This window comes from Streptomyces sp. NPDC046931 (assembly GCF_040644655.1).
Taxonomy (GTDB): Bacteria; Actinomycetota; Actinomycetes; order Streptomycetales; family Streptomycetaceae; genus Streptomyces.
Map to the genome: position 1 here is coordinate 1 of NZ_JBEYWX010000009.1, position 114209 is coordinate 114209.

At 72.0% G+C, this 114209-nt stretch carries 98 protein-coding genes, 1 pseudogene and 1 riboswitch (1 of these 100 running past the window's edge); of the genes and pseudogenes, 33 read left to right on the forward strand and 66 right to left on the reverse strand.

Annotated elements, in window-relative coordinates; genetic code table 11:
- The first annotated feature begins 411 nt into the window (after positions 1–411).
- Both ABZ876_RS17780 and ptsP read left to right on the forward strand, forming a co-directional pair.
- Positions 412–861, forward strand: a complete 450-nt coding sequence (locus ABZ876_RS17780) for a PTS glucose transporter subunit IIA (RefSeq protein ID WP_361781358.1) — start codon at positions 412–414, stop codon at positions 859–861.
- Between the two features lie 79 nt (positions 862–940).
- Positions 941–2611 carry a phosphoenolpyruvate--protein phosphotransferase gene (gene ptsP, locus ABZ876_RS17785; RefSeq protein ID WP_361781361.1) on the forward strand — a complete coding sequence of 557 codons (1671 nt, stop codon included), beginning with the start codon at positions 941–943 and terminating at the stop codon, positions 2609–2611.
- Positions 2612–2951: 340 nt separating this feature from the next.
- Here the strand turns inward: ptsP and ABZ876_RS17790 are convergent, their stop codons facing one another.
- On the reverse strand, positions 2952–3845 hold the full coding sequence (locus ABZ876_RS17790) for a hypothetical protein (RefSeq protein ID WP_361781363.1): 894 nt from the start codon (positions 3843–3845) through the stop codon (positions 2952–2954).
- Positions 3846–3993: 148 nt separating this feature from the next.
- Positions 3994–5961 (reverse strand): acetoacetate--CoA ligase, encoded by a 1968-nt coding sequence (locus ABZ876_RS17795; protein WP_361781365.1) that lies wholly within the window; start codon positions 5959–5961, stop codon positions 3994–3996.
- A 213-nt stretch (positions 5962–6174) separates the two neighbouring features.
- Here ABZ876_RS17795 and ABZ876_RS17800 point away from each other — a divergent pair, with 213 nt between their 5' ends.
- Positions 6175–8541, forward strand: coding sequence for a glycoside hydrolase family 31 protein (locus tag ABZ876_RS17800; RefSeq protein WP_361781367.1), 2367 nt, complete (start codon positions 6175–6177; stop codon positions 8539–8541).
- A 124-nt stretch (positions 8542–8665) separates the two neighbouring features.
- On the opposite strand, the gene ABZ876_RS17805 is transcribed toward ABZ876_RS17800, so the two are convergent.
- A complete protein-coding gene (locus tag ABZ876_RS17805; protein WP_361781370.1) occupies positions 8666–9202 on the reverse strand; it encodes an NUDIX domain-containing protein in 537 nt (178 codons plus the stop codon).
- A gap of 233 nt (positions 9203–9435) precedes the next feature.
- On the opposite strand from ABZ876_RS17805, the gene ABZ876_RS17810 reads away from it, so the two are divergent.
- From ABZ876_RS17810 to glpK, 5 genes are all read left to right on the forward strand, one after another.
- The gene (locus ABZ876_RS17810) at positions 9436–9861 is read left to right on the forward strand and encodes a zinc ribbon domain-containing protein (protein WP_361782063.1); all 426 of its coding nucleotides are present in this window, start codon (positions 9436–9438) and stop codon (positions 9859–9861) included.
- Positions 9858–11048 (forward strand): lipid-transfer protein, encoded by a 1191-nt coding sequence (locus ABZ876_RS17815; protein ID WP_361781373.1) that lies wholly within the window; start codon positions 9858–9860, stop codon positions 11046–11048. Before ABZ876_RS17810 ends, ABZ876_RS17815 begins: the two co-directional genes overlap by 4 nt.
- 144 nt (positions 11049–11192) lie before the next feature.
- On the forward strand, positions 11193–12833 hold the full coding sequence (locus ABZ876_RS17820; protein ID WP_361781376.1) for a GGDEF domain-containing protein: 1641 nt from the start codon (positions 11193–11195) through the stop codon (positions 12831–12833).
- Positions 12834–13165: 332 nt separating this feature from the next.
- A complete protein-coding gene (locus ABZ876_RS17825) occupies positions 13166–13924 on the forward strand; it encodes an MIP/aquaporin family protein (RefSeq protein WP_361781379.1) in 759 nt (252 codons plus the stop codon).
- Between the two features lie 21 nt (positions 13925–13945).
- A complete protein-coding gene (glpK, locus tag ABZ876_RS17830; RefSeq protein ID WP_361781382.1) occupies positions 13946–15469 on the forward strand; it encodes a glycerol kinase GlpK in 1524 nt (507 codons plus the stop codon).
- Between the two features lie 103 nt (positions 15470–15572).
- On the opposite strand, the gene ABZ876_RS17835 is transcribed toward glpK, so the two are convergent.
- The 5 genes from ABZ876_RS17835 to ABZ876_RS17855 all read right to left on the reverse strand — a co-directional run bounded on the left by ABZ876_RS17835 (position 15573) and on the right by ABZ876_RS17855 (position 23657).
- Positions 15573–16178 carry an ATP/GTP-binding protein gene (locus ABZ876_RS17835; RefSeq protein ID WP_361781385.1) on the reverse strand — a complete coding sequence of 202 codons (606 nt, stop codon included), beginning with the start codon at positions 16176–16178 and terminating at the stop codon, positions 15573–15575.
- On the reverse strand, positions 16159–19776 hold the full coding sequence (locus ABZ876_RS17840; protein WP_361781388.1) for a hydantoinase B/oxoprolinase family protein: 3618 nt from the start codon (positions 19774–19776) through the stop codon (positions 16159–16161). The genes ABZ876_RS17835 and ABZ876_RS17840 overlap by 20 nt, the downstream gene beginning before the upstream one ends.
- A 246-nt stretch (positions 19777–20022) precedes the next feature.
- Complete coding sequence (locus ABZ876_RS17845) at positions 20023–20418, reverse strand: DUF742 domain-containing protein (protein WP_361781391.1); 396 nt, start codon at positions 20416–20418, stop codon at positions 20023–20025.
- A gap of 9 nt (positions 20419–20427) precedes the next feature.
- A complete protein-coding gene (locus ABZ876_RS17850; RefSeq protein ID WP_361781394.1) occupies positions 20428–20868 on the reverse strand; it encodes a roadblock/LC7 domain-containing protein in 441 nt (146 codons plus the stop codon).
- Positions 20865–23657, reverse strand: a complete 2793-nt coding sequence (locus ABZ876_RS17855; RefSeq protein ID WP_361781397.1) for a nitrate- and nitrite sensing domain-containing protein — start codon at positions 23655–23657, stop codon at positions 20865–20867. Before ABZ876_RS17855 ends, ABZ876_RS17850 begins: the two co-directional genes overlap by 4 nt.
- A gap of 423 nt (positions 23658–24080) precedes the next feature.
- Between ABZ876_RS17855 and ABZ876_RS17860 the strand changes: the two genes are divergently transcribed.
- Positions 24081–24674, forward strand: coding sequence for a hypothetical protein (locus ABZ876_RS17860; protein ID WP_361781400.1), 594 nt, complete (start codon positions 24081–24083; stop codon positions 24672–24674).
- Between the two features lie 63 nt (positions 24675–24737).
- On the opposite strand, the gene ABZ876_RS17865 is transcribed toward ABZ876_RS17860, so the two are convergent.
- The 5 genes from ABZ876_RS17865 to ABZ876_RS17885 all read right to left on the reverse strand — a co-directional run bounded on the left by ABZ876_RS17865 (position 24738) and on the right by ABZ876_RS17885 (position 33265).
- Positions 24738–24998, reverse strand: coding sequence for an oxidoreductase C-terminal domain-containing protein (locus tag ABZ876_RS17865; protein WP_361781403.1), 261 nt, complete (start codon positions 24996–24998; stop codon positions 24738–24740).
- Positions 24999–25307: 309 nt separating this feature from the next.
- A complete protein-coding gene (locus tag ABZ876_RS17870; RefSeq protein ID WP_361781406.1) occupies positions 25308–29942 on the reverse strand; it encodes a hypothetical protein in 4635 nt (1544 codons plus the stop codon).
- A 133-nt stretch (positions 29943–30075) separates the two neighbouring features.
- Positions 30076–30954, reverse strand: a complete 879-nt coding sequence (locus tag ABZ876_RS17875) for a hypothetical protein (protein ID WP_361781408.1) — start codon at positions 30952–30954, stop codon at positions 30076–30078.
- Between the two features lie 37 nt (positions 30955–30991).
- A complete protein-coding gene (locus ABZ876_RS17880) occupies positions 30992–32521 on the reverse strand; it encodes a hypothetical protein (protein WP_361781411.1) in 1530 nt (509 codons plus the stop codon).
- A gap of 48 nt (positions 32522–32569) precedes the next feature.
- Complete coding sequence (locus ABZ876_RS17885; RefSeq protein WP_361781414.1) at positions 32570–33265, reverse strand: GntR family transcriptional regulator; 696 nt, start codon at positions 33263–33265, stop codon at positions 32570–32572.
- A gap of 173 nt (positions 33266–33438) precedes the next feature.
- Between ABZ876_RS17885 and ABZ876_RS17890 the strand changes: the two genes are divergently transcribed.
- The 5 genes from ABZ876_RS17890 to ABZ876_RS17910 are packed head-to-tail and all read left to right on the forward strand — an operon-like array spanning position 33439 to position 37831.
- On the forward strand, positions 33439–34758 hold the full coding sequence (locus ABZ876_RS17890) for an MFS transporter (protein WP_361781417.1): 1320 nt from the start codon (positions 33439–33441) through the stop codon (positions 34756–34758).
- Complete coding sequence (locus ABZ876_RS17895; protein WP_361781420.1) at positions 34755–35576, forward strand: putative hydro-lyase; 822 nt, start codon at positions 34755–34757, stop codon at positions 35574–35576. The genes ABZ876_RS17890 and ABZ876_RS17895 overlap by 4 nt, the downstream gene beginning before the upstream one ends.
- A 22-nt stretch (positions 35577–35598) precedes the next feature.
- Positions 35599–36351 (forward strand): 5-oxoprolinase subunit PxpA, encoded by a 753-nt coding sequence (locus ABZ876_RS17900; RefSeq protein ID WP_361781423.1) that lies wholly within the window; start codon positions 35599–35601, stop codon positions 36349–36351.
- Positions 36348–36965 (forward strand): allophanate hydrolase subunit 1, encoded by a 618-nt coding sequence (locus tag ABZ876_RS17905; RefSeq protein WP_361781425.1) that lies wholly within the window; start codon positions 36348–36350, stop codon positions 36963–36965. The genes ABZ876_RS17900 and ABZ876_RS17905 overlap by 4 nt, the downstream gene beginning before the upstream one ends.
- On the forward strand, positions 36962–37831 hold the full coding sequence (locus ABZ876_RS17910) for a biotin-dependent carboxyltransferase family protein (protein ID WP_361781428.1): 870 nt from the start codon (positions 36962–36964) through the stop codon (positions 37829–37831). The genes ABZ876_RS17905 and ABZ876_RS17910 overlap by 4 nt, the downstream gene beginning before the upstream one ends.
- A gap of 8 nt (positions 37832–37839) precedes the next feature.
- On the opposite strand, the gene ABZ876_RS17915 is transcribed toward ABZ876_RS17910, so the two are convergent.
- From ABZ876_RS17915 to ABZ876_RS17935, 5 genes are all read right to left on the reverse strand, one after another.
- Positions 37840–38697, reverse strand: coding sequence for an SGNH/GDSL hydrolase family protein (locus ABZ876_RS17915; RefSeq protein WP_361781431.1), 858 nt, complete (start codon positions 38695–38697; stop codon positions 37840–37842).
- The gene (locus ABZ876_RS17920) at positions 38694–39962 is read right to left on the reverse strand and encodes a glycosyltransferase (protein ID WP_361781434.1); all 1269 of its coding nucleotides are present in this window, start codon (positions 39960–39962) and stop codon (positions 38694–38696) included. The genes ABZ876_RS17915 and ABZ876_RS17920 overlap by 4 nt, the downstream gene beginning before the upstream one ends.
- Positions 39959–41131, reverse strand: a complete 1173-nt coding sequence (locus ABZ876_RS17925; RefSeq protein WP_361781437.1) for a glycosyltransferase family 1 protein — start codon at positions 41129–41131, stop codon at positions 39959–39961. The genes ABZ876_RS17920 and ABZ876_RS17925 overlap by 4 nt, the downstream gene beginning before the upstream one ends.
- A 139-nt stretch (positions 41132–41270) precedes the next feature.
- Positions 41271–42689, reverse strand: coding sequence for a HEAT repeat domain-containing protein (locus ABZ876_RS17930; RefSeq protein WP_361781440.1), 1419 nt, complete (start codon positions 42687–42689; stop codon positions 41271–41273).
- Between the two features lie 301 nt (positions 42690–42990).
- Positions 42991–43383 (reverse strand): ankyrin repeat domain-containing protein, encoded by a 393-nt coding sequence (locus tag ABZ876_RS17935; RefSeq protein WP_361781443.1) that lies wholly within the window; start codon positions 43381–43383, stop codon positions 42991–42993.
- Positions 43384–43714: 331 nt separating this feature from the next.
- Here ABZ876_RS17935 and ABZ876_RS17940 point away from each other — a divergent pair, with 331 nt between their 5' ends.
- A complete protein-coding gene (locus ABZ876_RS17940) occupies positions 43715–43909 on the forward strand; it encodes a hypothetical protein (RefSeq protein WP_361781446.1) in 195 nt (64 codons plus the stop codon).
- 33 nt (positions 43910–43942) lie between these two features.
- Positions 43943–45496, forward strand: a complete 1554-nt coding sequence (locus tag ABZ876_RS17945) for a hypothetical protein (RefSeq protein ID WP_361781449.1) — start codon at positions 43943–43945, stop codon at positions 45494–45496.
- Positions 45497–45583: 87 nt separating this feature from the next.
- Here ABZ876_RS17945 and ABZ876_RS17950 read toward each other — a convergent pair whose 3' ends face one another.
- Positions 45584–47083 carry a PLP-dependent aminotransferase family protein gene (locus tag ABZ876_RS17950; protein ID WP_361781452.1) on the reverse strand — a complete coding sequence of 500 codons (1500 nt, stop codon included), beginning with the start codon at positions 47081–47083 and terminating at the stop codon, positions 45584–45586.
- A 189-nt stretch (positions 47084–47272) separates the two neighbouring features.
- Here ABZ876_RS17950 and ABZ876_RS17955 point away from each other — a divergent pair, with 189 nt between their 5' ends.
- From ABZ876_RS17955 to ABZ876_RS17970, 4 genes are all read left to right on the forward strand, one after another.
- Positions 47273–47920 (forward strand): hypothetical protein, encoded by a 648-nt coding sequence (locus tag ABZ876_RS17955; RefSeq protein ID WP_361781455.1) that lies wholly within the window; start codon positions 47273–47275, stop codon positions 47918–47920.
- Positions 47917–48684 carry a glycerophosphodiester phosphodiesterase gene (locus tag ABZ876_RS17960; RefSeq protein WP_361781458.1) on the forward strand — a complete coding sequence of 256 codons (768 nt, stop codon included), beginning with the start codon at positions 47917–47919 and terminating at the stop codon, positions 48682–48684. The genes ABZ876_RS17955 and ABZ876_RS17960 overlap by 4 nt, the downstream gene beginning before the upstream one ends.
- A gap of 74 nt (positions 48685–48758) precedes the next feature.
- On the forward strand, positions 48759–50108 hold the full coding sequence (locus tag ABZ876_RS17965; RefSeq protein ID WP_361782066.1) for an MFS transporter: 1350 nt from the start codon (positions 48759–48761) through the stop codon (positions 50106–50108).
- A gap of 255 nt (positions 50109–50363) precedes the next feature.
- On the forward strand, positions 50364–50738 hold the full coding sequence (locus ABZ876_RS17970) for an RNA polymerase-binding protein RbpA (protein ID WP_189292218.1): 375 nt from the start codon (positions 50364–50366) through the stop codon (positions 50736–50738).
- Positions 50739–50914: 176 nt separating this feature from the next.
- Here ABZ876_RS17970 and fxsA read toward each other — a convergent pair whose 3' ends face one another.
- The 4 genes from fxsA to ABZ876_RS17990 all read right to left on the reverse strand — a co-directional run bounded on the left by fxsA (position 50915) and on the right by ABZ876_RS17990 (position 55242).
- Positions 50915–51475, reverse strand: a complete 561-nt coding sequence (gene fxsA / locus ABZ876_RS17975) for an FxsA family membrane protein (RefSeq protein ID WP_361781462.1) — start codon at positions 51473–51475, stop codon at positions 50915–50917.
- A gap of 185 nt (positions 51476–51660) precedes the next feature.
- Positions 51661–52455, reverse strand: a complete 795-nt coding sequence (locus tag ABZ876_RS17980) for a polyprenol monophosphomannose synthase (protein ID WP_361781465.1) — start codon at positions 52453–52455, stop codon at positions 51661–51663.
- 552 nt (positions 52456–53007) lie between these two features.
- A complete protein-coding gene (locus ABZ876_RS17985; RefSeq protein WP_361781468.1) occupies positions 53008–54633 on the reverse strand; it encodes an amidohydrolase in 1626 nt (541 codons plus the stop codon).
- Positions 54634–54801: 168 nt separating this feature from the next.
- On the reverse strand, positions 54802–55242 hold the full coding sequence (locus tag ABZ876_RS17990) for an Lrp/AsnC family transcriptional regulator (protein ID WP_121888443.1): 441 nt from the start codon (positions 55240–55242) through the stop codon (positions 54802–54804).
- A 268-nt stretch (positions 55243–55510) separates the two neighbouring features.
- Here ABZ876_RS17990 and ABZ876_RS17995 point away from each other — a divergent pair, with 268 nt between their 5' ends.
- Both ABZ876_RS17995 and ABZ876_RS18000 read left to right on the forward strand, forming a co-directional pair.
- Positions 55511–55939, forward strand: a complete 429-nt coding sequence (locus ABZ876_RS17995) for a hypothetical protein (protein ID WP_361781471.1) — start codon at positions 55511–55513, stop codon at positions 55937–55939.
- A 188-nt stretch (positions 55940–56127) separates the two neighbouring features.
- Positions 56128–56394: a hypothetical protein gene (locus ABZ876_RS18000; protein WP_361781473.1), complete on the forward strand. Its 267-nt coding sequence runs from the start codon at positions 56128–56130 to the stop codon at positions 56392–56394.
- On the opposite strand, the gene ABZ876_RS18005 is transcribed toward ABZ876_RS18000, so the two are convergent.
- From ABZ876_RS18005 to ABZ876_RS18030, 6 genes are all read right to left on the reverse strand, one after another.
- Positions 56357–57529 carry an acyl-CoA dehydrogenase family protein gene (locus ABZ876_RS18005; RefSeq protein ID WP_361781476.1) on the reverse strand — a complete coding sequence of 391 codons (1173 nt, stop codon included), beginning with the start codon at positions 57527–57529 and terminating at the stop codon, positions 56357–56359. The genes ABZ876_RS18000 and ABZ876_RS18005 overlap by 38 nt on opposite strands.
- Before the next feature lie 324 nt (positions 57530–57853).
- Entirely contained in the window at positions 57854–58513 is a 660-nt protein-coding gene (locus ABZ876_RS18010; RefSeq protein ID WP_361781479.1) for a helix-turn-helix domain-containing protein, read from the reverse strand.
- 139 nt (positions 58514–58652) lie between these two features.
- On the reverse strand, positions 58653–58799 hold the full coding sequence (locus ABZ876_RS18015) for an SCO1431 family membrane protein (protein WP_361781482.1): 147 nt from the start codon (positions 58797–58799) through the stop codon (positions 58653–58655).
- Between the two features lie 138 nt (positions 58800–58937).
- The gene (locus ABZ876_RS18020) at positions 58938–60296 is read right to left on the reverse strand and encodes a peptidase C39 family protein (protein ID WP_361781485.1); all 1359 of its coding nucleotides are present in this window, start codon (positions 60294–60296) and stop codon (positions 58938–58940) included.
- A 186-nt stretch (positions 60297–60482) separates the two neighbouring features.
- Entirely contained in the window at positions 60483–62024 is a 1542-nt protein-coding gene (locus tag ABZ876_RS18025; RefSeq protein ID WP_361781488.1) for an amino acid permease, read from the reverse strand.
- A gap of 46 nt (positions 62025–62070) precedes the next feature.
- Positions 62071–63027, reverse strand: a complete 957-nt coding sequence (locus ABZ876_RS18030; protein ID WP_361781491.1) for a hypothetical protein — start codon at positions 63025–63027, stop codon at positions 62071–62073.
- 192 nt (positions 63028–63219) lie between these two features.
- Between ABZ876_RS18030 and ABZ876_RS18035 the strand changes: the two genes are divergently transcribed.
- Both ABZ876_RS18035 and ABZ876_RS18040 read left to right on the forward strand, forming a co-directional pair.
- Entirely contained in the window at positions 63220–63885 is a 666-nt protein-coding gene (locus ABZ876_RS18035; RefSeq protein WP_361781494.1) for a hypothetical protein, read from the forward strand.
- A 432-nt stretch (positions 63886–64317) separates the two neighbouring features.
- Positions 64318–66177, forward strand: a complete 1860-nt coding sequence (locus tag ABZ876_RS18040; RefSeq protein ID WP_361781497.1) for an AAA family ATPase — start codon at positions 64318–64320, stop codon at positions 66175–66177.
- Between the two features lie 55 nt (positions 66178–66232).
- Here the strand turns inward: ABZ876_RS18040 and ABZ876_RS18045 are convergent, their stop codons facing one another.
- From ABZ876_RS18045 to ABZ876_RS18085, 9 genes are all read right to left on the reverse strand, one after another.
- Positions 66233–67303, reverse strand: coding sequence for a hemolysin family protein (locus ABZ876_RS18045; RefSeq protein WP_361781500.1), 1071 nt, complete (start codon positions 67301–67303; stop codon positions 66233–66235).
- Positions 67300–68637 (reverse strand): hemolysin family protein, encoded by a 1338-nt coding sequence (locus ABZ876_RS18050; protein ID WP_361781503.1) that lies wholly within the window; start codon positions 68635–68637, stop codon positions 67300–67302. Before ABZ876_RS18050 ends, ABZ876_RS18045 begins: the two co-directional genes overlap by 4 nt.
- A 235-nt stretch (positions 68638–68872) precedes the next feature.
- Positions 68873–69328, reverse strand: a complete 456-nt coding sequence (locus ABZ876_RS18055) for a PH domain-containing protein (protein ID WP_361781505.1) — start codon at positions 69326–69328, stop codon at positions 68873–68875.
- A gap of 14 nt (positions 69329–69342) precedes the next feature.
- Positions 69343–70191 carry an ATP phosphoribosyltransferase gene (gene hisG / locus ABZ876_RS18060; RefSeq protein WP_361781508.1) on the reverse strand — a complete coding sequence of 283 codons (849 nt, stop codon included), beginning with the start codon at positions 70189–70191 and terminating at the stop codon, positions 69343–69345.
- Between the two features lie 48 nt (positions 70192–70239).
- On the reverse strand, positions 70240–70512 hold the full coding sequence (locus tag ABZ876_RS18065; protein ID WP_361781511.1) for a phosphoribosyl-ATP diphosphatase: 273 nt from the start codon (positions 70510–70512) through the stop codon (positions 70240–70242).
- Positions 70513–70545: 33 nt separating this feature from the next.
- Positions 70546–71031 (reverse strand): 6,7-dimethyl-8-ribityllumazine synthase, encoded by a 486-nt coding sequence (gene ribH, locus ABZ876_RS18070; RefSeq protein ID WP_361781514.1) that lies wholly within the window; start codon positions 71029–71031, stop codon positions 70546–70548.
- Positions 71032–71050: 19 nt separating this feature from the next.
- The gene (locus tag ABZ876_RS18075; RefSeq protein ID WP_361781517.1) at positions 71051–72340 is read right to left on the reverse strand and encodes a bifunctional 3,4-dihydroxy-2-butanone-4-phosphate synthase/GTP cyclohydrolase II; all 1290 of its coding nucleotides are present in this window, start codon (positions 72338–72340) and stop codon (positions 71051–71053) included.
- Positions 72337–72981: a nicotinamide mononucleotide transporter family protein gene (locus tag ABZ876_RS18080; protein WP_361781520.1), complete on the reverse strand. Its 645-nt coding sequence runs from the start codon at positions 72979–72981 to the stop codon at positions 72337–72339. Before ABZ876_RS18080 ends, ABZ876_RS18075 begins: the two co-directional genes overlap by 4 nt.
- Positions 72978–73580, reverse strand: coding sequence for a riboflavin synthase (locus tag ABZ876_RS18085; protein ID WP_361781523.1), 603 nt, complete (start codon positions 73578–73580; stop codon positions 72978–72980). The genes ABZ876_RS18080 and ABZ876_RS18085 overlap by 4 nt, the downstream gene beginning before the upstream one ends.
- Positions 73581–73726: 146 nt before the next feature.
- Positions 73727–73857, reverse strand: a riboswitch (FMN riboswitch).
- Between the two features lie 323 nt (positions 73858–74180).
- Between ABZ876_RS18085 and ABZ876_RS18090 the strand changes: the two genes are divergently transcribed.
- Both ABZ876_RS18090 and ABZ876_RS18095 read left to right on the forward strand, forming a co-directional pair.
- The gene (locus ABZ876_RS18090; RefSeq protein WP_361781526.1) at positions 74181–75065 is read left to right on the forward strand and encodes an RNA polymerase sigma-70 factor; all 885 of its coding nucleotides are present in this window, start codon (positions 74181–74183) and stop codon (positions 75063–75065) included.
- Between the two features lie 89 nt (positions 75066–75154).
- The gene (locus ABZ876_RS18095; protein WP_361781529.1) at positions 75155–75913 is read left to right on the forward strand and encodes an NAD(P)H-binding protein; all 759 of its coding nucleotides are present in this window, start codon (positions 75155–75157) and stop codon (positions 75911–75913) included.
- A gap of 18 nt (positions 75914–75931) precedes the next feature.
- Here the strand turns inward: ABZ876_RS18095 and ABZ876_RS18100 are convergent, their stop codons facing one another.
- Positions 75932–77230, reverse strand: coding sequence for an ROK family transcriptional regulator (locus tag ABZ876_RS18100; RefSeq protein WP_361781532.1), 1299 nt, complete (start codon positions 77228–77230; stop codon positions 75932–75934).
- Positions 77231–77356: 126 nt separating this feature from the next.
- Here ABZ876_RS18100 and ABZ876_RS18105 point away from each other — a divergent pair, with 126 nt between their 5' ends.
- On the forward strand, positions 77357–78568 hold the full coding sequence (locus ABZ876_RS18105) for an MFS transporter (RefSeq protein ID WP_361781535.1): 1212 nt from the start codon (positions 77357–77359) through the stop codon (positions 78566–78568).
- On the opposite strand, the gene ABZ876_RS18110 is transcribed toward ABZ876_RS18105, so the two are convergent.
- A complete protein-coding gene (locus tag ABZ876_RS18110) occupies positions 78528–78986 on the reverse strand; it encodes a hotdog domain-containing protein (protein WP_361781538.1) in 459 nt (152 codons plus the stop codon). The genes ABZ876_RS18105 and ABZ876_RS18110 overlap by 41 nt on opposite strands.
- A gap of 550 nt (positions 78987–79536) precedes the next feature.
- Positions 79537–79977: a hypothetical protein gene (locus ABZ876_RS18115; RefSeq protein ID WP_361781541.1), complete on the reverse strand. Its 441-nt coding sequence runs from the start codon at positions 79975–79977 to the stop codon at positions 79537–79539.
- A gap of 315 nt (positions 79978–80292) precedes the next feature.
- Here ABZ876_RS18115 and ABZ876_RS18120 point away from each other — a divergent pair, with 315 nt between their 5' ends.
- Both ABZ876_RS18120 and ABZ876_RS18125 read left to right on the forward strand, forming a co-directional pair.
- Positions 80293–84261 (forward strand): polymorphic toxin-type HINT domain-containing protein, encoded by a 3969-nt coding sequence (locus ABZ876_RS18120; RefSeq protein ID WP_361781543.1) that lies wholly within the window; start codon positions 80293–80295, stop codon positions 84259–84261.
- Between the two features lie 39 nt (positions 84262–84300).
- The gene (locus tag ABZ876_RS18125) at positions 84301–84630 is read left to right on the forward strand and encodes a hypothetical protein (protein WP_361781546.1); all 330 of its coding nucleotides are present in this window, start codon (positions 84301–84303) and stop codon (positions 84628–84630) included.
- 142 nt (positions 84631–84772) lie between these two features.
- Here ABZ876_RS18125 and ABZ876_RS18130 read toward each other — a convergent pair.
- A pseudogene (locus ABZ876_RS18130) lies at positions 84773–85082 on the reverse strand (endoglucanase); the annotation flags it as partial.
- 197 nt (positions 85083–85279) lie between these two features.
- Here ABZ876_RS18130 and ABZ876_RS18135 point away from each other — a divergent pair.
- Positions 85280–85954, forward strand: a complete 675-nt coding sequence (locus ABZ876_RS18135) for a DUF5995 family protein (RefSeq protein WP_361781549.1) — start codon at positions 85280–85282, stop codon at positions 85952–85954.
- Positions 85955–86044: 90 nt separating this feature from the next.
- Positions 86045–86974 carry an LLM class F420-dependent oxidoreductase gene (locus ABZ876_RS18140; RefSeq protein WP_361781552.1) on the forward strand — a complete coding sequence of 310 codons (930 nt, stop codon included), beginning with the start codon at positions 86045–86047 and terminating at the stop codon, positions 86972–86974.
- 28 nt (positions 86975–87002) lie between these two features.
- Here the strand turns inward: ABZ876_RS18140 and ABZ876_RS18145 are convergent, their stop codons facing one another.
- The 10 genes from ABZ876_RS18145 to ABZ876_RS18190 form a co-directional block, all read right to left on the reverse strand.
- Positions 87003–88700, reverse strand: coding sequence for an NAD(P)/FAD-dependent oxidoreductase (locus ABZ876_RS18145; protein ID WP_361781555.1), 1698 nt, complete (start codon positions 88698–88700; stop codon positions 87003–87005).
- A gap of 49 nt (positions 88701–88749) precedes the next feature.
- Positions 88750–89538 carry a carbon-nitrogen hydrolase family protein gene (locus ABZ876_RS18150; protein ID WP_361781558.1) on the reverse strand — a complete coding sequence of 263 codons (789 nt, stop codon included), beginning with the start codon at positions 89536–89538 and terminating at the stop codon, positions 88750–88752.
- 182 nt (positions 89539–89720) lie between these two features.
- Positions 89721–90104 (reverse strand): DUF742 domain-containing protein, encoded by a 384-nt coding sequence (locus ABZ876_RS18155; protein WP_361781561.1) that lies wholly within the window; start codon positions 90102–90104, stop codon positions 89721–89723.
- A 6-nt stretch (positions 90105–90110) separates the two neighbouring features.
- On the reverse strand, positions 90111–90560 hold the full coding sequence (locus tag ABZ876_RS18160; protein WP_361781564.1) for a roadblock/LC7 domain-containing protein: 450 nt from the start codon (positions 90558–90560) through the stop codon (positions 90111–90113).
- Positions 90550–92952, reverse strand: coding sequence for an ATP-binding protein (locus ABZ876_RS18165; protein WP_361781567.1), 2403 nt, complete (start codon positions 92950–92952; stop codon positions 90550–90552). The genes ABZ876_RS18160 and ABZ876_RS18165 overlap by 11 nt, the downstream gene beginning before the upstream one ends.
- A 138-nt stretch (positions 92953–93090) precedes the next feature.
- The gene (locus ABZ876_RS18170) at positions 93091–94557 is read right to left on the reverse strand and encodes an HAD-IA family hydrolase (RefSeq protein WP_361781570.1); all 1467 of its coding nucleotides are present in this window, start codon (positions 94555–94557) and stop codon (positions 93091–93093) included.
- A 51-nt stretch (positions 94558–94608) separates the two neighbouring features.
- Positions 94609–95697: an ABC transporter ATP-binding protein gene (locus ABZ876_RS18175; protein ID WP_361781573.1), complete on the reverse strand. Its 1089-nt coding sequence runs from the start codon at positions 95695–95697 to the stop codon at positions 94609–94611.
- A gap of 5 nt (positions 95698–95702) precedes the next feature.
- Complete coding sequence (locus tag ABZ876_RS18180) at positions 95703–96515, reverse strand: ABC transporter permease subunit (protein WP_361781576.1); 813 nt, start codon at positions 96513–96515, stop codon at positions 95703–95705.
- Positions 96503–97402, reverse strand: coding sequence for an ABC transporter permease subunit (locus tag ABZ876_RS18185; RefSeq protein ID WP_361781579.1), 900 nt, complete (start codon positions 97400–97402; stop codon positions 96503–96505). Before ABZ876_RS18185 ends, ABZ876_RS18180 begins: the two co-directional genes overlap by 13 nt.
- The gene (locus ABZ876_RS18190) at positions 97399–98556 is read right to left on the reverse strand and encodes an extracellular solute-binding protein (RefSeq protein WP_361781582.1); all 1158 of its coding nucleotides are present in this window, start codon (positions 98554–98556) and stop codon (positions 97399–97401) included. Before ABZ876_RS18190 ends, ABZ876_RS18185 begins: the two co-directional genes overlap by 4 nt.
- 224 nt (positions 98557–98780) lie before the next feature.
- Between ABZ876_RS18190 and ABZ876_RS18195 the strand changes: the two genes are divergently transcribed.
- The gene (locus tag ABZ876_RS18195; RefSeq protein WP_361781585.1) at positions 98781–99521 is read left to right on the forward strand and encodes a GntR family transcriptional regulator; all 741 of its coding nucleotides are present in this window, start codon (positions 98781–98783) and stop codon (positions 99519–99521) included.
- 106 nt (positions 99522–99627) lie between these two features.
- Here ABZ876_RS18195 and ABZ876_RS18200 read toward each other — a convergent pair whose 3' ends face one another.
- The 13 genes from ABZ876_RS18200 to fmt form a co-directional block, all read right to left on the reverse strand.
- Positions 99628–100080 (reverse strand): Lrp/AsnC family transcriptional regulator, encoded by a 453-nt coding sequence (locus tag ABZ876_RS18200; protein WP_361781588.1) that lies wholly within the window; start codon positions 100078–100080, stop codon positions 99628–99630.
- Positions 100081–100090: 10 nt separating this feature from the next.
- Positions 100091–101584, reverse strand: a complete 1494-nt coding sequence (locus ABZ876_RS18205; RefSeq protein WP_361781591.1) for an amino acid permease — start codon at positions 101582–101584, stop codon at positions 100091–100093.
- Between the two features lie 352 nt (positions 101585–101936).
- A complete protein-coding gene (locus ABZ876_RS18210; RefSeq protein ID WP_361781594.1) occupies positions 101937–103379 on the reverse strand; it encodes a GuaB1 family IMP dehydrogenase-related protein in 1443 nt (480 codons plus the stop codon).
- Positions 103380–103519: 140 nt separating this feature from the next.
- Positions 103520–103840: a barstar family protein gene (locus ABZ876_RS18215; RefSeq protein WP_361781597.1), complete on the reverse strand. Its 321-nt coding sequence runs from the start codon at positions 103838–103840 to the stop codon at positions 103520–103522.
- Positions 103830–104024 (reverse strand): ribonuclease domain-containing protein, encoded by a 195-nt coding sequence (locus tag ABZ876_RS18220; protein ID WP_361781600.1) that lies wholly within the window; start codon positions 104022–104024, stop codon positions 103830–103832. The genes ABZ876_RS18215 and ABZ876_RS18220 overlap by 11 nt, the downstream gene beginning before the upstream one ends.
- On the reverse strand, positions 104021–105064 hold the full coding sequence (locus ABZ876_RS18225; RefSeq protein WP_361782069.1) for a sugar-binding domain-containing protein: 1044 nt from the start codon (positions 105062–105064) through the stop codon (positions 104021–104023). The genes ABZ876_RS18220 and ABZ876_RS18225 overlap by 4 nt, the downstream gene beginning before the upstream one ends.
- 78 nt (positions 105065–105142) lie before the next feature.
- On the reverse strand, positions 105143–105829 hold the full coding sequence (gene rpe / locus ABZ876_RS18230; protein ID WP_361781603.1) for a ribulose-phosphate 3-epimerase: 687 nt from the start codon (positions 105827–105829) through the stop codon (positions 105143–105145).
- Between the two features lie 74 nt (positions 105830–105903).
- A complete protein-coding gene (locus tag ABZ876_RS18235; RefSeq protein ID WP_361781606.1) occupies positions 105904–106494 on the reverse strand; it encodes an ATP/GTP-binding protein in 591 nt (196 codons plus the stop codon).
- Positions 106481–106843: a DUF742 domain-containing protein gene (locus ABZ876_RS18240; protein ID WP_361781609.1), complete on the reverse strand. Its 363-nt coding sequence runs from the start codon at positions 106841–106843 to the stop codon at positions 106481–106483. Before ABZ876_RS18240 ends, ABZ876_RS18235 begins: the two co-directional genes overlap by 14 nt.
- Positions 106844–106845: 2 nt before the next feature.
- Positions 106846–107250, reverse strand: a complete 405-nt coding sequence (locus ABZ876_RS18245; RefSeq protein WP_361781612.1) for a roadblock/LC7 domain-containing protein — start codon at positions 107248–107250, stop codon at positions 106846–106848.
- A complete protein-coding gene (locus ABZ876_RS18250) occupies positions 107247–109532 on the reverse strand; it encodes a nitrate- and nitrite sensing domain-containing protein (protein ID WP_361781615.1) in 2286 nt (761 codons plus the stop codon). The genes ABZ876_RS18245 and ABZ876_RS18250 overlap by 4 nt, the downstream gene beginning before the upstream one ends.
- Positions 109533–109700: 168 nt before the next feature.
- On the reverse strand, positions 109701–111119 hold the full coding sequence (locus ABZ876_RS18255; protein ID WP_361781618.1) for a transcription antitermination factor NusB: 1419 nt from the start codon (positions 111117–111119) through the stop codon (positions 109701–109703).
- Between the two features lie 75 nt (positions 111120–111194).
- On the reverse strand, positions 111195–112127 hold the full coding sequence (fmt, locus tag ABZ876_RS18260; protein ID WP_361781621.1) for a methionyl-tRNA formyltransferase: 933 nt from the start codon (positions 112125–112127) through the stop codon (positions 111195–111197).
- Between the two features lie 298 nt (positions 112128–112425).
- Here fmt and ABZ876_RS18265 point away from each other — a divergent pair, with 298 nt between their 5' ends.
- Positions 112426–112959 carry a hypothetical protein gene (locus ABZ876_RS18265; protein ID WP_361781624.1) on the forward strand — a complete coding sequence of 178 codons (534 nt, stop codon included), beginning with the start codon at positions 112426–112428 and terminating at the stop codon, positions 112957–112959.
- Between the two features lie 280 nt (positions 112960–113239).
- Here the strand turns inward: ABZ876_RS18265 and ABZ876_RS18270 are convergent, their stop codons facing one another.
- A protein-coding gene (locus tag ABZ876_RS18270; protein WP_361781627.1) for a primosomal protein N' crosses the window boundary here: on the reverse strand, positions 113240–114209 show its final stretch. 1193 nt of this gene lie beyond the right edge of the window; 970 of the gene's 2163 nt are visible here — the last part of the coding sequence; its start codon lies off the right edge, out of view; the stop codon is at positions 113240–113242.

A 114209-nucleotide genomic window follows, 5' to 3' on the forward strand; every position in this document is an offset into this window, starting at 1 on the left:
TTTGGCACGCTGTTGAGTTCTCAAGGAACGGACGCTTCCTTCGTACTCACCCGAGAGACTCTCTCAGGCTTTCCTCCGGGCGCTTCCCTTCGGTGATCCAAACTCTATCAGTGTTTTTCCGTCTCTCTGACCACCGTTCCGCGGACATACGGAAGGGCCCCGAGATTGGGATCTGAACAAGTTGGATGCTGCTGAGCGGGGACGCACGGATGCGCCCTGCCTCAAGCAGGGGTACGACTGTACACGCGGCCCCGAAGAGGATGCAAATCCATTGGACTGGTGGTCTAGACCACTAGCTGGTAGCTTTCATGGGGAACGCGCACTTCATCTGGCATACGCTGCTGCTCAGCGTGCTGTCCGGGACAACCGCCGACGGCCTCGTACTGCAGCTCCACCCTTGGGAGGCTTCCCATGACCACCGTGACGTCCCCTCTCGCAGGACGCGCCATCGGACTGGCATCCGTACCGGATCCGGTCTTCTCCGGGGCCATGGTCGGCCCGGGCACCGCGATCGATCCCGTGCGTGAGCCTCACGAGGCGGTCTCGCCGGTGGACGGCGTGATCGTCTCCCTGCACCCGCACGCTTTCGTCGTCGTCGACGAGCAAGGACGCGGAGTGCTCACCCACCTCGGTATCGACACCGTGCAGCTCAACGGCGAGGGCTTCGAGCTGCTGGTCAACAAGGGCGACACCGTGACCCGTGGTCAGGGCATCGTGCGCTGGGACCCGGCCGCCGTCGAGGCCGCCGGCAAGTCCCCGGTGTGCCCGATCGTGGCGCTGGAGGCCACGGCCGACTCCCTCTCCGATCTCCGCGACGGCGGCGATGTGAAGGCCGGCGACAGTCTCTTCCTCTGGAAGTGACGTCAGTGCCGTCGTACGACGGCAGGTAGGACAACCACCGCCGCGGCGGGACCCCGCCGCACTATCGGAGACGGGTGAGATGGAGACAACGCTGCGAGGCGTCGGTGTGAGCCACGGTGTGGCGATCGGCGAGGTCCGGCATATGGGGACGGCGGTGCTGGAGCCGCCGGCGAAGCAGATTCCGGTGGAGGAGGCGGAGCGCGAGCAGGGGCGCGCACGCCAGGCCGTGGAAGCTGTTGCGGCCGATCTGACCGCCCGCGGCAATCTGGCGGGTGGCGAGGCGCAGGCCGTGCTGGAGGCTCAGGCCCTGATGGCCCAGGACCCCGAGCTGATGGCGGACGTGGATCGTCGGATAGCCGTCGGCAGTACTGCGGAGCGCGCGGTGTACGACGCCTTCGCCGCGTATCGGGAGCTGCTGGCCGGGGCCGGGGAGTACCTCGCCGGGCGCGTGGCGGACCTGGACGACGTGCGGAACCGTATCGTCGCCCGGCTCCTCGGGGTCCCGATGCCCGGTGTCCCGGACAGCGACGAGCCGTACGTCCTCGTCGCCCGTGACCTTGCGCCGGCCGACACGGCCCTGCTGGACCCGGGCCTGGTCCTCGGCTTCGTCACCGAGGAAGGCGGGCCGACCAGTCACAGTGCGATCCTGGCCCGCGCACTGGGTGTCCCCGCCGTCGTGGCGTTGCCGGGTGCGGGTGAGCTCGCCGAGGGCACGATGATCGCCGTCGACGGCAGCACCGGCGAGATCTTCGTGAACCCGAGTGACGAGAAGAAGGCACGGCTCGAGGCGGCGGCCGCCGAGCGCAAGGCCGCCCTGGCCGGCTCCAGCGGGCCTGGGGCCACCGCCGACGGGCACAAGGTGCCCCTGCTGGCGAACATCGGCGGTCCCTCGGACGTGGCGGCCGCCGTCGACGCCGGGGCCGAGGGTGTCGGTCTGTTCCGCACGGAGTTCCTGTTCCTGGACGACAACAAGAAGGCTCCGTCGGAGGAGAAGCAGGTCGAGGCCTACCGGCAGGTGCTGGAGGCCTTCCCCGAGGGCCGTGTGGTCGTGCGCGTGCTCGACGCCGGTGCGGACAAGCCGCTGGACTTCCTGACCCCGGCCGACGAGCCGAACCCGGCTCTGGGCGTGCGGGGTCTGCGGACGCTGCTGGACCACCCGGATGTGCTGCACACACAGCTGACCGCGCTGGCGAAGGCCGCCGAGGGGCTGCCCGTCTATCTCGAGGTCATGGCGCCGATGGTCGCCGACCGCACGGACGCGAGGGCGTTCGCGGACGCGTGCCGTGAGGCGGGGTTGCAGGCGAAGTTCGGCGCGATGGTGGAGATACCGTCGGCCGCGCTGCGGGCGCGCTCGATTCTGCAGGAGGTCGAGTTCCTGTCGCTCGGGACCAACGACCTCGCGCAGTACACGTTCGCCGCGGACCGCCAGGTGGGCGCGGTCTCGCGTCTGCAGGATCCGTGGCAGCCCGCGCTGCTCGATCTGGTCGCGCTGTCCGCCGAGGCGGCCAAGGCCGAGGGCAAGAGCTGTGGCGTGTGCGGCGAGGCCGCCTCGGACCCGCTGCTGGCGTGTGTGCTGACCGGTCTGGGTGTCACCTCCCTGTCGATGGGTGCGGCGTCGCTTCCTTATGTGCGGGCCACGCTGGCGAAGTACACGCTGGCCCAGTGCGAGCGTGCCGCGGCGGCCGCGCGTGCCGCCGACACGGCCGACGATGCGCGCAAGGCGGCTCAGGCGGTGCTGTCCGGGGAGTAGCCGGGGCGGGTTGTCGCGCCGATCTTCGTGCGGCCAGGGCGCTCCCCCTCTGGGGGGGCGCCCTGCGCTCGTTCAGGCACACGGCTGTGCTCCGAGGGTCGGTCGTGCCGTGTGCCGAGGTGCGATCGAGGACGCTCGCCCGCGTCGCCGATGCGGTGTCCGGCCAGGACACCTCATCACCGCACGGCACCGTGCGGGTGAGCGTGCCTGACGGCTTCGATATGTCATCGCCTCGCCCGTACTCGCCGTCACCACCCTGGTCTCCGGGTAGAACACAGCACAGCGACAGCAGTCGGCCCTGCACCCGTCCGGCTTCGATCTCGCCCTGGCCGTCGCGCGTTCAATGGTTGTGGCCTGTCAGGGGTCCGTCGTCCCCGAGGTCGGGTGGGGCGCTGTAGTCGACGCCGGATTCCGGCGAGATGAGGTCGCCGGACTCGACATCGGTGCAGTAGGCGTCGAAGACCTCCCCGGCGGTGAGCGGTTCCAGCCGCTCCCCGCGCAGGCGCCAGCCGTAGACGCGGTCCGCCGTGTCGGGTGCGGTGGTGCGCATGACCAGTCCGCCCGCTGCGTGGGTGGCGATGCCGAGGGCGAGGACGGTGGTGAATTCGAGAGCCTCCGTCTCGTCGATGCGGCTCGTGCCGTCGGGGTCCTCGTCTGCGTGGAGCACCGCGGCAAGGGTTTCGGGCGGCGCCGAGACAGTGCAGACGAGATGCCGGTGGCCCGGGCTCGCGGTGTCGAGGATGCGGGTGAGGAGCCGAGAGGCCTGGGCGAAGGCGGCACGTCCGATGTCCTCCCCGCAGGAGCCGCAGGTTCCGAGGCGGGCGAGCACGGTGGTCGCGTACTGCCAGGTGGCCTGGCGAACGGCTTCGTCGACCAGATCCGGAACGAGTTCGTCCAGGGGCTGGCCCTCGTACGGGATCGCCGGTCCGGTGGCGGCCAGCTCCGCCGTGAAGCGGGTGCGACTGGCCGGGGCGTCGGGTTCCAGGCCGCTGTAGGCGCAGAAGTCCGCGTACTCCTCCGGGTCGAAGAGGGCGACCGTGGTGTGGGTGCCCTGGGCGGCCAGGTTCCGCAGCAGGGCCTCCACCTGTCGGAGGTAGGTCGTGTGGTCGTCGAAGGTGAAGGTGCGGTAGCGCCGCATCACCGTGAAATCGTGCTCGTCGGTCAACAGGCCGATGGTGCCGGCCATCTCGCGGCGCAGAACGCGACGCATGGTCCGGTGCTCGGTGTGTGCCATGGCTCCCCCTACGTACAGTCGATGCATTCGTCACACACGGTAACGGGGAGCACTGACAACGCCCGCCGGTCGCGGTGACCGGCGGGCAGCCGACGGCCGGCCGGGCCTACGGGCGGGGAATGCGGCGCTGGGGATGCGGCGCGGTGCGTCAGGCGCGTTTGCGGGCCAGGTCCTCGTAGAAGTGGAGCAGGTCGAGGTTGTCGATGGAGCCGGGGTTCACGGCCTTCTCCAGCGGGGTGCCCTGCATGAGGCGTTTGACCGGGACCTCGATCCGCTTGCCCGTGAGGGTGTGCGGGACACCCGGGACCTCGATGATCTCGTCGGGGACGTGGCGCGGTGAGAGCTGCTCCCGGATGGTCTGCTTGATGCGGTTCAGGAGGATGTCGTCCAGGACGACTCCGGGGGCCAGCTGCACGAAGAGGGGCATCCAGTAGCCCCCGTCGGGCTGCTCGACGCCGATGACGAGGGACTCCTTGATTTCCGGGAGGCGCTCGACGGCCTCGTAGATGTCGGCCGAGCCCATGCGCACACCCTGGCGGTTCAGGGTGGAGTCCGAGCGGCCGTGGATGATCACGGAACCGCGGGAGGTGAGGGTGATCCAGTCGCCGTGGCGCCACACTCCTGGATACATGTCGAAGTAGCTGTCGTGGTACCGGCTGCCGTCGGGGTCGTTCCAGAAGCGGATCGGCATGGAGGGCATGGGGTTGGTGACGACCAGCTCGCCGACCTCGTCGACGACCGGGTTGCCGCTGGGATCCCAGGCCTGCAGGTCGGTGCCGAGGCCGGGGGCCTGGAGTTCGCCGAGGTAGACCGGGAGGGTCGGAACGGCTCCGGCGAAGCAGGAGCACACGTCGGTGCCGCCGCTGACGGAGGCGATCCACAGGTCGTCGCGGACCTCGTCGTGCAGCCAGCTGAAGCCGTCCGGAGGCAGCGGGGAGCCCGTGGTGGCCACGCACTGCACCCGGGAGAGGTCGTAGTCCCGCGCCGGATGCACACCCGCCTTACGGCAGGCCATGACGTAGGCGGCGGAGGTGCCGAAGAGGGTCGCCCCGGTGCGCTCGGCGACGCGCCACTGGGCGCCGGTGTCGGGGTGGCCGGGGCTGCCGTCGTAGAGGACGATCGTGGTTCCCGTCAGGAGACCCGAGACGAGGAAGTTCCACATCATCCAGCCGGTGGATGTGTACCAGAAGAGGCGGTCTTCGGGGCCCAGGTCGCAGTGCAGGCCCAGCTGCTTGAGGTGCTCCACCAGGATGCCGCCCTGCGACTGGACGATGGCCTTGGGCAGGCCGGTCGTGCCCGAGGAGTACAGGACCCACAGCGGGTGGTCGAAGGGCACCTGTTCGAAGACGGGCTCGGTGTCCGCCGAGGTCAGGGCCGACCACTCCAGGGCGCCGTCCGGGGCCTCGGAGCCGAGCAGCGGGATGTGGACGACGGCCCGCAGGGTCGGCAGTTCGCGACGCAGCTCGGCGACGGTCTCGCGGCGGTCGTGCTCCTTGCCGCCGTAGCGGTAGCCGTCGACCGTGAACAGGACGACGGGTTCGACCTGCTGGAAGCGGTCCAGCACGCTGCGGGCGCCGAAGTCGGGGGCGCAGGAGGTCCACACGCCGCCGACGGCGGCCGTGGCCAGGAGGGCGACGACGGCCTGAGGGATGTTGGGGAGGTAGCCGCTGAGGCGGTCTCCCGGGCGGACGCCGAGGGCGCGCAGTTCGGCGGCGAGCGAGCCGACCTGGCGGCGCAGTTCGGCCCAGGTGACCGGGCGGGGTTCGTGGGCCTCGTCGACCGCGACGACGGCCGGTTCGTCGGCGCGGGCGTCCGCGGCGCGCAGGGCGTGTTCGGCGTAGTTGAGTGTCGCGCCGGGGAACCACTGTGCGCCCGGCATGGAGCGGTTGCCGAGCACGCGCGCGTAGGGAGTGGCGAACCGTACGTCGAACCACTCGGCGACGGCCTTCCAGAAGGTGTCCAGCTCGTCCACCGACCAGCGGTGCAGGGCCGCGTAGCCGCCCTCGGAGGGGGCTCCGTGGTGTTCGGCCGCCCAGGCCTGGAAGCGGGTGATCTGTGCCCGGGCGATGCGGTCGGCGTCGGGCCGCCAGAGCGGCGTGAGGTTCGCTGTGGTCATGGGGCGGCTCCCGGACAGTACGCGTCGTATGCGTGAGTCGCGCACGTGCTGGGGTGTGCGCGTTACGCGGCTGACACGGACGATGCCATGTGATCGACTTCTGCACCAGGGTGCGCCACACATAGTTGGCATCGTGAAGCTGTGCTCCCATCACGGGTGAACGACAGTTGAACGGCGCCCCTGTACGGGGATGTCGATGACAGGGTGAGCAGCATGGACGGTCGTGACCTGGTGCGTTCGGTGAAGGCGGTCGGTTCGGGGGGCGCGGTGCAGGGTCTGCGCACCGTGCGTGCCGCGTGGCGCAGGAGGCGTACCGACGCCACCGGGTTGCCGCGACGTGGAGCGGAGCGGGCGCGGGTGCCCGGGCCCGTCCAGAGCGCGGAGCCAGGCCCCGGCGGCGGTGTCGTGCGGTTCGCCCGCACCGAACTGCGGATCACCGTCGCGGTGAACGGGGCCGTCTTCTGGGGCTGGGACGGGGCGGAGCCGGAGCCGTCGTACGCGCTCGCGGGACCCTGCCCGGAGCCGGATCCACGGACCGTGCTGGAGCCGGACAAGGACGGCGGCTGGCGGGTCGTGGCGGAGCGTGTGACGGTCGTGGTGTCGCGGCACGGCGCGATCGAGGTGCGCACGCCGGGCGGGGTGACGCTGCGCCGGGATCTGCCGCCCCGCTGGTGGGAGCCGTCGGACGGGGGTGCCCCGCGGTGGATGCAGCGGTCCGAGGTGGCCGCGGACGCCCGGTTCTTCGGGCTGGGCGGCCGGGCCGCGGGGCCGCGCCTGCGTGAGGGGACGTACCGGCTGTGGAACACGGACCCAGGTCGGCCCTTCGGCCCCGGCGACGACCCTTTGTACATCACCATGCCGGTGCAGATGGTGGTCGCCGACGCCGCCACTCATCTGGCGTTCCTCGACACGTCGTGGGACGGCACGGTGACCCTCCGCGAGGGCCAGGAGGGCGCGGGCTCCGGGCACGACCGGCCGGGCACCAGTGAGGTGCGGATGGACGGCGGGCCGCTGCGCTGCTGGGTGATGGTGGGCACCCCCGCGCGCGTGCTGCTGGTCTGGGCGTCGCTGACCGGGGCGCCGGCAGTACCGCCCGCGTGGGCCCTGGGGCACCATCACGCACGGTGGGGCTTCGGCAGCGAGCAGGAGGTGCGGCGGATTGTCGCGGGCTATCAGGAGCGCGAGCTTCCGCTCGATGCGGTCCATCTGGACATCGACCACTACGACGGCCACCGGGTGTTCACGGTCGACCGGGAACGCTTCCCGAAGCTGCCGCTGCTCGCCGAGGAGTTGCGCCGGCACGGCATCCGCCTGGTCTCGATCGTCGACCCGGCGGTCAAGGCCGAGCCGGGCAGCCCGGTGTTCGACGGCGGGAACGCCGAGGACGTGTTCGTGCGGGACGCCTCGGGGCGGGTCGTCGAAGGGGTCGTGTGGCCCGGGGAGTCGGTCTATCCCGACTTCACGGACGCCCGGGTACGGCAGTGGTGGGGCCGGTTCCTGGAGGAGCGACGCGCTCAGGGCTTCAAGGGTCTGTGGCTCGATATGAACGAGCCGGTGTCGTTCACGGCCTTCGGGGAGAACACCCTGCCCCGCTCGGCCCGGCACGCGCTGGAGGGCCGTGGCGGTGACCACAGGGAGGCGCACAACGTGTATGCGCTGTGCATGGCCAGGGCCGGACACGACGGCCTGCGGAACCTGGCCCCCGAGGAGCGGCCTTTCCTGTTCTCGCGCTCGGGATGGGTGGGGATGCAGCGGTACGGGGGGACCTGGTCCGGGGACGTGGCGACGGACTGGCCGGGGCTGCGCGCCTCGCTGTCGCTGGTGCTGGGGCTGGGGCTGTGCGGGGTGCCGTACTCGGGGCCGGACGTGGGCGGCTTCGACGGGAGTCCCTCGCCCGAGCTGTATCTGCGCTGGTTCCAGCTGGCCTCGTACCTGCCGCTGTTCCGTACGCACGCGAGCATTCGGGCCGGGCGCCGTGAGCCCTGGGAGTTCGGCGACGACGTCCTCGAGCACGCGCGCGTGGCGCTCGGTGAACGGCGTCGTCTGCTGCCGTACTTCGTCACGCTGGCCCATCTGGCCCGCCGCACGGGGGCGCCCTATGTCCGGCCCCTGTGGTGGGGTGCGCCCGAGGACCGGGCGCTGCGCGACTGCGAGGACGCCTTCCTGCTCGGCGACGGTCTTCTGGTGGCGCCGGTGCTGGAGCCCGGCGCGGACCGGCGGACGGTGCTGCTGCCGCGGGGGCGCTGGTACGACACGGCGACGGAGGAGGCGTACCAGGGGCCGGGCCAGGTGGTGGTCGATGTGTCCTTGGAGCGGATTCCGGTGTTCGCACGCGCCGGTGCCGTGCTGCCCATGCGGGGTGAGGACGGCGGTCTGGAGCTCGAGGTCTGGGCGCCGGCACGCGGGAGGTCCGGGGGCGGGCTGGTGGTGCCGGACGGGGGCGACGGCTGGGACGAGCCGGAGGTCGAGCGCTATGTGACGCGCTGGAAGGGCCGTCGGGTCGTGGTGAAACAGGACGGTGCCAAGGGGCGGACCGAGCCCGTGTATCCGGTACGTGTACGGGGCCTCGGCCGCGGGTGACGCGGGCGGGGCCGGCGGGCGCGCGGCGCGGCCGTTCGTTCCGCGAGGATGACGGGGGCGGCCCCCGGTCGGTCCCGGGTGGGAACGGGAGGCGGGACGCGCGGGGTGCCGTCCCGCCCGTGGTTCAGACGTAGCGGCCCTCGAACCATGCCCGCACGGCGAGTGTGTGCAGCGGAAAGGCGAGTTCGATCGGCCGGCGCAGGAGGTGCCAGCCCTCCGTCTCGTTCGTGCCCCCGGACGGGGGCAGGTCCACTGCCGGGCGCTCGGGCAGGAGTCCGAAGAGCAGCAGATGGCCGTCGGGCGAACTCATAGCGTCGACGAGCCGCACATCGCGGCCGGCCGCCTCGATGCCGGTCTCCTCTTTCAACTCGCGGACGACGGCGTGCCGCCAGTCCTCGCGGTGGTCGATGAACCCTCCGGGCAAGGCGATACCGCCGCGTGCGGGAGGGATGGTTCGGGTGATGACGACGAGGGCGGTGCCTTTGGTGTCGTACGCGGGCTGGAGGGCCACCGCGACGGGCAGCGGGTTGCGGTAGACCGTCGTGCCGCAGGCGGCACAGGTGCGGGGCCAGCCGGAGATGCCCTCTCCGTAGGACGTTCCGCAGCTCGAGCAGTGGGAGCCCGGCACGGCGTCGGCGGATGGGAACGGGGATTCGGACACGGGCGGACTGTATCCGATCACGCTGAGGGCGTCTCCCGGTGCGGTAGGCGCGGGAGACGCGGGACGGCCGGAACCACCCCCGTGGGTCCCGGCCGTCCCCGCCGTTACAAGGACGCCGGCCGGACCCCGGCGGTTCACAGCGACGCCTGCCGATCTCCGGAAGCCCGTGGCACACTTCTGACGTACCGTCAGATTCCTTGCCTGGAGGTGCCATGACGCGTGTTCCCACCCCCGTGGTGTCCGGATGGTTCGCCGGCGACGGGGACGACTTCCACCTCGTCGGCACACGGTGTTCGGCGTGCGGGTCGGTGTTCTTTCCGCGCGAGGACGCCTTCTGCCGGAATCCCGGGTGCGAGGGCGTCGATCTCACCGAAACGCCGCTGTCCAGAACGGGGCGAATCTGGTCGTACACCGACACCCGCTACCCGCCGCCGTCACCCTATGTGACGAACCCGGAACTTCCGTGGGAGCCCCACGCGTTGGTCGCGGTGGAACTGGAAGCAGAGCGGATCGTGGTGCTCGGGCAGGCCGTTCCGGGGGTGACCGTCGCCGATCTGGCCGTGGGCCTGGAGGTGCGGGTCGTGCCCGGTGTGCTGCACGGGGACGCGCGGACGACCTGGACGACCTGGCACTGGCGGCCGACGGGGGTGGCGGGATGACGGACGATGTGGCGGTACTCGGAGCGGGTCTGCACCCCTGGGGCAAATGGGGGCGCGGCTTCGTCGCGTACGGGACGGTGGCGGCGCGTGCGGCACTCTCCGACGCGGGAGTCGGCTGGCGGGAGGTCGGCTCGATCGTGGGTGCCGCCACGGTGCGGGGCGGCTATCCGGGCCATGTGGCGGGGGCGACGTTCGCCAAGGCGCTGGGCTGGCAGGGAGCCCGGGCCGCGAGCGTGTACGCGGCATGCGCATCAGGAGCTCAGGCGATCAATACGGCGCGGGCCCAGATCCTTGCGGGTATCGCGGACGTGGTGCTGGTGGTGGGGGCGGACTCGGCGCCCAAGGGCTTCTTCCGCCCGGCGGACGGCGACCGGCCCGAGGATCCCGACTGGCTGCGGTTCCGCGTTCTCGGAGCGACGAACCCGACGTACTTCGGGCTGTACGCGCGTCGGCGGATGGCCGTCCACGGAGACACGGCCGACGACTTCGCCCGGGTCAAGGTGAAGAACGCGGCCGTGGGCGCGCTGAACCCGAACGCCCGGTACCGCAAGCGGCTCACCGTCGAGGAGGTCGCGGCCTCCGCCGTCGTCGCCGATCCCCTGCGACTGCTCGACATCTGCGCGACCTCGGACGGCGGCGCGGCGCTGGTGCTCTCGAGCATGGAGTTCGCGCGGCGGCGCGGCGCGGCGGGGCCGGTGCGCATCCGATCGGTGTCCACGGTGACACCGCGGTTCCCCAACACCGTACTGGACCTGCCGGACATCGCGACGGACTCGGCGGTGGCGGTGGATCCGTCCGGCGAGACGTTTCGCGCCTCGATCGCGCGGACCGCGTACGAGGAGGCGGGCATCGGGCCCGATGATCTCTCGCTCGCCGAGGTCTACGACCTGTCCACCGCACTGGAGTTGCAGTGGTACGAGGATCTGGGGCTGTGCGCCGAGGGCGAGGCGGCGAAGCTACTGCGTGAAGGCTCCACGACGCTCGGCGGGCGTATACCCGTCAATGTCAGCGGTGGACTGGCCTCCTTCGGAGAGGCGGTTCCGGCGCAGGCGATCGCCCAGGTGTGCGAGCTGACCTGGCAGTTGCGCGGAGATGCGGGCGACCGCCAGGTGGCGGGGGCCCGGGTGGGGATCACCGCGAATCAGGGGCTGTTCGGGCATGGCTCGGCGGTGATCGCCGTGCGATGATCATTGCGGTGGTGCACGGGGACGACCCAAGGCCGTTCGGGGTCGTTGGGGGCCGTTCACACTCTCCGTGACGGCCTGGGAATGCTGTGTGAACACGTCATGAATTGGGCCTCTGGGGTGCGCCAACGGCGCCATCATGCTCCCGTGCCCTCCTGGACGGATACTCTCCACTTCGCGTTCCAGCCGGTGGTCAATCTGACGACCGGAGGGGTCACCGCGCTGGAGATCCTCGCACGCCCGGAGACCGGCGACGTCTTGGCCCAGGCCCGCCGGGACCCCGAACTCGACGGAAACCTGGCCGCATTGGCGGTTCGGGCCGCGACGCGGATGCAGACGCTGCTGCCCCTGCACGTCAATGTGTTCGCCGGGACCCTCGCCGATCTCGGCGGCCTCGCCGCGCTGCGGGACGCCGTACGCGAGGCGGGGCGGCTGCCCTGGGAGGTGACGGTCGACGTGGGACCGCCGTACACCCACGTGCCGCACAGGGCGCTGCTGGAGGCCCTCGCCGTACTGCGCGGGGAAGGCTTCCGGATCTGCGCGGACGGAATCGGCGACGGCGACCTGCCGCTGCGACTGCTCGCGGAGATGGCACCGGACGTGTTGAAACTCGACGCGTCCCTGGTGACGCGGCCGGCCGTGGTGCGGGCCATGCGCACACTGTGCGAGGAGCTGGGCGCGCTGCTGTCGGTGGAGGGGGTGGAGACCGAGCGGCAGTACGCGGCCGTGACGGCGGCGGGGGCCCAGTCGGCGCAGGGCGACCTCTTTGCGCCCCCGTCCCGGCTCCCCGTCGCGGACGTATACCTTCCGGCGCGGCCCGCCGCGGTGGCGCCCACGCAGCGCACCGGGCCGCAGGTGCGGCAGTTCCTGCGGCCGGCCGCGCTGCTGCCCGCAACGGCCTCGGCCGGCCAGGTGCGGGGGCTGCTGACCGGCTCCCCGGACGTGTCCGGAGTGCTGCTGGTGGATCCGGCCGGGGTGCCGGTGCGCTCGGTGCACCGCTCGCGCTTCCTGCTGTCGTTGTCGGGACGCTACGGGCATGCGCTGTACGCCGACCGGCCTGCGGCGAAGCTCGGCGATCCGCCGCGTACCGTCGGGGTCGACGCCACGGCGTGGGAGGTGCTCGACGTGGTCGCGGACGGGGCACGGGACCGTACCTCGGACGACGTGGCCGTGGTCGACCGCCACGGGCGGTGCGTGGGGGTCGTCCGGCTCGCGGATCTCGTCCGGGCGCTGGCCGAGCACCGGGTCGAGGAGGCGGCGGGGCTCAATCCGCTGACCCGGCTGCCCGGTTCGGACGCGATAACCGGCGAGGTCGACCGGCGCATCGCCGACGGGCGGATGTTCGCGCTGAGCTGGCTCGACGTCGACCACTTCAAGCAGGTCAACGACGGGGCGGGCTTCGCCGCCGGGGACGAGCTGATCCGTGCGGTGGGACACGCGTTGCAGGGCGCCGCGTCCGGGAGTACCCGTGTGGGACACATCGGCGGAGACGACTTCCTGGTACTCGCGGATCCGGAGCGTCTCGACCCGCTGGCCGCGTCGGTGCTGGACGCGCCGTGGTCGGCCGGCGGGCGCGCCGTCACCCTCTCACTGGCCACGGTTCTGTGCCCGCCGGGCAGCGTGACCGACCACCGCCAGGCGGCCGCTTGCCTGGCACCGCTCAAGCAGGCCGCCAAGGCACTGAGGGGCGCGAGTTGGGTGCTGGGGCGGGCCGGTCTGCCGGGTCACGAGGTTCGCCGGGGCACGGCGGTGGCCGCGGCCCACGCGGGCGAACCGGTGTGGGGCTGACGACCACGGGGGCCCGCCGGCCCCTTGCCGCTCGCGAAGGTCGCTCCCAACCGTTGCCGTCACCGACCTTGACGCTCTGTGGGTGCCGGTGAAAACTTCCGGATGTCAGTCGGCATCGCCGCATTCCGGTGTATTCACCTAGTGCGCCCCTGAGGCCCGCCTGGGCACGGGCCGTTGCCCAAGGGCGATTCCGCTGCACAGGCACGCTCGTCGCGGACGCCGGGCGGGGCGCGGGACCCTCCCTGCTTCGGCTGAAGTCGCAAGGGTCACACACCCTGCACGGAGGACGGACACGGGGCCGGACCGCCCCGGGCGAGGGCCTAGGAGCCGCCATGACCCACGGAAGCATCGTCGTCGGCGAGTTGATCGGAACGGCCATCCTCATCCTGTTCGGCGCCGGTGTCTGCGCCGCCGTCACCTTGAACCACTCCAAGGCCAAGGGCGCGGGCTGGGTCGTCATCGCCTTCGGCTGGGGCTTCGGTGTCCTGGCCGGTGCCTACACCGCCGCCCCGAAGTCCGGCGGACACCTCAACCCGGCGGTGACCCTCGGTCTCGCCATCGCCGGCATCACCAAGTGGGGCGACGTCCCGTACTACCTGCTGGGTGAGATGTCGGGCGCGATCCTCGGCGCCGTGCTGACCTGGCTGCTCTACTTCGCCCAGTTCCAGGCCAATGCCGAGGAGAACAACGCACTGCCCACGCTCGGGATCTTCTCCACGGCTCCCGAGATCCGCAATCCGACCGCCAACCTGGTCACCGAGATCATCGCGACCGTGGGTCTGGTGCTGCCCATCCTGTTCTTCGGCAAGAACCTCGGCACCGGTATCGGCCCGATCCCCGGCACGACGGCGTACGGCTCGGGGATCGGCATCCTGCTCGTCTCACTGCTCGTCGTCGGCATCGGCCTCTCCCTCGGCGGGCCGACCGGCTATGCGATCAACCCCGCCCGCGACCTCGGTCCGCGCCTCACCCACGCCCTGCTGCCGATCCCGAACAAGGGTTCCTCGGACTGGGGCTACGCCTGGATACCCGTGGTGGGTCCGCTGATCGGCGGTGCGCTCGCGGCCCTCGTGTACAACGCAGCCTTCTGACCCTTTGACGAAGGGGACGTCATGACGGACAAGGCCCACAAGTACGTCGCCGCCATCGACCAGGGCACCACGTCCAGCCGCTGCATCATCTTCGACCAGGGCGGCGCGATCGTCGCCGTCGACCAGCGCGAACACCGCCAGATCTTCCCCAAGCCAGGCTGGGTGGAGCACGACGCCACGGAGATCTGGTCCAAGGTGCAGGCAGTGGTCGCGGGCGCGATCGCCAAAGCCGGGCTGCGCGCCGGCCAACTCAGCGCGCTCGGCATCACCAACCAGCGCGAGACGACGGTGCTGTGGGACCGCGCCACGGGCAAGCCCGTGCACAACGCGATCGTCTGGCAGGACACCAGGACGGCCGCACTGTGCAACGAACTCGGAGGTGCGGACGGGCAGGATCGTTTCCGCGAGCAGACCGGCCTGCCCCTCGCGAGCTACTTCTCCGGCCCCAAGGCCGCCTGGCTCCTCGACAACGTGCCCGGTCTCAGGGCGCGGGCCGAGCGCGGCGAGATCGCCTTCGGCACCATCGACTCCTGGCTGATCTGGAACCTGACCGGGGGCACGGACGGCGGCCTGCACGTCACCGACGTCACCAACGCGGGGCGCACCATGCTGATGAACCTGGAGACGCTCCAGTGGGACTCCTCGCTGCTGTCAGCCATGAACATCCCCGAGGCCGTGCTGCCGGAGATCAGGTCGTCCTCCGAGGTGTACGGGACCGCCGTCGGCCAGCTGTCGGGCGTGCCCGTCGCCTCGGCGCTGGGCGATCAGCAGGCGGCCGTGTTCGGGCAGGCCTGCTACGACGTGGGCACGGCGAAGAACACCTACGGCACGGGCAGCTTCCTGCTGCTCAACACCGGTACCCGGCCGGTCCCGTCGAAGAGCGGCCTGCTCACGACCATGGGCTACAAGATCGGCGACGAGGCGCCGGTCTACTGTCTGGAGGGCTCGATCGCGATCACGGGCGCACTGGTGCAGTGGTTCCGCGACCAGCTCGGCATCATCCGCAGCGCGGACGAGATCGAGACGCTCGCCGCGAGCGTCGAGGACAACGGCGGGGCGTACGTCGTTCCGGCCTTCTCCGGCCTGTTCGCGCCGTACTGGCGCTCCGACGCGCGCGGCGTGATCACCGGTCTGACCCGCTACGTCACCAAGGCCCACCTGGCGCGTGCGGTGCTGGAGGCGACGAGCTGGCAGACACGCGAGGTCGTCGACGCCATGTACCAGGACTCGGGGGTGCAGATCACCACTCTCAAGGTCGACGGAGGCATGACGAAGAACAATCTGCTGATGCAGCACCAGGCAGACGTGCTCGGGGTGCCCGTGATCCGTCCCGAGGTCTCCGAGACGACCTGCCTGGGCGCCGCCTATGCGGCCGGTCTCGCCACCGGGGTGTGGAACGACCTCGACGAACTGAAGTCGCACTGGCGGCGGGACGCCGAGTGGACACCCGTCATGGAGGCGCCGGTGCGTGATCGCGAGTACCACCACTGGCGCAAGGCCGTGGAGAAGAGCTTCGGCTGGCACGACGAGGACGGGGTGCACTGACAGCACCTCCACGCGTGCGTGCGTCTCGCATGCGCGCCACGCGTGCGTGCCCGGCGGCGGCCCGTACCCCGGTCGGCGGGGTACGGGCCGCGTGCGCGGCGGATCAGGTGGGGACGCTCGCACGGTCGTCGGCCGTGTACGCCATGGAGTGCCGGACCACCTCGATGAGGACCTCCTTCACCGACTGGCGCTCGCGGGCGTCACACAGGACGACCGGCACGCCGTCGTCGAGATCGAGGGCCCGCCGTACGACCTCGGCGGGGTAACGGGCGGCTTCGTCGAAGCAGTTCACGCCGACGACGAAGGGTATGGTGCGGCGCTCGAAGTAGTCGACGGCGGCGAAGCAGTCCTCCAGGCGCCGGGTGTCGGCGAGGACGACCGCTCCCAGGGCGCCGGCGGCCAGTTCGTCCCACAGGAACCAGAAGCGGTCCTGGCCCGGCGTGCCGAACAGGTACAGCGTCAGGTCATCGCGGAGGGTGATACGGCCGAAGTCCATCGCGACGGTGGTGGTGTGCTTGCGCTCGACGCCGCTGGTGTCGTCGACGGGACGACCGGCCTCGGTGAGCACCTCCTCGGTGCGCAGTGGCCTGATTTCGCTGACCGCGCCGACGAGCGTCGTCTTGCCCACGCCGAATCCGCCGGCCACGAGGATCTTGAGCGTGACGGGCTCGACCGGAGGCTTGCCGCGCTCACTGCGCCCGAAGATCATCGTTCTCTTCTCCTGCTCGATGGGGATCGGTGGGCGGCGGTCCGTAGCCTCCGCCGCCGGGTGTCTCGACGACCAGTACGTCGCCGGGGCCGACGTCCGCGGCGTCACTGCCCTCGAGGTGCAGCACGGTGCCGTCCGCGCGCTCCACACGGTTGACGCCGAGCGCGCCCGGTCCGCCACCCGCCATGCCGTAGGGCGGGACCCTGCGGTGCTGGGAGAGGGTGGAGACGGTCATGGGCTCCCGGAAACGGATACGGCGGACCGCTCCGTCGCCCCCGCGCCAGCGGCCGGCGCCGCCACTGCCGTACCGTACCGCGAACTCGTCGAGCAGGACGGGCAGTCGCCACTCCAGCACCTCGGGATCGGTCAGGCGCGAGTTGGTCATGTGGGTCTGCACGACGGGGGCACCCGGGAAGCCGTCGCCCGCGCCGGAGCCGGAGGCCACGGTCTCGTAGTACTGGTACCGGTCGTTGCCGAAGGTGACGTTGTTCATGGTGCCGGAGCCCTCTGCCTGCACTCCCAGTGCCGCGTAGAGCGCGCCGGTGAGGGACTGGGAGGTCTCGACGTTGCCGGCGACGACGGCGGCCGGGGGCCCGGGCGCGAGCATCGAGCCGGACGGGACGACGATGTCCAGGGGACGCAGACAGCCGTCGTTCAGCGGGATGTCGTCGGCCACGAGGGTGCGGAAGACGTACAGGACCGCCGCGTTGACGACGGAGAAGGGGGCGTTGAAGTTGGTGGTCAGCTGCGGGGACGTGCCGGTGAAGTCGATCGTCGCGGAGCGGCTGTCGCGGTGCACGCGCACCCGGACGCGGATGACCGCGCCGGAGTCCGTCTCGTAGGCGTACTCGCCGTCGTCCAGCGCGTCGATGACACGGCGGACGGCCTCCTCGGCATTGTCCTGGACGTGCTTCATATACGCCTGGACGACATCGAGGCCGAAGTCCTCGATCATGCGCCCGACTTCGTCGACGCCCTTCCGGTTGGCGGCGATCTGGGCGCGGAGGTCGGCGAGGTTGGTCTTCGGGTTGCGTGACGGGTGCGGCGCCTCGGTCAGCAGCCGGAACGTCTCCTCCTCACGGAAACGGCCGTTCTCGGCGAGCAGCCAGTTGTCGAAGAGGACGCCCTCCTGCTCGATGGTGCGGCTGTGCGCGGGCATGGAGCCGGGGGCGATGCCGCCGATCTCGGCGTGGTGGCCGCGGGAGGCGACGTGGAACAGGATGCGCTCGCCCTCCGTGTCGAAGACCGGGGTGATGACGGTGACGTCGGGCAGATGGGTGCCGCCGTGGTACGGGTCGTTGACGGCGTAGGTGTCTCCGGGGCGCATACGGCCCGCGCGCCGTCGGATGACCTCTTTGACGCTGGTGCCCATGGAGCCCAGGTGGACGGGGATGTGGGGGGCGTTGGCGACCAGGTTGCCCTCGGTGTCGAAGAGGGCGCAGGAGAAGTCCAGGCGTTCCTTGATGTTGACGGACTGGGCCGTGGACTCCAGGCGGGCGCCCATCTGTTCGGCGATGGACATGAAGAGGTTGTTGAACACCTCGAGCAGGACGGGATCGACTTCTGTGTCGAGATCGGAACTCTCCGTAATCGCCGTGCGTTCCATGACCAGATGCCCGTCGTCGGTCGCCGCGGCCCGCCAGCCGTCGTCGACGACGGTCGTCGCACTGGTCTCCGTGATGACGGCGGGGCCGGTCACGGTGTCGCCGGGAGGCAGGTGCTCCCGGCGCTGGAGAGGTACGTCGCGCCAGGCGCCGCCCGTGTGGAGGCGGACGGTCTCGGGCGCGGCGGAGCGGCCTTCGTATGGGGCGAGGGCGGACAGATCGGGGGGTTGGGTGATGCCGGTGGCTTCCACGGAGAGGGCTTCGACGACGATCGGACGGTCGAGCGTGAAGGAGTACGTGGCGCGATGACGCTCTTCGAAGGCGCGCCTCATCGTGTCGGGCTCGGTCAGCTCGACGGTGAGGGTGGTGTCCGTGCCGTCGTAGCGCAGCTGGGCCCGGCGGGCGACCCGGATGCGGCCTTCGGGCACGTCCTCGGCGAGGAGCTCGGCGCGGGCGGCGGCCGCCAGGTCCTCGGCAGTCTCGCGGACACGGGGCATGGCGGCGGGTTCCAGGGGTGCCTCGACGGACTGTTCGCGCATGGCCGTGGTGTCGGCGAGGCCGATACCGAGCGCGGAGAGCACGCCGGCCATGGGCGGCACGAGGACGGTGCGGATGCCCAGGGAGTCGGCGACCATGCACGCGTGCTGCCCGCCCGCTCCGCCGAAGGTGGTGAGCGCGTAGCGGGTGACGTCGTGGCCCTTCTGGACCGAGATCCGCTTGACGGCGTTGGCGATGTTGGCGACCGCGATCCGCAGATAGCCCTCGGCGACCTGTTCGGGGGTGCGTTCGTCGCCGGTCCGCTCGCCGATCTCGTGTGCGAGGGCGGCGAAGCGGTCACGGACCAGGGTGTCGTCCAAGGGCTCGCCGCCGTCCGGGCCGAACACCTTGGGGAAGTGGGCGGGCTGGATGCGGCCGAGCATGACGTTGGCGTCCGTGACCGTGAGCGGGCCGCCGCCCCGGTAGCAGGCCGGCCCCGGGGTCGCGCCCGCCGAGTCCGGCCCCACACGGTAGCGGGAGCCGTCGAAGTGGAGGATCGAGCCGCCGCCGGCCGCGACCGTGTCGATGTCGAGCATCGGTGCGCGCAGCCGGACGCCCGCGATCCGTGTGGTGAAGACCCGCTCGTACTCCCCGGCGAAGTGGGAGACGTCGGTGGACGTGCCGCCCATGTCGAAACCGATGACGCGGTCGAAGCCGGCGAGCTGCGACATCCGGGCCATGCCGACGATGCCGCCCGCGGGTCCGGAGAGGATGGCGTCCTTGCCGCGGAACTGTCCGGCCTCGGCGAGTCCTCCGTTGGACTGCATGAACATCAGCCGTACGCCCTCGAGTTCGTCGGCAACATGTCGGATGTATCGGCGGAGAACGGGCGAGAGGTAGGCGTCGACGACGGCCGTGTCGCCACGCGGGACCAGTTTCATCAAGGGGCTGACCTCGCTGGAGAGCGAGATCTGCGGAAAGCCCGTCCGGGCGGCCAGCTCGCCGATGGCCTGCTCGTGGGCGGGGTGAAGATGGCTGTGCATGCAGACCACGGCGACCGCGCGGATCCCGTCGTCGTGCGCTTCGCGGAGCGGTCCGGCGAGAGCCCCGAGATCGGGAGCGCGCAGGACGGTGCCGTCGGCGGCGATGCGTTCGTCGACCTCGACGACCCGCTCGTACAGCGGCTCCGGGAGCTCGATCGCGCGGGAGAAGATGCTCGGGCGGTTCTGGTAGGCGATGCGCAGGGCGTCGCGGAAGCCTCGGGTGATGACGAGGAGGGTGCGTTCGCCCTTGCGTTCCAGGAGGGCGTTCGTGGCGACGGTCGTGCCCATCCGGACGCCGTCGATCGGCTCGTCGGGGTCCAGGAGTTCGCGCACGCCCGCGACGGCCGCGTCCGTGTAGCGGTGAGGGTTGTCCGACAACAGCTTGTGGGTGAGCAGGCGGCCGTCCGGGCGGCGCGCGACGATGTCGGTGAAGGTGCCGCCGCGGTCGACCCAGAACTGCCAGCCCGTGGTCACGTCCCTCTCTCCGATCGCGCTGCTCGGAACCGTGTCCGCGGGCGGGTGATCGGCTCGTCGCGGACGGTGGTCGACGATCGGTCAGATCATAACGGGCGGCCCCGGCCGGCGCCGGTCCACGCGCGCGGGCCCGCACCGGCACCCGTCCGCGTTCCGGGGTCCTCCCCCCGGTTCTCCCGTGCTCGGCCGGCGCCGGCCTCCCGATGTCCGCGCCCCGGCCGGATGGGCGGCGCGGACACCGCCGGCTCACAAGGCCCGCAGGCCGTTGATCACATCGCGCAGGATGCTCTCGTCCACGAGCTCGGCGGGGGGTACGGGGCGCGACACATGGACCAGTTCCTCGTCCACGAGGTCTCCCACGAGGACACGGACCACGCCGACGGGCAGATCGAGTCCGGCGGCGAGTTCTGCGACCGACTGGGGTGCCTCACGGCAGAGCTCGACGATGTCCACGTGTTCCGGGGACAGCGACGGGTCCGCCTCGGGATCGTCCGCGTGCGGTTCCGTGACGACCACGGCGATCAGGTCGAGGCGGTGCTGGGCACCGTGGTTGGTGCGGCCGCGCGTCATGGCGTACGGACGGACCACGGGCCCGGCCTCGTCGTCGAACCAGTGGCTGCTTCCCTGACCGTCTCCGCTCATGCCATCTCACTACCCGCCCGAAGGCAGATCGGTGCGCGGAGTGGAGGCGAGATGTGCGCCGACCCGCTTGACCAGCAGGGTCATCTCGTAGGCCACCTGACCGACGTCGGAGTCCGCGTCCGACAGAACGGCGAGGCAGCTTCCGTCACCGGCGGCCGTCACGAACAGGAACGCCTCGTCGAGTTCCACGATGGTCTGCCGGACGCCACCGGCGTCGAAGTGCCGCCCGACCCCCTTGGCGAGGCTGTGGAATCCGGAGGCGACCGCGGCGAGGTGCTCGCCGTCCTCCCGGCTCAGCTCCCTGGAGACCCCTGTCGGCAGGCCGTCGCTGGAGAGCACGAGCGCCTTGCGGATGCTGGCTACGCGCTCCACCAGGTCGTCGAGGAGCCAGTTCAGCTCTCCCGATGCCTTGTTCGTCGCGGTGGGCCCTGCGGCCTTCGGTGCGGTCATCGACCGTCCCCCTCTGTCGTTCCTCGTGCTGAGCCGTCCGGGGCCTCGTCGCCGGCGGCGTTGTCCTCGCGGCCGCGCTGCCAGCCCCGCTGGAGCGAGGCGAATCGGCTGCGGACCTCGTCGGCGTCGCGCTCGGCCGGCCCTGCCCGGTTCCCGGCGTGGGACCGGTCCTGTTCCAGGCGCCGATCGGGACCTTCCTTCAACTGCGGTGCCAGGCTGGCCTGCCGGACCCGGCGGGGCAGTGCGCCCGCGCCCGATTCTGCCGGTCCGTCCGCCGCGTCCTGCGGCGGGGTGGTCGCTTCCGGGCCTGCCGGGGGCCTGGTGCGACGCCGCTGCGGCAGGGCAGGGGCCTCGGACCGGTCACCGGGAGAACGGGGGACACCTCCCCTGGGTTCCGTCTGGCGGCCGGACGGTCGTCGGGCCTCCTGGAGATCCGTCACCCGCCGCTCCGGCGGCTCCGTCTCCGCGTCGGCCCTTCCGCGCCGCAACCCCTGTCCCGTCACCGGGCGGCCGTGGGAGCTGACGAGCTTGGGGGCGCGGCGAACCGGCAGCGGAACGGGTGCGCCCGGGTGGTCGGTGTCAGTGGGCCGGGCCGCTTCGCGGCGCGTGTCCGGTGCCGGGCGGCGCTGTACGCCCGGGGGCTCGGAGAGTGAACGCCGGGGGCGGAAGAGACCACCGCGTTCGCTGTCCTCGCCGCCGAGCGCACCGGGGAAGTCGTCGAGCGCGTCCAGGTCGACGGGGGCCTCCAGCTCCACCGGGCCGTCCAGGATGGCCGCCGGGATGCCCGGGAGCTGGACGGGCACGTGGGAGAGCGCCGATGTGCGCTCCCCGGTCTCCCCCTCCGTCTTCTCGGGCATCGGGCGGTCGAGGCGGAAGCCGATTCCGTTGGTGTCCGGGACGTCGTCGGTCAGCAGCGCGTCGGGGATCAGGACGACGGCCGTGGTGCCGCCGTAGGGGGACGGCTGGAGCGAGACACGGACGTTCTGGCGCCGGGCGAGTCTGCTGACCACGAAGAGGCCGAGCCGGTCGGTGTCGGACAGCTCGAACTCGGGAGTTTCGGCGAGTCTGAGGTTGGCGTCGAGAAGCGCCTCGGCCGACATGCCGAGGCCGCGGTCGTGGATCTCCAGGGTGAAGCCGTTGGCCACGCGTTCGCCGAGGACCTGGACGGCGGTGTGCGGCGGCGAGAAAACCGTGGCGTTCTCCAGGAGTTCGGCCACCAGGTGGGTGAGGTCGGCGACCGCGGGGCCGGTGACGGCGACGCGCGGCAGCCGTCGTACCTCGACGCGCTCGTAGTCCTCCACCTCGGCGACGGCGGCGCGCACAACGTCCATGAGCTGGACCGGCTTGCGCCACTGCCGGGAGGGGGCGGCTCCGGAGAGGATGACCAGGCCCTCGGCGTGGCGGCGCATACGGGTGGTGAGGTGGTCGAGCCGGAAGAGGTCGGCGAGTTCCTCGGTGTCCTCGGTCCTGCGTTCCATGGTGTCGAGCAGGGTCAGCTGCTTGTGCAGCAGGACCTGGCTGCGGCGGGCGAGGTTGACGAAGACCTCGGAGACCCCGGCGCGCAGTTCGGCCTGTTTGACGGCGGCCTCGACGGCGGCGCGCTGGAGGGTGTTGAGGGCCTGGCCGACCTCGCCGATCTCGTTCTGGCCGTACTCCAGACGGGGTACCTCGGTCTCGATGTCGACTTGTTCGCCCGCCGAGAGACGGCGCATCAGGCTGGGCAGCCGCACTCCGGACGCCTCATGGGCGTCCAGGCGCAGCCGGCGCAGATCGCGGACGAGGTGGCGGCCGATGCGTACGGACATGATCAGGGAGATCAGCAGGGCGACGAGGCCCAGGACGCCCGCCACGGCCGCTTTGGCGATGACGTCGACGGCCAGGGGACGGACGCGGTCCTGGTAGCGGTCGCCGGCCTGGGTGCTCATCCGGTCGAGCCGGTCGAGGACCTGCCCAGCCGCCTCGTTCCAGCTCTGCGCGGTGACACCGTGCGGGGTGCCGGGGGCGGCGCCGACGACGGACCGTTCGGCCATGCGAAGGGGTGCGGTGCCGGCGTTCCTCCAGTAGCGCTGGAAGCGTCCGCTCTCCGAGCCCGGCAGCAGGGGCAGGCTGACGTCGTACATCACGCCGCGCTGAGCGACGAGGCCGGAGACGGCGTGGATGTCGTCGCGGGTGATCCGTCCGGCGACGAGCGCGGAGCCGAGGAGGGCGTCCTCGCGGGAGAGCAGTTCGCGGGCGCGGAAGACACCGGCGAGCGCACGGCTCTGCCTGTCCATGTCCACGTTGTCCAGGACCCGCAGGTTGGACAGGAGCGTGAAGCAGGGGTCGACCAGACGGTTGTAGAGGTCCAGGGCCTGGGTGCGGCCGACGGTGCCCTCCTCGACACTGCGGCGCAGCGCCTGCATACCGTCCAGGGCTTCCAGGACGGAGGTGAGGCGCTGGGCGGTGCCCGCCCCCGCGTCCTCGCGCAGGTCCTTGTCCTTGCTGTTGCGACGGAGCTTGGCGACGACCTGGTCGGTGGCGGCGCGGCTGCGGCGGAGCGCGGCGAGGGAGTCGGAGGCGCGCGGGTCCGCGAGGTAGACGAGGGTCTGGCGGCGCTCCTCCTGCAGGACTCGGACCGTGTCCTCGGTGGGGTAGCCGACCTTTTCGACGATGTACGAGGCGTGGAACACGGACTGGGCCGCACGGCCGGTGAGCACGGTCGCGAAGGCCCAGATGGCGGTCAGGGACAGGAGCGGCACGAGAAGGAGCGCCACGATCTTCCGGCGGATGGACTTCCCGCGAAAGCGCATGGCCTCCCCCAGCTCGCCCCCCTCCGGCCGGGGGTACACATGTGCGTCAACAAACGGCGTGAGCCTACTACCGACACACAGGTATCTCGAAAGGCCGACCCGCCGCACCACCCCATGGACAGCGAACAGGACATGGGGAGTTGTCCCGTCATTGGGGGGCATTTGCTCCCCGGAACCGGCATGCGGCACAGGAGGACCTCGGATCGGGCATCCGGGGCGGTTGGCCGGAAATTTTCGTTCGACGGGAATCTTCGCGGAACGTCGATCGTCCTTCCGTACGGGGAATCGGGGGCGGATTCGGCCACCGGCGCCGCATGCCGCACTCAGGCGGCGTAAAACCGCGCAAGCCGGGCAGCCACTGGGAAGCCGGGGTCGGATGGCACCGGGACGAGCGGTCTGCGGGCGGTGGGGAGTGACACGTTGATGGGCACGGCGGAGCGGCGCGGGACGCCCGGGTCGGGTGGTGCGGCACCCAAGACGGCGCGGGGGGAGGCGCAGGGGGCGGATCGCGGCTTTCCGGCGCGCGCCGCCCGAGAGGAGGCGCGGGAGCGAGGCACGGCGGTCCCGGGGGACTCCCCGCTGGGCGAGCGGGGGGTGCCGGCGCACGAGGAGTTTCACGAGGCGCCCTACCGGCCGTTGTGGGTGGAGGAGCCCGCGCGCAGGCGACGGCTCCCGGATCCGGTGCGTACGGCGGCGGTGCGGGCGGTACTCGTCATTTCGGTGACACTGATCCAGGCGGTCGTCGCCTTTCTGTGCACGATGGCCGACTCCTGGCTGGCGTTCCCGATGGTTCTGTCGAGCGTCGCCAGTACGGTGGTGGCGACCTGGGGCGTGCTCGACGTCTGGGTGACGCGCCAGGTGTGGTATCAGCGCCATGGGGTGGTGTCGGCACCCAGCAGCACGGCCCGGGAGCTGCGCCGCGAGCGCCGCACGGTCCGCCGGCAGGCGCGGGCCGCGGAGCGCACCCGGCGGCGCATACGCAGGCAGGGCGGGGCCGGCCAGCTGTCGCATCCCTGACCGTGTGGGCTGAGGGCGGGCATCCACCGTGGTCCCGCCGACCGGCCCGCCTCCACCCAAGGGTCACGATGCCGTCGGCCCCACCGGTTCGACGGCGCGCGCGAGTTCACGCCTGATCCGCATGAACGGGCGGGGGCGGTCGAAGGAGAGGACCGCCGTGGTCCGCCCGTCGCGCTCGTAGACCGGGAGGAGACCGCCTTCGACGGGCGCGCCGTCCTTAAGTGCGCCCTCGGCGATGCGCACGGTGTCGGTCGTGTGCCGACGCCCCGCGGACTGGAGGCGCACACCGTACTGGTCGGACCAGAAGCACGGCAGCGAGCGCACCGTCTCCGCCGGGTGCCCCGCCGGCAGATTGCGTACGGCGACATGGGACTGCTCGGTGGCCCCGTCTCGGGGCCGAGTTGCGGGCCGAGGGGCAGTGGTGCGGCATCGACGACCGTGACGTCATGTCCGAGACCGCCGCCGACTGCCCGGCGAGTGCCTGGCCGGAGTGCACACCCTGCGCGCCCTCGACGACGCACGCGCCCTGCGTGCCGAACTGACCCGGGGGGACTGCTGGACTACATCCGCAAGACCCACAGCACCGTCCGGATCTCCTCAGGGAGAACGCTCAGGTCACACAGGTCACACAGGTCACACAGGCCGTTTGAACATCCGTGTCGCGGTGATCTCGCTGTGCACCGCCTCCCCGGTCTGGGGCTGCTGCGGCAGCCCCGGCCGGAGGTGTTCCTCCACCCGGATGTACTTCAGTCCGGCCCGCAGGTCGGCGTCGTTGCGCAACCGGATGACCAGCGGGAACTCGGCGAGCGCGGTGGTGTCGAACAGTCCGGTGGTGTAGAGGAGCTGCACACCGAGCGCGTCCGACACGGCCCGCTGGAGCTCCAGCAGATACGTGGCGTTGGCGCGTCCGATGGGGTTGTCCAGGAACAGCGTGCCCGCGTGGCGGTGCTTGTCACGCCCCCGGTCGTTGGAGCGCAGCGCGGCCATCGTGCAGTACAGCGCGATGGCGGCGGTGAGCAGCTGGCCGCCGGAGAACACGTCTCCCATCTGCCCTACCGGGACGCGCTCGGCGCGCAGCACGGCGTCCGGCTTGAGGATCTCGACCGCGACGCCCTTGGGCTGGAGCGCCGCCGCGACCCCCCTCAGCAGTAGCGACATCCCGTCGCGCCGCAGGTCGGAGTTCTTCTTGACGGCCGCACGGGTCGCGTCGTCGATGACCTCGCCCAGGCGTTCGATCAGCGTGGCCGGGTCGGGTTCCTCGAAGCGGATCCGCAGGAACTCCTGCCCGGACCACTCACCGAGGCCCTCGGGGAGCCGGGACAGCCGCTGTGCGGACCGCAGGGTCGCCAGCGCCGACTCCACCAGGCCACGTAGACGGTCCACGATGGAGTCGCGGTTGCGCTCCAGCTGCGCCAGTTCGTCGGTCAGTACGCGCAGCCGGGGCGCGAAGGCATTCGCCCACCGCTGCGCGTGTTCCGGCAGCGCGGACGCGGGCAGTTCACGGATCTGCTGCCGGGCGGGGGTGCGGACCTGCTCGTACCGTGTGGAGTTGGCGTGCCGCACCAGCACGTCGCAGGCCTCCCGCACGGCGGCCTCGGCGGCGGACAGATCGGCGGCACAGCCCCGCAGCGACCTGCGGGTCTCGGCGGCGGCCCGGCGGGCCTCCTCCAGGTTGCCCGGATAGGGCTCCGGCTCCTCCTGGTCCTCCACCGCGGCGTGCTCGCGCAGCAGGTCGCGGAGCATGGCCGCGACCTCGTCGAAGCCGCTTGCCGCGTCCTCGGCGGTCCGGTGGGTCTCGAGGAGTTCGGCGTGGGCCTCGCGGGCCTGGCCGAGCGCCTCGGCACGGGAGGCGAGCTCGGCCGTCGCGGTGCGCAGCAGGGCCTGCGCGTGCTCGGCGTCCCGGGGCACCAGCTCCTCCGGCAGCTCGGTGTGGGCCTCGCCGTTCTCGGGCGCGTGCCGCTCGGCCTCACCGCGCAGCCGTCCGAGCTGCTCGCTGGCCGTGGACACACGGGTCTCCAGCAGCTGCACCAGCTCCTCGGCGCGCGCGGCGGCGGCCTGCCGCGACGGGCCGTCCGAGCCGTCCGGGGACTCGAGGAGCTGCTCGGCACGCGTGCGCACCTTGTTGCTGAGCCGGTCCAGTTCGGCGAGCGCGGCGGAGTCGTCGCTCTCGGCCCGCGCCTGTTCGGCCCGCAGATCGGCACCGACGCCGACCTTCTCGTACACCTGGGAGGCGGCCCGGTAGGCCTCGCGGAGGGCGGGCAGGGCCGCCTTGGGTGGCTCCGCGTCGTCCTCCGGTACGTCGTCGGGGGCGCCCGCGATCTCCGCGCGCTCGGCGCGCAGCGCACGCGCCGTGCGGCGGGCGTCGTCGGCGGCGCGCTGGGCCGCGCGGCGGTCCTCGTCGGCGGCACGGGCGCGTTCCAGCCAGGACTGGGCGCGGGCCTCCGACTCGACCGCCTCGTCGGCGAGTTCACGCAGCTTGACCTGCCAGCCCGCGCGCTCGCGCAGCCGGAAGGCGAGTCCCGCGAGGGCGTCGGCGGCTCGACGGGCCTTCTGGGCGGCGTCCTGCCGCTCGTCCCGCAGCCGGGCGGCCTCGGCCGCAAGCTCGTCGGCCTCGGCGCGGGCGGTGCGCGCCTCGGCCAGCTCGGCCTCCGCCTCCTCGGCGAACACGCGGGCGTCCCGGGCGGCACCGGAGAGTTCGGTCAGCCGCCCGGCCGGGCAACCGGTGCGCCAGGAGGCCAGCCGGGCCGCCAGCTCCCGGTCCTTGCCGAGGCGGGCGGCGAGCGCCCGGATCTCCTCGTCGCGGGCGGTGGCCCGCGCGCGCAGCGCCTGCCGCTCCTGGTCGGCGGCGTGCTCGTCGTGCATGGCCGGGTTCGGCGGTACGAGGAAGACGGCGGCGCCACCGTCGTGCTCGTCGAGGGCCGGGGCCGGGGCGAGCAGCGCGGCGGCGGTGCCCACGGCGACGGCGGAGCGGGGCAGCAGCGCGACGTCGCTCAGCGCCTGCCGGGCCCGGGAGTGCGAGTCCGGATCGGTGATGATCACGCCGTCGACGAGTTCGGGGCGGGCGGCCAGCACGCGCGCGTGGTCGGCGGGGTCGACGGCCTGCGCGAGATAGCGCCAGCCGGGCAGCGCGGGAATGCCGTGCTCGCCGAGGAACTCGACGGTCGCGAGGACATCGGGGCCGGGCGGAAGCAGCCCGCCGTCACCCAGCGCCCCGAGGATGCGCGCGTCGTCGGCCGCCGCGGTGCGCAGATCGAAGAGCTGCCGTTCGGCGGAGGCGACGGAGTCCTCCAGCAGGACGCGCAGCTCGTCGGCGAAGCCGTCCAGCTCCTCGGGGGTGAGGGGGCCCTCACCGGTGGCCGGAGCACCCGCCGTGTCCGCGTCCGTGTCGCGGCGGGGCCCGGGGACCCGCTTGCGTGCGTTGGTGCCCGACAGGCTCAGCAGTTCCGCCAGGCGCTCCTCCGCGGCCAGCGCCTCGGCGGTCCGGCGCTCGGCCTGGTACGTCCGCTCGGCGGCCGTGGCGGCGTCCGCCGCGCGGGCCGCCGTCAGTTCCGCCCGGGACTCGGCGGAGGCGGCCTCACGGGCGTGCTCGGAGGCACGGCGGGAGGCCTCGCGGGCGCCGTCCCAGGCGGCGACCGCCGTCTTCTCGGCGTCACTCGCGGCCAGTGCGGCCCGCGCCGGGTCGGCGTCGGGGGCGCTGTCGTCGAGCCAGCCGGCCCGTACGGCCTGCGCGGTCTCCTGCTCCACCTCGGCGAGCCGCTCGCGCAGATGCTCCACCTCACTGCGGGCACGCTGCGCCTGGGTGGCGGCGGCGGTGGAGTCCCGATGCGCGGACTCGCCGGCCTCCTGGAGGGCGGCGGACCGCTCCTCCTCCTCGTTGGCCAGCGACTCGGCGCTCTCGGCGGCCGAGTGCAGCGCCCGGACGAGATCGACGGCGGCCTTGGCTCGGGCGGCGAGCGCCGGGGCGGCGTCCCGCTCGGCCTCGCGGATCGCGGCGGCCACGCGCGCGGAGCGGTCGGCGGCGGCGCGGTGCCGCAGGACGGCCTCGGCGGCCTGCCACGCGGAGTACAGCTGGCGGGCGTCGGCCAGTTCGCGCTTCTGCGCGGCGGCGGTCTTCTCGGCGCCGGCGAGGGCCAAGGAGGCGTGCCGGTACGCCAGTTCCGCCGCGACCAGGGCACTGCGCTCCCTGGCGCCCTCGGCATGGGTGACGGCATGCGCGGCGGCGGTCACCCGCTGGGCCAGATCGGCGGCCCGGACCCGCTCCTGCGCCCCCCGCCCGGAAAGCCGCCGGGCCAGGGTGCGGGTACGGCGCTCGGCGCCCGCGTGGATGTCCCGTGCCCGTGACCGGGCCTCGGTGGCGTCGACGATCCGTCCGAGCAGGTCCACCGACCCGGCGGTGAAGTCCCGCTCGGCGATCAGCTCGGAGCGCCGTCCCAGCTTGTTGCCGAACCCGCTGACCAGGTCGGCGAGTCCGTCGGTGTCCCGGGTGTCGGTGACCGCGCGCAGCAGCAGGTCCGTGAAGTCGGAGTCCTTCTTGACCGCGAAGAGTCCGGCGGCCTCGCCCTCGTCGGCGTTCATCTCCCGCTGGTAGCGGAAGAGTTCGGGGTCGAGACCGAGGTCCGTCAGATGCTCGTTCCAGCGGTCGTGGATCTCCTCCCAGTGCACTTCCAGGTGCGGGTACGCCTTGCCCGCCTCCACGAGGGCGTCCCTGAAGCCCTTCATGGTGCGGCGCCGCCCCTGCGCCCCGGACGCGCCCTCGACGGGCGGCCGTACTGCGGTGGACTCGGCGACCGGCAGGTTGTCGAGGCTGAGGCCGGGTCCCGGCCGGAAGGAGTACCAGGCCTCCGCGAACTTCCTCGGGTCGTTGGAGACCTGGCGGCCGCGCCACTCGCTCGCCTTGCCGACCACGACGCACTCGCCGGTCAGCGTGTGCTGCCACTCCAGCGCCACGTGCCCGCAGTCGTCGGCGAGCAGGAACTTGCGCAGCACGCCCGAACTGGCGCCGCCGAGGGTGTTGCGGTGCCCCGGCAGCATCACCGAGAAGATCAGCTTCAGCAGGACGGACTTGCCGCCGCCGTTCTCCAGGAAGAGCACGCCGGCGGGCGCGGGGCGGCGCGGCGGCCCGGCGGGCTCCTCCTCGAAGAACTCCGCCTGGGTGGGCGCGGGGTCGGGCACCAGATCACCCACACCCCGCAGGTCCAGCACGGTGTCCGCATAGCGCGCACCGGCCGGCCCGATGGAGTAGAGGCGGACCCGGGACAGCTCGTACATGGGGGGCTCTCGTCGTCGGTCGTGCTGGGTGTTCGGAGGGAGTGAGGAGGTCCGGGGAGCTTCAGGAGCTTCGAAGGCCTCGTACCGCTGGACTTGACGTCCCTGCGGCGCTTCGGGGCCCGCTCCGGCAGCCTCAGGAGTGGAACGGCAGTCCGGCGTCGGCCGCCAGCTCCAGGTCGTCGATGTCCTCGGCGGCCAGCAGGGTGGCCGTGCCGTCGGTCACCGGGACGACGCCCAGTTCGAGGAGCTCGGCCATGGCCGCGCTGCTCGCCATGTCGCGCACCTGGAGCTGGTAGCGGGCCGTCGTGCGGTAGGTGCCGCCGTTCTCGTCGCCCGTACGCTGAAGGAAGCCGGAGTCGGTGAGGAACGCGACGGCCTTGGCCACGATGCCGGTGGTCGAACCCGCCAGTCTGCGGGCGTCCTTGGTGGCCCCGGTCGCGCTGCGCCGGGCCCAGATGCGCCAGGCCGCCTCCAGGCCGGGCGCGTCCGTCGCCGGGTCGGTGTTCTCGCCCTGTTCCTCGGCCCGCTCCTCGAGACGGCGGCAGGCCTGGCGCACGAAGGCGTCGACGCCGTTGACCGTGACCCGGCCGATGTAGCCGTCGTCCGCCAGGTCCTCGGGGCGCGGAAAGGCGAGGGCGGCGACGGCGAGATGGGCCAGACCGTGCAGGAAGCGGTCGCCGGAATCGGCCGACGTACGGCGCGCGTAGTCGCCCATGCGGACGGCGAACACGGAGTCCTCGGCGGCGGTCACGGCCATGCCGGCGCGCGGGGACACCTCGAGGACGATCAGGCCGAGTCCGGTGGCGACGGCGTCGGCGAGGCGCCCGAACGGCGGGTCCTCGCGGTAGCGGCGCAGCAGGTCCGCGTACTCCTGGTCGCGCGCGGGCACCAGCTTGGGTTGCAGCCCGAAGGCGACGAGCCGCGCCGCGTCGGCGGCGTCGGCGGGTGTGACGGCGGCGCTCGCCGGCGCGGCGACGGTCTCCGGCTCGCTCCACTCGACGTGCTCGGTCACGGTCGGGACTCCTTGTCGCGCTGGTACTGATTGCCGGTCATGCCGCCTCCGTGCGGTCCGCAGCCATTCCGGCCGCGTCGAGCAGAGCCGTTCCCACGATCAGATCCGCACCGCCGAACTCGGGGTCGTCCAGCTCCGTTCCGTCGTCGACGGCGAAAAGCAGCTTCTCCTCGCCCTGCCGGTAGGCCGTGCCCACGGGCGGGCTGGCCGCGTGCACGGCCAGCAGGGCCACCAGGTACGACAGGTCGGGATCTCCCGTCCGGCGCGCCTCGGCGAGCAGCCCGGACAGCCGCCGCGGCGCGTCCGCCGGCAGGTCGAGCAACTCGGTCGCGGCGGCGAGCTGTTCCTCGCTGAACCGGCTGTCGTCCGGTGTCGCGACGAGGTCCGGCTCGGGCATCTCGGCCCCGAGGTGCTCGCGCTCCACCGGGGGCGTCAGCAGCAGGTCGACGAGATCCCCGACCCGCACGGAACCGGGCGTGCGCAGTCCCGTGCCGTGCGCGAAGAAGGCGTCGGTGACACGGATCGCCTGCTCCAGCGGGAGCGGCAGCACCGGGGCGAGGAGATGCCCGTAGAGGTCCGTGCCGGACGTCGTCATCGGCGTGGCGAACGCCTGCCGGTCCTGTTCGGCACGGAACAGCGGGCCCGCCTCCAGCAGCCGGGACTGAAGCTGGGTGTGTCTGCGGATGCAGTCCTTGACGATGTCGACGAGTTCGGCGGCGCGTCGCTTCTGCTCGGGGTCCTCGGACTCGTCGCGGGCCTTGCGGATGTTGGTGAGGATGGCGTTCTCGTGGCGGTAGCGGTCGGCGACGTGGTCGAGGGCCTCGGCGATCATGTCCGGCACCGCGTTGAGCCAGTCGACCGCGCGGACATTGCGCCGGGTGGCCTCCAGGGCCCTGCGCAGGGACTCGGAGTACTGCACGGTGCGGTAGCGCGCCTGCTCGGCGGCGAGCTGGGCGTCGGCGAGGCGTCCTCGGCTGATCAGCACCTCGAGCTTGACCTCGGCGGCGATCTGGGCGCTGGTGACATCCGTGTCGAGGGCGCCGACGAGCACGTTGACCGCCTCGTCCGTCGTCCGGAGGTAGACGCTCCCGCCGTATCCGGGCACTTCCTCGACCAGCTTGAAGTCGTAGTCCCGGCGGGTATAGGTGCCATCCGGGTCGAATGTGCCGTACACCGCACGGAAGCCGCGGTCGACGCTGCCGACGTTGATCAGGTTCTCCAGCACCCAGCGGGCCACGCGCTCGTGCTCGGCGACCGGGCGCTGCGGGGCCTGGGCGGCGATGCGCGGGATGAGCCGGGCCACTATCTGGTCGTGGTCGGCGCCCGTGTCGAAGTCCATGTTCAGGGTGACCAGGTCGATGGCGGCGAGGGCGATCTCCGCCATCCCGTACACCGAGTACTCACCCGCGAGGTTGGCCTTGCGCGCGTCGAGGTCGTGCAGCGGCGCGGTGCAGGCGAGTGCGCGCAGCCGCCGCGCCAGCCCTTCGTCGGCGGCCGGACCCGCAGCGGGGCGCGGCCCCGCGCTGAGCTGGGGCGGAACACGGTCCGTCGATGCAGGCGAAGTCACGGTGCACAGATTAGGTCCTCGGTCTGACAACGACCCAAACGACGGCCCTCAGCCCGCGTCCGCCACCCGGCGCCCGTAGACCTCGACGAGGCCCGCTCGCGAGTCGTCGAGGTAGTCCGCGAGCAGTTCCTCGGCCCGGTCGCGGTCCCCGGCCCGCAGGGTCTCGAGGATCCGGAGATTGCGTGCGAGGTACGGCTCGTGCAGCCGGCGCGGATCGTCCACCACATGGAAGGCCAGCCGCAGTTCGGCGAAGACGCTGCGCATCAGCTCGTCCGTGCGTTCGCTGCCCGCGAGGGCCACCAGCTCCCGGTGGAAGTGGATGTTCGCCGTGGACACCCCTTTCCAGTCACCTTCCCGGGCGGCGCGCCGGCCCTCGGCGACTGCCTCGGCGAGCCCGTCCAGGGCGTACGGCGGCTCCCCGAGGCCGCGTACGACGGCGCACTCCACGAGTGTCCGGACGCGGTAGATGTCCTCGACGTCCTCGACGGCCAGCACCCGCACGAAGACCCCGCGGTTCAATTCGTGGACCAGCAGCCGCTCATGCGTGAGCAGCCGGAACGCCTCGCGCAGCGTGTTGCGGGAGACGCCGAGCGCGCCGCCGATGCTGTCCTCCGACAGCCGGGTGCCGGGCGGGAAGTAGCCCTCGGCGATGCGGCTTCTGAGGATGTCCGAGACCCGCTCGGCGGTGCTGGTACGCCCGAGGAGGGCGCGGTCGTCGGCCAGTCCCGTCAGCTGCTCTGCCATGCCCGGAATTCAAGCGCAGAGACGAGAACGAAACAACACGGGTATTGAAGGATCGTTCAACGATCCTCTACCTTTCTGCACACGGCGCCGCCCGCTCCCTGCAGCGGCGCCGCGGCATACGCACGGCATGGCTCGGTTTCCAGCACCCTCCGTCCCTCATCTGCGAGGTGCCCATGAGCTCGAACCCTCCATCCCAGGCCCTGACCTCCGACGCCCGGCCGGACACGGCCGAACCCCTGACCGACGAGGGCGCGTCCGGCTGGCTGCGGGCCCTGGGCCCGCGCGGCCGGCGCGCCTTCGCGGGGGCCTTCGGCGGCTATGCGCTGGACGCGTACGACTACTTCACGCTGCCGCTGAGCATGGTCGCGCTCGCCGCGTACTTCGGCCTGGACAGCGGACAGACCGGCCTGTTCACCACGGTCACCCTGATCGTCTCCGCGGTCGGCGGCGCCGTCGCCGGCGTGGTCGCCGACCGTGTCGGACGTGTCAAGGCCCTGATGATCACCGTGGTCACCTACGCCGTCTTCACCGTCGCGTGCGGCTTCGCGCCCACCTACGAGACGCTGCTGGTCTTCCGGGCCCTCCAGGGGCTCGGCTTCGGCGGCGAGTGGGCGGTCGGCGCCATCCTGGTCGCCGAGTACGCGAGCACCCGGCACCGGGGCCGTACCCTCGGCGCGATCCAGAGCTCCTGGGCCGTCGGCTGGGCGCTGGCCGCCGCCGTCTACACCCTGGTGTTCTCTTTCGTGGACGACGGCCTGGCCTGGCGCGTGATGTTCTGGACCGGTGCGCTGCCCGCGCTGCTGGTGATCTGGATGCGCCGTCGGGTCCACGACGCCCCGCAGGCGCGGACCCGGCGCGAAGCCAGCGCGCAGAAGGGCTCCTTCGCGGCGATCTTCCGCCCGGGCAGGGACGGGGCGCCGGGCCTGCTGCGCACGACGGTCTTCGCGGGCCTGCTCTCCACGGGCGTCCAGGGCGGCTACTACACCCTGGCGACCTGGGTGCCGACCTATCTGAAGACGGAGCGGGGCCTGTCCGTCGTCGGCACCGGCACCTATCTGACGTTCCTGATCTCCGGAGCCTTCATCGGCTACCTGACCGGCGGTCACCTCACCGACGTGCTCGGACGCAGGCGCACCATCTGGCTCTTCGCACTGCTCTCGGCCCTCTGTGTGCTGGTGTACGCGAACATCCCGAGCGGCGCCGACACCCTGCTGCTGGTGCTCGGCTTCCCGCTCGGGTTCTGCATGTCGGCGATCTTCAGCGGCTTCGGGTCCTATCTCAGCGAGCTGTATCCGACGGCCGTGCGGGGCACCGGCCAGGGCTTCACGTACAACACCGGCCGCGCCGTGGGCGCCGTCTTCCCCACCCTGGTGGGCTTCCTCGCCGACAGCTGGGGCGTGGGCGGTGCGCTGGTCTTCGGCGCGGTCGGGTACGGCCTCGCCGCGCTGGCGCTGCTGGGGCTGCCGGAGACCCGCGGACAGGAGCTGCGGTGAACCGTACCCAGGACCGCTCCGTGACCGTCGTCGACGAGCACGCGCACGCGTGGAGCCCGCGGGAGGCCCGGGCCCGCTTCCGCGAAGGGACGACCGGCGCCACGGCCGGGGCCGCCGCGGGCCACACCCAGGTCAACCTGATCTCCGTCCCGGCGGACTGGGCCTACGACATGCTGCTGTTCTGCCAGCGCAATCCACAGCCCTGCCCGGTCCTGGACGTCACCGACGCCGGCTCCTTCACCACGGTTCTCGCGGACGGCGCCGATCTGCGCACCGATCTGCCACGCTACCGGGTGTGGCGGGACGGCGAACTGGTGGACGAACCCACCGATGTGCTGGGCCACTGGCGCGACGACCTGGTGTCCTTCCTCATAGGGTGCAGCTTCACCTTCGAGTGGGCGCTGACCGAGGCGGGTGTCCCACTGCGCCACATCGAGCAGGGCCGCAACGTCCCGATGTACGTGACCGCCCGCGAGTGCCGACCGGCCGGACGGCTGCACGGCCCGATGGTGGTGTCCATGCGCCCGGTTCCGCCGCAGCACCTGGCCGCCGCGATCCGGGAGAGCAGTCTGCTCCCCGCGGTACACGGCGGCCCCGTCCACTGCGGCGATCCGTCGGGCCTCGGCATCGAGGACCTCGGCCGGCCGGACTTCGGCGACCCGGTGGACGCCGAACCGGACGACATCCCGGTGTTCTGGGCCTGCGGAGTGACCCCGCAGGCGGCGGTGAGGGCCTCACGGCCGCCCTTCGCCATCACCCACGCGCCGGGGCAGATGTTCATCACCGACGCCCGCGACGACCAGTACCGCGTCGGCTGACGTCGGACGACCAGGAGGGGTCATGATCGATCTGAACGCCGACCTAGGCGAGGGCTTCGGCCGCTGGCGGCTCACCGACGACGAGCGACTGCTGTCGGTCGTCACGAGCGCCAACGTGGCCTGCGGCTTCCACGCCGGGGACGCGGCCACCATGCGACGGGTGTGCCTGCTGGCGGCCGAGCGCGGCGTACGGATCGGCGCCCAGGTCTCCTACCGCGACCTGGCCGGTTTCGGGCGCCGCGCGATGGATGTGCCGCCCGCCGAGCTCGCGGCCGAAGTGGCTTATCAGATCGGCGCGTTGGAGGTCTTCGCCCGCGCGGCGGGCTCCCGCGTGTCATATGTGAAGCCGCACGGCGCGCTCTACAACCGGGTGGTCCACGACGAGCGGCAGGCCGAGGCGGTCGTGGACGGCGTGCTGCTCGCCGACGCGACGCTCCCCGTGCTGGGGCTGCCCGGATCACGCCTGCTGAAGGTCGCCGGGAAGGCCGGACTCCCGGCCGTCACCGAGGCGTTCGCGGACCGCGCTTACACGGACGAGGGCACACTCGTGGCCCGCGGCGAGGACGGCGCGGTGATCACCGAACCCGACACGGTCGTCGGGCGCTCGGTGGCCCTGGCCCGCCTCGGGACCGTCACCGCCCGCTCCGGGCGCGAGATCCCCGTACAGGCGCGCTCCCTGTGCCTGCACGGGGACACGCCCGGAGCGGTCGACCTGGCCCGACGGGTGCGCGCCGGGCTCGAGGCGTCGGGCGTGCGCGTGGAGGCCTTCGTATGAGGGTGCTGCCCGTCGGCGACTCGGCCCTGCTGGTCGAGGTCTCCTCCGGGGAGGAGGCCCAGGCCCTGCACGCCGACTTGCTGCGCCGCCGGGCCGCCGGGGAGCTGACGGCGGCGGAGATCGTCCCCGCGGCCCGCACGGTCCTCCTCGACGGGGTGCCCGAGCCCTCCCGGGCCGCGGCCCGGCTGGCCGGCATCCCCATCCCGGGGGTCCCGCCGCGGGATGGGGAGCCGATCGAGATTCCCGTGCGGTACGACGGCCCCGATCTGCCCGAGGTGGCGGCCCTGTGGGACGTGGCGCCGCAGGAGGTGGGGCGGATCCACGCGGCGGCCGAGTTCCGTGTCGCCTTCTGCGGGTTCGCGCCCGGCTTCGGCTATCTGACCGGCCTGCCGGACCGCTACCACGTGCCGCGCCGGACCACCCCGCGCACGGCCGTCCCGGCGGGTTCGGTGGCGCTCGCGGGCCCGTACACGGGCGTGTACCCGCGCTCGTCGCCGGGTGGCTGGCAGCTCATCGGCTCGGCCGACACGGTTCTGTGGGACCCCGCGCGCGTGCCGGCCGCGCTGCTCGTGCCGGGTGCCCGGGTCCGCTTCGTACCGGTGGGGGCCGGATGACGGACCGTGCGCTCGCGGTCGTCCGGGCCGGGGTGCTGACCACCGTGCAGGACCGGGGGCGGCCCGGCCACGCCCACCTCGGTGTGCCGCGTTCCGGCGCGCTGGACACGCCCGCGGCGGCGCTCGTGAACCGGCTGGTCGGCAATCCGCCGGAGGCGGCGGTGCTGGAGACGACGCTCAACGGCTGTGCCGTGCGGCCGCGTTCGGCGGTCACCGTGGCGGTCGGCGGCGCGCCGTGCGCGGTCACCGTGGACGGCCGTCCCGCGCCCTGGGGAGCACCGGTGCGCGTCCCCGGCGGCGCGCTGCTCGAGCTCGGGCCCGCACGGTCCGGGGTGCGCAGCTATCTCGGTGTCGCGGGCGGGATCACCGTGGAGCCGGTGCTCGGCAGCCGCTCCACGGACCTGCTCTCCGGGCTCGGCCCGCCGCCGCTCGCGGACGGTGCCGTGCTCCCGCTCGGGAGGCCGGCCGGCCCATGCGCGCGCGTGGACACCGTTCCCCAGCCGGGCCCCCCGGCCGAACTGGTGCTGCGGGTGACGCCGGGCCCACGCGACGACTGGTTCACCGCGGACGCGTTCCGCACCCTCGTCACGCGCGGGTACCGGGTGTCCGCCGCGAGCAACCGGATCGGCCTGCGCACGCAAGGTCCCGCCCTGGAGCGGGTCCGCACGGGTGAACTGCCCAGTGAGGGCATGGTGCTGGGGGCGGTCCAGGTACCGCCCGACGGCAGGCCCGTCGTGTTCCTGGCCGACCATCCGACCACCGGTGGGTACCCGGTGATCGCGGTTGTGCGGGCCGCCGACCTGTCTGCGGCCGCACAGGCGACTCCGGGCACCCCCGTGCGGTTCACGGTCGTGAGCCGTCGTTAGCGGCCCCCTCAGGCCGCGTCCGGCTGCTGCTCGGTCACCGAGAGCGCGGCCAGTGCGGACGCCACCGCGTGCGAGGCGCTCAGATCCAGCCGGGCGCTGGTCCCCCTGGCCTTGTGGCGCACCTCCGCGGCGGCCAGGGTGAGCAGCTGGGGCAGCAGGTCGGTGCACCGCCGGGCCACCCAGGCCGTCCCGGCCGTGGCGAGCCACCACAGGTTGGCCGTGCGGGTGGGTGCGGCGAAGTCGGGTTCCGGCGAGGGCGTGGGACCGGTCGCGACGCCCGCCTCGGCCAGCAGGGCGTGGAAGTGCAGGGCGAGCTGCCGGTGCCCGCGCTCCCCCGGGTGCAGCCGGTCCGCGCTCCACATCGCACGGTCGGTGATCCAGCCCCCTTCCGCGGCGTGCAGATGGACGGCCCCGTACCGCTCGGACAGCGCGTGCACGACCGCGTTGACGGCCCGCTGCCGCCTGGCGAGCGGCCGCGCCAGCGCGCCGGGCAGCCGCAGCATCGACCCCGGGTCGGGCAGACAGGCCGTGAGCAGCACGGTGCCCTCGGCCCGGAAGGCCGCGTACACCTTGTCGAGCCGGGCGGCGACGGCGTGGATGTCGAAGGTGCAGCGCAGCGTGTCGTTGACGCCGATGACGACGGAGACGACGTCGGGTCGCAGGGCCAGCCCCTGCGGCGTCTGCCGCTCCAAGACGTCCCTCGTCTGGGCACCGCTGACGGCCAGGTTGGTGAACTCCGCGGCCGCCTCCGCGGAGGCGAGCCCGTCGGCGAGCAGGGCGGCCCAGCCCCGCCAGGTGTCCCCGACGGGGTCGCCCACGCCCTCCGTCAGCGAGTCGCCGAGTGCCACGAACCGCAGGGGTCTCATACGACGCCCTCCCGAGCGGCGCCCCGCACGCGGGGCTCGGCCGGCGCCGGTGTGACGCGCGGCCGCGCGTCCCGGCTCTGGGCGTCCTGGCTCTGGGCGTCGTGCGGCTGCGCGTCGTGCGGCTGCGCGTCGTGTGCGGCGAGGAACGCGTCCACCGCGCTCTTCCAGCCGAAGCACTCGGCACGCGCGCGTGCAGCCTCCCGGCGCTCGGCCTCGGAGCGCTCCATGAGCAGGTCGACCGCGTCCGCGAAGGCGTCCCCGCTGTTCACGGCGGTGGCGCCGGCGGACCCGATCACCTCGGGCAGTGCGGAGAAGGCGCTGGCCACCACGGGCGTGCCGCAGGCCATCGCCTCCAGAGCGGCGAGCCCGAAAGTCTCGGCGGGCCCCGGGGCCAGGCACACGTCGGCGGCGGCCTGAAGTGCGCCGAGCAGGTCCCGGTCGCGGACATGGCCCAGGAAGGTCGCCGGCAACCGCCGCTCCCGCGCCCGCTGTTCCAGCCGGGCACGCAGCGGCCCGTCACCGGCGACCACCAGCACCACGCGCCGCCCGCGCCGCAGCAGCGCCTCCAGCGCGTCCAGGGCCGTGCCGGGCCGCTTCTCCACGGAGAGGCGGGAGCACATGACGAGGAGCGCCTCGTCGCCGCGCGCGTACCGGTCGCGCAGCGCCGGGTCCCGCAGCGCGGGGTGGCGCTGCTCCAGGTCGACGCCCAGCGGGGCCCGTACGACGTTGCGCGCACCGATCCGCACGAACTCCCGCTCGGCGAACTCTGTGGTGCACACCACGCGCGCGTAGGTGTGGGCCGTGCGGGTGTTGAGGGCGTCGGCGGCGCGCCGGGAGAGGTTCTCGGACAGGCCCCAGGTGCGCAGGACGCCGTCGGCGGTCTCGTGGGAGACCATCACGGCGGGGATCCGGGCCCGCCGCGCCCACTTGCCGGTCCAGCGCAGTGTCGTGCGGTCGGAGACCTCGAGGCGGTCGGGGACCAGGTCCTCCAGCAGGGAGGCGACACGCCGCTTGTCCGTGAGGACCCGGTAGCCGCCGGTGCCGGGCAGCAGCGGCCCGGGCAGGGTGATGACCCGGCCCTGCTCGGTCATGCGGTCGGTGTGGTGTTCCCCGGGCACGATGAGCACGGGCTCGTGCCCGGCCTCCTTGAAGCCCTTGCCCAGTTCCCGCAGGGCGGTGCGCAGTCCGCCGGAGGCGGGCGCGACGAAGTTGGCGAGCCGGACGATCCGCAGACCGTCGCCGAAGCGCTCGGTGGCGAAGCTCATGCCGCCACCACCGCCCTGCGGGCGGCAAGCACGTCCTCGTAGTGCCCGATGAGCCGGTCACCGACCGCCGCCCAGGTGCGGCCCTCGACGGTGGCGCGTGCGGCGGCCCCAAACGCGGTCCGCAGCGCCGGATCGGCCGCCAGGCCCGCCACGGCGTCCCGTACGGCGCTCGCGTCACCGGGCGGGACGAGGAACCCGGTGCGCCCGTGGGCCACCAGGTCGAGCGGTCCGCCCGCGGCGGGAGCGACGACCGGCACACCGCTCGCCATGGCCTCCTGCACGGTCTGGCAGAACGTCTCGAACGGTCCGGTGTGCACGAACACGTCCAGGGAGGCGAAGATCCGGGCCAGTTCGTCGCCGGTGCGGCGGCCCAGGAAGGCGGCGCCGGGCAGGGCGCCCCGCAGGGTCGTCTCGCTCGGCCCGTCGCCCACCACGACGACACGGACCCCGTCCAGGCCGCAGACGCCGGAGAGGAGTTCGACGTGCTTCTCGGGGGCGAGCCGGCCGACGTAGCCGACGATCAGCTCGCCGTTGGGAGCGAGTTCCCGCCGGATCGTCTCCGTGCGCAGGTCCGGCCGGAAACGGACGGTGTCGACGCCACGCGGCCACAGCCGCACCCGCGGCACGCCGTGCGCCTCCAGGTCGTTCTGGGCCGCGCTGGAAGGCGCGAGGGTGCGGTCGGCGGCGGCGTGCACGGAGCGGATGCGCCGCCAGGCCGCGGCCTCGCCCGCGCCCATGTAGGTGCGGGCGTATCCGGCCAGGTCGGTCTGGTAGATGGCCACGGCGGGGATGCCGAGCCGGGCGGCAGCGGCCATGCCGCGGACGCCGAGGACGAAGGGGCTGGCCAGGTGCACGATGTCGGCGCGGTGAGCGGTGATCGCGGCGGCGACGCGTCGGCTGGGGAGTGCCACGCGCACCTGGGGGTAGCCGGGGAGCGAAATGGAGGGGACTCGCACCACGGGGCACGGCGCGGAAGCGTCGGATCCGGTACCGGTGCCGAGGGGGGAGCCTCCCTGTTCCAGCGGAGCCGAGAACTTGGGGGAGGCCGTGGGAGCGACGACGAGGGGAGCGTGACCGCGATCGACGAGGTGCCGGGCGGTCTGGAGCGCGCAGTGGGCCACGCCGTTCACATCGGGGGGAAAGGATTCGGTCACGATGACGACACGCATACCCGTGTTCTCGCCGTGCCGGACGTGGCCGCGTCAACGTCGATCTTTCCGGCCGGGGAACGTCCCATGAGCGTTGGGCTGCACAGCCGAGCAGGTCAGCCCCTGTCCATACGCTCCTGACTCCGGAGTCACCGAACGTTCATACGGTGGGCATGTCGGGCCCGATCCGGCTGCGTACGGCGGTCTGGACCTCGGCCTCCTCGGCCGGATCCGCGGCGAGTCGGCGCAACCGCTCGACGACGCGGACGTCCCCGGTCTCGGCGTGCCGTGCGGCGATCTCGCGGGTGGACTCCTCGCAGTCCCAGAGGCACTCGACGGCCAATCCGGCGGCGAAGGACGGGTCGGTGGCGGCCAGCGCGCGGGCGGCGCGCCCTCGGAGATGGGACGAGGCGGTCTCGCGGTAGACGTGGCGCAGCACCGGTGCGGCACAGGCGATGCCGAGCCGTCCGGCGCCGTCGACAAGGGTCCACAGGGTCGGTGCGTCGGGGCCTTCACCCCGTACCGCCTCGCGCAGCGCCGCGAGGACCAGGTCGCGGTCCTGGGCGCCGCCCCGGCAGGCGAGCACGCGGCCGGCGGCGGCCCCCAGCGCGTCGGGCCGGCGGGCCCAGCCGCGCGCCCGGTCCACGGCGGCCACACTGCGCATGCGTTCGAAGGCGTCCACGGCCGCGTCCGCGACGAGCGCGGACCCGGTGACCAGGGCGTCCTCGATCAGGTCGAGCGCCTCGGGGTCGTTGCCGTCGGCGAGGTAGCGCAGGGCCGTGCATCGGGCCCCGTCGCCGCCGGAGCGGGCTGCCCGGACGATCTCGGGGCGGTCCTCCGGACCTGCGACGGCCGTCAGGCAGCGGGCGGCGGGCACATGGAGGACGGCACCGCGCTCGATGCCCTGCTGGGCCCAGTCGAAGACCGCCTGGACGCTCCAGCCCGGCTGGGGGCCCCGGGACCGCAGCTGCCGCTGCCACCGGTCGAAGCAGCCGGCCTCCTGCGCTGCACGCACGCGCGTGGCGACCGAGGAGCGGGGGTCGTCGGCCCACAACCGCCAGGGCCGGGGTTCGAAGGCGTCACGGACGGCGGTGGCGAGTTCGGCCTCGCCCTCGGGGTCGGCCGGGAAGCGGGCCAGGACGGGAGCGGCGAGGGCGCGCAGCCCCGCGTCGTCGTCGCGCAGCGCCAGCTCGTCCAGGGCCCAGGCCCAGTTGGCGCCCGAGGCGGCGTACCTGCGCAGCATTTCCAGCGCGTCCCGCCTGCCGTACGAGGCGAGGTGCCCGAGGACCGCGAGGGCGAGCCCGGTGCGGCACTCCTCGGTGTCGAGGACGTCCTCGGCGCCGAAGAGATGCGCCTCGATCTCGTCCAGCTCGCCGTTCAGATCGAGGTAGAGCCGGGCGTAGTACAGGGAGCGGTTCTCCACCTGCCAGTCGTGGCGGGGATCGCGCAGCACACAGTGGTTCAGAGCCGCGAGCGCCTCGGCGCGCGGTGCGGTGAGCGCGTGCAGCGTGCCGTCACCGCGGCCCCTCTGGAGGAGGCCGAGGAGCGTACCGCTGGGCGCTATGACCGGTTCGAACATGGGAAACAGCCTCACATCAAGCGTCGACACAACCGGGGAACACGCATTACCTGGCCGCGTGACAACACGTCGGGGCGCCCGCCGTCTCTTGCTTGCTGTAGACCATCTTCCTCTGCCTCTCGTCGGTGGCCCGTGCGGACCGCATCACGGTCCGCGCGGTGCGGCAACACCTGCCCAGCCATCGCGTCCGTGATTCACGACGTCATGATGACTCGGCGTCTTGCGCTGTCGCGACCTTATTTCGGGCGGCCCCGTACCGCCTCCCCCGTTTTCGTCGTTTTCGCTGGTCAGAGTATTCGCATCAGTGTGCGCCGAACAGTTCGAGCAGATCGTTCTTGCCGAACATGCGGGCGGTGTCGACGGCCGAGGGCGTACCGGCGGCGGGATCGGCTCCGGCCTCCAGGAGCGCCCGGATGACCTCCACCTCGCCCTTGAAGACCGCGCCGGCGAGCGGGGTCTGGCCTCGGTCGTTGATCCGGTCGGCCTCCGCGCCCCGCTCCAGCAGGGCCCGGACGGCGTCCGCGTGGCCGTGGTAGGCGGCGAGCATCACCAGGGAGTCGCCGCGGTCGTTGGTGAGGTTGGCCGGAACGCCCGCGTCCACGTACGCCACGAGCGCCTCGGTCTCACCTCGGCGCGCCAGATCGAAGATCTTGGTCGCCAGCTCCACGACCTCGGGGTCGGGGGCTTCACTCATCGGCCGGACCGCCTCTCACTACGACTGCTGGGGACTGCGGGAGCGCACGACGGCGAGCGCGGCCACCGTGCACGGCGCGTAGGGCGGCGAGCGGTGCCGCCGTACGGGTGAATCGCCAGCGTACTGGCTTCCACAACACAGCACCGGCACCGCGCCAGGCAAAGATCACTACAGAGGGCGTCAAGCCATGCGCGGCGGCCCTTCGGGTATGACCGTTCCGTCCGTCGGGGGAAATCCCGACCATTTCACCCGTTTGCACCTTTTATCATATGGATACATGCTGTGAGCCTGGAAGTACTCATGGTGACAGTCCCCGCGTTCAGGAGAGCACATGGTCCTCAACATCTCCGGTGTGCTGCTGCTCGGCACCTGCGTCTTCCTCTTCTTCCGGAAGGACAACCTCAAGGGCTCGCACGCCACAATCTGCTCCCTCTTCGGCTTCTACCTCGCCAGTACCGGCATCGCCCCGGGGATCAAGGCCGGCGGCCAGAGCCTCGCGAGCCTGCTCGGCGGGATCAATTTCTGATCCCGCCCCCGCACACACCCTCAGGAGAACGACGTGGCCCGGCGCCCACTCCCCCGCATCCTGCGCAACGGCAGCGCCAGGATGGCCCGCAGCCGGCAGCTGGCCCGGACGGCGGCCGGCGGCGCGGGCGACGTCCTCCAGCCGCTGTTCCTCCTCACCCGCGGGCTGCGCCGGCTCGCGGGGGCCGGGCGGCGCAGATGGGTGGAGACGCCCAAGGACCGGCGGGGGCCGCTCCTCTTCCTGGTCGCCTCGGTGGTCCTGGTCGTCGCCCTGGTGCCGTACGGGCCGCTGCTCGCCGGCCTCTCCGTCATGGCGGCGGCGGCCTGGAAGGGCCGCGACCGCAGGAAACCGCAGCCCTCGGGTCCGGACGACGCGCAGACCAAGCGCCTGCGGACGCTGTACGAGGCACTGGTGCCGTACTTCTCGGCGGCCCAGGATCCCGATCCGCTCTATGCGCACGGTGGGGAATGGGCCCGGGCCTTCCCCTCGTACGACTTCGACGAGAGTGGCCGGATCTCCCGGCTCCGCATCCGCTACCCCGCCTACTTCACCGACGGCGAGGCCACGTCACGGGCCCGGATCGAACAGCTTCTGCACGCCAAGTCGGGCCGGGGCCGCGAGTACCACTTCGCCTGGGACGAGGAGGCCAACGAGCTCACGGTGACCGTGCTGGCGCCGCTGCCCACCGACATCGCCGCACAGCGCTTCGTGACCGCCCCGGGCGAGACGGTCCTCGGCTTCACCGACCCCACCGGCGTCCAGCGCACGCTCCCGCTCACCCACGGCGACGAGCAGCGCGATGTGCCGCCGGTGGTGTGGCGCACAGGTGCCCGCTCCACCGAACCGCATCTGCTGATCGCGGGCGCGCCCGGCAGCGGTACGACGACGCTGGTGCGTTCCATCGCCCTTCAGGCGCTCCAGAACGGCGACGTCCTGATCGTCGAGGGCGGGGACACCGGCGAGTACGCGTGTCTGACGGGCCGGGACGGCGTGCTGGCCGTCGAGTCGGGCCTGGTCGGCGCGGTGACGAGCCTGGAGTGGGCGACCCATGAGACGGAGCGGCGACTGATCTCGGCGAACCGCGCGCGGCAGGCCGGGCACCCGCCGCCGGACGACATCAGGCGTCCGCTGTGGGTCCTGCTCGACCGGCCCGGCGCTCTCGGTCACCTGGCCGCCGCCGACGGCCGCCCGGAGCCCCAGACGCTCCTCCAGGTGCCCTTGCGGCACGGGCGTGCGGCGAACGTCACGGTCGTGGTGGCCGAGCAGCTCGACGCTCTGGACGGCCTGTCCGACGCGGTGCGGCAGTACACCCGCGCGCGGGTGGTGCTCGGCCCCGCGGGCCCGGACGTGCTCGAGGCCGTGCTGGGCGCTCCCCCTCACACCACGCCCGTCCAGGACGTCCCGCCCGGCCGGGGCTACGCCCGCCTGGGCTCGGGCCCGGTCCACCGTCTCCAGGTGCCGGCCACCCCGGACCCGTACGACGACGCCACCAGCGAGAGCCATCGGCAGGCGGTCCTGGGACTGCTGCCGCGCCATAGTGCGCCGGTCATGCCGGCGGGTGTCGAGGCGGTGGCCGCGGAGAGCTGAAGGACCCCCACCGGCCGGTCTCCCGCGGTCGGAGCGTTCCCGGCGACCGCCGGGTCCCCCGGCGGTCACAGCCGTGCCGGCCCCGGGTCAGGCGACGAAGGTGCGCGGCGACTCGGCCGAACCCGACGCACCGGTCTCGACCAGACGGGCCGCGGCGGCCAGACGCACCGCCGCCTCCTCCGCCAGGGCGCCGCCCACCGTGAACGGCAGCCGGACATATCCCTCGAAGGCGCCGTCCACGCCGAAGCGGGGCCCGGACGGCACCCGGACGCCCACCCGCTCCCCGGCCTCCGCCAGACGGGACCCCGACAGACCCCCGGTGCGCACCCACAGCGTCAGACCGCCCTGTGGCACCGAGAACTCCCACGACGGCAGCTCCCGGCGCACCGCGGTGACCAGGGCGTCCCGGTTCTCCCTGGCCTGCTCGCGCCGCAGGCCCACCGCCTGCTCCCAGCCGCCCGTGCTGAGCAGCCAGTTCACGGCCAGCTGCTCCAGCACCGGCGTGCCCAGGTCCGCGTAGGCGCGGGCCGCGACCAGGCTGCGGATCACATCCGGGGCGCCCCGCACCCAGCCGATGCGCATGCCCGCCCAGAACGCCTTGCTCGCCGAGCCCACGGTGATGACCGTGGAGCCCGCCGGGTCGAAGCCGCTGACCCGCCGCGGCATCTCCAGGCCGTCCTCCAGATACAGCTCGCTCATGGTCTCGTCGACGACGAGGACGGTCCCGGCGGACCGGGCCGCCTCCACCAGACGGCGGCGCTGCTCCTCGTCGGCCAGCGCGCCCGTCGGATTGTGGAAGTCCGCCACGACATAGGCCAGCCGCGGCGCGGCCTCCCGCAGCACCTGGCGCCAGCGGTCCAGGTCCCAGCCGCCGAGTTCCTCGGCCATGGCCACCGGCACCAGCCGGGCGCCCGCCTCCCGCATCAACTGAAGGATGTTGGCGTACGACGGCGACTCGACGGCGATGCGTTCGCCGCGCCCGGCGAAGAGGTGGCAGATCGCGTCCATCGCGCCCATGGCACCCGTGGTCACCATGATCTGCTCGGGCATGGTCGGGATGCCGCGTGCCGTATAGCGGTCGGCGATCATGGCGCGCAGCGCGGGCAGCCCCGCCGGGTAGTCCCCGTGGGTGTGCGCGTAGGGCGGCAGCTCCTCCAGGGCGCCCTGCACGGCGCGGGTGAGCCAGGGTTCGGGCGCGGGCAGCGCGGCGCAGCCCAGGTCGATCATGGAGCCCAGGGCCTCCGGCGGGAGGGGCTCGAGGCCGCGTGCCGGCAGCGGGTTCCCGGCCGGCACCGCCGTCCAGCTGCCCGCCCCGCGGCGGGACTCCAGGAACCCTTCGGTGCGCAGCGCCTCGTACGCGGCGGCCACCGTGGTCCGGCTCACCGACAGGGCGAGCGCAAGCTCCCGCTCGGCCGGCAGCCGGGCCGCGACGGGCACACGGCCCTCCAGCACGAGCAGCCGGATGCCGTCGGCGAGCGCGCGGTAGGCGGGCGGGCGGCGGGTGCCGGGGCCCGCGGGACGGTCCTGCTGGGAGGTGAGCAGCCGGGCGAGCTGTGCCGCACCCACCGCTGAGGTCCACTGCGCCATGATCCCAGTCCACCTTCCCCGAATTGGCCATGGATGACTTCTTTTCCCAAGCCACAGAGTGACATGCGTCAGGTCAGGACCACCACAGGGGGGCACGCTTTGTCCGGGGACCCGTCCATCGATCCGTCCGTTGATCCATCCATTGGTGCATCTGTTGATGCATCTGTTGATGCATCTGTTGACACGTTCATGAGGAGCCGGCTGATACGCCGGCTGTTCCAGCTGTACGCGGGCCTCGCGCTGTACGGGGCGAGTTCCGCCCTCCTGGTGCAGGCGGGCCTCGGCCTGGAGCCCTGGAACGTCCTCCACCAGGGGCTCGCGGAACTGACCGGCCTCAGCATGGGCGTGGTGCTCACGATCGTCGGCGCGATCGTGCTGCTGCTGTGGATCCCGCTGCGCCAGCGTCCCGGTCTCGGCACCGTCTCCAACGTGCTGGTCATCGGCTTCGCCATGGACGCCACCCTCGGCGTGCTCCCCGAGGTCCGCTCCCTGGCCGTACGAGTGCCCGTTCTCCTCGCAGGCATCGTGCTGAACGGCATGGCGACCGGCCTGTACATCACCGCCGACTTCGGGCCCGGGCCGCGCGACGGTCTCATGACCGGACTGCACCGGCGCACGGGCCGCTCGATCCGGCTGATCCGCACGGCCGTCGAGGTCGCCGTCGTCGCGACCGGCTTCGCCCTCGGCGGCACGGTGGGAGTGGGAACCGTCCTGTACGCCCTGTGCATCGGCCCGCTCGCCCAGTTCTTCCTGCGTGCGTTCGCCGTTCCCCGGGCATCGGGGCGCAGCACGGTCGTTGCCACCGGGCAACCGGAACAGGCGATACTGCCACGGTGACCACCCTCGTACGTCATCCCTACCTCGACCATCCCGGCCCGATCGCCTTCGCCCACCGGGGCGGGGCGGCGGAGGGCCTGGAGAACACCGCGGCGCAGTTCCGGCGCGCGGTCGCGGCGGGCTACCGGTACATCGAGACGGACGTGCACGCCACGGCCGACGGGAAGCTGGTCGCGTTCCACGACGCGACCCTGGACCGCGTGACCGACGGGGCGGGCCGGATCGCCGACCTCCCCTGGGACGACGTGCGGCAGGCCCGCGTGGCGGGCACCGAACCGGTCCCGCTGTTCGAGGACCTCCTCGAGGAGTTCCCCGAGGTGCGCTGGAACGTGGACGTCAAGGCGGAGCCCGCCCTGCTCCCCCTGCTGGACCTGATCGGCCGGACGGACGCCTGGGACCGTGTCTGCGTCGGCTCGTTCTCCGAGGCACGTGTGTCGCGCGCCCAGCACCTGGCGGGGCCGCGCCTGGCGACGTCGTACGGCACCCGCGGGGTGATGGGCCTGCGGCTGCGCTCCTGGGGGGTACCCGCGAGGCTGCGTCGCTCGGCGGTCGCCGCCCAGGTTCCCGTGGCCCAGTCGGGCGTGCCCGTGGTCGACCACCGCTTCGTGCGCACCGCCCATGCCCTCGGACTCCAGGTGCACGTGTGGACGATCAACGAACCCGGGCAGATGCACCGGCTCCTGGACCTGGGAGTCGATGGCATCATGACCGATCACATCGACACACTGCGCAAGGTCCTGGAGGACCGGGGCACCTGGGTCTGACGCCCGCGCACGATCACGTACTGCGGGGAAGCGAGGCACGGGTGGGCACCGACACCGAGCGGGCGGGGGTTCCCCTGGAACCGGATGCGCCGGCGTCGCCGGCGGCGGCCGACGAGGCCGCCGGACGGCGGCGCGAACAGCGCGGCTGGTACTTCTACGACTGGGCGTGCTCGGTCTACTCGACGAGCGTGCTCACCGTGTTCCTCGGGCCCTATCTCACCGCGGTGGCCAAGTCGGCGGCGGACGCGGACGGCTATGTGCACCCACTGGGCATCCCGGTGCGGGCGGGGTCGTTCTTCGCCTACTCGGTCTCCGCCTCCGTCGTCCTGGCGATCCTGGTGATGCCGCTCGCGGGAGCGGCGGCCGACCGCACCGGCCGCAAGAAGCCCCTGCTCGCCCTCTGCGCATACCTGGGCGCCTCGGCCACCACGGGCCTGTTCTTCCTGGACGGCGACCGCTATCTGCTCGGCGGCCTCCTGCTCGTCGTCGCGAACGCGTCGATGGCCGTCTCGATGGTCGTCTACAACTCCTACCTCCCGCAGATCGCCCCGCCCGAGGAGCGCGACGCGGTCTCCTCGCGCGGCTGGGCCTTCGGCTACGCGGCCGGCTCCCTGGTCCTGATCGCGAACCTGGTCCTCTTCACCGCACACGACTCGTTCGGCCTCACGGAGTCCACGGCGGTGCGTATCTGCCTGGCCTCGGCGGGCCTGTGGTGGGGCGCCTTCACCCTCGTACCGCTCGGGTGGCTGCGCGACCGCCGCAGGACGTCCACGGCCCCCGCGGTGCACGGCTGGCGGCAACTGGCCGCGACCGTCCGGGACATGCGCGGCAAGCCGCTCACCCTCGCCTTCCTGCTCGCCTACCTCGTCTACAACGACGGCATCCAGACGGTGATCTCGCAGGCGTCGGTGTACGGCTCCGAGGAGCTGGGCCTGAGCCAGTCCACGCTGATCACCGCCGTTCTGCTCGTGCAGGTGCTGGCGGTCGGCGGGGCCCTGGGCATGGGGCGGCTGGCGCGGACCCACGGCGCCAAGCGGACCATCCTCGGCTCGCTCGTCGCCTGGACGCTGACGCTCGGTGCCGGCTACTTCCTGCCCTCGGGCGCGCCGGTGGGCTTCTACCTCCTCGCGGCCTGCATCGGCCTGGTGCTCGGTGGCAGCCAGGCGCTCTCCCGCTCCCTGTTCTCCCATCTCGTACCGCCCGGCAAGGAGGCCGAGTACTTCTCGGCGTACGAGATGAGCGACCGCGGCATGAGCTGGCTGGGCCCGCTGCTGTTCGGCCTCACCTATCAGGTCACCGGAAGCTACCGGGACGCGATCATCTCGCTGGTGGTCTTCTTCGCCCTCGGCTTCGCCCTGCTCGCCCGGGTCCCGGTGCGGCAGGCGGTGCGCGACGCGGGGAATCCGGTACCCGAAAGGATTTAGCACCTGATGGCAAAGGCCGGTAGTGTACGCGTTTGGCCTGCCAGGCGTACCGTTACTGCGCGTCAAAGGAGCCGAAACGCTGGGTGACATCTGCTAGCAGATGTGACAAACCGGGCGCCGGTGGGTACAACAAGGGGCGGCTACGACGGCGACGCATGACCCGGAACGGGAATCTTTACCGCCGACCGGACGTTGACCGGATGACGACGACAGCGACACCTGTCCTGTGGGCGACAAGCCCGGGAGGCACGATTCATGAGTGAGCGAGCTCTTCGCGGCACGCGCCTCGTGGTGACCAGCTACGAGACGGACCGCGGCATCGACCTGGCTCCGCGCCAGGCCGTGGAGTACGCATGCGAGAAGGGGCACCGTTTCGAGATGCCCTTCTCGGTCGAGGCGGAGATCCCGCCGGAGTGGGAGTGCAAGGTCTGCGGGGCCCCGGCACTCCTCGTGGACGGCGAAGGCCCGGAAGAGAAGAAGGCCAAGCCCGCGCGTACGCACTGGGACATGCTGATGGAGCGGCGCACCCGCGAGGAGCTCGAAGAGGTCCTCGAGGAGCGCCTGGCCGTTCTCCGTTCCGGTGCGATGAACATCGCGGTTCATCCGCGGGACAGCCGCAAGTCCGCTTAGCCCCCTCGGGGTCTGGGCGGCAGCACAGCGCACGGATCAGCGGGCGCCGTACGTCGGTATGTGACGTACGGCGCCCGCTGCCGTGTGCGCGTACGGGCGGTCACGATCCTCAGCCGGGGGCCGCGGGGCTTCGCCCGGGCCGCGAAGGCTCGGCGGACCACCGGGGATCCCCGGCCTCAGCGGGTCAGCGGCGGTCGCGGCTCGCGCGGAGTGTCTCCGGACTCGTCCCTGATGACCTCACCCTGGACGACCTTTCCATCGGGACGGTGAATACGAGCCTGCCGGAAGGCGTCACCGAGGCCGCCGTACGGTGTCGCGCGGAGCTTGCGGTCCAGGCTGCGCTCCGCACGCCGGCCCACCGTCCTCTGCACCGGCGGAAGCAGGAGCAGCAGGCCCACCGCGTCGGAGATCAGCCCCGGCAGCATCAGGAGCAGGCCACCGAGCATCATCAGGCCGTTGCCGCCGCTCGTCGGCTCGGTCTGCGAGGAACGGCCCTGAAGCCTCTCGTTGAGATTGCGGAAGGCGCGGCGCCCGGCCCGCTTGACCACCACGGAGCCGAGCACGAAACCGGCGACCAGCAGCAGGAACACCGTGAACCCGCCGGCCGCGCCCGCCACCAGCGTGAGCAGCCAGATCTCCAGCACCAGCCAGGCTGCGATGCCCAGCGGCAGGAACCTGCGCGGCGGGGAACGCCGGGGCCGGGCCTGGTACGAGGAAGTCGGTGCGCCAGTCGTCATGCCCCCAGTGTGCCTGGAGCAGGCTCAACGCGGGATAAGCGGGAGGATGAGCGGGACGAGGCGACGATCGGCCGCCCTCGGTACGGCCCGGATCCGTCCCTGTGCACCCCGTACGGGCGACCACCGAAGGCGGCTCCCGGTTGACGCGTGGCCACCCGCTGCCCGTACGGGCCCGCGCCCCTCGCTCAGGAGGCCGGGCCTCGGCCCCTGATCTTGGCCACGCGGTCCCCGACACCCCACGCGGTGACGCGCCACAGCGCCTCGATGAGGATGTCCCGGCTCATCTTGGAGTCGCCCAGCTCCCGCTCGACGAAGGTGATGGGCACCTCGACCACGTGGTAGCCGGCCTTGACGGCACGGCGCGCCAGGTCGACCTGGAAGCAGTAACCCTGCGAGGCGACCGCGTCGAGGCCCAGGCCCTGAAGCGTCTCGCGGCGGAAGGCGCGATAGCCCCCGGTGATGTCGCGCAGCGGCAGATCGAGGGCGAGGCGCGAGTAGAGGCTGCCGCCGCGGGAGATGAACTCACGGCTCTTGGGCCAGTTCACGACCCGCCCGCCCGGCACCCAACGGGAGCCGAGCACGAGGTCGGCGCCCTTGAGCGCGGTCAGCAGGCGCGGCAGCTCCTCCGGCTGGTGGGAGCCGTCGGCGTCCATCTCGACCAGGACGCCGAAGTCCCGCTCCAGGCCCCAGTGGAAGCCGGCGAGGTACGCGGCGCCCAGCCCCTCCTTGCCCTTGCGGTGCAGGACGTGGACCTGGTCGTCCTCGGCCGCCAGTTCGTCGGCGAGCTTCCCCGTACCGTCGGGGCTGTTGTCGTCGGCCACGAGGACGTGCGCCTCGGGCACGGCCGACCGCACCCGGCCGACGATCGTCTTGATGTTCTCCGCCTCGTTGTAGGTCGGGATGATCACCAAGGCGGTGCCGAGCGGACCGAACTGCCTCCCCTGGGCTTCTGCCGCGAGGGTCCCGTCGCCGTCGTTCACTGCTGCCCCTTCATGTCCGTACGCAGAGGACCACCATAGTGTCCCTCGTCTGTACCGACGCGACAGCACGTTCCTACGGGGGTGTCGATTCCACAAGAGTCGGGTAAGAGTGCCGGTTTGCGCACTCGGCGGGTTCGCGCGGGGGCCTACTGCGGATGGGGGCCCGGCGCCCTTCGGGCCGACCTGGGACCCGCTGGCTGCGGGTCGACCGAGAGCCGTTGTCTACTGGACGTCCGGGCCCCACCCGGGTCGCACCCTGCCGACCGGCCGGAACGTTCCCGTGCCGTGGCGCGGGCGCTGAGCCTGGCTCCCAGTGGTGGTGCGCCGGTGCGGCACACCATCCCTGACCCAGCGGCGCTCCGGCGACTGCGCGGAGGTTCCCCGGTCGGACGTCCGTCGGTGGACGCGGCCGAACCTACCGGCCCTCTGCGCCTCACTGTCAACAGTCCTCCCACCTGCGGTTTATCCGCTCAGCGCCTGGTCAGGCGGGAGGATGCGCAGGTCGCGCGACGGGGTCCCGGGGGGCGGTCGGAAGCACGCCACCCCGGCAGATCACTCGCCCGGCCGTACGAACACCGTCCGGCCGCCCACCACGGTGCGCAGGCAGACCGGGAGGTCGGTGCCGGGGGTCAGATCGGGCAGCCCCGGAGTGCCGGAGCGGGGGTCGGTGGACCAGCGGGCCACCCGGTCGTCGGGGGCCTGCACGACCAGTGCGTCGGTGCGCCATACGGCGTAGTCCGCGGGCGCGCCCGGGACGAGGACCCCGGCGTCGTCGCGACCGATCGCCCGCCAGCCGCCGCGCGTGTGCGCGGTGAACGCGGCGCGTACGGAGATCCGGTGCTCGGGGGTGCGATGGAAGGCCGCCGCCCGCACCGTGCCCCAGGGATCCAGCGGGGTGACGGGGCTGTCGGAGCCGAAAGCCAGAGGGACGCCTGCGCGCAGCAGCGCCGCGAACGGGTTCAGCGTCCGGGCCCGCTCGGCACCGAGGCGCTGCGCGTACATGCCGTCCGCGCCGCCCCACAGCGCGTCGAAGGCGGGCTGCACGGAGGCGGTCAGACCGAGCTCGGCGAAGGCCGCGACGGTCTCGGGGGCGAACATCTCGGCGTGCTCGATCCGGTGGCGGGCGGCGCGGACGCGGGCGAGGCCGACCTTCTCGGCGGCGGCGCGCACCCCCTCGACCACTGTGGCGACGGCGGCGTCGCCGATGGCGTGGAACCCCGCCTGCAGCCCGGTCTCGGTGCAGGCGACGACGTGCGCGGCGACGGCGGCCGCGTCCAGGTAGGCGGTGCCGGTGTGGCCCGCGTCGGCGTACGGCTCGTGCAGGCACGCCGTGTGCGAACCGATGGATCCGTCGACGAACAGATCGCCCGCGGCGCCGAGCGCGCCCAGCTCGCGCGCCCTGGCGACGCCTTCGTCGGCCTGCTCGGCCCAGTAGCCGACGACCCGGGGTCCGGGTTCCCCGGCGGCCAGGCGCAGCAGTCCGGTGAGGTCCTCCTCGGAGGAGATGTCCGGGCCCGCGCACTCGTGGACCGAGCCGATGCCGAGGGAGGCGGCGTGCGCCAGGGCGGCCCGCTGGGCCTCGGTGCGCTGGGCCGGGGTCACCGCCGCGAATGCCGCGGCGCGCACGGCGTGGTGGGCGTCCCGGGTGAGCGGTTCCCCGTCCGTGCAGCCGTTCCGGTCGCGTACGCCGGGCGCCAGGTCCAGCAGGGCGGTGGTGACGACGGCGGAGTGGACGTCGATACGGGTGAGGTAGAGCGGACGGCCGCCGGTTGCCTCGTCGAGCTCGTCCCGGCGCGGGGCCCGCCGCTCGGGCCAGCGGGTGGCGTCCCAGCCGTGACCGATCAGCACACGGTCCCCCGGGCGGGCGGCGGCGAAGTCGCGGACCAGGGCGAGGGCGGCCGCCAGAGAGGGCGCGCCGGAAAGGTCGAGGCCGGTGAGCGCGAGGCCCGTGGAGGTGGTGTGCACATGGGCGTCGGTGAAGGCCGGGGTGACGAGCGCGCCGTCCAGGTCCACGACCTCGTCCACGCCGTCCGCGAAGGCGTCGGCCGCGCCTTCGGAGCCGACCCAGGCGATCTGGCCGCGCTCGACGACCATGGCCGTCGCAAAGGGGTCGGCGGGGCTGTGGACTTCTCCTCGGCGCAACAGGACGGTCCGCTGGTGGGTGGTGCGCTCAGTCATGGGAACAGTCTCGCGCCTCTCCCGAACGGCCCGGCACTCAGGTCCCGCCGGACACACCGGGGCGACGCGGATCCGCCCTACCCGCACCGAACAGGGTCACCACCGGACGCCTGGGGCACGGAGCGGCCGGACACCGGACACCTGGAGGAGAGAGGGTCTCCGGATACGTCAGATGCGGGGCGGCCGTGCCTCGTACGGGGTGGAGAGGACCACCGTGGTGCGCGTCGACACGCCCGCGAGCGTCCGCAACCGCGCGAGCAGCTCCTCCAGCTCGTGGGGGGTGGCCACCCGGACCTTGAGGATGTAGTTCTCGTCGCCCGCGACACTGTGGCACGCCTCGATCTCCGGGACGCCGGCCAGGCGGTCCGCGATGTCGTCGGGGGCACTGGGATCGAACGGCTTCACCGAGATGAAGGCGGTCATCGGCAGTCCGACGGCCTCCGGGTCGACGACCGCGGCGTACCCGCGGATGACGCCGCGCTGCTCCAGCCGGCGCACCCGCTGGTGCACGGCCGACGTGGACAGGCCCGTGGCCTTGCCCAGGTCGGTGTAGCTCATCCGCCCGTCCTTGACGAGCAGCTGCACGATCTGTCGGTCCAGCTCCTCCATGCCGCTAGAACCTACCGTGCGGTCAATCTCCGCGGATACCTCAGCGGCGCAGGTCATACCCGGTTCGTGATGTTGGCCCGGGCTGCCGGGGAGCCGTCCGCGGCAGACGGCCGCCGCATGCGGCACCTGCGGAAGGCATGTGACGAACGCCACAGCACCCGGACAGGCTTCGTGATGTCCGCGCGATTACCGCCGAGACGGGACGGGAAGTGCTTGCTGTGGTCGAGGCCGCAGTGCCTTGCCGGCCCAGCCCGAGGGGGAGAGTCCCATGCAGAGTCTGAAGCGCCCTGGCCGCAGCATGCCCAAGCGGCAGCAGCCGGTCGTCGAGCCCGAGCCGGAGGGCGTCGAACCCGTCGACGACGAGTTCGACGCCTACGACACCTTCGAGATGTACCGGGTGATCTGCCCGGACTGCGCGCAGCCCATCGCGCTCCTGGCGGACGAGGAGTTCCTGCCCGAGCATGCGCTGTGCGCCTCGCCGTGGAACCCGTTCGGGCTCACGGTCTGTGCCGGTACGGGCCGTGCGGCGGCCGAAGCCCGGCCCGCGGACGAGTCCGTGGTGCCCCAGGAGCAGGACACCGCCCTGCTGTTGACGCTCCCTCAGGGGCTCGACTGGCGGATGCAGCCGTTCTCGCACGTCGGCGGCCCGGGCTCGCGCCCGATGCGCATACCGGTGATGCCTCGCCAGGCGGCCTGAGACCGCACGCTGTCAGTCGGTCGACGGAGAATCAGCATCGGTCGGCCGCAAGCGATACGGCGGAACACCGAGCGAACGGACGTCGCGTCAGATTCAAGGCGCACCGTACCCCCGGACGAGCCCCCCGGGAACTCACGCCCGATTACCGGGGCCGGTGACCCGCGCCCACGCCCCGGCGTTCCCCTTGCATGACCGCCACACAATCGGCGACCGGCCGTCGGCGACCGGTGTTCGTTCCGGCGTCGGGGGCACTGCTCCCGCCGCCTCCCCAGCCCGCGGATCCGCCCATCTACCGGGCGCTCATGCGGACCTGGGCCGACCGCGGGCGCACGCTGCCGGGGCGTCACGACCCGGAATGGGTGCGGCTCGCCGCGCCCCCGGCCGGAACGGGCCGGCGCGCGGCGGGCCAGGACCCGTTCAGCGGGTCTCGGGACCCACGAGGTGACGGGCGATGACCATCCGCTGGATCTGGTTGGTCCCCTCGACGATCTGGAGCGCCTTGGCCTCACGCATATAGCGCTCGACCGGGAAGTCGGCGGTGTAGCCGTACCCGCCGAGCACCTGGACGGCGTCGGTGGTGACCTTCATCGCCGTGTCGGTGCAGTGCAGCTTCGCCATGGCCGCCTGCTTCGCGAACGGCAGGCCGGCGTCACGCAGTCGCGCCGCCGCCAGGTACAGCGCCCGGCCCGCCTCGATCTGCGTCGCCATGTCGGCGAGCATGAAACGCAGTCCCTCGAAGTCCGAGATCGGCCGCCCGAACTGCAGACGCTCGGTCGCGTATCCGACGGCCTCGTCAAGGGCCGCCTGGGCCAGGCCGATCGCGCAGGCGGCGATGCCGAGCCGCCCGGAGTCGAGCGCGGACAGGGCGATCGAGAAGCCCTGGCCCTCTTCGCCGAGGCGCCGCTCGTCGGGCACCCGCACCCCGTCGAAGTGGACCTGAGCGGTGGGCGAACCGGTCATGCCCATCTTCTTCTCGGGCGTCACACCGCTCAGCCTCTCGGCGTCACCGGGGACGAGGAAGGCGGTGATACCGCGCGGCCCCTCCACGCCGGTGCGCGCCATCACGGTGTAGAAGTCGGCGATCCCGCCGTGCGTGATCCACGCCTTCGTGCCGCTGATCACCCAGTCGTCGCCGTCACGGCGGGCCCTCGTGCGCAATGACGCCGCATCCGATCCGGAGGACGCCTCGGAGAGGCAGTAGGCGCCCAGCAGACCGCCGCCGAGCATCGCCGGCAGATGCTCGGCCTGCTGCTCCTTGGTGCCGTACTGCGCGAGGGCATGGCAGGCGAGGGTGTGGACGCTGACGCCGAGACCGACGGTGAGGCGGGCCGCGGCCAGCTCCTCGAGGACCTGGAGGTAGACCTCGTACGGCTGGTCACCGCCGCCGTACTCGGAGGCGTAGGGCAGTCCGAGGAGCCCGGATGCGGAGAGCAGGCGGAAGACCTCGCGCGGGAAGTGTCCGGCGTACTCCTCCTCGGCCGCCTTCGGTGCGATCTCACGCTGCGCGATGTCGCGGACGAGCGAGATCAGGTCCCGGGCCTCGTCCGTGGGCAGTTGACGGTCCACCGGCTGCGGGGCGCGGTCGGGCATGGCGACGCTCTCCTCCCTTTTCGGGAACATCGACGGATGCGCGCCGTGGGTGGGGCAGCTCCGCCGGGTCTCACTGGGCCTGGCCGATGCTCGCCGCTCCGGGTTTCGGAGGCGGCTGACCAGCGGTTGTGGCGCTTGGAGTATGCCCGATCGGCGGCACGGAGTCACCAGTTAACGAGCGTTTGCTCCGGAGAAGGATCCTGGACCCGAATTGGTCCGGACCATTGGCTCCACCGGTCCAGTCCTTCTACTGTCGGCGCACCATCACTTCGTCGCGCTCATGCCAATCAGCACGCGTTCACCGGCTCCCGCCTGCGTGTGCCGTCAGATGTCCCGACGGGCGGGCGGCGGGGCCGCGTAGGCGGGTTCCAGCTCCTCTATGGCGCGCAGGGTGCCGCCGAGGGTCTTCACGAGCAGTTCGCGCATGGTGTCGCGGGACAGCTCGGGCCGGTCGATCCAGTCGAGAACCGAGCCCTCCACGCTGCACACCCAGCCGAGCAGACCCATGCGCACCAGCGGGGCGATCTCACGCCGGCCGTACGCCCCATCGGCGATGGTGGTGACGATGGCCTCGCGCACCCCGTCCCGGATGGCGTGCACCTGGGCGTCGAAGCCCACCCCGCCGCTCACGATCGTGCGGTAGGCCGCCTGGTTGTTCTCGGCGTAGCGCAGATAACTGTCGATGGTGCGGTGCACCCGCTCCACCGGAGGCAGTTCGAGGCCGCCGGCCGCCAGGGTCACCAGATGGGCCACCGAATCCTCGACAATGGCAAGGTAATAGCCGCGCTTCGATCTGAAGTAGTAGTAGATCAGCCCTTTGGCCACATGGGCATGGCGTGCGATGTCGTCCATGGACAACGCGTCGTACGAGGTGTCGGAGAATAACTTCCGCCCGATGGCGATCAGTTCGGCGCGGCGCGCCAGAGAACGATCGGTGCCGCGGGCCTGAGGGCGTGCGGCTCCTCGCTGTCGACTATTATTCAATTTCGACCCACGCCTCCAACTGCCAGCCGGACATCCGCAGTATTGCAGAACCACTCGACCGGTATGTTCGACTCTGATCGACCTGGTGGCACGCTGTTCGGAAAGCGCGTTCCGGTTCAGGGATATCGGAGTGCCCGCGTCACAGCCAGCCGAGCCGGGTGACGAGCATCGCGAGGACCACCACGAGGACCCAGCCCGCGATGTGCTCGACGATCTTCGGGCCGTCGTCCCGGGGGCCGCCCGTGCGGGCGCGGAGTCGGGCGGCGGTGGCGGAGGTGGCGGTCATGGCAGCTCACTGGTCTTGGGTCGTGCGGTGGACTTCCCCGATGTCCACCTTGCCACCGGCAGGCGCCGGCGCGGCGGAGAGCTTGGTCACACGGCGAGGCCCCCGGTCTCCCGGGGGCCCGAGGGACGGGCGAGCGGGTCAGCGCACGCCCACCGCCGCGAGGGCCGTGCGCTGCGGGGCCGTCGGCTGTGCCGGGAAGTACAGGTAGCAGACCCCTCCACTGCCGGAGACGACCTTGCCGGACGCGTTGTACCGCTTGGTCCTGAGCCAGATGTTCTCGAACTCCCGCCGCTTGTAGACACGCCGCACCGCGTCGTCGTCGGGCGAGGCCGGGTCGTTGGCGATCACGTCGCCCCCGGCGGTGAAACCGATCACGGTCATCAGATGACCGGAGGTGCCGTACCCGGCCCCGGTCAGCTCCTTCTCGAGGAACGACTGGGAGGTGATGGCGGGGATCCCCGCCGCGATCAGCCGCTCCAGGTCGGTGAGCGAGGAGAGCCGGGTGACGACGCCCTGGAGGTCCTTGAAGGTGGCCGCGTAGGCCGCGTTGAAGGGCCAGTTGCCGCAGCCCTGGTACTGGTAGTCGTAGGTGGAGCGGGCCGCGTGGCAGACCTGGGGATCGGCGTACGAGGGGTCGACCCAGGACAGCTGCCCGGGGGTGAGCCGCCGCCCCCAGTACTCGATGATCATCTGCGAGGAGGTGGGGCTGCACCACGCCTCGCCGCCGTTGTCGTACTCGGGGTACTGGCCTTTGTGGATCTCCTGCGAGTAGCGCGGGACGGTCAGCTCCCGGGCGAGTTGCGGGGCGGAGGCGGGGACCGTGAAGCGGTCCGGGATGTCGGAGCCCATGGCGCCCAGCCGCCACACGGTCGGGGTGAGCCGGGTGCCCGGAGTGCGGTAGAGGGTCAGGCGCAGCCGGTACGACACCAGGCGCAGGCCCGAGGCGGCGTCGGCGAGGGCGCAGGTGTCGGTCAGAACCTTGCTCTTGCCGTCGGTCTGGCCGTCGACGGAGGTCCGCCGGATGTCGCGGTCTCCGGCCGCCCAGCGGCCCATCACGTACCAGGGGGTGTCCGTGCCGTCGGAGTATGTCCCCTTCAGCTCGGCCTGTAGCCAGGTGCCCGCCGGGGTGTGCGCGTTCCAGGAGGCGATGGCCTCGGTGGACGGGACGGACAGCCGGTGCACGGGGGAGGTCCAGATGGCGTACTCCCAGCCGGCGGTCTTCCCGGTGTGCGGGTCGGTGTAGTCGACACGGCCGGCCGGGGTGCCGATGGCCACCGCGGGGCGGGCGCCGGCGAGGGCCCGCACACCCTGGCCGCTGCCGCTGCTCCAGTCGGAGTACGAGGTCCAGGCGCGGTAGTCCACGGTACGCGGGGATTCCTTCGCCGGTCCGGCGGCCGGGGCGGCGGCCGCCGGGCCCGCGACCGACCCGGTCGCCGTGGCCGCGGCCAGCGCCGCGGCGAGGACGGTTCTGCGGGACGGCTCGGGAGCTCTGCTCATGGGTGGGTGACCCCCAGATGTCCTGAAGCGGCGGTCGGACGCAAGGCGTGCGCCAACTATGGCGGTCGTCCGAGGAGTCCGCCAGCGCTTGGGCCGTCGGCGTGTCCACCACTATTGGTCCCGACCACTGGCAGGACCGGGGACCGCCGCGTCCGGCGAGGACGCGGCGGCGGGCACGGCGACCCCTCAGACGAGGTCCATCGCCGCCACCTCGTCCGGGCGGCCGTAGCTGACCGGCCCCTGGAAGCGACGGCGCGCGGTGGCGAACCACCACACCGTGGCGACGACCAGCACCGCGGCCAGGGCGATCGGTGCGTAGTTGAAGGAGTCGACGGTGATGGGCGACGCCTGGGGCAGCATGAACAGCCCGCTGCTGAGCAGGATCCAGGCGACGGCGACCACTCCGACGGGCCGGCTCCAGCGTCCGAGGTGCCAGGGTCCGGGACGGAAGTCGGCGCCGAGCCGGAGCCGCAGGAAGATCGGCACGGCGTAGGCGAGGAAGAGGCCCACGACGTTGACGCTGACGATCGCGGTGAAGGCGGTGTGGGACCACCAGCCGGGCAGCACCAGGGCGAGCGAGCAGGCGACCGCGAGCCAGACCGCCTTGACCGGCGTCCGGGTGCGCGGCGAGACCGAGTGCCACCAGCGGGAACCCGGCATCGCGCCGTCCCGGGAGAAGGCGAAGATCTGCCGCGTGTTGCTGGTCAGGTTGGCCAGGCCGCAGAAGAGCATGGCGCCGATGACGATCAGCAGCAGCGCCTTCGCCGGGCCCGTGCCCGCCCCGTCGATGAGGATCTGCACGGGCGGCGCCGCGGAGCCGGCCACCTTGGCGTAGTCGCCGATGCTGTACACGAGGGCGAGCATGAGGACGAGTCCGGTGGCCGCCGACCAGGCGATGGCGCGGGTGATGCCCCGGGGCGCGTTCACCGTCGCCCGCACCGTCTCCTCGGACATGTGGAAGCTGCCGTCGAAGCCGGTGAAGGTCCAGCTGGTGACAAGCAGGCCGAGCATGCCTCCGTAGAGCCCGTTGGTGAAACCGGTGTTGTTCACGAAATGCGTCACGAAGGACGCCGACCGGTGCTCGTCCGGGCCGACGACCAGTGCGCCCACGATCACCACGAGCCCGATCAGCAGCCACCACACGGAGATCCGGTTGAGGACCGCGACGAGACGCACCGTGTAGGTGTTGGCCAGCCCCTGGATCACGATGATCAGTGCGGTGATCAGCACGGTCTGGTGCGCGGTCGGCCGGTAGGAGGGCCACTGGAGGGCGAGGAACGCCTGGATGAACGTGGCGGCCGCGTATCCGGTGGCCGCGGTGCCGCCCACCTGGCCCACGAAGTTGAGCCAGCCGGTGTACCAGGACCAGGCGCCCCGATGCCGTCGGGCTAGCTTTCCGGCCGAGAAATACAGGGCCCCGCTCGTCGGGTAGGCGGACGCGACCTCCGCCATCGCGGCACCGACGAAAAGCACCATGACGGAGACCCCGATCCAGCCGAAGACGAGAATGCGCGGGCCACCCGCGTTCATTCCGAAGCCGAACGAGGAGAAAATTCCGGAGAGAATGTTGATGATGGTGAAGGATATGGCGAAATTGTCGAAGGCCTGAAACCTCCGGGTGAGTTTCCGCGGATATCCCATCGCGTGCAGGGTGGCGTCGTCGTCGATCGCGACGGGATCGCGGCCGGCACGCCGTCTCGTACGGGGCGTCGACATCCGTTCTGACACAACCGGACCTTTCTGTGGGGGTTGACGGTCGGGCGGCAAGACGGGGTCAGGCAGCTCCCGGCACGGGCAGCCCGCAGGCGCGGCGGGCTCTCGAGAGCTGTTCCTCGGGGTCGCCGAACACGCTCCACGGCATACGGGAGGCAAAGGGCCCCATGGCCACCAGGACGGCGCGCGCCTCGAACACACACTGGGCCATGACCAGCGCGTGCGCGAGGTATGCCAGGTCCAGCACCGGTGTGAAGCGGTATCCGGAGATCTCCGGCAGCCAGTTCTGGTAGACCGCGAGCGCGGTGGAGCGCCACTGGGGTTGTTCCCAGACGTGGTCGGCGAGTGACTCCGCCGGGTTGTAGCTCTCCACGAGCGCGACCAGTGGCAGCAGCCGCAGGGGCGAGGTGACGGGTGCCCGCTGGCCGAGAAAGGCGGCGACGTCCCAGGCGGCGTTCGCCGAGCCGCGGTGGCGGCTGAAGAAGTAGGCGAGAAAACGGTGGTGGCCCTCGCGGTGGAAGGGGTCGAGCCGCAGGATGTGCGAGAACAGCTGCCAGGGGCCCGGCGGCGCGGTGAGCAGCCCCTGCGGTGCGGGCTCACGGATCTCGTGCAGACGCGTGAGCGCCAGCCTGGCCACCCAGGGGGTGGGGTCGCGCGGCGCCATGACGGTGGCGCGGGCGCACGCCTTCAGCGCGATGCGCTCCAGTGGGCGGGTCCGCTCGTCGTGGGCGTCCGCGGCGCGCAGTGCCCGCACGACGGCGACGCGCGCCCACAGCAGCGCGGACTCGGCACTGGGTTCCTCGGCGAGCCAGCGCTCGGCCAGGTCGGAGTCGGCGGCCTCGGAGGCGAGGACCAGGGAGCGGTGGGCGCGCAGCCCGAGGTCGTCGCGGGTCTCGGCGAGCAGTCCGTTGGCGCCCAGATAGCGGCCGGCCCGCACTTCCACGCATACGCTGGCCAGCTCGCGGTCGTCGGCCGCCGGATGCCACACATACTGCCCTGCGAATAACCCCGCGGCCATGCTCCCCTGTCCGTCCCCGTACGACACCGGCGGTTGCGCACCAGCACCTTACTCACCATGCGGCACAACCGGAATGCCGTTTCCCGTCTCCTGGACAGCCCTGATCCTGAACAGCCCCGATGATTGATTCGTGAACAGTTCAATGCGGCACCACATTCCGGGCCACCCCCGCCCTGGGCGCTCACGTAAACTGTGCACCCGGAAAATGCCCGCGCCCCTTCCCGTCCAGGAATCGCCATTCACACGCTCGCCTCCCGCCTGCTGCGGCTGCCGCCCTCCTGCGGCCCCGTCCGCCTCATCGGCGTCGACGGGCACGCCGGCTCCGGGAAGTCCACGTTCACCGGACAGTTGGCGTCCGCGCTCGGCGGCGCGCCGGTGCTGCACCTCGACGACATCGCCACCCACGAGGAGCTGTTCACCTGGACGGACCGGCTGCTGCGCGAGGTGATCGCACCGCTGGGCCGGGGCGAGACCGCCCGCTATCGGCCCTACGAGTGGCGCACCCGGAGCTTCGGCCCCGCCCGCTCGCTGGCGCCCGCCGAGGTGGTCCTCGTCGAGGGGGTCGGCGCCGGACGCCGCGCACTGCGTCCGCACCTGGCACGGCTGCTGTGGATGGAGACGCCGCGCGAGGAGGCCTGGGAGCGCGGACGGTCCCGGGACGGCGAGGAGCAGAGCGCGTTCTGGGCGGGATGGGTCGCGGCGGAGCGGCGGCACTTCGCCGAGGACCCCTCGCGACCGTCCGCCGATCTCCTGGTGCGCCAGAGGCCGATGGGTTATCAGGTGCTGCGAGGACCCGCCGCGCCCCCTGGCCCGGACCAGTTGCTCACCCTCAGTGACGGACCCACGTCGTTGTGCTGAACATGTGAAGACCCTTGTGGGCGAACTTCTTTGACTGCATCACGTCGGCTTGACCCGGGGGCGGGACAGGACTTACGTTCTCAATGTGCGGTTTCGAAGCCGCCCCCAGAAACGCGAAGCCCCCGGTTGTTCCCCCGTGATCGGGGGCTTCGTTCTGCCCTGACCCCCCTCTCCGGGCGTTGTCAGGCGTGATCTGCTCACCCTCGGTCACCATGCGCAGTGCGCCCCGTCCGCCCCCACCTCGTCGAACGGGTTGTGCGGCACCCTTCGGTGCGCGACTCCCCCGCAGGTACGATGCCTCTCGGTGCGACCTTCGGACCGCTGCCTCGCGCACCGTTCCAACTCCGGTCCGCGGCACAGCAGTTCGAGCAAGGCGGCCGGCGGGCACGGGCCCGGCGGTGAACCACGGGGGCACGGTTTGTGGGGGACGTGATGGACTTCGGCACGCGGGGCCCCGAGGCCCCGGCCGACCTCGCCTGGCTGCGAGGCGTCGACGCCTACACGATGGGCGCCTATCCGCAGGCGGAGGAGGAGTTCCGCGCGGCGGTCCGGATGGACCCCGGGATGGCCGACGGCTGGCTCGGGCTGCACGCGCTGCGCGTGGACACCACGACCGCGCTGCTGCGGATGTTCCGCCACCGCGACCGCTTCGGGGAGCAGCGGGCGCGGCACCGGCGGAACCTCAACTCCTGGTACTGGCTGGGCTGGTGGGTGCAGCCGGTGCTGGAGAGCCCGCGAGACCTGCTGCTCGCGCACGCCTCGCACTGGCTGGACGGCCGCCATGTACCGGAGCTGGACCGGGCACTGGCGGGGCTGCCGCCCGTCGACACCGACCCCCAGGTCCGCTTTCTGCATGCCTGCCGTGCTTACCTCGTCAAGGACTGGGAGCAGCTCGTCCGGCACACCGATCCGCTGATCGACGACCCCATGCTGGGCATCGAGGCCGGACTCTTCGGCGGGATGGCCCGGGTCCGCCTGGAGATGTACGGACAGGCCGAGCCGCTGCTGTCCGCCGCGCTGATGCGCTGCCGCAGCGAGCAGCCGCAGCGCAAGGAGCTTCGGTACTGGCTGGCCCGGGCACACGAGGGCACGGGCCGTTCGGCGGCCGCCCTGCCCCTGTACCGGGCGGTCCACCGGGTCGACCCCGCGTTCATGGACACCTCCGCGCGGCTCGCCGCGATCGCCGAGGGCGACGGGTACGACGAGGCGGCCGACCTCACGGCGGTGGCGCTCGCCGGGAGCGGCGATGTGCTGGAAGGGCCGGACGGTCTCGACCCGTTCTTCGGCACCGAGGGCCGGGAGGTGAAGCTGTCCGAACCGGACCCCCCGCCGACGGGCCCGCTGCCGGCGCAGGGCGACCTCGTACGGGAGAAGGCCACGGCCTCCTCGCCGCCGCTGCCGACGGGCCCGACGGATCCGGCGCTGCTGGAGGAGGCACTGGCCGAGCTGGAGCGTATGGTCGGTCTGGAGCCGGTCAAGCGCCAGGTGAAGGCCCTGTCGGCGCAGTTGAACATGGCGCGGTTGCGGGCCGGCCAGGGCTTACCCGTGCAGCCCCCCAAACGCCACTTCGTCTTCTCGGGTCCGTCGGGCACCGGCAAGACCACGGTGGCGCGCATCCTGGGCCGGGTCTTCTACGCGCTCGGCCTGCTGGGCGGCGACCACCTCGTGGAGGCCCAGCGGGCGGACCTGGTCGGCGAGTACCTGGGCCAGACCGCGGTGAAGGCCAATGAACTGATCGACTCGGCGATCGGCGGCGTGCTGTTCGTGGACGAGGCGTACTCGCTGTCCAACTCGGGCTACGGCAAGGGCGACGCGTACGGCGACGAGGCCCTCCAGGTGCTGCTGAAACGTGCCGAGGACAACCGCGATCACCTGGTGGTGATCCTCGCCGGCTACCCCGAGGGCATGGACCGCCTCCTGGCCGCCAATCCCGGCCTGTCCTCCCGCTTCACGACCCGGGTCGACTTCCCCTCGTATCGGCCCCTGGAGCTGACGGCGATCGGCGAGGTCCTGGCCGCCGAGAACGGCGACGTCTGGGACGAGGAGGCTCTGGACGAGCTGCGCTCCATCGCCGGTCATGTGGTGGACCAGGGGTGGATCGACGAACTCGGTAACGGGCGGTTCCTGCGGACGCTGTACGAGAAGAGCTGTGCCTACCGGGACCTGCGACTGATCGGTTATCCCGGGGCACCGACCCGGGACGACTTGTCGACTTTACGGCTCCCGGACCTGATGCAGGCGTACGGCGAGGTCCTGTCGGGCCGGGCGCCTCAGGACCCCTCGGGCCGCTGACCTCGATCACAGCGGTTCACCCGCGCCCGTGGGGCGCGGGTGAACCGCTGTTCGATCAGCTTGCCACCGCTTCCCGCTCCTCCGGCATGCGCGGCTGGGGCGGGGCCTCGCGGTGGGCCGGGTCCCTGACCTCGCCCACCAGCAGTTCCAGCACATCCTCCAGGGCGACCAGGCCGAGCACCCGGCCGGAGCCGTCGGCCACCTGGGCGAGGTGGGTGGCGGCCCGGCGCATCACCGTGAGCGCGTCGTCGAGCGGCAGCTCCGCGGCGAGCGTGGTCATCGGGCGCCAGAGCCGCTGCGGCACCGCCCGCTCGGAGTCCTCCAGGTCGAGGACGTCCTTGACGTGCAGATACCCCATGAAGGCACCATTCTGTGCGACCACCGGGAAACGGGAGTACCCGGTGCGCGCGGTGAGCGCCACCACCTGTCCGGGGGTCACCGTGGGCTGCACGGTCACCAGCAGGGCCGGGTCGAGGAGCACGTCGGTCACCGGTCGTGAGCCCAGCTCCAGCGCGTCCTCCAGACGCTCCTGCTCCTCCGGTTCGAGCAGTCCCGCCTGGCCGGAGTCCTCCACCAGCTGGTTGAGCTGCTCGCTGGTGAAGACGGCCTCGACCTCGTCCTTCGGCTCCACCCTGAACAGCCTGAGGATCACCCGGGCGCAGGCGCTCAGCGCGACCGTCACCGGCCGGCACAGGCGCGCGAACGCCACCAGCCCCGGGCTCAGCCACATCGCGGCCTTCTCCGGCGCCGCCATGGCGAGGTTCTTCGGCACCATCTCGCCGATCACCAGGTGGAAGAAGACGACGGCGGCGAGCGCGATCACATAGCCGAGCGGATGGACCATCCCGTCCGGGAGGTGTGCAGCCTCGAACACCGGTTCAAGCAGGTGTGCCACCGTCGGCTCGGCGACAGCGCCCAGCGTCAGTGAGCAGACGGTGATGCCGAACTGGGCCGCGGCCATCATCTGCGGGAGCCGCTCGAGGCCGTAGAGCACCTGGCGGGCCCGTGCGGTCCCGAGCGGCTCGATCTGGCTGCGCCGCACCGACACCAGCGCGAACTCGGCGCCGACGAAGAGCCCGTTCACCAGCACCAGCAGCGCGGCGAACACGAGTTGGAGCAGGCTCATCGCACCGCCTCCGCGGCCGGCGCGGGGGCGTCCGCGACCTTGACCAGTCTGACCCGCTCGGCCCGGTAGTGCCCCACCTGGCGCACCGTGAGCCGCCATCCGGGCAGCTCGGCCCGGTCCCCGGGCGCCGGGATCCGGCCGAGCAGATCGGCGACGAGTCCCGCGACCGTCTCGTACGGCCCTTCCGGGACTTCCAGTCCTATCCGCTTCAGGGTGTCCACCCGGCAGCTGCCGTCGGCCTCCCAGGCGGGGCGCCCGTCCTCGGGCGGCGCTGCGGCCAGTTCGGGCAGGTCGTGCCCGTCGTGCTCGTCGCGTACCTCGCCGACGAGTTCCTCGACGATGTCCTCCAGGGTGACGACGCCCGCCGTGCCGCCGTACTCGTCGACGACGACCGCGATGGGCTGCTGGCTGCGCAGCAGCTCCAGAAGGGGCTGCACGGGCAGTGTCTCGGGAACGAGCAGCGGTGTCTGGGCGATGCGGACCACCGGGGTGCGGCGCCGTTCGTGCGCCGGCACCGCGAGCGCGTCCTTGAGGTGGACCATGCCGACGACCTCGTCGATCCTCTCTCGGTAGACGGGGAAGCGGGACAGACCGGTGGCCCGGGTCAGATTGACCACATCCTCCGCCGTGGCGGACGACTGCAGTGCGCTGACCTTCACTCGCGGGGTCATCACGTGCTGCGCGGTCAGCTCGCCGAGGGAGAGCGTCCGGACGAACAGGTCGGCCGTGTCCTGTTCCAGCGCCCCGGCCCGCGCCGAGTGCCGGGCCAGGGACACCAGCTCCCCGGGCGTGCGCGCGGAGGCCAGCTCCTCGGCGGGCTCGACGCCGAGCGCGCGCACCAGCCGGTTGGCGACCGCGTTGAGGGCCGCGATGACGGGCCGGAACAGCCGGGAGAACAGGTACTGGGGGCCCGCGACGAAGCGTGCGACCTGGAGCGGCCGGGAGACCGCCCAGTTCTTGGGTACGAGCTCGCCGATCACCATCTGCGCGGCGGACGCCAGCAGCATGCCGACGACCACGGCGATGCCGTCCGCAGCGCCCTCGGGGATGCCGGTCAGGGTGACGGGGCCGTGCAGCACGCGGGTGAGCGCAGGTTCGGCGAGCATGCCCACGACGAGCGAGGTGATGGTGATACCGAGCTGGGTGCCGGAGAGCTGGAAGGACAGCTCCTTGAGCGACTCGACGACCGTACCGGCCCGTCGGTCGCCGTCGGCCGCGGCCTTCTCGGCGTCGGGCCGTTCGACCGTGACCAGTCCGAATTCGGCCGCGACGAAGAATCCGTTGGCCAGGATGAGCAGGAAGGCCGCCCCGAGGAGCAGCAGGGTGGTGGTCATGATGCCGCCGCCTCCGCTTCGACACGGACCTCAAGGATGCGGTCCGCGCTATGTCGGCAGGGGGCGGCGCAGGTACTACAGGACGATCCGTCCATCGCCGGAGGGAGTCACTCCTCGGGTAGCAGGAACCCCTGAGCACCGGGCGGAACCTCAGGGGCGAAGGCGCAACGGAAACGCCTCTGCACACCAGATTAATCAAGATTCCGTCGTACGCGTCAGGGCGGGCGCCCCGGAGTCAGCCCGGATGTCGCCCGGGATCGGCCGTGGAGCGGGCCTCGGCGAGCGCGCGCAGCGCCCGTGCGTCCTGGATCGCCCGCTGTCTGGCGATGCCCGGCTGGATGCCCAGGGCAGGCAGGCTGGTGCCGTCGCTCAGATCGAGGAACACCCAGGGATCACCCGGACGCAGGTTGACCCGCAGAATCTCCGCCCAGTCGAGACGGCGCGAGCCGGCGATGTTGACGACGGTGACCCCGGACTCGTCGGCGACGACCTTGGGCCGGGAGAGCAGCAGCAGCACTCCGCACAGGAGGGCCGCCGTGACGATGAAGCTGAGCCGTTCCCCGGCGGTGAGCGGCTGCAGCAGCAGGCCTACCGTGGTGATGACGGCGAATATGGCGATCGCCGCGGTGACCAGCACCACTCGGGTGCGGGCGGGCCGGAAGGTCACGGGCAGGGCGGGCAGGTCCGACATCGGTGTGCGATCCCTCACAGACGGCAGGCGTGGATCGCCGTGGTCAGGATGGCCCGGGCACCGATGGCGTACAGGTCGTCCATGACCCGCTGGGCCTCCTTGGCCGGGACCATGGCGCGGACGGCGACCCAGCCCTCGTTGTGCAGGGGGGAGACGGTGGGGGACTCCAGGCCCGGGGTGAGGGCGACGGCCTTCTCCAGCTGCTCGACCCGGCAGTCGTAGTCCATCATCACGTACGTCCGGGCCACCAGGACGCCCTGGAGGCGGCGCAGGAACTGCTGGACCTTGGGTTCCTCGGTGTCGGCGCCGGTGCGGCGGACGACGATCGCCTCCGACTTCATGATCGGCTCGCCGATGACCTCCAGGCCCGCGTTGCGCAGCGAGGTGCCGGTCTCGACGACGTCCGCGATGACCTCGGCGACACCGAGTTCGATGGCGGTTTCGACGGCGCCGTCCAGGTGGACGACGGAGGCGTCGACACCCTTGTCCGCGAGGTGCTTGGCGACGATGCCCTCGTAGGAGGTGGCTACCGTCATGCCCGCAAGGTCCTCGACGCCGTTGGCGGTGCCGGGCTTGGTGGCGAAGCGGAAGGTCGAACGGGCGAAGCCGAGCGGAAGGATCTCCTCGGCGTTGGCGCCGGAGTCGATGAGCAGGTCCCGCCCGGTGACGCCGATGTCGAGGCGGCCGGAGGAGACGTAGATCGCGATGTCGCGGGGGCGGAGGTAGAAGAACTCGACCTCGTTCTCCGGGTCGACGATCCTGAGCTCCTTGGACTCCCGCCGCTGCTGGTAGCCGGCCTCATGCAGCATCTCCGCCGCAGGGCCGGACAGTGAACCCTTGTTGGGGACGGCGATGCGCAGCATGAGGTCGGCTTCCTTTGCTCGTTCGTGGGGACCTGTGTGCGGGCTGGCTCAGAGGTGGGCGTAGACGTCGTTCAGGGAGATCCCGCGCGCCACCATCATCACCTGGACGTGGTACAGCAGTTGCGAGATCTCCTCGGCGGCCGCCTCCTTGCCCTCGTACTCGGCGGCCATCCAGACCTCGGCGGCCTCCTCGACGATCTTCTTGCCGATGGCATGGACCCCCTTGCCCACCAGTTCGGCGGTGCGGGAGGTGGCGGGATCGCCGTGGGCGGCCTTGTGCTGGAGCTCGGTGAAGAGCTCCTCGAACGTCTTCTTGGACATGGTGGTGCTAACCCTAGCGCTCCGGGCGCTGTCTCAGTGCCAGGGCTCGGATACCGAGCGCAGCGTCGCCGCGGTCGCCACCGCCGCCGTGACGGCTTCGTGGCCCTTGTCCTCGTTGGAGCCCTCGAGGCCGGCGCGGTCCAGAGCCTGCTCCTCGGTGTCACAGGTCAGCACGCCGAAGCCGACGGGGACGCCGGTCTCGATGGACACCTGGGTGAGGCCCTGGGTGACCCCCTGGCAGACATAGTCGAAGTGAGGGGTTCCGCCGCGGATGACGACCCCGAGGGCGACGATGGCGTCGTAGCCGCGGCCCGCCAGCACCTTGGCGGCCACCGGCAGCTCGAAGCTCCCGGGGACCCTCAGCAGTGTCGGTTCGTCGATCCCCAGCTCGTGCAGGGCGCGCAGGGCGCCCTCGACCAGACCGTCCATCACCTTGTCGTGCCACTGTGCCGCGATGACGGCGACCCGCAGGTCGCTCGCGTTGCGTACGGACAGCTCCGGTGCACCCTTGCCGCTCACGTCTCTCCTCCGTGCTCTCTTACTGGTTGCCGCAGGCGGACACGGCGGTCGTGTCCAGCCACGGCAGGTCGTGCCCCATCCGGTCCCGCTTGGTGCGCAGGTAACGGAGGTTGTGTTCGCCCGCCTGTACGGGCATCGGCTCCCGCTCGGTGACCTTGAGGCCGTGGCGGACCAACGCCTGGGTCTTGTCGGGGTTGTTGGTCATCAGACGCAGGCTGCGGACGCCGAGGTCCTCCAGGATCTGGGCGCCGGCGGCGTAGTCACGGGCGTCGGCGGGCAGGCCCAGCTCCAGGTTGGCGTCCAGGGTGTCGCGGCCGCGTTCCTGGAGTTCGTAGGCGCGCAGCTTGGACAGCAGCCCGATGCCGCGTCCCTCGTGGCCGCGCAGATAGACCACCACGCCCCGCCCCTCGGCCTGGATGCGCTCCAGGGATGCCTCCAGCTGGGGGCCGCAGTCGCAGCGCAGGGAGTGGAAGACATCGCCGGTGAGGCACTCCGAGTGCATGCGGACCAGGACGTCCTCACCGTCGCCGATCTCACCGTGCACGAGGGCGACGTGCTCGACGCCGTCGACGGTCGACCGGTAGCCGTACGCCGTGAAGGCGCCGAAGGCGGTCGGCAGGTGGACCTCGGCCTCACGGCGGACGGTGGGCTCGGAGGTACGGCGGTAGGCGATCAGGTCCTCGATCGAGATGATCGTCAGGCCGTGCCTGCGGGCGAACGGGATCAGCTCCGGCAGGCGCAGCATGTGGCCGTCCTCGCCGGCGATCTCCACGATCGCGCCGGCCGGGCGCAGTCCCGCGAGCCGGGCGAGGTCGACGGCGGCCTCGGTGTGGCCGTTGCGGACGAGGACGCCGCCGGGCTTGGCGCGCAGCGGGAAGATATGGCCGGGGCGGACGAAGTCGCCGGGGCCCGCCTCGCCGCCGGCGAGCAGCCGCAGGGTGGTGGCACGGTCGGAGGCGGAGATACCGGTGGTCACCCCGTGGGCGCCGCTCGCGTCGACGGACACGGTGAACGCGGTGCGCATCGACTCGGTGTTGTGGTCGACCATCTGGGGGAGCTGGAGGCGGTCGAGTTCGTCGCCCTCCATGGGGGCGCAGATCAGGCCGCGGCACTCGCTCATCATGAAGGCGACGATCTCGGGAGTGGCCTTCTCGGCGGCGATGACGAGGTCGCCCTCGTTCTCCCGGTCCTCGTCGTCGACGACCACGACCGGGCGGCCGGCCGCGATGTCGGCGATGGCCTGCTCGATCGGGTCGAGCGAGAAGTCCTCGACGTCGTCCATGCTGTACAGGACCGGCGCGGTGGTCATGCGTGGGCTCCTTCCAGAACGGGCCGCGCGGCCCTGCGGGAGCGCAGCCACCAGTCGCGCATGCCCCACAGGACGAGCGCGCCGTAGATGACGTAGACGAATCCGGAGAAGGCGAATCCGTTGGCGAAGTTGAGGGGGACGCCGACGGCGTCGACCAGCAGCCAGGCGAACCAGAACTCGACCATGCCGCGCGCCTGGGCGTACATGGCGACGATGGTGCCGACGAAGATGTAGGCGTCGGGCCAGGGGTCCCAGGACAGCGACGGGAAGGCGGTGAACAGGCCCGCCACGGCGAGCGTGCCCGCGGCCGCGGCACCGGCCAGCACTCCGCGCTCGCGCCAGGTGGCGAACCGCACGGCGATCTGGCCGTCCTCCGCCTGGCCCTTGCCGCGGTTCCACTGCCACCAGCCGTAGACGGCGACGACCATGACCACGATCTGCTTGCCGGCGCTGCCGGACAGATGGGCGGTGGCGAAGGCCGCGAAGAGGACGAGTCCGGACACGAACTGGGTCGGCCAGGTCCATATGGAGCGCCGCCAGCCGAATGCCAATCCGACCAGGCCGATCACATTACCGATCATGTCCGACCACTTGATGTGCTGGCCGAAGACGGCGAATGCCTCGGAGTTGAGCCAGTTCACCGGGTGGCCCCCTGGTTCGCCAGCAGCCGCTCGACGTACTTGGCGACGATGTCGACCTCGAGGTTGACCGGGTCGCCGGGCTGCTTGAGGCCGAGCGTGGTCAGGGCGAGGGTGGTGGGGATGAGGCTGACGGTGAAGTAGTCCGGGCCCGCGTCGACGACCGTGAGGCTGATGCCGTCGACGGTGATGGAGCCCTTCTCGACGACGTAGCGTGAAAGTCCCGCGGGCAGCGCGACCTTGACGATCTCCCAGTTCTCGGAGGGCTTGCGCTCCAGCACCGTTCCGGTGCCGTCGACGTGGCCCTGCACGATGTGTCCGCCGAGGCGCGCGCCGACGGCGGTGGGCCGTTCGAGGTTGACCCGGGAGCCGACCGTGAGGGCGCCGAGGCTGGAGCGCTCCAGGGTCTCCGCCATGACGTCGGCGGTGAACTCGTCACCCTCGTGCTCCACGACGGTGAGACAGACGCCGTTGACGGCGATGGAGTCGCCGTGCCGGGCTCCCTCGGTGACGACGGGGCCACGGAGCCTGAAGCGGGAGGAGTCGCCGAGGTTCTCGACGGCGGTGACCTCACCCAGCTCTTCGACGATTCCGGTGAACACTTCCCGGGTCCTCCTGCCTCAGTAGGGCACGGACTCCGGGGCCTGTCGATGACGACAGCAGAAACGGACGAGGACACCGGGACGACGCCGGACAGGGCCCGTCCTGTGGACGAACCGGTACGGCGACGCGCATGGATGCCCGCCCGCCGCGCACTGCCTCCCATCCGGACTTTAACCGTCGGTCCAGGAATTTCACCTGGTCAACCGATCGCTGGAAGCGACCGGGTCGCGGACTGTAACCGCCGGTTCGGACTTTCACCGACCCCGGAGTGCGCTGCTTTTGGTACAGGCTCAGTCTGCCACGCGCGATCGACGGCCATGCGGGTGAACCGCTGTGGGCTGCCTCACATGTTCACATACTGGACTTCCGTGCCCCGTTGCGAGGGACCGCCGATCGACTGCCGGTCGCACATCACGGGCAACGTCCGCCCGGTGAAGGGCATTTGACAATTGGTCCATACCTATTGACGCGTCTGGTCTAGTCCTTTTAGTGTCGGCGGTCCCGGCGTGGTGCGCCGTCCCCGAACGGCCCGGCGGTGGTGACGGAGGCCCTTGCCCCGCCGCCGGGCCCCCACCGGGGCGCCTGGGAGGCTGTCGGGTGTGAGGACGCACACCGACACGTTCGAGAGCCACCGTCCGCGCCTGTTCGGTCTCGCCTACCGGATGCTGGGGTCCGCCGAGGAGGCGGAGGACACGGTGCAGGACGCGTTTCTGCGCTGGAGTGCGGCCGACCGGGACGCCGTGGAACGGCCCGGGGCGTGGCTGGCCAAGGTCGTCACCAACCTCTGTCTCACCCGGCTCACCTCGGCCCGCGCCCGGCGCGAGGTGTACCCCGGACCCTGGCTGCCGGAGCCCGTGGTCACCTCGGACGGCACGCTCGGCCCCCTGGAGTCCGCCGAACAGCGCGATGCCGTGTCGTTCGCCCTTCTGGTCCTGCTGGAGCGGCTCACCCCGGCCGAGCGTGCGGTGTACGTACTGCGGGAGGCGTTCGCGTACGGCCACCGGGAGATCGCGGAGGTGCTGGACCTCGGGGAGGCCAACTGCCGCCAGCTGTACCGCAGGGCGGTGCGGCGCCTGGCCGCCGACGACACGCGGTTCGAGGCGGAACCCGAGCGCAGGGCCCGGCTGCTGGAGTCGTTCCTGACGGCGGCCCGGGACGGTGATCTGGCCGCTCTGGAGAAAGTGCTCGCGGCGGACGTGACCTGGTGGGGCGACGGCGGCGGCAAGGTCAGCGCGGCACGGCGGCCGATCGAGGGGCGCGAGAAGGTCCTCCGCTTCCTGGCGGGCGGCTTCCAGCGCTTCCTCTCGCACGTCGGCCTCGCGGTGGAGGAGGTCAACGGCGCGGCGGGGCTGGTGGCCCGAGACGGCGACCGGGTCGTGGCGGTCGTCACGATCGAGATCCGCGACGGGCTGGTCGCCCGGCTGCGGGCGGTGGTGAACCCGGACAAGCTGGCGTTCGTCGAGCGCCAGCTCGGCCGCCCCTGAGACTGTCACATTCGGCGGGTGCCGTCCGGTCGTAGCGGAGAAGGGGCGTTCCAGCAGGGAGCGGCCCCACGCGAAGGGACGGAACACACATGACCACGATCCTGGTGACCGGCGGCACCGGAACCCTCGGCCGACTCGTCACCGAGCGGCTGCGGGCGGACGGCCACGAGGTGCGTGTTCTCGCCCGTCATGCGCAGCCCTACGCCGTCGATCTGATCCGGGGCGGCAGCGGTCTCCAAGCGGCGGTCGAGGACGTCGGCACAGTCGTGCACTGCGCGAGCACGCCCCGCGGAGGCGACGAACAGGCCGCCGCGCATCTGATCGAGGCCGCGCGCCGGGCGGGCGTGGTCCATCTCGTGTACATCTCGATCGTCGGAGTGGACGCGGTGCCGGTCGGCTACTACAAGGCCAAGCACGCCGTCGAGCGGCAGATCCAGGAGTCGGGTCTGGGCTGGACGATCCTGCGGACGACCCAGTTCCACGATCTGCTTGTGCGGGTGTTCGAGGCCATGGGCAGGCTGCCGGTGCTGATGCTCCCGGCGGGTGTGAGCGACCAGCCGATCGCGGTGGCCGAGGTGGCGGACCGGCTGGCGGAACTGGCGGTGGACGGGCCGGCCGGGCGGGTCGAGGACATGGGCGGCCCCGAGGTGCGGACGTTCCCGGAACTCGCCGGGGCCTGGCTGCGGGCGACGGGGCGCCGTCGGCCGGTCGTCACCGTGCCGGTCCCGGGCAAGGCGTTCCGCGCGCTGCGCGCCGGTGGCCATCTGACCCCCGGGAAGGCAGTGGGCAAGGGCACGTTCGAGGAGCATCTGGCGGCGCGGTACGCGGGCGAGGCGACGGCTCGCTGACGGGTGCCGCGACCGAGGTCAGCGGGCCGGGGGCGCGAAGAGGTCGTCCTGCGCGCCGTCCCGCGCGGTCAGCAGCGCACCGCGCAGGACCGCGCCGCCGCCCAGCGCACTGGCCCGTACCTCGGTGGTCAGCGGCGACATACGGACGAGCCGCTCCCGGACGCGCCCGGCGAGCATGTGCCCGCCGGCCTGTCCGACCTCGCCGCCGAGCACCACACAGCCGGGGTCGAGGACGGCGGTGACGGACGCGGCGCCGATGGCGAGTCGGTCGGCGAGTGCGTCGAGGAAACCGGACGCGGTGTCCTGGTCCGGAGCGCCCGGTCGGCCTGCGCCGGCTGGCGGTCCTTCCCCGGCAGCCGGTCCATCTTCGATAGCCGGACCCTCTCCGGCAGCCCGGTCGGCTCCGGCATCCCGGCCCTCCACCGCCCGTACGGCCCGGCGGACCAGTGCCGCCGCGCCCGGGCCGTCCGACTGCCCCTGGGTCGGCATCCCGTATTCCTTGGCCAGTTCGGCGATGGCGGCCGCTCCCGCCAGGGAGTGGAAGCCCCCCTCGCAGTCCGTCGCCGACGGCAGCGTACGCGTGCCCGGGACCGGCAGAAAGCCGATCTCGCCGGTGCCTCCCGAGGCTCCGCGACGCAGGGCGCCGTCCAGCACCACGGCCGCACCGGTGCCGTGTCCCAGCCACAGCAGCACAAAGGTGCCACGGTCACGCGCGACGCCCTCGCGCTGCTCGGCCAGCGCCGCGAGGTTGGTCTCGTTCTCCACGATCACGCGCGCGGGCAGCCGCTCCTGGAGCGCCGTGACCAGACGGCGATGCCATGCGGGCAGCCCGGTGGTGTCACGCAGTTCCCCGGTGGCCGGGTCGATCAGTCCGGGCGCCCCGATCCCGACCGTGTGCAGCGAAGCGGCACCGGCCTCCTTGGCGGCGCGTTCCACCAGCGTCACCGCCTGCTCGACCGCGGGCCCCGTACCCGTGTCGCCGCCGATGGGCACCGAGGCCCTGGCGAGGACCCCGCCGAGCAGATCGGACACCAGGACCGAGACACCACCGGTGCGCACATCGAGAGCCGCGAGATGGGCGCGGCCGGCGACGATCCCGTACAGCCGCGCCTTGGGACCGCGCCGCTGCTCGCCCGACTCCCCCACCACCGCGATCAGCCCCGCCACGGTGAGCCGTTCGACGAGGTCGGCGACCGTGGGCCGGGACAGTCCGGTGAGCTGCTTCAACTGCCCTGCCGTCAAGGGGCCTTCCTGCTGCATCAGGCGCAGGGCGAGCCGGTCGTTGATGGCCCGGGCGGTGCTCGGGGATGCGGGCATGCCGGAATCCTCCCAGCCGGGCCGCTCGAGGGGCGACTCCCTCCCCTGTCTATCAGGCAGGGTTCCTGATAATTTCCGCCCGCAGCGGGGCGGACACACCCGGGGAGGGGCCCCAGAATGAGCGTGATGACCGCAGGGATCTACGAACAGCGCGAAGTGAGGCGCGCCCGGTACGCCGTGGCCGCCGTGTTCGCCGTGCACGGCGCCGTCACCGGTTCGTTCGCGACCCGGGTGCCGTGGATCCAGGACCACGCCTCGGTCAGCGCGGGCCAGCTGGGACTGGCGCTGGCGTTCCCCGCGCTCGGTGCGTCCGTCGCCATGCCGCTCGCGGGCCGCGTCACCCATCGCTTCGGCGCCCGCAACGCCCTGCGCGGCCTGATCGGCCTGTGGACGCTCGCCCTGGTCCTGCCGTCCCTCGCCCCGAACCTGCTCACCCTGTGCCCGGCGCTGTTCGTCTACGGCGCCACGGCGGGCATGGCGGACGTCGCGATGAACGCCCTCGGCGTGGAGGTCGAGAACCGGCTCGGCCGGTCGATCATGTCCGGTCTGCACGGCATGTGGAGCGCGGGCGCCCTGCTGGGCTCGGCGGCCGGCACACTCGCCGCGCACCTCGGCGCCGACGCCCGGGTCCACCATGCCCTGGCGGCCGCCGTCCTGACCACGCTGGGACTGGCCGCCTGCACCTGGGTGCTGGACCTCCAGCCGGCCGAGGACGAGGAGCCGCCGCCCCGGTTCGCACTGCCGCCGAAGTCGGCGCTGCTGATCGGTGCGATCGGGTTCTGCGCGGTGTTCGCGGAGGGAGCGAGTCTGGACTGGTCCGCCGTGTACCTGCGGCACCAGCTGGACACCTCCGCCGGGCTTGCGGCCGCGTGCACGACGGGCTTCACGCTCACCATGGCCCTGGCCCGGATCGCCGGTGACAGGGTGGTCGACCGGTACGGCCCGGTGCGCACGGTGCGGGCGGGCGGCGTCCTGGCCGTACTGGGCGGCCTGCTGATCGTGAGCGCGGGCCGTCCGGCGGTGGCGATGACCGGGTTCGCGCTGATGGGCCTCGGTATCGCGGTCGTCGTACCCCTGTGCTTCGCGGCGGCGGGCCGCAGCGGGCCGAACCCGAGCCAGGCCATCGCCGGCGTCGCGACCATCACATACACCTCGGGACTGGTGGCTCCGAGCGCGATCGGCGGACTGGCCCAGGCGACCAGCCTCGTCGTGTCGTTCGGCCTGGTGACGGTGCTCGGCTGCGGGCTCGTCGCATGTGCGGGCGTGCTGCGCACGGGCGAGCGCGGCAGCCTCGGGGTCAGTCGGCCGGACGCAGCAGTTCCCGGCCGACGGTCCTGAACCGCTCGCTCCACGAGGCCGGGCGCAGCGTCGCCGCGTCGAGCCGGACGAGGACCCGGGTGCCGTGCGCGTACGTCACCGCTCCGTCGGCCGAGCAGAACCGGAACCCGTACGTGAGGCCGGTGTTCCCGAGTCGCTCGAGCCACAGGTGGACGGCGTACGCGCCCGGCTTGGCCACCGGGGCCTCGTAGGTGATCCGCAGCTCCTTGACGGCGTTGCAGAAGTCGCCCGCTGCCTGCCAGTCGCCTTCGAACGTGAATCCCTGCTCGTGCCAGAGGGCCGACCAGGCGCGCTCGACCATCACCGGGTAGCGCGCGTTGTGGAGCAGACCCAGCGCGTCCAGGTCGTCGAAGTGCACGACGGCGGGGATCAGCCGGCCGTACGACACGACGGGCGCGGCCTGGGCTTCGACGGTCACGGGCGGAGCTCCTGAGAAGTACCTGCTGAGGCGCTCGCGACACTGCGGCGCTGGACCCTGTCATGGTAAGCGGTCGCTCAGCCGATTCCCTCCGCGGGTCCGGTCCGACCCGGTCGGCCGCCCGACAGTCCCTTGGCGTCCAGGGTGTGAAGCGTTTGGCGGTCAGCACCCGGGCGTCGTTCCGCCAGGCGCGGTCCTCGGCGGGACGGGCCGCTTCTCGCCGTGGAATCCCTTGGCGTCGACGGTCGTGTACTGGGTCGTCTCGCCGTCGATCCAGCGCATGACGTTCCAGCGGGAGGCGCCTTCGCCGCCATCGCACCGCACATCGGCTACCGCCGACGCACCGGGTGGGAGGGCGACTTGGGGATGCGCCGGGAGCGGCCTCCGCTGTGCCGGTGATGGCGGCGACGGTGGCGATGGCGACGATGGCGGATCACAGACATCCGATCAGGGACGGCCGTCGTGCCGCCGTCGAAGATCCGTCGCGCGTGGCGGGGAAAACCGGCGGCCGGAGGCCGGCAGAACCGCAGCGATCCCGGCTCGGGGGAGGTCAGCCGGTGACGCGGAGCTCGACCAGTACGGATCGCTTGCTGGTGTCGCCCGCCTCGCCGACCGGCGTGTAGTCGTTCTTGGGGGCGTTGACGACGGTTTCCTTGCCACCGGTGTCGAGGGTTGCCTGAACCGGGTGGTCCTGGGTCCAGATGCCATAGGCGTCGGGGAGTTCCATGGTCAGGAACCCCTGCTTGCCGCTGACCTTGAAGCAGAAGTACATGCCCGCGGTCCGGGACTCGACCTTGATGTCGAAGGCCGAGGCGCAGTCGGTGAGCAGGATGTGGCCGTCGCCGCGCTTGAGCGTGATCTTCTGCTCCGCCTGGATCTTCGCGGCTCCGGGATAGTCGTAGGTCTCGACGGCGGACGGCATGCCCGTGTCGGTGGGCGCGGGCTCGGTCGGCGAGGCCGACGCCAATGTGGCAAAACCCACAGAGCTCACTACAGCCGCTATAGCGCCAACAGCGAGGGTTTTTCCGGCGCGTGACATCGTCACGGGTTCCCTTCGGTCGGTGGGGGCTTGATCATCCCCGATGAGGTGCACAAGTGAAGCATATGTAAGGTACCTGCGAAGGACCCCCCAACTACTTCGAGTTTCAACCTAGTTGACGTGCCGTCATGACGGGCCGCATGCCCGGCGGACCGCATTCCGGACAGCATGCAAATTCACCATCGCCAATAGTGAGGTGGGCGCATGAGCCACCGGGTGAACGCACCAAGACCTCGTGAAGCTCATTCGGTATGAAAAGGACTTCGCATGAAGAAACGTTGGCGCCCCGTACGGGCGTCACAGGGCCGGGCAATTGAGTCCATAAGGGCCCGCACCGCCACCACCCTGCGCGGGACGGCCGCCGGGCTGGTGCCGCTGACCCTGGCGGCCGGACTCCTGGGCGCCTCACCGGCCACAGCCGCAGACGACGACTCCGACTACTCCCTCGACCGGGGGCTGGTCGTCGAGTACTGGCAAGACGGCGGCAGCGGCGTGAAGGACGCCGCGGAGCGCGCGTTGCTCGGCGGCGACGACGACATCCGCGCGTTCATCCGTGACGAGCCGGCCCTGCAGGCCGTCGACGACCGGGTGGACATCAGCCGGATCATCAACGCCGGCGGCCCGGCAGTACGCCAGGCGGCCAAGACCGCCCTCGGATCACAGAACCCGGACGATGTGACCGCGTTCCTGCGCGGCGGCTGGAAGGCCCCGCTGGAGCAGGACCAGCGCGTCGAAGCCTCCAGGGTGATCAACCTCGGCGGCCCGGGCGTGCAGGACGCGGGCAAGGCGGCGCTTGAGGGCACGCCCGAGGACGTGGCGACGTTCCTGACCCAGGGTCAGTACTCCGCACGCGAGGCCGACAACCGCGTCCAGGTCTCCCAGCTGGTCAGCTCCGGTGGCCCGGCGATGAAGGCGGCCGGGAAGGTCGCCTTGCAGGGAACACCGGATGACATCGTCGAGTTCCTGGAGGTCGGCCAGTTCACCGCCCGCAACCGCGACCAGGAACACGCCACGATCGCGCAGCTGACCGAGCAGGCCAAAGCGGCCGGCGAGCAGGCCGACGACGCCACCGAGGCAGCGCAGGAGGCATCCGCCAAGGCGGTCGCCGCCTCGGAACTGGCCAAGGCGGCAGCCCAACGCGCGGCGAAGGAGACCGCCGAGGCCAAGGACGACGCGATCAGGGCCGCCTCCAAGGCCCGGCAGGCAGCCGAGGCGGCCCGGGCCGCCTCACAAGCCGCGCAGACCGCGATCAGCGCGGCCAACGCCGCCGACCGCTCGGCACGCATCGCCGCGCTGGCGGCAGCCCAGACCGCCGCGGCGGCCACCGCCGCCGCCAACGCCGCCGGCGCCGCCTACAAGGCCGCCGCCGACGCGGCCGGCGACAAGAACAAGGCCGACTCCGCACGGGACTCCGCCCGCGCGGCCCGGGCCGCCGGAGCCCTGGCGAAGTCCTCCGCGGCCGCCGCGGAACAAGCCGCCAGAGCCTCACTGGCCGCCGGTGCGGCCGCCAGGGCCTCCCTGAGCGCGACCGGCAACGCCAACGCCGCCGCGGACGCAGCCGACGAAGCCAACCGCCAAGCCGACGCCGCCGGCGCACACTCCGCCCAAGCCCAGGCCGCCGCCGCCGAGACCCGCCGCCACGCCCGTGAGGCGAACCGGGCAGCCAACGCCGCCCAAGCCCTGGCAAGCGAGTCCGCCCAGGCCGCCTACGATGCCCGGGACGCGGCGAACTCCGCGGCCACCCACGCCGAGAACGCAGCCGATGCGGCGGAGGAAGCCGCCAAACAGGCCGGCAAGGCCACCAACGCGGCCAACGAGGCCGCCAAGCAGGCCGCCAAGGCCAAACAAGCCGCCGACACCGCCACCGCGGCCGCCGCCACCGCGCACAAGGTGTTCACCATCGCCCGCAAGACCGAGGCCGAGGACCTCGCCACCCGCACCAACGCGGCCATGGAAACCGCCCAGTCCCAAAAGGACGCCACCGACACCTTCACCTCCCAGCTCGCCCAAGTCGCGCTCGAGGACAAGCAGATCGGCCAGGACACCGCCGCCCTCGCCGCGCAGGCCGACAAGCCCGGAGCCGACACCACCGCCATCGCCGCCAAGGGCCGCGCCATAGCCCTGCGAGCGTTGAAGCAGTACGGATTCTGGCGGCAGGAAGCAGCCGCCCAGGCGCTCTCGGGTGACGATGCGGCGGTTCTGGACTACCTGAGGTCCGGTGCGAAGCAGGCGGAGACCGACGAGATCCGCCAGCAGGTCACCGACCTCGCGTCAGCCAGTGAGTATGAGAGCGTGCGCACCGGTGCAACGGAGGCGCTGAAGGGCGGCGACCAGCAGATCCGGGACTTCTACACCTCCGGTCAGTACACGGTGGCCACCGCGGACTACCGGGTCCTGGTCTCGCAGATCAACAACGCCGGCGGCCCGGCCGTCAAGGACGCCTCCAAGGCGGCTCTGGCCGATGGCAGCCCGCAGGCGATGATGTCGTTCCTCAACGGCGGCCAGTACCAGGCCCGCAACCAGGACGAGCGGGTGCTGGCCTCCAAGCTGGTCAACGACGGCGGTCCGGAGGTGCAGGCGGCCGCGAAGATCGCACTGACCGGCCCGGCGGACGAGCTGCACGAGTTCATCGAGGTCGGCCAGTACATGGCCGACCGCAAGGACAAGCTCGCCCGGACCCACACCGCGCAGATGCAGCGCCTGCTCAACGAGGCCGACGGCATCGCCGCCCTGGCGCGCAAGGACAGCTGCCTGGCCGCCAACGCCGCCGCCACCGCCAAGAACGCCAAGGACGAAGCGAACAAGGCGGCAGCCGAGGCACACAAGAACGCCGAACAGGCAGGCAAGTACGCGGAGGACGCGAAGAAGTCCGCGGACCAGGCACAGGACAGCGCCAACCAGGCAGCCGAATCCGCCAAGGCCGCCCGCAGCGCCGCCGACCGAGCCGACCAGGACGCCGCCAACGCCGACGATTCGGCAGCCCAGGCGGAATTCTCCGCCAACTACGCACGGGACTCGGCCGCCGCCGCCGACGATGCGGCTCAGCGTGCCTGGGGAGACGCCTTCGAGGCGGGCAAGAGCGCGACGGAAGCCGACGGAGAGGCCTCCAAGGCCTGGTCGGATGTGGCGACCAAGCGCCGGGCCGAGGAGGCCGAGGCCCGGAAGCAGGCCGAGGAGCTGCGCAAGCAGCAGCGTGAGAAGGAGAAGCAGGCAAAGAACAAGAAGCACTGCATCGCCTACATGTCGCGGGACAGCCTCCCGCCGTGTGCTCTGGCCGGTCAGCCTCTCGAACTGCCCACGCCTTCCCCGGACCTGGCCAAACTGCTGCTCAAGGGCGGCATGGAAGTCCTCGGCATCAGCGACCTGGTCGACTGCGCCAAGGAACCGACACTCGGCAAGTGCACCCTCGCCGTGGTCGGCGTACTCCCCATCGGCAAGCTGAAACTGGCCAAGAAGGCCGCCGACGGCGTCGAGGACCTCGCCAGGGCCTCCCGCGCCGCGAGGGCCGCCGAGAAGTGTCTGGAGTGCTTCCTCGCCGGCACCAAGGTCCTGATGGCCGACGGCTCGTCCAGGAACATCGAGTCCGTCAAGGTCGGCGACTCGGTCCTCGCCACCGACCCCCTGACCGGGGCAACCGGCCCGCGAGCGGTCAACAAGCGGATCGTCACCGACCACGACAAGCGGTTCGACGAACTCACCCTGCGCACTCGCCACGGCATCGAGCACCTCACCGCCACGAGTGAACACCCCTTCTGGTCCGCTTCCTCACACACCTGGGTGGCGGCCGGGCACCTGCGAACGGGGGCGGCCCTCCGCACGGTCGACGGCAGCACCGTCGCCGTCGACGACAACCGCTCCTTCGAGAAGACGGCCCGGACATACAACCTCACCGTCGACGACCTGCACACGTACTATGTGCTGGCAGGAAAGACGCCGGTCCTCGTCCACAACAGCAGCTGCCCAGTCCCCATCTCGAAGGGGAGATGGGACCATATCTGGGACCGTCATGTAAATCGAGGCAAGTATCCGAACAAGAGCAAGTTCAACACGACGAGCAAGGCGAAGATCCAGAGTATGATCAATCGCGCTCTTGATGGAGCGACCGGGGACGGCGTCTACTACTACCGATTCCCGTCGGCGATCGGTACGACTGCCAAGGGTGACCCGCAGTACTACATCAGAGTCGTGGTGCGGGACCGAAAGCTCATTACCGCGTTCCCGTCCGATGCTCCGTGAGGTGATTGCTGTGGCGAGTGCGTTCGAGGAGTTGCCGCCATGGGCGTAGATGTCGTGTTGAAGCAGGTGAGCCAGCCGGGAACGAGCCCGAAAAGGCGTCGCCTGCAACAAGTGGACGCCGTTCTCGACGGGTCCGACGTGTTCGCTCGCATCTGCGAAAGCAGCAACCTGCCCATGCTGAATCGAGTAGACCCCTATGGGACTCTGATTCTGACCGCGCAGGACATGCCGCAGTTCCTTTCCGAGGTTGATGCGGTGACAAGTTCGGTCGACAGGGGTACGGATCGCGACATCCTGACCGCTATCCGGAGTCTGGCTCAGCAGTGTGCGGCCGAAGCGTCGATGGAGCTGCATCTCGAGGGAGACTGACTCGGCGTCGCGCAATGCGCATACGGGAGTCCTCACCCAAGCGTGGGCTTGGTGGGGGCTCCTGCGCCGTAAAGGCCGCGGAGAAGTACCTCCGATACCGGCAGCCAAGGCCCTCCGGCTGGGAATGGAACCTCATGAGCCGGAAGTCGGAGACATGGGTGAAGATGCCGTCGGAGCCCTCCGGTGAGGCGGCGGCCGCCCGGTTCAGCAGGGCGGCCTGCCGGTCGGCCGGGTTCCAGCCGGAGTGGCCGCCGTCGTAGCAGACCCGTGCCCGGGGTTCGCGGTCTTCGGGACACGTCCGGGACGACCTCGCCGGAGCCGGGCCCGGCCGCGAAGGCGTCGGTCCAGGCGTCGTGCGCGCCGAGACCGGGCGCACCACCCCGCGAGGCCCCTGCGCGGTCGCGGTCCGGGATCGCGTACGGCACCAGAACCGGGACCCGGCCCCGCGCGGCGGCGGGCGAGGGGTCGGTGGCGTGGAGGGCGCGCCTGCGGGCCGCCCGGCGCGCGACCGGCCGCCGGGCGCGTGCGCCTGGCACCTGCTCCCCTTCCGATTCCGTCCCCCTGATGGCCCACAGCGGGCGTCCCTCGTTCCGGGGAAGGCCACGGGCCGATGGCGCCCCGGTCGGCCCAGGGCTGGAACTCTGCCCCCATGGTGCGGTTGGAGCAGTTCACGACCGGGGTGGACACGGTCGTCTCACGCATGCGGGCGCTCGACGGAGCCTGGCCGGAGCACGATGGCGTCGCGGTCTTCAACCGCGTCTACCTCGCCGTCACCCAGGAGGTCGACCGCCGTCTGGACGCGGCGTACTTCCCGGACCCACGGGCCGCGATCGCGCTGGACGTACGGTTCGCCGAGCGGTATCTCGCCGTCGCCGAGGAGGGTCCGGTGCCCGCCTGCTGGCGGCCGTTGTTCCAGTTCCGGCGCCATCCCGGGGTACGGCCGCTGCAGTTCGCGCTCGCGGGCATCAATGCCCACATCGGCCATGACCTGGCGCTCGCCGTCGTGGACACCTGCCGTGCGCTCGGCTGCGAACCGGCCGGTCTGGAGGACGCGTTCGAGCGGGTGGGCGATCTCCTCGTCTCGCTGGAGGAGCGCATCCGCGACGAGCTGATGCCCGGACCCGATCTGCTCCAGCTCGCCGACCCGTTGACCCATCTGCTCGGTGCGTGGAGCCTGGAGCGGGCCCGGGAGGCCGCGTGGTCGGCGGCCCGGGCGCTGTGGGCGCTGCGGCACCTGCCGGACGTGGCCGAGGAGTTCGGGCGCCGGCTGGATGCGGCCGTGGGATTCGCGAGCCGGATGCTGCTCACACCCCTGCCGCACTGATCCGGCCGTCGGCGCCTGTCGCGCCGGGCGGTGCCCCATGGCCGCTGTACGTTGATCAGGAGGACCATCCATGGCGAAGGAGCGACAGGCATGGCGACCCGGCTCGGACTCGGCCTCCCCCAGAACCAGCAGTACGACATCGGGCGGGACGTACCGGACGTCGCACGCGCCGCCGAGGAGATGGGCTACGACAGCCTGTGGGTGTACGAGCGGGCCCTGTTCCCCGAGTCCACGGCCCAGGGGCTGTACGGCGTCGAGGGAAGGCCCTGGCCGGAAAGCTACCGCGGGGTGGCCCACCCCCTGGTGACGCTCGCCCTGGCCCTCACGGCCACCCACCGCGTCCGGCTCGGCACGAGCGTCCTGGTGGCGCCCCTGCACGGCCCGTTCCAGCTCGCCAAGGCGCTCGCCTCGCTGGACGCGGCGAGCGACGGCCGGATCGTCGCGGGCCTGGGCACCGGCTGGTCCCTCGACGAGTACGCGGCGGCCGGGGTCCGCCCGTTCGAGGAACGCGGCCGGGTCATGGACGAGATCATCGATGTCTGCCGTGCCGTCTGGGGCCCCGACCCCGTCTCCTACGAGGGAAGGCTCACGACGATCTCCTCGGCGGTGGTCGCGCCCAAGCCGGCCCGGCCGATCCCGATCCTGCTGGCCGCGACGAACAGCACCGCCCAGCGGCGGCTCGTCGACAAGGCCGACGGCTGGATCCCGGTGGGCCTCGGCGCCGAACGGCTGGCGGCGCAGTGGCGCGTGCTCCAGGACCTGGCCGCCGAGATGGGCCGCGTCGAGCCGCTGCAGACGGTGATGCGCGCGAACGCCGCGTACTCGGCGAAGGCGTACGACGGGCCGGACCGGGGCCCCTTCCAGGGCAACGTCGACCAGATCGTGGAGGACCTGGCGGCCCACGCCGAGGTCGGCGTCGAGGAGATCCTCATCGATGTGCAGGGCTCGGTCCGGGACGCGCAGGAGCTGAAGGACGTGGCCGCGAAGCTGTACACGACGGCGCGGGCGGCCGGCATCTGACCGGCCGCCCGCTCGTCCACGGTCCGGCTCAGTCCTCCGGCAGCTCCACCGGCGCGATCTCGTCGTAGGCGTCGCCGGGGCCGGGGTTGGCCGGGTCGGTGGCGCCGCCGAAGTGGTGCATCACGCCCCACACGGCGTTGAGCGCGGTCTGCACGGCGCCCTCGGCCCAGCCGGCCGTCCAGGAGATGTCGTCGCCCGCGAGGAAGATGCCCCGCTTGTCGGCGGGCAGCCGGTCCTGCATGAAGTGCGTGAACAGGCGGCGCTGGTAGCGGTAGTGGCCGGGCAGGTTGGCCTTGAACGCGCCCATGAAGTAGGGCTCGTTCTCCCAGGAGACGGTCACCGGGTTGCCGATGATGTGCTTCCTGATGTCGACCTTCGGGTAGATCTCGCCGAGCGACTTCAGCATGACCTCCATCCGCTCGCTCGCGGACAGCGGCAGCCACTTCAGGCTGTCGTCGCACCAGGTGTAGGACAGGCAGATGACGGCGGGCTTGTCCGGACCGTCGTCCAGCAGGTAGGTGCCGCGGGTCATCCGGTCGGTGAGCGTCATCGACATCACGTCCCGGCCGGTCTCCTCGTCCTTGTCCAGCCAGAACGGCCGGTCCACGGGCACGAAGAGCTTGCTGGACTCCATGTAGTGGGTCCGCTCGATCGCCGTCCAGTGGTCGATCGGGAACAGCGCGTCATCACAAGCGATCTTGGAGAGCAGCATCCAGGACTGGGCGGTGAAGATCGCCGCCTTGTAGGTGCGGATGTCGCCGTTCGCGTCCGTCACCGTGATCTGGTTGCCCGCGGTGCGGTGCAGCCGGGTCACGGCGGGCCGGGGCTCGCCGTTCTCGTGCAGCGACTTCAGGGACGTCCCGTGGGCCCAGTGCAGGATCTTCCCCGGCTCACGCTCCCACAGGCGCAGCGGCAGCTGCTGAGAGCCGCCCACGATGCCGCGGTGGTGGTCGTCGGCCTCGGTGTAGACGACCCGGAGGATCTCCAGGATGGAGTTCGGGAAGTCGGTGTCCCAGCCGCCGGTGCCGAAGCCGACCTGGCCGAAGATCTCGCGGTGCCGGAAGGACTTGAAGGCCTCGGAGTCGCAGAGGAAACCGTAGAACGTCTGGTTGTCGAGCTTCTCGACGAGCTTGGCCCAGATCTCGCGGATGCGCGGGACGTCCCGCTCGCGCATGGCGCGGTTCATGTCGGAGAAGTCGGCGCCCTCTTCGAGGCACTTGTTCCAGGCCACGGCGACGTCCCGGTAGACCTGGGGGAGATCGTCGACCGTCTCGGCGTAGTGCGACTCGCCCTTGAGGTCGACGACGGTCGAGGGGGTAGCCTCCGCCAGCGGGTTCGGGAACGGCGTGGTCTTCAGGCCGACCAGGTCGATGTAGTGCTGGAGTGCCGTGGAGGACGGCGGGAAGCGCATGGCGCCCATCTCGGCGGTCAGCGACGGGTCGCAGCCGTCGAAGCCGACGGTGCGCAGCCGGCCGCCGATCTTGTCGGCCTCGTAGACGACGGGCTTGAGGCCCATCTTCATCAGCTCGTACGCGGCGACGATGCCGGACAGGCCACCGCCGATGACGGCGACCTCGGCGCCGTGCTCGGTCGCGGGTATCTGGCCGAGGCCCGCCGGGTGGGCGAGGTAGTCGTCGTACGCGTACGGGAAGTCCGGGCCGAACATGGTGATCGGCGGCTGCTGCTCGTCTGCGTGCTCGACGGCGTTGGGCACCGTGGACGTCATGGGGTACGGACTCCTTGCGCGGGAAGAACTCGGGGGGAGGCTGCGGGGGTCAGACGAGGGACCCGTAGAGGCCGGGGCGGCGGTCCTCGAGGTACGGGTTCGCCTCGCGGGAGGCGGCGAGGTGGGCGGGGTCGACGTCGGCGAGGACGAGTTCCTCGATGTGGCCCGCCCGGGCGCGGGCGACGCCGTCGGGTCCGGCGAGGGTGGACAGCCCGACGAACTCGAACTCCCCCTCCTGCCCGACGCGGTTGACGTAGGCGACGTACATCTGGTTCTCGAAGGCCCGCACCGGCACGAGGGACTCGGCGACGAACTGGAACGGATGCATCTGGGCCGTGGGGACCACGAGGAGGTCGGTGCCGGCCAGGGCGTGGGCGCGCACGTTCTCCGGGAACTCCACGTCGTAGCAGATCATCAGGCCGATGCGCAGGCCGTTCAGCTCGGCCTGGGCGACCGGCCGGTCGCCCGGCGTGAAGTGGTCCCGCTCGAAGCAGCCGAAGAGGTGGGTCTTGCGGTAGTTCGCGAGGCGGGTGCCGTCGGCGGAGATGAGCTGGGCGGCGTTGAAGACGGTCTCGCCGTCCCGCTCCGGGTAGCCGTAGGCGATGGCCAGACCGTGCCGGGAGGCGATGTCCGCGATCGCGTCCGCGGAGTCGCCGTCGGCCGGCTCGGCGAGCCGGGCGATCGCGTCGCCGATCGCGTATCCGGTGAGGAACATCTCCGGCGCGACCAGCAGCCCGGCTCCGGCGCCGGCGGCTCGGCCCGCGGCCTCGTCGAGCACCTTGAGGTTCTCGGCGACCGAGCCGGGGCGGCCGGAGCTCTGGAGGAGGGCGGTGCGCATGCGTGTTCTCCACCGGTACGGAAGGGTTGGGGGGCCAGTTAGACGGTACGGTCGGGGCCCTCGGCCGGACAAGGAGGAGCCGTTGCGCGCCCCTGAGCGGATCGTTGCGTGCGGGGCGGAGTGACCGGCGATTCGTTGCGTGCCGCCGACGCTCGCCCCGGGGCTCCCCCGGGGCTTCGGGCTCACAGCTCGCGCAGCCGCTCCACGATCTCCCGCAGCAGCTCCGGGTCGGCCGCGGGGGCGCCCGTGGGCCGGAGGCGCGGCTCGTCGATGCGCACCAGACCGGCCTCGGCCAGGTCGCCGAGCAGCACCCGGACGACGGTCAGCGGGAGGTCGGCGTCCGCGGCGAGTTCCACGACCGGCCGCGGTCCCCGGCGCACCATGTCGAGCAGGGACGCCCGGGCGTGGTCGACGTCCGTGCGGGAGCCCTCCATGTCCAGGGCGGTGACCTGCGACATCAGGTCCATGGAGTGCCGGTGCGAGGGGCGGGTCCGGCCCCGGGTCACGGTGTAGGGGCGCACCATGGACCCGGTCTCGTCCTCGTACCAGTGGTCGTCTTCGGACACGGCCGGTCAGGTGCCGGCGGGGTCCGGGGCCGACCGCAGGGCGGCGTCCATATGGCGGCCGACCCGGCGGACGAGCAGCGCCATCTCGTGCGCCAGCTGTCCGACGTCGGTGCGGGCCTCGCTCAGTACGGCCAGCCGGGTGCCGTCTCCGGCCGGGGTGATGAACAGATAGGCGTCGTCGAGCATCACCATGGTCTGCCGGACCTTGCCGGCGCCGAACCGCTCCCCCGTTGAGCGGGCCAGGCTGTGGAAGCCGGAGCAGACCGCCGCGAGGTGCTCGATGTCCCGTCGGCGCATGCCCTCCGAGGAGCTCAGCGGGAGGCCGTCCGCGGTCAGCAGCACGGCCTGGCGTACATGGTCGGTTCTGGCCACGAGATCGTCCAGCAGCCAGCCCAGGTCCGTGCCGGGCGGCTGGTCGGCCTCGGCGGGGTGCTCGGGGCTCTGGTCACGGCGCATCGTCGGCGTCCGTCCCTTCCTCGGTGTCGGTTCGCTCCGTGGGGGTCTCGGTTCGCCCGGCGGGGCCGGGCTCCGTGGGGATGCCCTTGCGGCCGCGGTCCAGGCCACGCTGGTACGCGCCGAAGATCGCCCGTACCTCTTCGGCGCTCACCTCGCGCACCGGGGCCTCGTCAGGATCCGGGGCCCCGGTGCGCAGGCCGGGGGCGAGGGAGGTCTGACGGACGCGGGTGGGCAGGGCGGGAGCAGTGGGGGGCGGGACGTGCTCGGTCCCCTGCGCGCGTGGGTGCTCGGTCCCCCGCTCACGCGGGCCTTCGGGCCCTGCCTGTCGCGCGTGCCGCGGGTCCTCGGACCCCTCCTCCCCCGCCGGCCGCTGCTCCGGCTCCCCCTGCCGCTCCCGGACGAGCACCGCCGTCCTGCCCCGTACGGGCAGCGTCCGGACCTGCGCGTCGCCCCGCGGGGCCGGTGTCGCCGGTGTCGCGGGCTCGACCTCGGCCAGGATCGCCTCCGGCAGCAGCACGACCGCCGTGGTGCCGCCGTACGGCGAGCGGGTGAGGGTGACCTCGACCCCCTGCCGGGCGGCGAGCCGGCCCACCACATACAGCCCCAGCCGGTCGTGGCGCGTCGGGTCGAACCGGTCCGGGGCCGTGAGCGTGCGGTGGGCCGCGTCGATCTCTTCGGGGCCCAGCCCGAGACCGCGGTCGTCGATCTCCAGGACGAAGCCGCCGCGGACACGGTCGGTGCGCAGCGTGACCCGGGTGTGCGGCGGGGAGAACACGGTGGCGTTCTCGAGGAGTTCGGCCAGCAGATGCACGACGTCGGCGACGGCGTCCGCCGCGATCCCCACCTCCGGCATCGGCGGGATCACCACGCGCGCGTAGTCCTCGATCTCGCTCACCGCGGAGGACACCACGTCGGCGACGGGCACCGGCCGCCGCCATCTGCGGCCGGGAGCCGCACCCGAGAGGATGATCAGGCTCTCCGCGTGCCGCCGCATACGCGTGGTCAGATGGTCGATCCGGAACAGCTCCTCGAGGACGTCCGGGTCCTCGGTGCGCCTCTCCAGGGTGTCGACGAGCTTGAGCTGGCGGTGGACGAGGGCCTGGTTGCGCCGGGCGATGTTGAGCAGCACGGCGAACAGTCCGCGGCGGAGCGTGGCCTGCTTCACGGCGGCCTCGACGGCCGCGCGGCGTGCGGCGTTGAAGGCCCGGCCGACCTGCCCGATCTCGTCGGGGCCCGCCTCGCCCTCGGCCAGCGGCGGCGCCTCGACGAGGGCGTCCACCTCCTCGCCCGCGCTCAGCCGCTCCATGACGTCGGGGAGCTGCCGGGTGGTCAGCAGGTCGGCGGAGTCCCGCAGTGTCTCCAGGCGGCGCGAGATGCGCCGGGCGCCACGGACCGCCAGCCACAGCGACAGGCCCACGGCGGCGAGTCCGATCACCCCGACCGCGGCGGCCTTGGCCAGCTCCCGGTAGGCGAACGCCCGGCCGTGCGCGGCCGCGTTCTCGGCGGACCGGGTGCACAGCAGCATGTAGCGCTTCACGGCCCGGTCGGTGGTCGTCCGCCACGAGTCGGCCGAGACCGCCCGGCCCGCGCCGTCGGCGCCCGCCCGCAGCAGGGCGTCCTCGCCCGCGGTCAGGGCGCGGTGCACGCTGTCGCCCTGGAACCGCTCGAAGAGCGCCCGCGAGTCGGACGGCAGGTCGGGCACATAGGTCCGTTCGAAGACACGGCGGTCCTCGATGGTGGCCGTGAGCATGTCGTACTGACGGTCGGTCAGCCGCCCGGCGGCACGCGCCCCGGCGACGAGCGCGTCCTCCCGTGAGACGAACTCCCGTACCCGCACCAGCTCGGTGACGACCTGTGCCTCCCGCGCGAGGCGGCCGGCCTGGAGCGCGGTGATGGCGGACTGGACGTCGAAGTCGGGTTCCACAAGGGCGCTGTACTCGGTCACCGCCCGGTCCCAGGAGATACGGCCCGACAGCACACGCTCCCGCAGCCCCTCCAGCTTGCCCGTGGCGGCGACCGCGGAGTCGAGCGCCCGCCGCTGCCCGTCGGACAGCCGGCCGCGGTCGCCGTCCCTGACCGCTTCCCGCAGGGCGTTCACGGCCCGGTCGGTGCGGCGCTGCTGCTCCAGCAGGTCCAGGGCCGCCCCGTTGCGGTGGCCCCCGCCCAGATACGCGGCCGCGAGCCGCCGTTCGATCTGGATCTGCCCGATCGCCGTGTCGACGGGCGTGCCGAAGTCCACGTACACGCCCTGGAGCCGGACGAGTGCCCGGAGTTCGCCGGTGACCGACACCATGGCGAAGCTCCACAGCGTCAGCAGGGCGATCGCCGGAGCCAGCGAAAGTGCCACGATGCGCGCGCGAACCGTGGTGGGACGGCCGAAGGGCCAGCGCATGGTCTCCCCCGGGAGGACATGACGGTCGGGTGCCGGGCGGGGGGCGCATGACCCGCAGGTATTACCCGCCGGTAGTGAGTGCGGCACAACCTACGGGATGGGTCACGCCACCGCAATGGTTGCTGGGGTAACCCGGAGTCAGGGCCTTTGGGGAACGGCGAAGGTGGTGACCACCGCCGCGTGGTCCGAGGGCCAGTCGTTACCGGCGACTTCGGGCCAGGCGCTCGGACTGCCGACGACCACGGTGCGGGAGTCGAGCACCGCGAGGCCCCGGTGGAGCACGTAGTCGATGCGGTCCTGGGGTTCGGGGCGCCCGCTGCCGTCCTCGTGCAGAGGGTGGATCGGGGACCAGGTGTGCCCCGGGTCGCGGACGGGGTCCGGATGGGCCTCGCGATAGGAGTCGCGCAGTCCCGCCTCCTCGGCGGCCTTCGTCACCGGCCACTCGACATCCGGCCAGTCCAGGTGCGAGGGGCAGTTGAAGTCGCCGACGAGCACGAGCGGAACGCCGTCGGCGGCCGACTCGTCGATCCGGCGCAGGGTGTCACGCATCTGGGCGAGCCGCACCTCCTCGTGGGCGATCAGCTCGGCCGCGGGCAGTCCGTCGAAGGCGGATTCGTAGGGCCCGTACGGGGTGTAGTGCAGGTGGGCCGTCCAGACGTCGACCTCGCACCCCGGCGCGACGCGCACCCGGACGCCCGCCGCCCCGTAGAAGCCCACGTCCGGGTCGCCGAAGCGGGCGGTGATGGGGTACCGGCTGATGACGCCGAGGTTCTCCCCGGCCCGGTCGTGGTGCCAGCCGAGTGCCTCGGCCAGTTCCTGGGCCGCCGTGCCGCCCGTCTCCTGGAGGCCCACCACATCGGCCCCCGTCTCCAGGACGGCCTTGAGCTGCTTGGCCCGGTGGTCGTCGACCATGCTGCCGCCGAGCCACAGGTTCCAGCTCATCACGCGCAGTTCGCACGGCAGCAGGGCCCGCAGCCGCTCGGGCGTGACCTCCTCCAGGCTGGCCAGCACGGTCCGCCCGGGCGCGGGCTCGATCGGTGCGAGCGACGGTACGGCGAGCACCGCGCAGCCCGCCGCCTCGGCGGAGGCGACCCCGGTCGGCGTGTCCTCCACGGCCACACAGCCGGCGGGGTCGACGCCGAGCGCGTGGCACGCGGCCAGATACGGGTCGGGCGCGGGCTTGGTGCGCTCGGTGTCGTCGGCGGTGACGGAGACCGCGAAGCGTTCGGCGCCCAGCGCCTCGAGGACGGTGTCGGCGACGGCCCTCGGGGAAGCGGTCACCAGCGCGGTGGGAATGCCGTCGCGGGCGAGGGCATCCAGCAGGGCGACGGCGCCGGGGCGGGGCTCGACCCCGTCCCGGACCCGGTCGGCGAACTCACGGTGCAGCTCCGCGGCGATGCCGGCGGCCGAGGCGCCGGTGAGCGAGGCCAGCCAGTCCGCCGTGTGCTCGACGGGACGGCCGAGCACCTCCCGCTGGTCGTCGGCGTCCAGCGTCCGGCCGAGTCCGGCCGTGACCCGCTCCACCGCCTCCCACCACAGCCGCTCGGTGTCGACGAGCGTGCCGTCCATGTCGAACAGGAGGGCCTGGAGTGGGCGTCGGGTCACGGTTCTCTCTTTCCTGGGTGGGGGGAAGGCTTGCATACGAGGGGGCGTGGGTCAGCGGGCGCGCTCGGCTACCAGCACGGGGCGCTCCGGCAGCGTCACGGTCACGGCGGCTCCGGCGCTGAGCGTGGCCGCGTCGTGCGCCGGCAGGTCGGCCTTCAGCTCGGTGGCGTCGGCGAGGCGCACGGTCAGCCGGACCGTGGCGCCGAGGAACGCGGTGGCGACCACCCGCGCCTCCCCCTTCTCGTCCGCGGTCACCCGGACCGCCTCGGGCCGCACCAGCACGTCCACCTCGGTCGCGGCGGGTGCGTCCCCGTCGACGGGCAGCCGCTGCCCGAGCACCTCGACGGTGTCCGAGGACAGCCGTCCCGGGATCCGGCTCATGGTGCCGACGAACTCGGCGACGAAGGCGGTGGCGGGACGGCCGTACAACTCGGCGGGGACGGCGCACTGTTCGAGCCGTCCGGCGCGCATGACCGCGACCCGGTCGGCCATGGACAGGGCCTCCTCCTGGTCGTGGGTGACGAACAGGGTGGTGATGCCGAGTTCCTGCTGAAGGCGGCGGATCTCCTCGCGCAGGGTGAGCCGCACCTTGGCGTCGAGCGCGGAGAGCGGCTCGTCGAGCAGCAGTACGCGCGGGCGCAGGGCGAGTGCCCTGGCCAGGGCGACGCGCTGCTGCTGTCCGCCGGAGAGCTGGTGCGCAAAGCGCTCGCCCTTGTCGCCGAGGCCGACCAGATCGAGCAGTTCGGCGGCCCGGGCGCGCCGCTCGGCGGTGCGCACCTTGCGCATGCGCAGCCCGAACGCCACGTTGTCGAGCACGGTCAGATGTGGGAAGAGGCTGTACGACTGGAAGACCATTCCGGCGTCGCGGCGGTGGGCCGGGACGCGGGTGACGTCCTCGCCGTCGACGAGCACCGCCCCGGAGTCGGGGTGCTCGAATCCGGCGAGCATGCGCAGCGCGGTGGTCTTGCCGCAGCCGGACGGGCCGAGCAGGGCGAGGAGTTCGCCCGGCTGGACGGTCAGGTCGAGTCCGTCGAGGGCGACGGTGGCGCCGAACTCCCGGTGCAGGCCGCGGAATTCGACCGTGGCGGCCTTGTCGGGAGTGACGGCCTCTTCGAGCGTTGCGGCCTTGTCGAGCGTCATGAGGTTCATCCCTTGGCGGCGGTTCGGGAGCGCCCGCCGAGGACGGCGAGCGAGAGGAGCAGGGCCCAGGTGACGAGCAGGCTGAGCACGGAGACGGCGACGGACAGCTGGGCCTGGGAGCCGCCGACGCTGTAGATCCACACGGCGAACGGGGTGAAGCCCAGCAACTGGGCGACGGTGAACTCGCCGAGGACCAGCGCCAGCGTGAGGAAGGAGGCGTTCAGCAGGGCCCCGCGCAGGTTCGGCAGCACCGCCTGGACGAGCGCCTGGGCCGGGCTCGCCCCGCAGCTGCGTGCGGCCTCCACGAGGGTGCGCACATCGATGGCGCGCAGGCCCGCGTCCAGGGACCGGTACACGAACGGCAGCGCCATCACCACGTAGGCGAGGACGAGCACGACGGGGAAGTCCTGGTTCTGGATCGCCACGAACGTCTGGAACAGCGGTGTCCGGGAGAGATGGTCGGGTCCCCACTTCAGGACCGTGGCGATGCCCGCGACGAACGCGATCGGCGGGACGACCAGCGGCAGCGAGCAGACCACCTCGACGACCGGCCGCAGCCGGGACGCGTCCAGCCGCAGGGCGACGGTGGCGGGCACCATAAGCAGCAGCACCACGACGATGGTGGCGGCGGCCAGCTCCAGCGACAGCAGCAGGCCGGAGCCGAAGCCGGGGGTGGAGACGATCTGGCGGTAGGCGTCGAAGGTGACGCCCTGGCCGGGCACGTCCACAGTGAAGACCACGGAGGCGGCGAGCGGGACCAGGAAGTACAGGCCGGCCAGGGTGAGGACGCCCCAGCGCCACAGGTTCAGGCGAGCCATCGCGCACTCCGTCGTTGCAGGGGCAGATACACGGCCATGACCAGGCCCGCTACCAGGACCATGTCGAGGCTGAGGGCGAGCGCCACGTTCTCCTGGCCGACCAGGACGTTGCCGGAGAGGGCGTCGGCGATCTGGAGGGTGACCAGCGGCACCGCGCTGCCCACCATGGCCGCGGCGGTGGCGTAGGCGGAGAAGGCGCTGCCGAACAGCAGCACGAACCCGCCGAGCAGCGAAGGACCCAGCACGGGCAGGGCCACATGGCGCCAGTACTGGACGTTGGTGGCGCCGTTGTTCTGCGCGGCCTCCCGCCACTGCGTGCGCAGGCCTTCCAGCGCCGGAGTGATGGTGAGGACCATCAGCGGGATCAGGAAGTACAGGTAGACGATGACCAGGCCCCAGAAACTGTAGAGACTCCAGCCCTTGTCGGTGAGGCCCAGATGGCGTGTCACCACACCGGAGTTGCCGAGGGTGGCGACGAAGGCGAAGGCCAGCGGGACACCGCCGAAGTTGGCGAGGACGCCCGAGGCGGTCAGCACGGCCTCGCGCAGGGCGCGGAAGCGGGAGGTCACCACGGCCTGGGCGAGCAGCAGCCCGAGGACGGTGCCGAGGGCGGCGCAGACGGCGGACAGCTTCACACTGCCGAGCAGTGCGGTGAGGTAGGCGCCGTGCAGCGAGACGGTCAGATTGGCCGTGCCGTAGGACGTGGCGCCCGTCGTCGGGTCCTCGACACTGAAGGCGCCGTTGAGCATGGCCACCGCCGGAACACCGAAGGCGACGGCCGTGAAGACGAACAGCGGGAGGACGGCGAGCGAGCCGGAGAGGCGGCGCCGCCGCTGCCGCGGAGCAGCGGCGGGCGCCACCTCGGCCTCGGTGAGGACGGCGGTCATCCGGAGACGGCCTTACCCCAGCCCTGGGCGATGACCGTCTTGGCCTTGCTCTGCTGGTCCTCCGTCGGGAAGGACGGCGTGCCGGAGACCTGCGGGAGCTTGGCCGCGGCGGTCTTGTCGAGCGTGCCGGCCTTCTCCATGGCGGGCATCAGCGCGGGGCGGGCGTATCCCTCGAGCCAGAGGTTCTGGCCCTCGGCGCTGTAGAGGTACTCCTGCCACAGACGGGCGGCCGCCGGGTGCGGGGCGTCCTTGGTGATGGCCTGCGAGTAGTACTGGGCGTACACGCCGTCGCTCGGAACGGCGACCTTCCAGTCCAGGCCCTTGGACTTGAACTCGTCGGCGTATCCGGCGTTCAGGTAGTCCCAGTCGATGCTGATCGGGGTCTCGCCCTTCTCGACGGTGGCCGGGGTCGACTCGACGGGCGTGTAGTTGCCGTTCTTCTTCAGCTTGGCGAAGAAGCCGAGGCCGGGCTGGATGTTGTCGAAGGAGCCGCCGTCTGCGAGCGCGGCCGCGTAGACGCCGCCGAAGGCGGAACCGGACTTGGTGGGGTTGCCGTTGAGGGCGACCTGGCCCTTGTACTGCGGCTTGAGGAGGTCCTTGAAGGTGGTGGGGCACTCCTTGACGCGCTTGGCGTCGCAGCCGATGGAGATGTAGCCGCCGTAGTCGTTGTACCAGCGGGCCTGCGGGTCCTTCTGGCTCTCGGCGATGCCGGCGTAGCCCGTCACCTTGTAGGGCGCGAGCAGTCCCTGCTGGGCGGCGCTCAGCGCGAAGGAGCTGCCGAGGTCGAGGACGTCGGGGGCGCGGTCCTGGCCCTTGCGGGAGGTGACGGCGCTGATCTCGTCCTGGCTGGAGCCGTCCGGGTTCTCGACCTGCACCTTGATGCCGTACTTCTTCTGGAAGCCGTCGATCAGGGCGCCGTAGTTGGCCCAGTCGCGGGGCAGGGCGATCGCGTGCAGCGTGCCCTCCTTCTTGGCTGCCTTCACCAGGGCGTCGAGGCCGCCGAAGTCCGCGGCCGAGGTCGCGGTGGCCGCGTTCTTGCCGTCGGCGGTGGTGGACGCGTTGTCGGGGGCCGCGCCACAGGCGCTGAGGGCGAGTGCGGCGGCGACGGCGAGGCCACCGGTGAGGACGGCGGTTCTCGGCAGGAACACGGTCACTGTCTCTCCAGGAGTACGCGCGAGCGGTGAAACTGAGGGAGGGAGGGCTTGTTCAACTTGTCTGAACAAGTTGCCCCTAGTACGCCCGCCGTCGGTGTCCTTTTCGTAAACGCCGGCGAAACCCTGGACGCCTCTTGCCTGCACAATCCCGACGATGGAAGATCACGCCCAGGTCTCGATTAGGCTGGCCATGCTGTGAACAGCAGCCGACTCAGAGGGGAAGCATGGCGGCGCGACACGAGGAGATCGCCGACGAACTGCGGCGGGCGATCGACCGCGAGGAGTACACAGTGGGCGGTCTGCTGCCCACCGAGACGGACCTCGCGGCCCACTACGGCGTCTCCCGCGGCACGGTCCGCCAGGCGGTCGCCGCCCTGACCACCGAGGGGCTCATCGGGTCCCGGCAGGGCGCCCGCCGGGTGGTGCTGGCCAGCCGCCGCAGCCAGAGCTTCGCGGAGCTGCGCAGCTTCGCGCAGTGGGCCCGCGCCATGGGCCGCCAGGCGACCGGCCACGTGGTGGCGCAGGGGTACCGGCCGGCCACCAAGGAGGACGCGGTAAGGCTCCACCTGGCCGAGCGCACGCCGGTGCTGCATGTGCTGCGGGTACGCGGGCTGGACGGCGAGCCCGTACTGCTGGAGCGCACGGTGTACGCCGACTGGATCGCCCCCGCGGTGGAGTCCATCGAGCCGGACTGCCCCTCCGTCACCCAGCGGCTCTTCGAGCAGACGGGCCTGGTCTTCGCGTACGGGGAACACGTCATCGACGCGGTCGCGGCGGGCGCGCAGGACGCCGAACTGCTCGGTGTCCGCCGGGCCGGCCCGCTGCTGCGGGTCCGCCGGGTCACGACCACCCGGGAGGGACGCCCGGTGGAGTGGTCGGACGACCGCTACCGCTCGGACGCCGTGAGCTTCAGCGTGCACAACTCCATCGGGAACAACGCGTTGGCCCGGAAGACCGCGGAATAGCGGCATAGAGGGCGGGTGCGCGCCTTGACGGGACGCGCCCGTCGACCGGCCCTATGGACCGGGCGCGCCCCTCAGCCGGGGCGCGCCCCCTACGTCGGCGAGCCCCCTACGTCGGCGAGCCCGACGAGAACCGGCGCAGCAGCGGCGACAGGACGAGCACCGACTTCGTGCGCTCCACGAACGGCTCCCCGGCGATCCTCTCCAGCACACGCTCGAAGTGGCGCATGTCGGAGGCGAAGACCTGCGCGATCGCGTCCGCCTCACCGGTGACGGTGGAGGCGGCCACGACTTCCTGGTAGCGCTCCAGGCCCCGCTGGATGGTCTCCGGGGAGGTGTTGCGCCGGCAGTAGATCTCGACGTACCCCTCGGTCTCCCAGCCGAGCGCCGCAGGGTCCACCCGGACCGTGAACCCGGTGATCGCGCCGGTCGCGCGCAGCCGGTCCACCCGCCGCTTGACGGCCGGCGCGGACAGTCCGACCAGGTGCCCGATGTCCGCGTAGGAACGGCGGGCGTCCTCGGCCAGGGCGTGGACGATGCGTTCGTCGAGATCGTTCAGCAAGGCGGGTGGTTCACTTCTCTACGGTGACTGCGGGTGCCGCGGGCTCCGCGGCGGCCAGCCGGGAGCGCCGGTAGCCATACAGGAAGTAGAACACGAGCCCGACGGCCATCCAGACCCCGAAGACCACCCAGGTGACGGCCGAGAGGCTGCCCATCATCCAGACGCAGAAGGCGAAGCCCAGCGCGGGCAGCACCGGAGACAGCGGCACCCGGAAGGTGCGGGTCATGTGCGGACGCGTGCGGCGCAGCACCACGACCGCGATGTTGACCAGGGCGAAGGCGAACAGGGTGCCGATGCTGGTGGCGTCGGCGAGCTGCCCGAGCGGGATCGCCGCGGCGAGGACACCGCAGAAGACGGACACGATGACCGTGTTGGCGCGGGGCGTTCCGGTACGCGGGTTGACGCGCGAGAACACCTTGGGCACCAGGCCGTCGCGGGACATCGCGAAGAGGATGCGCGTCTGGCCGTAGAGCACGGTCAGCACGACGCTCGCGATGGCGATGACCGCGCAGGCGGCCAGCAGAGTGCCCCAGAAGGTCTGTCCCGTGACGTCCTTCATGATCTGGGCGAGCGCCGCCTCCGAGTCGTTGAACCGCTTCCAGGGCTTTGCGCCCACGGCGACGGCCGCGACGACGACGTACAGCGCCGTCACGATGACCAGCGACAGCATGATCGCGCGCGGCAGGTCGCGCTGTGCGTTCTTCGCTTCCTCGCCCGCCGTGGAGGCGGCGTCGAAGCCGATGTACGAGAAGAACAGCGTGGCCCCCGCGGCGCTGACGCCGGCCATGCCGAGCGGCATGAAGTTCGCGTAGTTGCCGGAGCGGAAGCCCTGGATCCCGATCAGGCAGAAGAGCAGCAGCGCGGCGATCTTCACCGCAACCATGATCGTGTTGGCCCGTGCGGACTCCTTGGCACCGCCGAGCAGGAACGCCATGGCCAGCAGCACGACGATCAGCGCCGGCAGGTTGAAGATGCCGCCGTCACCGGGCGGGGCGGACAGCGCGTCCGGGATGGTGACGCCGATCGTGCCGTCCAGCAGCTCGTTGAGGTACTGGCCCCAGCCGACCGCGACGGCCGCTACCGATACGCCGTACTCCAGGACCAGACACCAGCCGCAGATCCAGGCGATCAGCTCGCCCATCGTTGCGTACGCGTACGAGTACGAGGAACCGGAGACCGGGATCGTGCCCGCCAGCTCGGCGTAGGACAGGGCGGAGAACAGCGCGGTGAGGCCGGCGATCACGAAGGACAGCGTCACCGCGGGGCCGGCCTTCGGGACGGCCTCGCCGAGGACCACGAAGATGCCGGTGCCGAGCGTGGCTCCGATGCTGATCATGGTGAGCTGCCACAGCCCGAGCGAACGCCGCAGCGTTCCGCCCTCGCCCTGGCCGCCCTCGGCGACCAGGCGTTCCACGGGCTTGCGGCGCACAAGCCGCGCACCGAGGCCCAGGGACGGCTGGTCTGGATGACTGTGGGTCTGCAGGGGTGCGCCTTGGTCGAGCACGCGTCAGCTCCTTATCGCTGCCGGTCAAGGGGGCAGGCGGGGACCGGCGGCACCCCGGGACGGGGACCACCGAGCGGGGTCCTCGCCACGCCACGTACAGCGCATGACCCTATGAGTCCGCCCTTCACGGGCGTAATGCAGCAACCTTGCGCATCTTCGCAAGATCATTGCGTTCATCGAGAAGTGGCGGGAATTTGTTGCGCGAGCCCTTTCGATGTTTGCGCCGGGCCTCGCACGGCCGATGGCGGCCCCCTCCACGGGCCCCGGCGATCCCCCTTCTCCGGCCCGGCATGCGGACGGCCTCCGCTCCCCGGAACCGGGGAGCGGAGGCCGTGGCCGAGGACGTCTCGGGTCAGCTCCAGCTGGCGTGCAGCGGCTTGCCCTCCGCATAGCCCGCCGCGCTCTGGATGCCCACGACGGCCCGCTCGGCGAACTCCTCCAGGGAGGCGGCGCCGGCGTACGTGCAGGAGGAGCGGACGCCCGCGATGATCGAGTCGATCAGGTCCTCGACGCCCGGGCGGGCCGGGTCGAGGAACATGCGGGAGGTCGAGATCCCCTCCTCGAACAGCGCCTTGCGGGCCCGGTCGTACGCCGACTCCTCCGACGTGCGGTTGCGGACCGCGCGCGCCGACGCCATGCCGAACGACTCCTTGTAGAGGCGGCCGCCCGCGTCCTGATGCAGGTCACCCGGGGACTCGTAGGTGCCCGCGAACCACGAGCCGATCATCACGTTGGACGCACCGGCCGCCAGCGCCATCGCGACGTCGCGCGGGTGGCGGACACCGCCGTCGGCCCACACGTGCTTGCCGTACTTCCGCGCCTCGGCCGCGCACTCCAGCACCGCCGAGAACTGGGGCCTGCCGACACCCGTCATCATCCGCGTGGTGCACATGGCACCGGGACCGACACCGACCTTGACGATGTCCGCGCCGGCCTCGATCAGGTCGCGCACACCCTCGGCGGCGACGATGTTGCCCGCCACCAGCGGCACCTTCGGGTCGAGGGCCCGCACCGTCCTGATCGCGCCGACCATCGACTCCTGGTGGCCGTGCGCAGTGTCGATCACGAGGGTGTCCACCCCCGCGTCGAGCAGCTGCTTGGCCTTGCCCTCGACGTCACCGTTGATGCCGACGGCGGCGGCGATACGCAGCCTGCCGTTCGCGTCGGTGGCCGGCGTGTAGAGCGTGGCACGCAGGGCGCCCTTGCGGGTGAGGATGCCGGCGAGCTTGCCCTCCTTGTCGACGGCGGGCGCGTAGCGGCGGTTGGCGCCGTCGAGGACGTTGAACGCCTCACGCGGGTCGATGTCCGCGTCGAGCAGCAGCAGGTCCTTGGACATGACCACTTCGAGCTGGGTGAAGCGGTCCACCCCCGAGAGGTCCGTGTCGGTGACCACACCGATCGGCCGCTGCTCCTCGTCGACGACCACGCCCGCGTTGTGCGCGCGCTTGGACAGCAGCGCCAGGGCGTCGGCGACGGTCTGGTGCGGGGCGAGCACGATCGGGGTGTCGAGCACCAGGTGGCGGCTCTTGACCCAGGAGATGACATCGGTGACCACGTCGATCGGGATGTCCTGCGGGATGACGACCAGCCCACCGCGCCGGGCCATCGTCTCCGCCATACGACGGCCGGCGACCGCGGTCATGTTGGCGACGACCAGCGGGATGGTGGTGCCCGAACCGTCCGGGGAGGCGAGGTCCACGCCCTGCCGGGAGCCGACCGCGGAGCGGCTCGGCACCATGAACACATCGTCGTACGTCAGGTCGTAGGCGGGCTGGATGTCATTGAGGAAACGCACGTGCTGCACATCCCAGTCGATCAGAGGCGGCCCCCCGACAGGTCAGCCAGGGGGAAGAGCACGTACTTCATTGTCCCATGGCGCCGCTCGTACGGTCCCCGGGCCGATCATCCAGGCAGGTCAGAGGGTCTTTGGTAGGATCATCCAAGCTCCAGCGCCACGGACAGCTCCGGCGTCCCCGCCGCGGACTCGGAGAACACCTCCTCGGCGATCCGCCACTCCTCCGGCCGCTCCCTCGCGTACGTCCGCCAGCCCCGCACGACGAGCAACAGGCCCCGCTCCACGGCAGCGGACGGCCAGACCGTGAGATCGGTCAGCGAGTCGGCGAGCGCGTCCCAGTTGCGGCCGAACCACTCCGGGAGGTCCAGGGCGGAGGCGACCCGCTCCATGAAGGCGGACTTGTCGGTGACCCCGTCGAGGTCCAGCGGGACCACGAGGCGGCCCACCAGGTCATCGGTCATCTCGGCACCGCCTGAACGGGTTGTAGTGATCGTCGGTGCAGTGGATCTCACCGCTCCGCCCGGCGACGAGGCGCCGGGCCCGGGGCTCGCGCGAGCCCCGGGCGGGAACCGCGTACGCGCGGTCCTCGGGCCGAGGGGCCCTGGCCGGCCGGCGTCGGGGTCCCAGGGCCCTCGGGGCCCTCACGTTCCGTCGGGGTCCGCTCGGTGCAGGGCGGGAGTCGGTGTCGGGCCCGCCGTCATCAGGCAGTCCGCCGCCGACGTGTCCGTCACCAGACTGGTGACGAGCCCGGAGCGCAGTACCGCGTCGATGGCGGACGCCTTCCGCTGCCCGCCCGCGATCGCGACGACCTCCGGGATACGCCGCAACTGGTCCGCCTTGACGGTGATGCACCGTTCCCCGAGGTCCCGTCCGATCCGGCGGCCCTCGGCGTCGAAGAGGTGTGCGGACATCTCGGCGGCGACACCGAGCGACGCGTAGTGCGCCCGCTCCTCGTCACTGAGCATGTCGTGCACCGTCGAGATGCCGGGCTCCCAGGAGCCGATGGAGACACAGGCGACCGTGACCTTGTCGAAGTACTCGAAGGCCCGGGCGATCCCCGTCTGGTTCCGCAACGCCGCAGCCGTCGCCGCGTCCGGCAGCAGCATCGGCGCGTAGATCGGGTGCGCGTCCCCGCCGGACACCTGTGCGGCACGGCGGACGGCCTCCACCGAGCCGCGCTCGGCGGTCCCGGCGTCGTACACACCCGTCAGCTGCACCACCGTGCACGGTGGCAGCCGGTCCAGGGCGGCCGCCATATGGATGGTCGACCGGCCCCAGGCGAGGCCCAGCACATCCCCCTCGGTCACCAGCTCGCCGAGCAGGTCGGCGGCCACCTCCCCGAGGTTCTCGGGATCGGGCGACTCCTCGGCCTCGGCCGGCGACTCGACCACGACGGCGTGCCTGAGGCCGTAGCGGGCGCGCAGCGCGTCGGAGCGCTCCGCGTCCAGCTCGGCCGGCACACGGATCTCGATCCGTACGAGATCCCGTTCGAGGGCGGTCTCCAGGACCCGGGCCACCTTGAAGCGGCTGACGCCGAACTCCTCGGCGATCTGGATCTTGGACTTGCCCTCGAGGTAGAAGCGGCGGGCCATGGCCGCCGCCTGCACCAGCTCAGCGGGTCCCATCCGCATGGCTGACCGGCCCGCCGACATACCCGACACGGCCATCTCCTCACTGCTGTTCACACTCTGCATTCGCCGTTCATCCTTGCAGATCCGGCGGATTCGATCAGCCCGGACGGTCGGCGTTCAGGTTCCGTTGGCTCAGTCGTCGCACGCCCAGGACGCGCGGGCCGTCGCCGCCTCCGCCTGAGTGCGTAGTGCACGTACCGCCGCGGCGGGGTCGGCCGCCCCGTACACCGCCGAACCGGCCACGAAGACGTCCGCCCCCGCCTCCGCGCACCGCTCGATGGTGGAGGCCGAGACACCGCCGTCGACCTGAAGCCACAGCTCGAGGCCGTGCTTGCTGATCAGCTCACGGGTGCGGCGGATCTTCGGCAGCATGATGTCGAGGAACGCCTGACCTCCGAAGCCGGGCTCGACGGTCATGATGAGCAGCATGTCCAGCTCTGGCAGCAGGTCCTCGTACGGTTCGATGGGCGTCGCCGGCTTGAGCGCCATGGAGGCCCGGGCGCCCTTGGCCCGGATCTCCCGGGCCAGCCGCACGGGCGCACCGGCCGCCTCGGCGTGGAAGGTGACCGATCCGGCACCCGCTTCGACGTACTGCGGTGCCCACCGATCGGCGTCCTCGATCATCAGATGGCAGTCCAGCGGGGTGTCCGTCGCCCGCGCCAGGGACTCTACGACCGGCACGCCGAGCGTGAGGTTCGGGACGAAATGGCTGTCCATCACGTCGACGTGAAGCCAGTCGGCACCCTCCACCGCCCTCGCCTCCTCGGCGAGGCGGGCGAAGTCGGAGGACAGGATGCTGGGGTTGATCTGCACGGCCATGCCCCAAGACTGCCATGCCCGCCGTCGATCGCTCTCCCCGGTCCGCCCCGAGCGGTTCCCCCGGCCCCCGCCCGTCAGGCCGGCGCGTTGAGCCGCGCCTTGGCGATGAGCACCTCCAGCAGCGAGAGCAAGGCGCTGCGGACGTCCTCCCGGGAGCGGGCGTCGAGCAGGAGGACGGGGCTGTTCGGGTCGCGCAGGTGCAGGGCCGCGCTGATCTCCTCCACGGTGTACGGCTGCTCGCCGTGGAAGCAGTTCGCGGCGACGACGAAGGGCAGTCCGCGGTTCTCGAAGAAGTCGATGGCGGGGAAACTGCGGTCCAGACGCCGGGTGTCGACCAGGACGATCGCCCCGAGCGCCCCATGCAGCAGGTCGTCCCACAGGAACCAGAAGCGTTCCTGGCCCGGTGTCCCGAAGAGATAGAGGACGACTCCGGCGTGGTGGAGGGTGAGGCGGCCGAAGTCCATCGCGACCGTGGTCGCCGTCTTGCTCTCGATGCCGTCGAGGTCGTCGACCCCGACGCCCGCGGCCGTCAGCCGCTCCTCGGTGCGCAGCGGATCGATCTCGGAGATCGCCGCGACCAGGGTCGTCTTGCCGACGCCGAAGCCCCCGGCTATGAGGACCTTGACGGGGGAGGGTTGCGGTGCGGCGGTGTCATAGTCGGGCAAGGCTGTCCCTGATTTTCATGAGCAGGTGGACTTCGGAGGTCTCGGAGGCGTCCAGCGGCGGCCGGTGGAGGATCAGACCGCGGTCCAGCAACTCGCCGAGCAGGACCGCCATGGGGGTCAGGAGCATCTGCATCCGGGCGGCGATCTCGGCGACCGCCCGTCCGTCCGGCGACGGGCACATGGCGAGGATCTCCTGCCACTCCGTGGGCAGGCTCCCCAAGGCGTCGGCGTCGGCGGCCGCCGTGATCATCGTGTCCATCGTCAGGCCGTGCCGGGACGCCGCCGTACGTCCGTCGGTGAGGGCGTACAGACGCGTCCGGCGGCGCCGTCCGGGCTGGGTGTCGGCCACCGTCACGCCGTGGGCACGTGTGAGCGTTCGGGGGTGTCCAGCCACTCGCCGAGGGCCTGCGAGGCGCGCACCGCCTCACCGCCCAGTTCCCCGAGCCGTGCCTTGCGGGAGGCCACCACGATCAGGGTGCTGCCCGACCCGCATCCGACGATGCACAGGTACCGGTCGTCCATCTCCACCAGCTGGCGGATCACCGCGCCGCCGGCGATCTCCCGCGAGATGGCCTTCATCGTGGACGCGATACCGGAGGCCGCCGCGGCCACCCGCTCGGCCTGGTCCCGCTCCAGCAGGTAGGCGCTGAGCCTGATCCCGTCGTTGGAGAGGAGCACGGCTCCCTGGACTCCCGCGATCCTGCTCAGGTTGTTGTCCAGGATGCCGTAGATGACATCGTTCTGTGTCGTCGTCATGACTGGTCCTGTCGGAGCTCGAGTTCCGCTTGTCGGGTGCTGTCTTCGTAGTCCGCCCAGGCGTCGGCGACTTCTTCGGGCGTGGCCGCGTCCTGACCGGCCGGTGCGGCCGCGCGTGGCTCACGCAGTTGCTCGGCCATATGCGTCTGCGGGACGCGCTCGGGGAGCGCCGGCCGGGCGCAGAGGCCCTCGGTGCCGCGGGGAGCCGCCCCCGCAACCGCGGACCGTGCCCCTCCCACCGGCTCCTCTCGCCGGCGGCGCGGGAGCCCCGACGCGATGGGGGCGGTGCCGTCCTCCCGGTCGGCGGCCCCCTGCCGTGGAACGGCCTCGGGCCGGCGTTCCTCGGCGGGCCGCCATGCGGACGCGGGCTTCGGCGCCGGCTCGGGGAGCGGGCCGCGCTTGTGGGTGTCCACCAGGTGCTGACCCGGGACGATCACCACGGCGGCTGTCCCGCCGAACACGGACCGGCGCAGCGTGACCCTCGCCCCGAGCTGATCGGCGAGGTGGCCGACCACGAAGAGGCCGAGCCGGTTAGCGTTCCGGGCCAGCACGGAGTACGGCGGGGCCGAGTGCAGCCGGCCGTTCATCTCCTCGTATCTCCGGCCGGTCACCCGAGGGCCGCGATCCTCGACCTCGATGCAGAGGCCGTCGGCCACGAGTTCGGACCGGATGTCGACTCTCGACGCCGGCGGGGAGAAGCGGGTGGCATTGTCCAGCAGCTCTGCCAGGAGGTGGCTGAGCCGGCTGACCGCGCCGGGCTCCACACTGATCTCGTCCAGGGCGTGACGGTCGATGCGCCGGAAGTCCTCGACCTCCGCGGCCGCCTCCCGCAGCAGGTCGGCGACGCGCATGGGATCGGTATGCGGGTCGGGGATCTCGCCGCCCGCCAGGATGAGCAGGTTCTCGATCTGCCTGCGCATACCCACCGTGAGCTGATCGGACCTCATCAGGTCGGCGAGGAGCGCCTCGTCCTGGCCGAAGGTGTCCTGGAGGTGCTCGGTGAGGGCGAGCTGCCGGCTGACCAGGTTCCCGGTGCGGGAGGCGATACCGGAGGCGAACATACCGAAGCCCTGTCTCTCGTCGGCGAGCTTGCGGTGGCCCTCGACGGACACGGTGACGACGCGGGCGAAGGCGTCGCTGATCCTGCCGACCTCGTCCTGCTCCCCCTGCGGCTGCGGCAGCGCTTCGGGGCCGACGGTCTGTCCGCGCCGAAGCCGGGCCACGATGTCCGGCAGGGTCTCCTCGGCGACCGTCACCGTCCGGTCGTGGAGGCTCTTCAGACGGCGCAGAACCGAGCGCGTGGTGAAGGCCACCACGACGACGACCAGCAGGAGCGCGGTGGCGCTTGCCGCCACCAGCACGGCCACCTGCCTGTCCAGTTGCGCTGCCCGGTCGTCGGCGTGGCCGAGCAGCTCCCGCAGCCCGCTCTCGTTGAAGGTGTTCAACCGGGCGGCAAGGGCGTCGTACGCAGTCCGCCACTCGCGGATGCCGTAGGGCAGCACGACCCCAAAGGGAGCGTCCCGGTGCTCGGAGATGACCGCCCGCTCGACTCGGGACTTGGTCTTCCAGGCGTCCGAGGCGAGGATCCGTTCGAGGGCCCGCCGGTCGCCGGCGGTCAGTTCGGGGGCAATCGTGTCGTACAGGTAGTCACTCGCGCCGACGGCTTCGATGAACTCGGTGAACTGAGCGGCGGTCAGCCTCCTGGAGGGGCCTGACAGCGCGAGGATCGAGTCCTCGCGGGCCACCACCTCCGAGGCCGAGAACAGGGAGACCAACGACGCTCTCTCCTGCGTGAGTCCGCCGTCGTCCACGTGGCTGAAGTCCTCGTAGCTGCGAATCGCCTCGTGGATCACGCCTGTGTACCAGTCCACGGTGTCGCCAGGACCGCCGTGCCGCGCGTCGGCGCGCTCGCGCCGGGCGCTCAGGCCGGCCAGGCGCCGCTCGACCTCCTGGAGGTGGTGCCGGGCCCCGTCCTCGTGGACCTGGCCGGGATCGGAGGACCTCAGGAACGCGGCCACGGCCCGGTCGGTGTCGGCTCGGCGGCTGCGCAGTTCGGTTGCGGACACAGGCGAGCCCGACCAGGACGCGGCGGTGATCGCGCGCTCGGCCTGCATCTTGATCATCAGCTGGTACAGGGGCGTGCCGGTCCGACGGCCGGCCACCACGTCCTCGCTCAGGTGCTGCGACTCCCGCAGCAGCCGGCTCGAACCGATGAGCACTTGGACACCCATGGCCACGGTGGGCACCACCGCCAGCCAGATGAGCAGGGTACGCAGGCGCACCGCACGCCGGTGAGTGCGGGCTGTGCGCCGGGATCGAACGGATTGCACACCGAAAGATCACATGGGGGACGCAGCACCGCAAAGCGGAAACCGCGGTTTCCCTACCTATGAGCGAGGGTTCGAACCTTCAACCGTCCCCCGTGGGTGAGCACCCGCGAACGGTGCCGGTCAGGCGGTGCGGCGGACCAGTGCCAGATACATCGCGTCGGTGCCGTGCAGATGCGGCCACAGCTGTACGTCGGGGCCGTCGCCGAGGGCGGGTACGCCGGGCAGCAGCGGCCGGGCGTCGATGAGTTCGGCGCCGCCGTACTGCTTGAGGACGTCGTCGACCACCGCCCGGGTCTCGGCGAGATGGGGCGAGCAGGTGGCGTAGCCCACGACACCCCCGACCCGTACCGACTCCAGGGCCGTCCGCAGCAGGCCACGCTGGAGGGGCGCGAACCCGTCGAGATCCTCGGGCCGGCGCCGCCAGCGGGCCTCGGGCCGTCGGCGCAGCGCACCGAGCCCCGTACAGGGGACGTCCATCAGGACCCGGTCGAAGGAACCGGGGCGCCACGGCGGCCGGGTCCCGTCGGCGGCGATGACCTGGTACGGCCCCGGGTTCCCGGCGAGCGCCCTGGCCACGAGGCCGGCCCGGTGCGGCTGCTTCTCGGAAGCGAGCAGCGCGGCACCGCGCTCGGCGGCGACGGCGGCGAGCAGCGCGGCCTTGCCGCCGGGCCCGGCGCATCCGTCCAGCCACCGCTCGTCCGGCCCGTCCAGGGGCGCGTTCGCGAGGGCGAGCGCGACAAGCTGGCTGCCCTCGTCCTGGACGCCCGCACGGCCGTCCCGCACGGCCTCCACGGCCCCGGGATCGCCGCCCTCGGTGAGCCGGACGGCGTACGGCGACCAGCGGCCGGGCGCCGCGGCCTCCTCGCCCAGCAGCTCCTCGGTGGTGGCGCGTCCGGGCCGGGCCACGAGCGTCACCTCGGGCCGCTCGTTGTCGGCCTCCAGCAGGTCCTCGATCCCGGCGCGCCCGCCGCCGAGGGAGTCCCACAGGGCGGAGACGACCCAGCGCGGGTGCGAGTGCACCACGGCGAGGTGGTCCTCGGGATCCTCGTCGTAGGGCGGGGCCACGCGTTCCAGCCAGCCGTCGAGGTCGCTCTGGGCGACCTTGCGCAGGACGGCGTTGACGAACTTGGCCCGCCCGTCGCCGAGCACCACACGGGCGAGCTCGACGGTGGCGGACACGGCGGCATGGCTGGGGATCCGTGTCCCCAGCAGCTGGTGGACGCCGAGACTGAGCACGTCGAGCACCGGCGGGTCGACCTCGCGCAGCGGCCGGTCGACACAGGCCGCCAGGATGGCGTCGTACGTGCCCTGCCGGCGCAGCGTCCCGTACACCAGCTCGGTGGCGAGCGCCGCGTCCCGCCCGTCCAGGTCGCCCTTCTCCCGTGCCTTGCGCAGCAGCGGCGGCAGGACGAGGTTCGCGTAGGCGTCCCGCTCGTCGACGGCCCGCAGCGCGTCGAAGGCGAGCATGCGGACGGGGTCTTTCTTGGGCCGGCGGTAGGACTTGCCTGGCTTGCTGGGACGACGGGACTGGTCGCTCACGAAAAAGGTGCTCCGGGTATGGGACGGCGTGCGCTTCCCAGCGTACGTCCGGGGGGTGGCGGGCGGGCGGGGAGGTCAGTCGCCGAGGGTCTCCGAGGCGCCGATCCGCACCCCGCGCGCCCAGTCCGCGGCCTGCATCGGCTTCTTTCCCTGGGCCTGCACCCACACCAGCTCGACGGCGTGGGAACCGGTGCCGACGTACACGTTGTTCTTGCCGGCCGACAGCTGTCCCGGGGCGAGATCCGTGCGTTCGGGCACGGGCGTGACCTGGATCAGCTTGAGCCGCTCGCCGCGGAAGGTGGTCCAGGCGCCGGGGGCGGGAGTGCAGGCCCGTACCACGCGGTCGACACGGAGCGCGGGCGTGGCCCAGTCCACCTGTGCGTCCTCGACGGTGATCTTGGGTGCGAGCGTGACGCCCTCGGCGGGCTGCGGTACGGCCTTGAGGGTGCCGTCCTCGATGCCGTCCATGGTGGCCGCGAGCAGTCCGGCGCCGGCGAAGGCGAGTCGGGTGAGCAGGTCACCGCTGGTGTCGGTGGCACGGACCCGCTCGGTGACGGTGCCGTAGACCGGACCCGAGTCCAGTCCTTCCTCGATGAGGAAGGTGGAGGCCCCGGTGATCTCGTCGCCCGCCATGACGGAGTGCTGCACGGGGGCCGCGCCACGCCAGGCGGGCAGCAGCGAGAAGTGCAGGTTGACCCAGCCGTGGGCCGGAATGTCGAGAGCCGCCCGGGGCAGCAGCGCGCCGTAGGCGACGACGGGACAGCAGTCGGGCGCGATCTCCCTCAGCCGGGCGAGGAAGTCCTCGTCACGGGGCCTGTTCGGCTTGAGGACCTCGATCCCTGCCTCCTCCGCCCGTTCGGCGACGGGGCTGGCGACGAGCCTGCGCCCTCGACCCGCGGGTGCGTCGGGCCGCGTGACGACGGCCGCCACCTCGTGCCGCCCGGACGCGAGCAGGGCGTCCAGCGCGGGAACGGCGACCTCGGGGGTACCTGCGAAGACAAGCCTCATGGGTGGGTGACGGCCTCTCGGGCGGGAGTCGGGACGCGCCCGGACGCCTGCGGCGGGCCGAGGCGCGCGGGTAGCGCACCAGTCTATGGGGGGCCAGGGCACCGGAAGCAGGAAGGGCGCCCTGATCCAGGACGAATGCTTCGCACAGCGCACACCGCCCCGGGGGGCGTACATACGTCTCCTTACGCCCCCGCACCGTGACCAGAGCCCCGCATGCGCGTTGGTCAAGAAAGAGTTGACCACAACGGGCCGCAATCGCGGCCCGATTCCTTTCAACGCCGGTTCGAGAGGCTTGTTCATGGCCGACCACGCAACCCACGACGCCCAGGCTCGGGCCAGCCTGCACCTGCTGGTGCGGGACATCGAGCGGGTCCGCCGACAGGTGGACGCGCTGCGCACCCTCACCGCCCAGTTGGGCAATGTCTACCGCCCGCGCCGCTCCGGCCCCTCCACAGGCTTCGTCGTCTACGGACGTGCCCCCGCCCCGACCGTCCGTCTCGCCCAGGAACTGCGGGACAGTGTCGAGACCCTGGTGACGGCGGCCGTGGACTTCGACCGCTCACTCGGCTTCTCGTGGGACGCCGTGGGCTCCGCACTCGGCGTCACCAAGCAGGCGGTGCACCGTCGTTACGGCGCCCGCCGGGCCGCCGCCCAGGCGGCGACCGAGGCCGAACGCGCGCAGGAGCCGGCCGGCACCCGCACGCTCAACATGGGCACCGGCATCCCCACCGTGCCGGCGGCCCGTTCGATGCCGACACAGCCGACGGCCGGCAGCCCCACGCTCCGCGACGAAGTGCGGCCGACGGCCTTCCCGGGCCCCCGCAACGGCTGAACGGCCCTCCGCCTGCCTCCCGGCCGCACCGGGAGGCAGCCGTGCGGCCGCGCCGCCCACATGCGGCGGGCGAGAGGCCGTACGGCGGACACGCCACCGCGCCTGAGCGCCGAGGTCGGGATATCGGTACGCCGGACCCCGAGCCCATCGCCCCGTCCCGCGCACCCGACCCCCAGGCCCACGCCCCGTCCCGCGTACCAGGACCCGGGCCCATCGCCCGTCCCGCGTACCAGGACCCGAGCCCACGCCCCGTCCCGCGTACCGGGCCGAACTCCGCGCGTCAGCCGATGTCCGGTGGGTCGATCCGGATCCGGACCGCGTCGCTGCCGCCCGTCCCCCCACGAGCCGTCCGGGCCGCCAGCGCGGTCTTCAGCGCGGCGGCCAGCGCGGCACCGCTCCCGGGCGGCACCCGGATGAGCGCACGCTCCCACCGCTCCCCCGGCGGCGGCCCCCCGGCGCGCCGTGGCCGCCCGGCCTCGGTGACCGGCACGGGCACGGGTCCCAGCACCTCGGCGTCCGGCGGGAGTCCGGCCCCGGCGAGAAAGTCCGCCACGGCCTCGGCCGGCCCCGACACCGCCGCCATCCGCGACACCGGCGGAAAGCCCAGCTCGGCCCGCTCGGCCAGTTCCCGCACCGCGTGCCCGACGGGATCCCACCGGACCAGTGCCTGCACGGGCCGCAGCGTCGCCTCGGCGACGACAACCACGGTTCCGCCCGCCGACTGCGGCCGGACCAGCGCACCCGCGCCGATCCAACGCCGCAGCGCCTCCTCGCCCGCCCGCAGATCCGGCCGCCCGAGCATCGCCCATCCGTCGAGCAGCAGCGCGGCCGCGTACCCGCCCTCGGCGACGGGCTCGGCCCCCGGGGTGCTGACGACCAGGGCGGGGGTGTCCGCAACCGTGTCCAGCACCTGCTCGCGCCCCGACGTCCGCACCGGTACCGCCGGGAACGCGCGCCCCAGCTCCTCGGCGGTCCGCCGGGCACCCACCACCTGGGCGCGCAGCCGGAAACCGCCGCACTCCGGGCAGTGCCAGGCGCTCTCCTCCCGCCCGCACCAGCCGCACCGCAGCTCCCCGGCGTCCTGGGCCGTCAGCGGCCCGGCGCAGTGCCGGCAGCGGGCGGGCGCGCGGCAGTGGGCGCAGGCCAGCCGGGGAACGTATCCCCGCCGGGGCACCTGCACCAGCACGGGACCGTGCCGCAGCCCCTCGCGCATCACCTCCCAGGCGAGCGTCGGCAGCCGGGCCGCCCTG

What these genes read in the sequence shown, in the direction of transcription:
- ABZ876_RS18040 (WP_361781497.1), top strand. Translation starts at nt 64,318, where the DNA reads ATGGACTTCGGCACGCGGGGCCCCGAGGCCCCGGCCGACCTCGCCTGG.
- ABZ876_RS17890 (WP_361781417.1), top strand. Translation starts at nt 33,439, where the DNA reads ATGAGCTCGAACCCTCCATCCCAGGCCCTGACCTCCGACGCCCGGCCG.
- ABZ876_RS17990 (WP_121888443.1), bottom strand. Translation starts at nt 55,242, where the DNA reads ATGGAGGAGCTGGACCGACAGATCGTGCAGCTGCTCGTCAAGGACGGG.
- ABZ876_RS18185 (WP_361781579.1), bottom strand. Translation starts at nt 97,402, where the DNA reads ATGACCGCCGTCCTCACCGAGGCCGAGGTGGCGCCCGCCGCTGCTCCG.
- ABZ876_RS18245 (WP_361781612.1), bottom strand. Translation starts at nt 107,250, where the DNA reads ATGACGACGACACAGAACGATGTCATCTACGGCATCCTGGACAACAAC.
- ABZ876_RS17910 (WP_361781428.1), top strand. Translation starts at nt 36,962, where the DNA reads ATGACGGACCGTGCGCTCGCGGTCGTCCGGGCCGGGGTGCTGACCACC.
- ABZ876_RS18105 (WP_361781535.1), top strand. Translation starts at nt 77,357, where the DNA reads ATGACCGCAGGGATCTACGAACAGCGCGAAGTGAGGCGCGCCCGGTAC.
- ABZ876_RS17845 (WP_361781391.1), bottom strand. Translation starts at nt 20,418, where the DNA reads ATGAGCGGAGACGGTCAGGGAAGCAGCCACTGGTTCGACGACGAGGCC.
- ABZ876_RS17780 (WP_361781358.1), top strand. Translation starts at nt 412, where the DNA reads ATGACCACCGTGACGTCCCCTCTCGCAGGACGCGCCATCGGACTGGCA.
- ABZ876_RS18145 (WP_361781555.1), bottom strand. Translation starts at nt 88,700, where the DNA reads ATGACGTCCACGGTGCCCAACGCCGTCGAGCACGCAGACGAGCAGCAG.
- ABZ876_RS17900 (WP_361781423.1), top strand. Translation starts at nt 35,599, where the DNA reads ATGATCGATCTGAACGCCGACCTAGGCGAGGGCTTCGGCCGCTGGCGG.
- ABZ876_RS18055 (WP_361781505.1), bottom strand. Translation starts at nt 69,328, where the DNA reads ATGTCGGACCTGCCCGCCCTGCCCGTGACCTTCCGGCCCGCCCGCACC.
- ABZ876_RS18150 (WP_361781558.1), bottom strand. Translation starts at nt 89,538, where the DNA reads ATGCGCACCGCCCTCCTCCAGAGCTCCGGCCGCCCCGGCTCGGTCGCC.
- ABZ876_RS18125 (WP_361781546.1), top strand. Translation starts at nt 84,301, where the DNA reads ATGGGCGTAGATGTCGTGTTGAAGCAGGTGAGCCAGCCGGGAACGAGC.
- ABZ876_RS18140 (WP_361781552.1), top strand. Translation starts at nt 86,045, where the DNA reads ATGGCGACCCGGCTCGGACTCGGCCTCCCCCAGAACCAGCAGTACGAC.
- ABZ876_RS17825 (WP_361781379.1), top strand. Translation starts at nt 13,166, where the DNA reads ATGACCCACGGAAGCATCGTCGTCGGCGAGTTGATCGGAACGGCCATC.
- ABZ876_RS18030 (WP_361781491.1), bottom strand. Translation starts at nt 63,027, where the DNA reads ATGGCCGCGGGGTTATTCGCAGGGCAGTATGTGTGGCATCCGGCGGCC.
- ABZ876_RS18045 (WP_361781500.1), bottom strand. Translation starts at nt 67,303, where the DNA reads ATGAGCCTGCTCCAACTCGTGTTCGCCGCGCTGCTGGTGCTGGTGAAC.
- ABZ876_RS17800 (WP_361781367.1), top strand. Translation starts at nt 6,175, where the DNA reads ATGGACGGTCGTGACCTGGTGCGTTCGGTGAAGGCGGTCGGTTCGGGG.
- ABZ876_RS18005 (WP_361781476.1), bottom strand. Translation starts at nt 57,529, where the DNA reads ATGCCCGACCGCGCCCCGCAGCCGGTGGACCGTCAACTGCCCACGGAC.
- ABZ876_RS18160 (WP_361781564.1), bottom strand. Translation starts at nt 90,560, where the DNA reads ATGCGCCGTGACCAGAGCCCCGAGCACCCCGCCGAGGCCGACCAGCCG.
- ABZ876_RS18000 (WP_361781473.1), top strand. Translation starts at nt 56,128, where the DNA reads ATGACCGCCACACAATCGGCGACCGGCCGTCGGCGACCGGTGTTCGTT.
- ABZ876_RS18050 (WP_361781503.1), bottom strand. Translation starts at nt 68,637, where the DNA reads ATGACCACCACCCTGCTGCTCCTCGGGGCGGCCTTCCTGCTCATCCTG.
- ABZ876_RS17930 (WP_361781440.1), bottom strand. Translation starts at nt 42,689, where the DNA reads ATGTTCGAACCGGTCATAGCGCCCAGCGGTACGCTCCTCGGCCTCCTC.
- ABZ876_RS17795 (WP_361781365.1), bottom strand. Translation starts at nt 5,961, where the DNA reads ATGACCACAGCGAACCTCACGCCGCTCTGGCGGCCCGACGCCGACCGC.
- ABZ876_RS17855 (WP_361781397.1), bottom strand. Translation starts at nt 23,657, where the DNA reads ATGCGCTTTCGCGGGAAGTCCATCCGCCGGAAGATCGTGGCGCTCCTT.
- ABZ876_RS18165 (WP_361781567.1), bottom strand. Translation starts at nt 92,952, where the DNA reads ATGCGCTGGCCCTTCGGCCGTCCCACCACGGTTCGCGCGCGCATCGTG.
- ABZ876_RS18175 (WP_361781573.1), bottom strand. Translation starts at nt 95,697, where the DNA reads ATGACGCTCGACAAGGCCGCAACGCTCGAAGAGGCCGTCACTCCCGAC.
- ABZ876_RS18065 (WP_361781511.1), bottom strand. Translation starts at nt 70,512, where the DNA reads ATGTCCAAGAAGACGTTCGAGGAGCTCTTCACCGAGCTCCAGCACAAG.
- ABZ876_RS17870 (WP_361781406.1), bottom strand. Translation starts at nt 29,942, where the DNA reads ATGTACGAGCTGTCCCGGGTCCGCCTCTACTCCATCGGGCCGGCCGGT.
- ABZ876_RS18095 (WP_361781529.1), top strand. Translation starts at nt 75,155, where the DNA reads ATGACCACGATCCTGGTGACCGGCGGCACCGGAACCCTCGGCCGACTC.
- ABZ876_RS17790 (WP_361781363.1), bottom strand. Translation starts at nt 3,845, where the DNA reads ATGGCACACACCGAGCACCGGACCATGCGTCGCGTTCTGCGCCGCGAG.
- ABZ876_RS17935 (WP_361781443.1), bottom strand. Translation starts at nt 43,383, where the DNA reads ATGAGTGAAGCCCCCGACCCCGAGGTCGTGGAGCTGGCGACCAAGATC.
- ABZ876_RS18195 (WP_361781585.1), top strand. Translation starts at nt 98,781, where the DNA reads ATGGCGGCGCGACACGAGGAGATCGCCGACGAACTGCGGCGGGCGATC.
- ABZ876_RS18100 (WP_361781532.1), bottom strand. Translation starts at nt 77,230, where the DNA reads ATGCCCGCATCCCCGAGCACCGCCCGGGCCATCAACGACCGGCTCGCC.
- fmt (WP_361781621.1), bottom strand. Translation starts at nt 112,127, where the DNA reads ATGAGGCTTGTCTTCGCAGGTACCCCCGAGGTCGCCGTTCCCGCGCTG.
- ABZ876_RS17995 (WP_361781471.1), top strand. Translation starts at nt 55,511, where the DNA reads ATGCAGAGTCTGAAGCGCCCTGGCCGCAGCATGCCCAAGCGGCAGCAG.
- ABZ876_RS17860 (WP_361781400.1), top strand. Translation starts at nt 24,081, where the DNA reads ATGGGCACGGCGGAGCGGCGCGGGACGCCCGGGTCGGGTGGTGCGGCA.
- ABZ876_RS17970 (WP_189292218.1), top strand. Translation starts at nt 50,364, where the DNA reads ATGAGTGAGCGAGCTCTTCGCGGCACGCGCCTCGTGGTGACCAGCTAC.
- ABZ876_RS17950 (WP_361781452.1), bottom strand. Translation starts at nt 47,083, where the DNA reads ATGGCGCAGTGGACCTCAGCGGTGGGTGCGGCACAGCTCGCCCGGCTG.
- ABZ876_RS17985 (WP_361781468.1), bottom strand. Translation starts at nt 54,633, where the DNA reads ATGACTGAGCGCACCACCCACCAGCGGACCGTCCTGTTGCGCCGAGGA.
- ABZ876_RS18020 (WP_361781485.1), bottom strand. Translation starts at nt 60,296, where the DNA reads ATGAGCAGAGCTCCCGAGCCGTCCCGCAGAACCGTCCTCGCCGCGGCG.
- ABZ876_RS17850 (WP_361781394.1), bottom strand. Translation starts at nt 20,868, where the DNA reads ATGACCGCACCGAAGGCCGCAGGGCCCACCGCGACGAACAAGGCATCG.
- ABZ876_RS17835 (WP_361781385.1), bottom strand. Translation starts at nt 16,178, where the DNA reads ATGATCTTCGGGCGCAGTGAGCGCGGCAAGCCTCCGGTCGAGCCCGTC.
- ABZ876_RS18265 (WP_361781624.1), top strand. Translation starts at nt 112,426, where the DNA reads ATGGCCGACCACGCAACCCACGACGCCCAGGCTCGGGCCAGCCTGCAC.
- ABZ876_RS18180 (WP_361781576.1), bottom strand. Translation starts at nt 96,515, where the DNA reads ATGGCTCGCCTGAACCTGTGGCGCTGGGGCGTCCTCACCCTGGCCGGC.
- ABZ876_RS17905 (WP_361781425.1), top strand. Translation starts at nt 36,348, where the DNA reads ATGAGGGTGCTGCCCGTCGGCGACTCGGCCCTGCTGGTCGAGGTCTCC.
- ABZ876_RS18135 (WP_361781549.1), top strand. Translation starts at nt 85,280, where the DNA reads ATGGTGCGGTTGGAGCAGTTCACGACCGGGGTGGACACGGTCGTCTCA.
- ABZ876_RS17920 (WP_361781434.1), bottom strand. Translation starts at nt 39,962, where the DNA reads ATGAGCTTCGCCACCGAGCGCTTCGGCGACGGTCTGCGGATCGTCCGG.
- ABZ876_RS17940 (WP_361781446.1), top strand. Translation starts at nt 43,715, where the DNA reads ATGGTCCTCAACATCTCCGGTGTGCTGCTGCTCGGCACCTGCGTCTTC.
- ABZ876_RS17885 (WP_361781414.1), bottom strand. Translation starts at nt 33,265, where the DNA reads ATGGCAGAGCAGCTGACGGGACTGGCCGACGACCGCGCCCTCCTCGGG.
- hisG (WP_361781508.1), bottom strand. Translation starts at nt 70,191, where the DNA reads ATGCTGCGCATCGCCGTCCCCAACAAGGGTTCACTGTCCGGCCCTGCG.
- ABZ876_RS17955 (WP_361781455.1), top strand. Translation starts at nt 47,273, where the DNA reads ATGAGGAGCCGGCTGATACGCCGGCTGTTCCAGCTGTACGCGGGCCTC.
- ABZ876_RS18120 (WP_361781543.1), top strand. Translation starts at nt 80,293, where the DNA reads ATGAAGAAACGTTGGCGCCCCGTACGGGCGTCACAGGGCCGGGCAATT.
- ABZ876_RS18075 (WP_361781517.1), bottom strand. Translation starts at nt 72,340, where the DNA reads ATGACCACCGCGCCGGTCCTGTACAGCATGGACGACGTCGAGGACTTC.
- ptsP (WP_361781361.1), top strand. Translation starts at nt 941, where the DNA reads ATGGAGACAACGCTGCGAGGCGTCGGTGTGAGCCACGGTGTGGCGATC.
- ABZ876_RS17915 (WP_361781431.1), bottom strand. Translation starts at nt 38,697, where the DNA reads ATGAGACCCCTGCGGTTCGTGGCACTCGGCGACTCGCTGACGGAGGGC.
- ABZ876_RS17925 (WP_361781437.1), bottom strand. Translation starts at nt 41,131, where the DNA reads ATGCGTGTCGTCATCGTGACCGAATCCTTTCCCCCCGATGTGAACGGC.
- glpK (WP_361781382.1), top strand. Translation starts at nt 13,946, where the DNA reads ATGACGGACAAGGCCCACAAGTACGTCGCCGCCATCGACCAGGGCACC.
- rpe (WP_361781603.1), bottom strand. Translation starts at nt 105,829, where the DNA reads ATGGCCGTGCAGATCAACCCCAGCATCCTGTCCTCCGACTTCGCCCGC.
- fxsA (WP_361781462.1), bottom strand. Translation starts at nt 51,475, where the DNA reads ATGACGACTGGCGCACCGACTTCCTCGTACCAGGCCCGGCCCCGGCGT.
- ABZ876_RS17815 (WP_361781373.1), top strand. Translation starts at nt 9,858, where the DNA reads ATGACGGACGATGTGGCGGTACTCGGAGCGGGTCTGCACCCCTGGGGC.
- ABZ876_RS18015 (WP_361781482.1), bottom strand. Translation starts at nt 58,799, where the DNA reads ATGACCGCCACCTCCGCCACCGCCGCCCGACTCCGCGCCCGCACGGGC.
- ABZ876_RS18215 (WP_361781597.1), bottom strand. Translation starts at nt 103,840, where the DNA reads ATGACCGATGACCTGGTGGGCCGCCTCGTGGTCCCGCTGGACCTCGAC.